Source organism: Enterococcus pingfangensis, assembly GCF_005405205.1.
GTDB lineage: Bacteria > Bacillota > Bacilli > Lactobacillales > Enterococcaceae > Enterococcus_A > Enterococcus_A pingfangensis.
In genome coordinates this window covers 114896-204567 of sequence record NZ_BJDP01000006.1, presented here as the reverse complement: position 1 = coordinate 204567, position 89672 = coordinate 114896, and the positions used below count along the sequence as shown (strand labels likewise).

General features: G+C 39.9%; 82 protein-coding genes, 2 pseudogenes and 1 riboswitch (1 of these 85 cut by a window edge). Of the genes and pseudogenes, 9 read left to right on the top strand and 75 right to left on the bottom strand.

The features are described from left to right. Positions 1-213: 213 nt before the first annotated feature. Entirely contained in the window at positions 214-768 is a 555-nt protein-coding gene (locus FFM63_RS05090; protein WP_137609237.1) for a DUF2179 domain-containing protein, read from the top strand. A 4-nt stretch (positions 769-772) separates the two neighbouring features. Here the strand turns inward: FFM63_RS05090 and FFM63_RS05085 are convergent, their stop codons facing one another. The 9 genes from FFM63_RS05085 to FFM63_RS05050 form a co-directional block, all read right to left on the bottom strand. After that, entirely contained in the window at positions 773-1636 is an 864-nt protein-coding gene (locus FFM63_RS05085; protein ID WP_137609236.1) for an alpha/beta hydrolase, read from the bottom strand. A gap of 3 nt (positions 1637-1639) precedes the next feature. Beyond that, entirely contained in the window at positions 1640-2440 is an 801-nt protein-coding gene (locus tag FFM63_RS05080) for a DUF1803 domain-containing protein (RefSeq protein WP_137609235.1), read from the bottom strand. Positions 2441-2487: 47 nt separating this feature from the next. Then, positions 2488-2643: a hypothetical protein gene (locus FFM63_RS09780; RefSeq protein WP_171000192.1), complete on the bottom strand. Its 156-nt coding sequence runs from the start codon at positions 2641-2643 to the stop codon at positions 2488-2490. 82 nt (positions 2644-2725) lie between these two features. Continuing rightward, the gene (locus FFM63_RS05075; protein WP_137609234.1) at positions 2726-3655 is read right to left on the bottom strand and encodes a manganese-dependent inorganic pyrophosphatase; all 930 of its coding nucleotides are present in this window, start codon (positions 3653-3655) and stop codon (positions 2726-2728) included. Positions 3656-3949: 294 nt separating this feature from the next. Further along, positions 3950-4735, bottom strand: coding sequence for a pyruvate formate-lyase-activating protein (gene pflA / locus FFM63_RS05070; RefSeq protein WP_137609233.1), 786 nt, complete (start codon positions 4733-4735; stop codon positions 3950-3952). A gap of 129 nt (positions 4736-4864) precedes the next feature. Further along, positions 4865-7156, bottom strand: coding sequence for a formate C-acetyltransferase (pflB, locus tag FFM63_RS05065; RefSeq protein WP_137609232.1), 2292 nt, complete (start codon positions 7154-7156; stop codon positions 4865-4867). Between the two features lie 285 nt (positions 7157-7441). Next, positions 7442-9889: a DNA topoisomerase IV subunit A gene (parC, locus tag FFM63_RS05060; protein ID WP_137609231.1), complete on the bottom strand. Its 2448-nt coding sequence runs from the start codon at positions 9887-9889 to the stop codon at positions 7442-7444. A 14-nt stretch (positions 9890-9903) separates the two neighbouring features. Next, on the bottom strand, positions 9904-11925 hold the full coding sequence (parE, locus tag FFM63_RS05055) for a DNA topoisomerase IV subunit B (protein ID WP_137609244.1): 2022 nt from the start codon (positions 11923-11925) through the stop codon (positions 9904-9906). A gap of 264 nt (positions 11926-12189) precedes the next feature. Beyond that, the gene (locus FFM63_RS05050; RefSeq protein WP_137609230.1) at positions 12190-12612 is read right to left on the bottom strand and encodes a CoA-binding protein; all 423 of its coding nucleotides are present in this window, start codon (positions 12610-12612) and stop codon (positions 12190-12192) included. 119 nt (positions 12613-12731) lie between these two features. Here FFM63_RS05050 and plsY point away from each other — a divergent pair, with 119 nt between their 5' ends. Together plsY and FFM63_RS05040 are read left to right on the top strand one after the other, a co-directional pair. Further along, on the top strand, positions 12732-13361 hold the full coding sequence (plsY, locus tag FFM63_RS05045; protein ID WP_137609229.1) for a glycerol-3-phosphate 1-O-acyltransferase PlsY: 630 nt from the start codon (positions 12732-12734) through the stop codon (positions 13359-13361). Further along, positions 13358-13975: pseudogene (locus tag FFM63_RS05040) on the top strand (NUDIX hydrolase N-terminal domain-containing protein). The gene plsY and the pseudogene FFM63_RS05040 overlap by 4 nt, the downstream one beginning before the upstream one ends. 110 nt (positions 13976-14085) lie before the next feature. Here FFM63_RS05040 and FFM63_RS05035 read toward each other — a convergent pair. The 23 genes and pseudogenes from FFM63_RS05035 to FFM63_RS04925 all read right to left on the bottom strand — a co-directional run bounded on the left by FFM63_RS05035 (position 14086) and on the right by FFM63_RS04925 (position 36005). Then, complete coding sequence (locus tag FFM63_RS05035) at positions 14086-14955, bottom strand: aldose 1-epimerase family protein (RefSeq protein WP_137609228.1); 870 nt, start codon at positions 14953-14955, stop codon at positions 14086-14088. 109 nt (positions 14956-15064) lie between these two features. After that, positions 15065-15853: a GTP-sensing pleiotropic transcriptional regulator CodY gene (gene codY, locus FFM63_RS05030; RefSeq protein ID WP_137609227.1), complete on the bottom strand. Its 789-nt coding sequence runs from the start codon at positions 15851-15853 to the stop codon at positions 15065-15067. Between the two features lie 18 nt (positions 15854-15871). Further along, positions 15872-17263, bottom strand: coding sequence for an ATP-dependent protease ATPase subunit HslU (gene hslU / locus FFM63_RS05025; RefSeq protein ID WP_137609226.1), 1392 nt, complete (start codon positions 17261-17263; stop codon positions 15872-15874). Between the two features lie 69 nt (positions 17264-17332). Further along, positions 17333-17878 (bottom strand): ATP-dependent protease subunit HslV, encoded by a 546-nt coding sequence (gene hslV, locus FFM63_RS05020; RefSeq protein WP_137609225.1) that lies wholly within the window; start codon positions 17876-17878, stop codon positions 17333-17335. 73 nt (positions 17879-17951) lie between these two features. Continuing rightward, entirely contained in the window at positions 17952-18851 is a 900-nt protein-coding gene (gene xerC, locus FFM63_RS05015) for a tyrosine recombinase XerC (protein WP_137609224.1), read from the bottom strand. Between the two features lie 202 nt (positions 18852-19053). Next, positions 19054-20352 carry an FADH(2)-oxidizing methylenetetrahydrofolate--tRNA-(uracil(54)-C(5))-methyltransferase TrmFO gene (gene trmFO / locus FFM63_RS05010; RefSeq protein ID WP_137609223.1) on the bottom strand — a complete coding sequence of 433 codons (1299 nt, stop codon included), beginning with the start codon at positions 20350-20352 and terminating at the stop codon, positions 19054-19056. Between the two features lie 21 nt (positions 20353-20373). Beyond that, a complete protein-coding gene (topA, locus tag FFM63_RS05005) occupies positions 20374-22452 on the bottom strand; it encodes a type I DNA topoisomerase (protein ID WP_137609222.1) in 2079 nt (692 codons plus the stop codon). 101 nt (positions 22453-22553) lie between these two features. Further along, positions 22554-23408, bottom strand: a pseudogene (gene dprA, locus FFM63_RS05000) (DNA-processing protein DprA). 58 nt (positions 23409-23466) lie between these two features. Continuing rightward, positions 23467-24231 carry a ribonuclease HII gene (gene rnhB / locus FFM63_RS04995; protein ID WP_137609221.1) on the bottom strand — a complete coding sequence of 255 codons (765 nt, stop codon included), beginning with the start codon at positions 24229-24231 and terminating at the stop codon, positions 23467-23469. Continuing rightward, entirely contained in the window at positions 24231-25079 is an 849-nt protein-coding gene (gene ylqF / locus FFM63_RS04990; RefSeq protein WP_137609220.1) for a ribosome biogenesis GTPase YlqF, read from the bottom strand. The genes rnhB and ylqF overlap by 1 nt, the downstream gene beginning before the upstream one ends. A gap of 252 nt (positions 25080-25331) precedes the next feature. Then, entirely contained in the window at positions 25332-25880 is a 549-nt protein-coding gene (gene lepB / locus FFM63_RS04985; RefSeq protein WP_137609219.1) for a signal peptidase I, read from the bottom strand. A gap of 38 nt (positions 25881-25918) precedes the next feature. Further along, complete coding sequence (locus tag FFM63_RS04980; RefSeq protein WP_137609218.1) at positions 25919-27337, bottom strand: S41 family peptidase; 1419 nt, start codon at positions 27335-27337, stop codon at positions 25919-25921. 82 nt (positions 27338-27419) lie between these two features. Further along, positions 27420-27641: a YozE family protein gene (locus tag FFM63_RS04975; protein WP_137609217.1), complete on the bottom strand. Its 222-nt coding sequence runs from the start codon at positions 27639-27641 to the stop codon at positions 27420-27422. A 44-nt stretch (positions 27642-27685) separates the two neighbouring features. Further along, positions 27686-28288, bottom strand: coding sequence for a YpmS family protein (locus FFM63_RS04970; protein ID WP_137609216.1), 603 nt, complete (start codon positions 28286-28288; stop codon positions 27686-27688). Positions 28289-28292: 4 nt separating this feature from the next. Next, positions 28293-29141, bottom strand: coding sequence for an SGNH/GDSL hydrolase family protein (locus FFM63_RS04965; RefSeq protein WP_137609215.1), 849 nt, complete (start codon positions 29139-29141; stop codon positions 28293-28295). A gap of 54 nt (positions 29142-29195) precedes the next feature. Then, a complete protein-coding gene (locus tag FFM63_RS04960; RefSeq protein ID WP_137609214.1) occupies positions 29196-30035 on the bottom strand; it encodes a DegV family protein in 840 nt (279 codons plus the stop codon). Positions 30036-30143: 108 nt separating this feature from the next. Continuing rightward, positions 30144-30638: a dihydrofolate reductase gene (locus FFM63_RS04955; RefSeq protein ID WP_137609213.1), complete on the bottom strand. Its 495-nt coding sequence runs from the start codon at positions 30636-30638 to the stop codon at positions 30144-30146. A gap of 85 nt (positions 30639-30723) precedes the next feature. Beyond that, positions 30724-32598: an ABC-F family ATP-binding cassette domain-containing protein gene (locus tag FFM63_RS04950; RefSeq protein WP_137609212.1), complete on the bottom strand. Its 1875-nt coding sequence runs from the start codon at positions 32596-32598 to the stop codon at positions 30724-30726. A gap of 83 nt (positions 32599-32681) precedes the next feature. Next, entirely contained in the window at positions 32682-33251 is a 570-nt protein-coding gene (locus FFM63_RS04945; protein ID WP_137609211.1) for a MarR family winged helix-turn-helix transcriptional regulator, read from the bottom strand. 305 nt (positions 33252-33556) lie between these two features. Further along, entirely contained in the window at positions 33557-34009 is a 453-nt protein-coding gene (locus FFM63_RS04940; protein ID WP_137609210.1) for a hypothetical protein, read from the bottom strand. 72 nt (positions 34010-34081) lie between these two features. Next, on the bottom strand, positions 34082-34444 hold the full coding sequence (locus tag FFM63_RS04935) for a thioesterase family protein (RefSeq protein WP_137609209.1): 363 nt from the start codon (positions 34442-34444) through the stop codon (positions 34082-34084). Further along, positions 34441-35658: a CCA tRNA nucleotidyltransferase gene (locus FFM63_RS04930; protein ID WP_137609208.1), complete on the bottom strand. Its 1218-nt coding sequence runs from the start codon at positions 35656-35658 to the stop codon at positions 34441-34443. The genes FFM63_RS04935 and FFM63_RS04930 overlap by 4 nt, the downstream gene beginning before the upstream one ends. Beyond that, complete coding sequence (locus FFM63_RS04925) at positions 35655-36005, bottom strand: nucleotide pyrophosphohydrolase (protein ID WP_137609207.1); 351 nt, start codon at positions 36003-36005, stop codon at positions 35655-35657. The genes FFM63_RS04930 and FFM63_RS04925 overlap by 4 nt, the downstream gene beginning before the upstream one ends. A gap of 257 nt (positions 36006-36262) precedes the next feature. On the opposite strand from FFM63_RS04925, the gene FFM63_RS04920 reads away from it, so the two are divergent. Next, on the top strand, positions 36263-37153 hold the full coding sequence (locus tag FFM63_RS04920) for a YitT family protein (RefSeq protein WP_137609206.1): 891 nt from the start codon (positions 36263-36265) through the stop codon (positions 37151-37153). Between the two features lie 47 nt (positions 37154-37200). On the opposite strand, the gene FFM63_RS04915 is transcribed toward FFM63_RS04920, so the two are convergent. The 13 genes from FFM63_RS04915 to FFM63_RS04855 form a co-directional block, all read right to left on the bottom strand. Next, positions 37201-37746: a YpiB family protein gene (locus FFM63_RS04915; RefSeq protein WP_137609205.1), complete on the bottom strand. Its 546-nt coding sequence runs from the start codon at positions 37744-37746 to the stop codon at positions 37201-37203. A 13-nt stretch (positions 37747-37759) separates the two neighbouring features. Then, a complete protein-coding gene (locus tag FFM63_RS04910; RefSeq protein ID WP_137609204.1) occupies positions 37760-39004 on the bottom strand; it encodes a tetratricopeptide repeat protein in 1245 nt (414 codons plus the stop codon). Continuing rightward, positions 39005-40057: a hypothetical protein gene (locus tag FFM63_RS04905; RefSeq protein WP_137609203.1), complete on the bottom strand. Its 1053-nt coding sequence runs from the start codon at positions 40055-40057 to the stop codon at positions 39005-39007. 146 nt (positions 40058-40203) lie between these two features. Beyond that, complete coding sequence (locus FFM63_RS04900; protein ID WP_137609202.1) at positions 40204-40881, bottom strand: hypothetical protein; 678 nt, start codon at positions 40879-40881, stop codon at positions 40204-40206. Positions 40882-41059: 178 nt separating this feature from the next. Then, a complete protein-coding gene (locus tag FFM63_RS04895) occupies positions 41060-42523 on the bottom strand; it encodes a PH domain-containing protein (protein ID WP_137609201.1) in 1464 nt (487 codons plus the stop codon). Beyond that, entirely contained in the window at positions 42516-43007 is a 492-nt protein-coding gene (locus FFM63_RS04890) for a PH domain-containing protein (protein WP_137609200.1), read from the bottom strand. The genes FFM63_RS04895 and FFM63_RS04890 overlap by 8 nt, the downstream gene beginning before the upstream one ends. Before the next feature lie 469 nt (positions 43008-43476). Then, positions 43477-43752 carry a non-specific DNA-binding protein Hbs gene (gene hbs / locus FFM63_RS04885; RefSeq protein ID WP_010744623.1) on the bottom strand — a complete coding sequence of 92 codons (276 nt, stop codon included), beginning with the start codon at positions 43750-43752 and terminating at the stop codon, positions 43477-43479. A 228-nt stretch (positions 43753-43980) separates the two neighbouring features. Next, complete coding sequence (gene der, locus FFM63_RS04880) at positions 43981-45291, bottom strand: ribosome biogenesis GTPase Der (protein ID WP_137609199.1); 1311 nt, start codon at positions 45289-45291, stop codon at positions 43981-43983. Positions 45292-45580: 289 nt separating this feature from the next. Continuing rightward, complete coding sequence (gene rpsA, locus FFM63_RS04875; protein ID WP_137609198.1) at positions 45581-46801, bottom strand: 30S ribosomal protein S1; 1221 nt, start codon at positions 46799-46801, stop codon at positions 45581-45583. A gap of 146 nt (positions 46802-46947) precedes the next feature. Further along, complete coding sequence (cmk, locus tag FFM63_RS04870) at positions 46948-47619, bottom strand: (d)CMP kinase (protein ID WP_137609197.1); 672 nt, start codon at positions 47617-47619, stop codon at positions 46948-46950. 60 nt (positions 47620-47679) lie between these two features. Then, a complete protein-coding gene (locus FFM63_RS04865) occupies positions 47680-48321 on the bottom strand; it encodes a LysM peptidoglycan-binding domain-containing protein (RefSeq protein ID WP_137609196.1) in 642 nt (213 codons plus the stop codon). Positions 48322-48389: 68 nt separating this feature from the next. Continuing rightward, on the bottom strand, positions 48390-49784 hold the full coding sequence (locus FFM63_RS04860; protein WP_137609195.1) for a RecQ family ATP-dependent DNA helicase: 1395 nt from the start codon (positions 49782-49784) through the stop codon (positions 48390-48392). Further along, a complete protein-coding gene (locus FFM63_RS04855) occupies positions 49775-50761 on the bottom strand; it encodes a YpbB family protein (protein WP_137609194.1) in 987 nt (328 codons plus the stop codon). Before FFM63_RS04855 ends, FFM63_RS04860 begins: the two co-directional genes overlap by 10 nt. Positions 50762-50789: 28 nt before the next feature. Here FFM63_RS04855 and FFM63_RS04850 point away from each other — a divergent pair, with 28 nt between their 5' ends. After that, positions 50790-51002, top strand: a complete 213-nt coding sequence (locus FFM63_RS04850) for a ferredoxin (RefSeq protein WP_137609193.1) — start codon at positions 50790-50792, stop codon at positions 51000-51002. Positions 51003-51056: 54 nt separating this feature from the next. Here FFM63_RS04850 and FFM63_RS04845 read toward each other — a convergent pair whose 3' ends face one another. The 12 genes from FFM63_RS04845 to FFM63_RS04790 all read right to left on the bottom strand — a co-directional run bounded on the left by FFM63_RS04845 (position 51057) and on the right by FFM63_RS04790 (position 62614). After that, a complete protein-coding gene (locus FFM63_RS04845) occupies positions 51057-51650 on the bottom strand; it encodes an ECF transporter S component (protein WP_137609192.1) in 594 nt (197 codons plus the stop codon). Between the two features lie 120 nt (positions 51651-51770). Further along, a riboswitch (FMN riboswitch) is annotated at positions 51771-51889 on the bottom strand. Between the two features lie 70 nt (positions 51890-51959). Next, on the bottom strand, positions 51960-52676 hold the full coding sequence (locus FFM63_RS04840; RefSeq protein ID WP_137609191.1) for a pseudouridine synthase: 717 nt from the start codon (positions 52674-52676) through the stop codon (positions 51960-51962). Beyond that, the gene (gene scpB / locus FFM63_RS04835) at positions 52677-53258 is read right to left on the bottom strand and encodes an SMC-Scp complex subunit ScpB (RefSeq protein ID WP_137609190.1); all 582 of its coding nucleotides are present in this window, start codon (positions 53256-53258) and stop codon (positions 52677-52679) included. Next, positions 53255-54001, bottom strand: a complete 747-nt coding sequence (locus tag FFM63_RS04830) for a segregation/condensation protein A (protein ID WP_137609189.1) — start codon at positions 53999-54001, stop codon at positions 53255-53257. Before FFM63_RS04830 ends, scpB begins: the two co-directional genes overlap by 4 nt. A gap of 7 nt (positions 54002-54008) precedes the next feature. Next, positions 54009-54368 (bottom strand): GNAT family N-acetyltransferase, encoded by a 360-nt coding sequence (locus tag FFM63_RS04825; protein WP_137609188.1) that lies wholly within the window; start codon positions 54366-54368, stop codon positions 54009-54011. 14 nt (positions 54369-54382) lie between these two features. Beyond that, positions 54383-55273, bottom strand: a complete 891-nt coding sequence (gene xerD / locus FFM63_RS04820) for a site-specific tyrosine recombinase XerD (protein WP_137609187.1) — start codon at positions 55271-55273, stop codon at positions 54383-54385. Between the two features lie 113 nt (positions 55274-55386). Beyond that, positions 55387-55839 carry a ferric iron uptake transcriptional regulator gene (gene fur / locus FFM63_RS04815; RefSeq protein WP_137609186.1) on the bottom strand — a complete coding sequence of 151 codons (453 nt, stop codon included), beginning with the start codon at positions 55837-55839 and terminating at the stop codon, positions 55387-55389. Positions 55840-55949: 110 nt separating this feature from the next. After that, positions 55950-56807 carry a CvfB family protein gene (locus FFM63_RS04810; RefSeq protein ID WP_137609185.1) on the bottom strand — a complete coding sequence of 286 codons (858 nt, stop codon included), beginning with the start codon at positions 56805-56807 and terminating at the stop codon, positions 55950-55952. 137 nt (positions 56808-56944) lie between these two features. Continuing rightward, entirely contained in the window at positions 56945-58648 is a 1704-nt protein-coding gene (locus FFM63_RS04805) for a cell division site-positioning protein MapZ family protein (protein ID WP_246033284.1), read from the bottom strand. Between the two features lie 233 nt (positions 58649-58881). Then, a complete protein-coding gene (gene rpoD / locus FFM63_RS04800) occupies positions 58882-59991 on the bottom strand; it encodes an RNA polymerase sigma factor RpoD (protein ID WP_137609183.1) in 1110 nt (369 codons plus the stop codon). Positions 59992-60013: 22 nt separating this feature from the next. Then, positions 60014-61834: a DNA primase gene (gene dnaG, locus FFM63_RS04795; RefSeq protein WP_137609182.1), complete on the bottom strand. Its 1821-nt coding sequence runs from the start codon at positions 61832-61834 to the stop codon at positions 60014-60016. 87 nt (positions 61835-61921) lie between these two features. Continuing rightward, positions 61922-62614 (bottom strand): lysozyme family protein, encoded by a 693-nt coding sequence (locus FFM63_RS04790; RefSeq protein ID WP_137609181.1) that lies wholly within the window; start codon positions 62612-62614, stop codon positions 61922-61924. 183 nt (positions 62615-62797) lie between these two features. On the opposite strand from FFM63_RS04790, the gene FFM63_RS04785 reads away from it, so the two are divergent. The 3 genes from FFM63_RS04785 to FFM63_RS04775 all read left to right on the top strand — a co-directional run bounded on the left by FFM63_RS04785 (position 62798) and on the right by FFM63_RS04775 (position 67203). Then, on the top strand, positions 62798-63520 hold the full coding sequence (locus FFM63_RS04785) for an alpha/beta fold hydrolase (protein ID WP_137609180.1): 723 nt from the start codon (positions 62798-62800) through the stop codon (positions 63518-63520). Between the two features lie 4 nt (positions 63521-63524). Then, the gene (gene mprF / locus FFM63_RS04780; protein WP_137609179.1) at positions 63525-66098 is read left to right on the top strand and encodes a bifunctional lysylphosphatidylglycerol flippase/synthetase MprF; all 2574 of its coding nucleotides are present in this window, start codon (positions 63525-63527) and stop codon (positions 66096-66098) included. A 352-nt stretch (positions 66099-66450) separates the two neighbouring features. Further along, positions 66451-67203: a dehydroquinate synthase/iron-containing alcohol dehydrogenase family protein gene (locus FFM63_RS04775; RefSeq protein ID WP_137609178.1), complete on the top strand. Its 753-nt coding sequence runs from the start codon at positions 66451-66453 to the stop codon at positions 67201-67203. Between the two features lie 161 nt (positions 67204-67364). Here the strand turns inward: FFM63_RS04775 and dnaJ are convergent, their stop codons facing one another. The 7 genes from dnaJ to FFM63_RS04740 form a co-directional block, all read right to left on the bottom strand. Further along, on the bottom strand, positions 67365-68525 hold the full coding sequence (dnaJ, locus tag FFM63_RS04770; RefSeq protein WP_137609177.1) for a molecular chaperone DnaJ: 1161 nt from the start codon (positions 68523-68525) through the stop codon (positions 67365-67367). Between the two features lie 149 nt (positions 68526-68674). Continuing rightward, complete coding sequence (dnaK, locus tag FFM63_RS04765) at positions 68675-70504, bottom strand: molecular chaperone DnaK (protein WP_137609176.1); 1830 nt, start codon at positions 70502-70504, stop codon at positions 68675-68677. A gap of 44 nt (positions 70505-70548) precedes the next feature. Then, on the bottom strand, positions 70549-71130 hold the full coding sequence (grpE, locus tag FFM63_RS04760; protein ID WP_281276894.1) for a nucleotide exchange factor GrpE: 582 nt from the start codon (positions 71128-71130) through the stop codon (positions 70549-70551). Positions 71131-71135: 5 nt separating this feature from the next. Beyond that, positions 71136-72176, bottom strand: coding sequence for a heat-inducible transcriptional repressor HrcA (hrcA, locus tag FFM63_RS04755; protein ID WP_137609174.1), 1041 nt, complete (start codon positions 72174-72176; stop codon positions 71136-71138). Positions 72177-72303: 127 nt separating this feature from the next. Further along, the gene (gene hemW, locus FFM63_RS04750; RefSeq protein ID WP_137609173.1) at positions 72304-73449 is read right to left on the bottom strand and encodes a radical SAM family heme chaperone HemW; all 1146 of its coding nucleotides are present in this window, start codon (positions 73447-73449) and stop codon (positions 72304-72306) included. 169 nt (positions 73450-73618) lie between these two features. Further along, positions 73619-74455, bottom strand: a complete 837-nt coding sequence (locus FFM63_RS04745; protein ID WP_137609172.1) for a sialate O-acetylesterase — start codon at positions 74453-74455, stop codon at positions 73619-73621. A gap of 229 nt (positions 74456-74684) precedes the next feature. Further along, a complete protein-coding gene (locus tag FFM63_RS04740; protein WP_137609171.1) occupies positions 74685-75152 on the bottom strand; it encodes a PTS sugar transporter subunit IIA in 468 nt (155 codons plus the stop codon). A gap of 136 nt (positions 75153-75288) precedes the next feature. On the opposite strand from FFM63_RS04740, the gene FFM63_RS04735 reads away from it, so the two are divergent. Further along, positions 75289-76023: a MurR/RpiR family transcriptional regulator gene (locus FFM63_RS04735; RefSeq protein WP_137609170.1), complete on the top strand. Its 735-nt coding sequence runs from the start codon at positions 75289-75291 to the stop codon at positions 76021-76023. Here FFM63_RS04735 and FFM63_RS04730 read toward each other — a convergent pair. The 11 genes from FFM63_RS04730 to FFM63_RS04680 form a co-directional block, all read right to left on the bottom strand. Beyond that, the gene (locus tag FFM63_RS04730) at positions 76011-77372 is read right to left on the bottom strand and encodes a gluconokinase (RefSeq protein ID WP_137609243.1); all 1362 of its coding nucleotides are present in this window, start codon (positions 77370-77372) and stop codon (positions 76011-76013) included. The two genes, FFM63_RS04735 and FFM63_RS04730, sit on opposite strands and share 13 nt — an antisense overlap. A gap of 8 nt (positions 77373-77380) precedes the next feature. After that, positions 77381-78277: a phosphogluconate dehydrogenase (NAD(+)-dependent, decarboxylating) gene (gnd, locus tag FFM63_RS04725; RefSeq protein WP_137609169.1), complete on the bottom strand. Its 897-nt coding sequence runs from the start codon at positions 78275-78277 to the stop codon at positions 77381-77383. An 80-nt stretch (positions 78278-78357) separates the two neighbouring features. Then, positions 78358-79689, bottom strand: coding sequence for a 6-phospho-alpha-glucosidase (locus FFM63_RS04720; RefSeq protein ID WP_137609168.1), 1332 nt, complete (start codon positions 79687-79689; stop codon positions 78358-78360). Between the two features lie 2 nt (positions 79690-79691). Then, the gene (locus FFM63_RS04715; protein ID WP_137609167.1) at positions 79692-81302 is read right to left on the bottom strand and encodes a PTS transporter subunit EIIC; all 1611 of its coding nucleotides are present in this window, start codon (positions 81300-81302) and stop codon (positions 79692-79694) included. A 332-nt stretch (positions 81303-81634) separates the two neighbouring features. After that, positions 81635-82972 carry a glycosyltransferase family protein gene (locus FFM63_RS04710; protein ID WP_246033283.1) on the bottom strand — a complete coding sequence of 446 codons (1338 nt, stop codon included), beginning with the start codon at positions 82970-82972 and terminating at the stop codon, positions 81635-81637. 173 nt (positions 82973-83145) lie between these two features. Continuing rightward, positions 83146-83409 (bottom strand): type B 50S ribosomal protein L31, encoded by a 264-nt coding sequence (locus tag FFM63_RS04705; RefSeq protein WP_010739538.1) that lies wholly within the window; start codon positions 83407-83409, stop codon positions 83146-83148. 99 nt (positions 83410-83508) lie between these two features. Then, a complete protein-coding gene (gene rho, locus FFM63_RS04700; RefSeq protein ID WP_137609166.1) occupies positions 83509-84804 on the bottom strand; it encodes a transcription termination factor Rho in 1296 nt (431 codons plus the stop codon). Then, the gene (murA, locus tag FFM63_RS04695) at positions 84804-86075 is read right to left on the bottom strand and encodes a UDP-N-acetylglucosamine 1-carboxyvinyltransferase (protein ID WP_137609165.1); all 1272 of its coding nucleotides are present in this window, start codon (positions 86073-86075) and stop codon (positions 84804-84806) included. The genes rho and murA overlap by 1 nt, the downstream gene beginning before the upstream one ends. A 269-nt stretch (positions 86076-86344) precedes the next feature. Continuing rightward, complete coding sequence (locus FFM63_RS04690; protein WP_137609164.1) at positions 86345-87214, bottom strand: class II fructose-bisphosphate aldolase; 870 nt, start codon at positions 87212-87214, stop codon at positions 86345-86347. 363 nt (positions 87215-87577) lie between these two features. Then, a complete protein-coding gene (gene pyrG, locus FFM63_RS04685) occupies positions 87578-89185 on the bottom strand; it encodes a CTP synthase (RefSeq protein ID WP_137609163.1) in 1608 nt (535 codons plus the stop codon). 188 nt (positions 89186-89373) lie between these two features. Next, positions 89374-89672, bottom strand: the 3' portion of a protein-coding gene (locus tag FFM63_RS04680) for a YueI family protein (RefSeq protein ID WP_137609162.1). Its footprint extends 148 nt past the window's final position; only the last 299 of its 447 coding nucleotides appear in the window; the start codon falls outside the window, past its right edge; the stop codon is at positions 89374-89376.

Sequence of the window (89672 nt, the reverse complement as noted above, 5' to 3'; positions counted from 1 at the left end):
ATTATCGAACACCTTTGGAAGTATTTTTGAGTTACGTAAGTATTGATGATTTGTCTAACTTAATTTGACAATTAAGATTTATAAATAGCGGATATTATTTATAGTCTCCACTTCCTTCTATTTGCCTTTTAGCAAAAAAATCGTTAGGCTGATAGATAGAAGATAAGTCAATTGGCCGACACAATAAAAAACACATGAATGGGAGGTCATACAATGATCGATATCAAAATGTTGGTGATGATCTTTTTTATTAATTTTGCATATGTCACATTGAATACCCTTCGTTTTATGCTGACGATGAAAGGTTACCGGATTTTAGCACCCTTGATGAGCATGGTCGAGATCACCATCTATATCCTTGGTCTTTCACTTGTGTTGGATCGCTTAGATAATCCGATCAACTTGCTGACTTATGCCTTAGGCTACGCCATCGGCATCAGTGTCGGGATCAAAATCGAGGACAAGTTAGCACTTGGCTATATCATGGTCACGGTCATCTTGCCGACAAATACTGATCAAGAAGCTAGCCTGCCACGTGTTTTACGCAAGAATGGTTATGGTGTCACGCAATCTTTCGGCGAAGGGCTAGAAGGTGAACGTATGGTGTTAGAAATTTTATCCCCGCGTAAAACAGAACGGGTTTTATACGCCTTAATCAAAGAAGTTGAAGAACGGGCTTTTATTATTTCTTATGAACCAAAATATATTTCCGGCGGTTTCTGGACTAAAAAGGTTCACAGACGCCAAAAAAACAGCACGAAGCCCTAGAGCTTCATGCTGTTTTTTTCCAGATAAACCGAATCAATTCTTTTTCTAATTCAACACTTTTAGTTATCCTTGAATGTCCCCCGTTTTTTTTCGTGACGGTCAATTCCCGATAGCTCTCAACGTGCTTTTGCAACAAAAAGCGCAAGGAAAATACACTATGAATCGAGACTGAACCATCGCTGTTTGAGCCATCTTTTAAATCCCCGGCAACATTCAATACTTGCAGATGTGACGGCAAGCGATCCATCGCTTGATCAAAATATTGATAAATCGGCGTCTCCCCTTCTGGTCCAGCTTCCGTCAATTCATAAGCAAAGATCTCTTCCGTATCTTCCGCGATTTCCAAATCATTAAATGGAGCCGCAATCGCGACAAAATGTTCAACCGCCGGCGTTTGTTTTCCAGCGTATTCTAGTAAATAGCGTAATGATGAAACACCGCCCATTGAATGACTGACTAAATTAACTTGTGTGATCTTTTGCTGAAAAAGGTAGCGCATCACCTGATTGATCCATTTACTCTGAGTGATCTCCTCGGTTACATCTTTTGCAAAAAGAACCATGATTGTTGGATTGTCTTTATTATTTTCAAGCTTGCCTTCGACATCCAATGTTCCGTCAGCTTGAACGATGATCGTCAACTCACGCTTAGCAACATTTTCTTTTTCTAATTTGCGTAAAAGCGGACCAAACGAAAAAGAACTTCCTTCGTAACCATGAATGAATACCGTTGGAACATTTGAATAATGGATCGTTTTTTGTTTCGTCAAAGCACCTGGACTAAAATAGCGGATCTTTGCATAATAGATCCCGCCAGAAACTAACAATAGACTCACCAGTAAAATAATCCCTTTAACGACTCGCTGCATGAATTATTCCTTCTTTTTTATCAAATAAGTAAAACTTGTTTGTTCACCTAATAATTTTTCAGCCAACTCACGAACAAAAAAGAAACGTGTCTGCTGATCCATTATCGGCAATTGATCCAGCGTGATGCTCTCCTCAAAAAGCGGCACAGTCAATTTCCAGGTCGGTTCTTTTGTGACTACTCGACTGTTTAGCAAGCTTGTTAAAAAAATCGACTCGCGCCGCGGAGCCCTCCCCGCGATTATTCGTTCAAGCAGCAATCCCAGCTGATTCGTGAAAAACTCAAGATTGACATCGCCGATAAGACCCGCTAAGTCAGGAAATAATTCCGGCTGTTCAATGTTTCCAAAATAATTTGGCAGTGTTTCAGGTAACACTCCTCCGCGATTGAGCGTCACTAAATGAAAAGCCGCATGTTCCAAGCGATTGCAAGTAGCCGTTGGGAAGTCAAGGGCGATTGTTTTGGCTGCTTCAATACACCAAAATTCTTCACTTAACCAAACGAGTAATTCTTCGGTTGAATACTGGCCGCTAATCGCTTGAATGAACTCTTCAACCAGTGCTGTTGTCGGATAGTTTTTTACCACAGCAAGTTGAAGTTGATAACGACGTTCTTGGCGCGTAACTATCTCATTATCGATCAAAAAATCTAGATTTTTGTCTAAATGTTTTTGTCCGGGAAATGCCTTTCGGATCTCACGCAAGATCACCGGTGTTTTGATTTGTTCAAAATAACTCAATAGTTCGGTTATTTCTGGCTGGTTTAATAATTGTTCTGTTTTTTGGTTATTTGTATAGAGACGCATAGTTGGTTCCTTTCTTAATCAAGGAATAATTCTTCTAACATAAAAATTCACGGCTCACCATGTTTTATTCCATGAGCTAAAACGTGATCAAAATCCTCAACCGATTGATCTTTTTCTGTTATTTGGAACATATTCAATTTTAAACTTCTTAAAAAGAGAGGAGTGACAAGACTTTTGTCACTCCCCCCTTTCTTTTCAAACAAACAGTCTTCCAGTAGTTCGTCGGAAATTTCTACTTATTTTTTGAAGCTGCCCACTTCGGTCACAGCCTCATGTTTGATCAAATTATTTGTCAAATGCTGCTGTTAATTGAGGAACAACTTGTTTCTTACGTGATACGACTCCTGGTAAGAAAGCACGATCATTTTTTAGTTGGACATCGAACGCTTCAGTCACCATTGCTCGTGGTTCACCAGCTACTAATAATTCTGAATCAGAATTTAGTATATTTGTAACTAATAGCAAGAACAAATCATACCCATTTTTGCTGTTTTCTGCTAACATCGCGTCACGCAAAGCATCTTGGCGAGCAAAGACTTCATCAAGGTCGACGGTGTTGACTTGAGCGATTCGAACGGTTTTATCAGCCATTGGAAATGATTTTGCGTCTAGATCCAATAATTCTGCTTCAGATTTGTCGCCTAAGTTTGTTCCAGCCTTCAATAAGTCTAGTCCATAACTATTCAAGTCAACGCTTGCGATTTGAGCTAATTCGTTGGCCGCAGCGATATCTTCTTGGGTGCAGGTTGGAGATTTGAATAATAACGTATCAGAAACGATCGCAGAAAGCATCATTCCAGCAATTTTCGCTGGTACAGTGATATTGTTTTCTTTGTAAAGTTTCAAGACGATCGTTGACGTACAACCGACTGGTTCGGCACGATAATATAATGGATTCGCTGTTTGGAAGTTCGCGATTCGATGATGATCGACAACTGCTAAAATATTCAATTCTTCAATATCCGCAACACTTTGTTGAAATTCATTATGATCGACTAGCATTACGTCACTTGTTTCAGCCGCAATTTTGTCTACCACTCGCGGAGCTGTCAAACCGAAATGATCCAAAGCAAATTGAGTTTCTTCATTTGGTGTTCCAAGTGCGACTGCTTCTGCGTCGACACCTAATTCTTTTTGCAGATTGGCAAAGGCGATCGCAGCCCCGATTGCGTCCGTATCAGGATTTTGATGCCCGAAAATTAAAACTTTTCCCATAGTTGATTCGCTCCTTTAAATAAGTTCTTCTTTATCATATCAAAAAAAAGCAAAAGAGCAATAACATGCCAACCTTTTTGTGGATAAATTAGCAACTATCACCCGATTGTTTGAATAAAAAATTAGATTTAACCACTCAATTGAAATCAAAATGGATAAAACGATTTCAATACCCGTGTCCAAGTTTGAACCACGACAAACGATTTGTCTTACTGAAGATTTTTAGCTAGAAATTTCTCGGCAGATATTAAATACAGAAAAAAGCTGTAACAAGTATTTGTCACAGCTTTTTGTTTATTTTTTACGTTCTAAGTAGCCTTTATAATCTTCAGTATGCAATAATTTTTTAGCATTCTCTACTCGATCATCAGTTGGGGGTTCGATTCCTTCTAATGGATAGTCCATATCCATCTCTACCCATTTATATTTCCCCATCGTATGATAAGGTAAAATTTCAACTTTATCGACATTATTCAAGCTCTTAATAAATTTATCTAATCGAATTAAAAATTCGTCGTAGTCACTTCTAAATGGTACCAATACATGGCGGATCCAGACAGGTTTATTGATGTCTGAAAGATATTTTGCCATTGCTAAGATGTTGTCATTTCCTTGTCCAGTCAGTTCTTTGTGTTTTTGGTTATCAATTTGTTTAATATCAAATAAAACTAAATCAGTATATTTCATTAATTCTTCAAATTTAGAGAAAAATGGTTCTTCAAACGTAAATGGATTGCCGCAGCTATCTAAAGTCGTATCGACTCCTAACGCTTTTGCTTGTTTAAATAGATCGATCAAAAAGTCGATTTGTAATAGTGGTTCACCGCCGCTGACCGTGATCCCACCTTTTTTGCCCCAATAACTTTTATAGTTCAACGCTTCATTCAAAACATCTTCGGCCGTTCTTTTTTTAGCCTTAGGATCGTTGATCTTCCAAGTATCCGGATTGTGACAAAATTGACAACGCATCCGACAGCCTTGCATAAAGACGATAAAACGTACACCAGGTCCGTCAACAGAGCCAAAGCTTTCAATTGAATGGACATTTCCAACAACAGGTTGTTCAGCCACAGTAGACATAAACAGTCCCCCTCTTTTATCTGTAAAAATTTTTGCAGAAATTTCTTAATTCTAAGATTCATATCTTAAAAAGTAAGGCGAATAGACCTCCGTCCATCCGCCCATACTCATCTTATTTATTGTAAGTTACTACATTTTTGCGTGGAATGTACGGCTGATTACATCTTTTTGTTGTTCACGAGTCAAATCGATGAATTTAACAGCATAGCCAGAAACACGGATCGTGAAGTTTGCATATTCTTCTTTTTCTGGGTGTTCCATTGCATCAATTAATTTTTCTTTGCCGAATACGTTCACGTTTAAATGATGTGCGCCTTGGTTGAAGTAACCATTTAAAACATTGGTCAAGTTTTCAATTCGTTCATCTTCATCATGGCCTAATGCATCTGGATTAATGCTTTGAGTATTTGAGATACCATCCAATGCATATTCGTAAGGTAATTTTGTCAATGAGTTAAGTGAAGCTAACAAACCATTTTGTTCAGCACCATAAGATGGGTTTGCCCCTGGTGATAATGGTTCGCCTGCTTTACGACCATCAGGCATTGTTCCAGTTGCTTTACCGTAAACAACGTTTGAAGTGATCGTTAAGATTGATGTTGTTGGTTCTGAATCGCGGTAAGTATGGTAGTGTTCAAGTTTTTCTAAGAATGTCTTCAACAACCATACAGCAATATCATCCGCACGTGCATCATCGTTACCATATTTAGGGAATTCGCCTTCAGTTCTGAAGTCAGTTACGATACCGTCTTCGTCACGGATTGGGAATACTTTAGCATATTTGATTGCAGCTAATGAATCAACTACGTGAGAGAAACCAGCAATCCCAGTTGCGAATGTACGTTTCAAGTTTGTATCCATCAACGCTAATTCGGCAGCTTCATAATAATATTTGTCATGCATATAATGAATCGCGTTCAATGTATTCACATACATACCAGCTAACCATTCAAGCATATCGTCGTATTTATCCATTACTGCATCGAAGTCTAATGCGTCATCTGAATCGATTGGACGGAAGTCAGGTCCGACTTGAACTTTAGATTTTTCATCAACCCCACCGTTGATCGCATATAACAAAGCTTTCGCCAAGTTGGCACGAGCACCGAAGAATTGCATTTCTTTACCTGTTTGTGTAGCAGATACACAGCAGCAGATTGCATAATCATCTAACCAGATTGGACGCATTACATCGTCATTTTCATATTGGATCGATGATGTATCGATAGAAATTTTTGCAGCATATGCTTTGAATCCTTCAGGTAAACGAGAAGAATATAAAACAGTCAAGTTTGGTTCTGGTGAAGGTCCCATATTTTCTAATGTGTGCAAGAAGCGGAAGTCATTTTTAGTTACTAATGTCCGTCCGTCCATTCCCATACCAGCGATTGATAATGTTGCCCAAACTGGGTCGCCTGAGAACAATTCATTATATGAAGGGATCCGTGCAAATTTAACCATCCGTAATTTCATTACTAAATGGTCAATCAATTCTTGTGCGCCATCTTCAGTCAATAGACCGTTTTGGATATCACGTTGGATATAAATATCTAAGAAAGTAGACACACGGCCAATTGACATTGCAGCACCGTTTTGTTCTTTGATTGCTGCTAGGTAACCGAAGTAAGTCCATTGTACTGCTTCTTTTGCATTTTCAGCTGGACGAGAAATATCGTAGCCATATGCAGCAGCCATTTCTTTGATGCGTTTCAACGCTCTGTATTGATCGGTAATTTCTTCGCGTAAACGAATATCTTCATCTGTAAATTGACCGTGTCCGCAATTTTCATGATCTTTGAATTTTTGTTCCATCAAATAATCAATTCCATATAAAGCTACACGACGATAGTCGCCCACGATTCTTCCGCGTCCATACGTATCAGGAAGACCGGTGATGATCTTATTCCGACGTGCGGCACGAATTTCTGGTGTGTATACATCAAATACAGCTTGGTTATGTGTTTTATGATAGTCATTAAAGATCTCATTAAATTTAGGATTTGGTGTATAACCATAACTTTCAAGTGATTCTTCAGCCATCCGAATACCACCGTAAGGCATGAATGCACGTTTCAATGGTTTGTCTGTTTGAATACCGACGATTGCTTCTTTTTCTTTCAAAGCTTCATCAATATAGCCAGCACCGTATGCATTAGCAGCAGAAACGATATCCGTTTCCATATCTAAAACGCCGCCATTTTCGCGTTCTTGTTTTTGCAATTGTTGCAACTTGCCCCATAATTCATTCGTTGCATCAGTTGGTTCCGCTAAGAAATCAGCTGTACCTTCAAAAGGTGTGTAGTTCGCTTGAATAAAGTCGCGTGTATTGACTTCATTTTTCCATTGCTCGCCCTTGAAGCCTTTCCATGCAGGTTTTTCTGTGTTTTTCATTTTTTCTAGTTCATTTGTTGCAGTTCCCATTTCAATAGGACCTCCTTAGAATAAAAACTTAATTACTACAGCTTTATGAACAAAGTATAACACATAATTCCCGTTATACAAGCCTTTCCTTGTGAAAGATTAATTAGAAAACCAATTTTTTTTGTAATCATTTACAAACCGTTGATATAACAAGGTTTTATACTATAATCAAGCTTAAGATAATTTTATGATAGCGGATGATTTTAGACGTTTTGTGACAAAGCAAACGGGCATCTGTTTTAATACAGATACCCGTTTGTAAGATAATTATATAGTACAGAAAATTTAATTTTCGATCAATGCTTGCAAGCGCTGAACAGCAGAAAGTTCACCTTCTTGCTTCTCATTGACCACAAATGTCCCATTTGAAATCCGATCACTGATCGCAACATCCGCGATCTCGATTTCTTTTTCGATCCCTTTACTTGTTGTCAATGCCAAGGTTCCTTCTGTTTCAGTCGTCAAATAAACTAAGCGATGCGGACTTTTCTTTAACTCCCGGAAAATCATCAGACCGCGTTTGGCTCGACCTAATTGCGGCAATTCTTGTGCAAGCATTCGTTTAGCCGCCCCGCGTTGGCTGAGCAGTAAAATTGGTGAATCCCCTTCAGAAGGTACTAGTGCACCGGCTACCACATAGTCGTCTTCTTTCAAATTGATTGCTTTGACACCCGCCGCTTTTGCACCCACTACAGGAACTTCATCTAACGGATAGCGTAATCCAAAGGCGCGATGAGAAGCAATAAATACATCTACCTTATGCACTTCATCGGTTAAAAAGACTGATACGATCTGATCGGTCGGATTTTTCATTTTCATTGCTGCTGTCGGCCGGCTGCGGTAGGTCCGCCATGGTGAAAATTCTGTCATACGCGTTTGTTTGATCATGCCTTCTTTACTCATAAAGATAAAGAATTTATTCGCGTCGATCTCCTTGTAAGGAAATGCCGCGATGATTTCTTCTGTCATCGACAGGCTGGTGATCGTTTGTGAGATATGTTCACCTACGTCTTTCCATTTCAACTCAGTAATCTCATGAACAGGCCGATAGATCATATTGCCATGATTCGTTAAAATCAGCAAATGATCCAATGTATTCAACTTATCGATGAAAATGATCGTATCGCCCTCTTTCATGCCATGCTCATCCAAACGTGAAGCGTTATACGAACGCAAACTGCTGCGTTTTAAGTAACCTTCTTTCGTTAATGTTACGACAACATCCTCTTGAGCGATCAATACTTCTGCTTCGATCTTGATCTCACTGATTTCATCTTCGATCGGTGTTAAACGATCGTTTCCGTAATTCTTTTTGATTTGGCGCCATTCTTGCTTCATGACTTTATGCAATTCTTTTTCGCTGTTTAAAATCAAGTTTAGTTCTTTGATCTCGGCAGCTAGCTCAGCAGCTTCTTTTTCCAATTGGGTAATGTCTGTATTGGTCAAACGATACAATTGTAAGGTTACGATTGCTTCTGCTTGTTCTTCGCTGAAATCAAAGCGTGCAACCAAATTATTTTTGGCATCTTTTTTATCTTTACTGTTTCGAATCGTCGCGATCACTTCATCAAGGATCGACAAAGCTTTCATTAACCCTTCAACAATATGTTGGCGCTTTTGCGCTTTGGCAAGTTCATATTGGCTGCGTTTAGTGATCACTATTTTCCGATGTTCGATATAGCTTTTTAAAATATGTTTCAGCCCGACTTGTTGCGGCGTCATATTATCAATTGCTACCATGTTGAAATTGTAATTGATTTGTAGATCCGTATTCTTGAATAAATAATTTAGAATTCCTTCTGCATTCGCATCTTTTTTCAATTCAACGACGACTTGCAGTCCTGTCCGGTCAGATTCATCACGTACTTCAGCGATACCGTCAACTTTTTTATTCAAACGGATCTCGTCCATCTTTTTCACTAAAACAGCTTTATTTACTTCGTAAGGGATCTCGTGGATAACGATCTGTTGCTTGCCGCCTTTTAGCGGTTCGATTGAGGTTTTTGAACGAAGAATAACTTTGCCTTTTCCTGTTTCATACGCTTTTTTTATTTCAGCTTTGCCTTGTAAGATCCCACCAGTTGGAAAATCAGGTCCTGGAATGTATTCCATGATTTTTTCTAAAGGCGCATCTGGATGGTCGACTAAATAAATAGCTCCATCAATCACCTCAGATAAATTGTGGGTAGGGATCTCCGTTGCGTACCCCGCTGAAATCCCTGTCGAGCCATTGACCAATAAATTAGGATACGCCGCCGGCAAAACAGTCGGTTCTTTTTCGGTATCATCGAAGTTCCAAACTAAGTCAACCGTTTCTTTTTCGATATCTTTCAGCATCTCTCCGCTCAATTGCGACAGACGTGCTTCGGTATACCGCATCGCAGCTGGCGGATCACCATCCATTGAACCGTTGTTTCCGTGCATTTCGATCAGAACTTGACGTAATTTCCAATCTTGACTCATCCGTACCATGGCTTCATAGATCGAACTATCCCCATGTGGATGATAATTCCCCATAATATTTCCGACTGATTTCGCTGATTTTCGGAAACCTTTGTCGTAAGTATTGCCGTCTTTATTCATTGCAAATAAGATTCGGCGTTGAACAGGTTTCAACCCATCCCGGATATCCGGCAATGCCCGTTCTTGAATAATATATTTTGAATAGCGGCCAAATCGGTCACCCATCACTTCTTCTAATGTTAATTCTTGAATTGAATGTTTTTTATCCATTCTTCGACCACCTCCTACTCATCAAACAGACTGCTTGGTTCGCCCTCGCCAGTCATTTCTGCTTTTTGTTCCGTTGTTGCGGCAGTTGGTCCGTCTTCTTTGCTGTCTAATAAACTGCCGTCTTCTTCTAAAGTAAATTGGACATGGCTTTCGATCCATTTCCGTCTCGGTTCTACTTTGTCCCCCATTAAAGTTGTCACACGGCGCTCTGCTTGAGCAGCGTCATCAATCCGTACTCGGACAAGCGTCCGGTATTCTGGATCCATGGTCGTCTCCCATAATTGTTCTGCATTCATTTCGCCGAGCCCTTTATAACGCTGCAGCATGTAGCCTTTACCAACTTTTTTGATCACACTTTGTAATTCATCATCAGTCCAGACATATTCAACAACTTGTTTACGGCCAGCCCCTTTTGAGACTTTATATAATGGTGGCAACGCGATATAAATTTTTCCAGCTTCGATCAATGGTTTCATGTAGCGATAGAAAAATGTCAATAACAAAACTTGGATGTGGGCACCATCTGTATCCGCATCGGTCATGATGATGACTTTATCGTAATTGCAGTCTTCAATAGCAAATTCTGGTCCAACACCCGCACCAATCGTATAGATCATTGTATTGATCTCTTCATTTTTCAAAATATCTTGCATCTTAGCTTTTTCGGTGTTGATGACTTTTCCACGCAATGGCAAAATCGCTTGGAATTTTCGATCGCGCCCTTGTTTAGCTGAACCGCCGGCGGAATCCCCTTCGACTAAGAAAAGTTCATTTTTAGCTGCGTTGCGAGATTGTGCGGGAGTCAACTTGCCTGAAAGCAGTGATTCACCTTTTTTACGTTTCTTGCCGTTTCGGCTTTCTTCACGAGCTTTTCGCGCCGCTTCTCGCGCTTCTCGCGCTTTGATCGCCTTACGAATCAGCATCTGACTATTTTCGCTGTTTTCTTGCAAATAAAAGCCCATCTGTTCGCCGATCACACTGTCAACTGCTCCTCGGGCTGCCGGTGTGCCTAATTTCTCTTTCGTTTGCCCTTCAAATTGCAGTAGATTTTCTGGAATTCGAACAGATAAGACGGCAGAAAGACCTTCACGAAAATCTGATCCTTCTAAATTCTTATCTTTTTCTTTCAACAGTCCCAATTTACGTGCATATTCATTGAAAGCTTTCGTCATCGACGTCTTCATCCCGGATTCATGGGTTCCGCCGTCTTTGGTTCGAACATTGTTGACAAAAGATAATAGATTTTCTGAATAACCATCATTGTACTGATAAGAAAATTCAACTTCAATTCCTTCACGTTCGCCAGAAAAGTAAACAACTGGTGTCAAAGTATCCTTGTCTTCATTCAAGTATTCAACAAACTCTTTGATCCCTTCTTCAAAATGGAAGACTTCCTCCAATTTTTCTTCCCCGCGCAGATCAGTCAAGGTAATCTTGACGCCTCGCAATAAGAATGCTGATTCGCGTAACCGTTCTGATAGTGTTTCATAAGAAAAATTTAAAACCGTAAAAATTTCAGTATCAGGTAAAAAATGTACGGTCGTCCCATTCGGTTTGCGGGTCTTGCCGATTTTTTTCAACGTTCCTTGCGGCTTGCCGCCGTTTTTAAATTTTTCTTGATATTCTACGCCATCTCGAACAATCGTTACTGTTAGCCATTTGGATAACGCATTGACTACACTGGCACCAACGCCGTGTAATCCGCCGGAAGTTTTATAGCCACCTTGACCAAATTTTCCGCCGGCATGTAAGATTGTAAAGATTACTTCCACCGTTGGAATTCCTGAAGCATGCATTCCGACTGGCATACCGCGTCCTTTATCGCTTACTTCTACACTATTGTCATGATGAAGAGTGACTTCGATCTCATTCCCATAGCCTGATAATGCTTCATCGACTGCATTATCAACAATCTCATAAACCAAATGATGCAATCCGCGACTGTCTGTCGAGCCGATATACATCCCCGGGCGTTTTCTAACTGCTTCTAATCCTTCCAACACCTGGATCGAAGCGTCATTGTATTCGTTGTTTATCTTAGCCAATCCTACAGCTCCTTACTTCTTGCGTAATCATTTTCCTTAAAAAAATGAATTATTGTCTGTACCTTATACCATCTAGCTGCTCCACTAATATTTCAGGTTATAGCATTGATCCATTTAATCATCAGCCAAGCTAGTTTGGTATCTTTATCTAACGTACATCATTTGTATGATACGCTAAAAAAGTCCAAAAAAAAAGCCTCTCCTATTTCTGAAAAGGCATTTTAACCATTTTTTTTAAGAAAATCAACTCACAGATTACGCTCTTTTATTCAATTCAATCTTCACACAACGGTCCATAACAATGTCGTTGCGTCCTTGATCTTGCAAGATCTTGGCAGCTTCTTCGCTGCGCAATCCAAGCTGAGCCCAAAAAACTTTAGCGTCAGTTTTTAAAAATTCTTCGGCGATTCCTGGTAAAAATTCACTTCGTCTAAAGATATCCACGATATCGATTGGCTCAGGTACAGCGGCTAAATTTTCTACGACCGGAATCTCATTGATCGTTTGGCCAGCTAACTTAGGATTTACACCGTATAATTTATACCCATGAGCCTTTAATATTTCAGCGATTTGATAACTGGTTTTAGCAGGATTTGAACTAAGTCCTACTACCGCGATCACTTTGGCTTCAGCTAAATATTGAAAAATTTTTTCTTGACTAGGATTTTGAAAACTCATTTGATTTCCCCCGCTCACTTTATTTATTTACGATAATCAGTATATCATGGGATTAGAATTTGTTCACTCTTTTGAAATCTGCTAAAATGACCTTACTAACCGAAGAAATGAGGATTCATATGAAAATCGCTATACTTTTAGTCGTAGCTTATCTTTTAGGCTCTATTCCTTCAGGCATTTGGATTGGAAAAACTTTTTTTAAAAAAGACATCCGCGAGTTCGGCAGCGGAAATTCCGGCACGACCAATACGTTTCGTATTTTAGGAAAAAAAGCGGGACTGATTGTTTTTGCAATGGATTTATTAAAAGGAACTTTAGCAACTTGTTTGCCTATGATCTTTCATCTGGAGATCAATCCGTTATGGTTTGGTTTAGTTGCGGTCATCGGTCATACATTGCCGATTTTTGCCGGCTTTAAAGGTGGTAAAGCGGTCGCTACTAGCGCGGGGATGCTGTTAGGATTTGCGCCATTATTTTTTTGCTATTCAATAGTTTTCTTTTTAATCGTTTTATACATTACTAGTATGGTCAGCGCGGCGAGTATTACTTCAGCCATTTTTGTCACGCTTTCTTCAATTTTTCTACCTTATGTCTGGCCGACGATTTTACCCACATACAATTGGCTGCTGACACTAGTCTGTTTCGTTTTGACTTGTTATATCATGTATCGTCACAAAGAAAATATCATACGGATCAAAAACGGAACAGAAAATCGTGTTTCCTTTGGCTTGAATAAAAAGGAGAAATAATGGAAGAACAATTATTGGATTGGGCAATCGAGCTGCAAGCACTGGCTCAAGCAGGACTTGCTTATACGAAAGATCCCTTCGATCAAGAACGTTTTGAACGAATTCGGACTATTGCAACAGAGATACTGGCTGTGCAATCCCCGCTGCCTAGCTTGAAATTGAGAGAATTATTTGCGACGGAGTCCGGTTATCCCACACCAAAATTGGATACACGCGCGGCGATATTTAGTGAAAATAAAATCTTGCTGGTGCAAGAAAAAAATGGGCTTTGGTCATTGCCAGGCGGCTGGGTTGATTTCGATCAATCGATTAAAGAAAATACTGTTAAAGAAACGCTGGAAGAAACCGGCTTGCAAGTCAAACCAGCAAAAGTTATCGCTATTCAAGATCGCAATAAACACAATCTGCCGCGCTACGCTTACAGTGTTTGCAAAGTCTTTGTAGAATGCGAACTGCTTGGTGGCGATTTTGTCGAAAATATCTAAACGATCCAGATTGATTGGTTTACTAATGATAACTTGCCGTCTTTAGCTGAGGCCAAAAACACACCGGAACAAATCAAGCTCTGCTTTGACGCCCATCATCGCGCTGATTGGGTCGTCCCCTTCGATTAACAGCTTGATTGAATTCAAAAACGGCTGAGACAATGCGTCCCAGCCGTTTTTTTATAACGATTTGTTTAACGAATCGGTCTCATTTTCAAGACTGAGCGCTCAGATACTATTTAGCTTACGGTAATCGAGAATTCTGTTTTAAAGTTTTCTTTTGTGGCTAAACGATTCATCCCCGCTTTATCTTCAAGTCGACCCGTGCTGTCTACTGTATCCGCAAATCCCCACCACGGTTCAATGCAAACAAATGGCGCTTCAGCAGGATACGGCGACCATAGACCGACGTAAGGAATATTATTGTAGGCTACAGTCACACTGTGAGAGGATTCTTCGCTGCCTAATGTATATGCATTTAATCTGCGTGTCTCATAGATCAAGGCATCTTCTTTAAACAGCTCGCGGCTCAACTGGATGTTGGTATTGGTTTGACCAATCGTTTTTTGATCCAGATTTGTAAATGGACCTTCTAAAGGAATTTTCACCCGCGATTTCTGTGGTGAAAAAGCAATAAAATAATCCTCAAATTTCAAATCATCCGTCAATGGAATATTGAAAGCCGGATGTCCGCCTAAAGCAAAAATCATTTCTTCTGACCCAGTATTTTCAACATTAAAGCGAATCCGAAGACCATCGCCCCAGATTTCATAGCTGACTGTCAAAGCAAAATCAAATGGATAGACGGCCTTTGTTTCTTCATCGCTTTCAAGTAACAAAGTCACTTTATCTTTTGTTTGTTCAACAACTGTAAAGTCTTTATCACGAGCAAATCCGTGTTGGCCCATCGGATAGCTTTTCCCCTGATACGTATATTGATTGTCTTTTAAACGTCCCACAAACGGAAATAGCAATGGCGCATGCCGGCCCCAATATCTTGGATCTGCCTGCCAGATATATTCAATCTCATTGGCACGCAGACTGGCAAGTTCTGCGCCCTTTTCATTGATCGTCGCTACTAAAAAATCATTACTGATTGTCACTGACATAAGTATTCACTCCTTATTCCTACTACTTCCGATTCTCATAGTGCATTCTAACTAAAATTGAACTTTCTAATCGTTTCTGTTCGTTGTTAGCTTCGTTTAGTTTTCCGCCTTATTTATGACGAACTAATTCCTCTTTAAACAATGGATTCAAAACTTTCAAATACGTTCCTTTCATTCCAAGTGAACGTGATTCAATGATCCCGGCTGATTCTAATTTTCGCAAAGCATTCACGATCACCGAACGTGTGATACCGATTTTATCTGCAATATTTGAGGCAGTCAATCGACCTTCGTCACCTTCCAGCGCTTCAAAAATCGCTTTGACGGCTTTTAATTCGCTATATGAAAGCGTAGAAATCGCCATTTGAACAGCCGTTTGACTACGGATTTTTTCTCCGACATGTAAAAACTGTTGGTATAAAATCTCCATTCCGATAACCGTTGCGCCATATTCGGCTAAGACAAGATCATCGTCATTGAATATTCCTTCTGTTCGCGCTAACACAATCGTTCCTAAACGTTCGCCTGAACCAAAGATTGGAATAACCGTTGTCAGTCCATTAGGATAAAGTTCTGCTCTTTCGGTGGGAAAGGCGGTCAATTCATTTTCTACTGGAATATTTGCCTCGGTCCGGATGACTTCTTTCATCCCTGAGACATAACTGTCCGGAAACTGACGATCCACTAAAAACGAACGGACCCGATCAGTATTGATATTGATTTTTTCATTTAGTCCCAACAATTTTCCTTCAGCCCCGATAATATACGTCAGCGTCCCCAAGATGTCCCCTAAAATCCGTGCCATATTATTGTAAGGCAATTCTGCTTCAGGCTCAAAAGCATTTTTTTGTTGCATCAATTTATTTATCTGACGTGTTTTTTCTAATAATGTTTCCACTTTTTCTCCTCCCATACTTTAAAGAATAAAGCGACTCAGATCTTTATTTTGAGCGATTGATGCTAATTTTTCATCCACATAGGCTTCAGTGATCTTAATTTCGCCCATTTGCATATCCGGTGCTTCAAATAATAAATCTTCCAATAATTTTTCCAAAATCGTGTGCAAGCGTCGTGCCCCGATATTATCTGTCTCCCGGTTTACATCAAAGGCAATCTGAGCGATTCGTTCAATCGCTTCTTGGGTAAAAATAATTTTGACATTTTCAGTCCCTACTAACGCAACATATTGTTTGATCAAAGAATTATTTGGTTCAGTCAAAATTTTCACGAAGTCTTCTGCTGATAGATCGTTCAATTCAACTCGAATCGGGAAACGACCTTGTAATTCCGGAATCAAATCACTTGGTTTTGACAAGCTGAAAGCACCGCTTGCAATAAATAAAATATGATCCGTTTGAATCGCTCCATATTTAGTATTTACTTGCGAACCTTCCACGATTGGCAAGATATCTCTTTGGACACCTTCACGCGATACTTCGCCCGAATTTTGTTGTGATTTTGACGTGATTTTGTCGATTTCATCGATGAAAATGATCCCAGAACTTTCTGCTAATTTAATTGCTGCAGTAGAAATATCGCCTTCGTTGACTAACTGCGCTTGCTCTTCTTTTACTAAAAGCTCTTGAGCCTTTTTAACAGTCACTGTTCGTTTGCTCTTTTTCTCAGGGGTCAAAGCGCCCAATGTATCAGACAAATCGATTCCCATCTGTTCTAATCCATTATTCATCGGCATTGATTTTTTCGGTTCAGTTATTTCGATTGTTACTTCTCGTTGATCCAATAACCCTTTTTCTAGTTGTTCAAGAACCGTTTGGCGATTGACTTTGATCGCTTCTGTGAGCTCTTCTTTTGGTTCAGTTTGTGCTTGGTTGAACATATTCATCATTTGTTCGTAAGGATTACCGCTTTGTTTTTGCTCTTTTTTGATCCCTGGAACTAAAACTTTCACTAAGTGTTTATTTGCTCGCTTCAAAGCTTGCGCATAAACTTTTGAATATTCCTCTTTTTCAACGATTGTGATTGCATGTTCAACTAGATCGCGGACCATGGATTCCACATCGCGTCCGACATAACCGACTTCTGTGAATTTTGTCGCCTCAACTTTGACAAATGGAGCGTTGACGATTCGTGCCAAGCGGCGAGCGATCTCAGTTTTTCCGACACCAGTCGGTCCGATCATCAAAATATTTTTAGGTGTGACTTCTTGCTGCATTGTTTCTTCTAACTGCATCCGACGATAACGATTGCGCAACGCGATCGCAACAGAACGTTTTGCATCATTTTGTCCAATGATATATTGATCCAGTTCACTGACGATTTCTTTTGGGGTTTTATTAACTTCTGTCATTTTGATTCTCCTTACTTGTATTATGCTAGTTTTTTAGAAAAAATAGGCTGATTTCAGCCGCGTTTCAAACTACATTTCTTCTACAATAATATTATGATTAGTGAAAACACAAATATCCGCAGCAATATTCAGCGCGCTTTCAGCGATGTCTTTTGCACTCATCTCAGAATTATGTTTTTTCATTGCCCGTGCTGCTGCCAAGGCGTAGTTTCCACCTGAACCGATCGCTAAGATGCCATCATCAGGAGCAATAACTTCACCGTTACCAGAAACTAACAACATTTCTTGATCGTTCATAACGATCAGTAAAGCTTCTAAATTTTTCATCGCCTGTTGTGTGCGCCATTCTTGGGCCAATTCAACAGCCGCACGTTGCAGATTGCCGTTGTATTCGTTCAGTTTGCCTTCAAACTTTTCTTCTAACGTAAACGCATCAGCTACACTTCCGGCAAAACCTACAACAACTTTGCCATTATAGATTCGACGTACTTTACGCGCCGTTCCTTTCATGATTACTTGTTCTCCCATGGTAACTTGACCGTCGCCGGCCATGGCTAGTTTCCCATCTTTTTCGATTGCACAGATAGTAGTTGAATGAAATTGTGATTCAGACATCTTATTCTCTCCTTATTCCTGGTCACTTGCGCGCTTTGAATTTAAAACGAGCAGTGACTGTTTATTTATTTTTTTAAGCCCTTGGATGAAACGAGCGATAACTTTTTTGTAAACTTTCTTTTGTAACGTGGGTATAAATTTGGGTTGTTGATAAATTGGCATGTCCTAATAATTCTTGGACCGTCCGTAAGTCAGCACCATTATTTAGCAGATGCGTAGCAAACGTGTGCCGCAACATATGCGGATGGATGTCGCTGTTCAAGCTGCTCTTTTTTATGATCTGATTGAGGACGTATTCGATCCCGGTCGACGTGATCTGTTCGCCGCGATGATTGATAAACAAATAATCATGCTCTTTACCAAAGTGATCCATGATCTGTTTTCGCCCATCTTGTATAAAGGCTTGGATCGCATCGGCTGCGTAAGAACCCAGCGGTACATAGCGATCTTTGTTCCCTTTTCCGTGGATCAGCATGACACAGTTATCAAAATCAATCACTGATAAATCAAGATTAGCGCACTCACTGACCCGAAGACCAGAACCATACAGAACTTCCAGCAATGCACGATTACGCTGATCTAGCGGCTTCGTTCCTTCGACGCTTGCAAATAGTACCTCGATTTCTTTTTCATAGAAAAAACGCGGCAGACGGGCTTGTCTTTTCTTGAGATGAACATAAGAAAAAGGGTTCTCTGTGATCTTTTCATGCTTCAAGAGATATTGATAAAAAGATCGTAAGCTAGCAATCTTTCGACTGATCGTATTGCGACTATATTTCTGATCATTCAAAAAGGCTAAATACACCCGAACATCTAAATGACTCACCGGCAATAATGAAGCTTCCCCAGAATTTTTTAAAAAATCACAAAAATCATTCAAGTCTCGTTGATAGGCTTCTTTCGTTTTTTCTGAGTAGCCGCGTTCGGTCATTAAATAACTCACAAACTCTTGCATCACTGCTTCATTTTCCAAACTTTTTCTCACCTCGCAAACATATCACAAATGTAGCATAAGAGCTTTTTAATTACAATTGAATTGTCAGAATCTATTGATTTTTCACGAATATACTAACAATTATTTATAAATATTTCACAATTACTACCGAAAATAGACTTGAATTCGCTTTATTTATGCAAATAAAAAATCTTCGCCGCTAAAGCAGCAAAGATCTTTTTTAAATAGTCATTTCAGCTAGAGCATTCAGTGCACGCTCAGCCAATGTTTCGTAGCGTAATTTTTTGTCGCGAATCCGTTCTGGCAAACTAGGAAATAACCCAAAGTTCGCATTCATCGGTTGAAAATGTTTGCCCTCAGCATGCGTGATGTAATAAGCCATCGAACCAATCGCAGTTTCACGAGGAAATTCGATCAACGCTTCATCTTTAGCAAGTCTAGCAGCATTCAATCCGGCAACTAGCCCGCTGCCCGCACTTTCCACGTATCCTTCAACACCAGTCATTTGACCAGCAAAGAATAAGTCCTCGCGTTTTTTGCTTTGATAGGTTGGTTGCAAAAGCTCGGGTGAATTCATGAAACTATTGCGGTGCATCACACCATAACGTAAAAATTCTGCATTTTCCAAACCTGGGATCATTTGAAAGACGCGTTTTTGTTCGCCCCACTTCAAATGAGTTTGAAAACCAACGATATTATACATTGAAGCTGCGGCATTGTCTTGGCGCAATTGAATCACGGCATAAGGACGCTTGCCAGTCTTCGGATCTTCTAAGCCGACAGGTTTCATCGGACCAAACAGCATCGTCTTGACTCCGCGTTTTGCCATAACTTCAATTGGCATGCAGCCTTCAAAAAATTTCTCTTTTTCAAATTCTTTTTGTGGTGCGACTTCGGCTTCGATTAATGCATTATAAAACCGCATGAATTCTTCTTCTGTCATCGGACAGTTCAAGTAAGCCGCCTCGCCTTTATCATAGCGGGATTTCAAATAGACTTTGTCGTGATCAATCGTCGATTCATCAATGATTGGTGCCGCTGCGTCATAGAAATAAAAACCAGCAGAACCATTATGCGCAGCGATTTCTTTTGCCAATGCTTCAGAAGTCAAAGGTCCTGTTGCAATGATCGTGATCCCATCAGGAATTTTTGTGACTTCCTCAGAGATGACCGTCACCATCGGATGATTTTTGACCTTTTCAGTAACGAGTGCAGAAAAATTTGTCCGATCGACAGCAAGTGCACCGCCCGCCGGCACCGCGGTCTCATCTGCGGATGCGATCACAACTGAATTCAAGCGGCGCATTTCTTCTTTCAAGACACCTACTGCATTCGTCAACCCGTTGCCCCGCAACGAATTGCTACAAACAAGTTCTGCAAAATTTGCAGTATGATGCGCCGGAGTTGACTTCACCGGGCGCATTTCATATAGATTTACAGGAACACCGGCTTCTGCTAACTGCCACGCAGCTTCACTTCCGGCAAGACCTGCCCCGATAACATTGACTGTTTTTACCATTGATTCCCTCACTTATGGAAATTATTTTTGTACTGCTTCTTCATAATCGCCATTGACACAAACAACCTGTTTGCCGCCTTTGACTTTTTTCTCAACTAAATAGCCGTCACATTTTGGACATTTCCGACCAACTGGTTTATCCCAAGAGGTAAAGTCACAATCTGGGTAACGTGAACAGCCATAGAATAAACGATTCTTTTTCGATTTCCGTTCAACTACTTGACCTTCATGACAAACGGGACATTCCACGCCAATTTCTTTAACAATTGGTTTCGTATTGCGGCAATCAGGAAAGTTGCTGCATGCATAGAATTTTCCATAACGGCCTAATTTAATGACCATCGGATGTCCACAAACATCGCAATCAAAACCAGCTGGTTCGTCTTTGATCTGGATCTTTTCGATTCCTTCTTCGGCTTTTTCTAATTCTACCGCAAATGGTTTATAGAAACGATCGACCACTTTGGTCCATTCTTCTTTGCCGTCTTCGACTTTATCCAAATCATTTTCCATTTCCGCGGTAAAGTTGACATCAACAATCTGCGGGAAGAAGTCTACGATCAACGTATTAACGATTTCACCAAGTTCTGTCGGCTCAAAACGTCTTTGCGTTAGTTTTACATAATAACGACGCTGGATCGTATCTAAAGTAGGCGCATAAGTTGACGGACGTCCTACACCATTTTCTTCCAACGTTTTGATCAAAGTCGCTTCGCTGAAACGAGCTGGCGGCTGTGTGAAATGTTGTTTTGGTTCAATATCGACAGATTGGACAAGATCGCCTTTTTCAAGCTCTGGCAAAATATTTTCTTTGTCTTCTTTACCATCATCGCGTCCTTCGATGTAGACTTGCATAAATCCCTTAAATTTGATCTTCGAACCATTGGCGATAAAGATTACACCATTTTGTTCGAGTGTTACTTTCATCGTATCAAGAATCGCCGCTGTCATCTGACTAGCAACAAAGCGTGACCAAATCAACGTATAAAGTTTCAATTGATCTTTGTCTAAGTATTGTTTCATTTCATCAGGAGTTCGTTGAACGCTCGTTGGGCGAATCGCTTCATGGGCATCTTGTGAACCTTGCGGATTCTTCACCTTGCGTGCATGATGCTGCGAGAATTCTTTTCCATACGTTTTTTCGATAAATTCAGCTGCTTCAGTCTTTGCTGTATCAGAGATACGAGTCGAATCGGTCCGCATATACGTAATCAGGCCGACAGTCCCTTGTTTTCCGAGGGCGATCCCTTCATATAGCTGTTGGGCGACCATCATGGTCTTGCGTGTTCGGAAGTTCAGCTTGCGAGCAGATTCTTGTTGCAGATTACTCGTCGTAAATGGCAATGCTGGATTTCGTTTCCGTTCTTTTTTCTCCACTTTAGTCACTTCATAATCTTTGCTGTCGATCCTTGAAGTAATTTCTTTTACGGCTTCTGCATTAGGTAATTTTTTCTTCTTACCGTCAACACCCCAGAAATTAGCTTTGAATTTTTTTGTTTTTTTATTAAAGTTTCCATCGATACTCCAGTATTCTTCTGGCACAAAATCACGAATCGCTTGCTCGCGGTCAATGATTATTTTTAAGGCAATCGACTGCACACGTCCAGCGCTTAAGCCTTTTTTGATTTTTTTCCATAAGATCGGTGAAATAGAATAACCCACCAAACGATCCAGCGCGCGTCGTGCTTGTTGGGCGTCTACTAGCGATACATCGATTGAACGGGGCTCTTTGAAAGCAGCTTTTACCGCATCTTTCGTGATCTCATTAAAGACTACGCGGTTCTTGTCTTTTAGATCCAATCCTAATAAATAAGCAAGGTGCCACGCAATTGCTTCCCCTTCTCTATCCGGGTCACTTGCGAGATAAACTTTTTGGGCTTTTTTCGCCGCTTGTTTTAAACTTTTGATGACATCGCCTTTACCGCGAATGGAAATATAATGGGGTTCATAATTATTTTCTACATCGATCCCCATTTTACTTTTGGGTAAATCGCGGACATGTCCGACACTTGCGACCACTTTATAATTTCTTCCTAAATATTTTTCAATGGTCTTTGCTTTAGCGGGAGATTCCACGATAACTAAGTATTTATAGGCCAAATATTTTTGCCTCCTCAATTTTTTCTACTATTATATATCGATAACTACTGACAAATCGTAGCCTATAATACGCTATTCAATTTTTGTTTGTCAAGTCAGGTCTAGTGAATTTTATTCCATAAATCGTAGGAATCTAAAATATCTTGTGGTTTTTCTACACAAATCGCCCCGTCTTGAATCAACTGATGACAGCCGCTGGAACGTTCATTTAAGATCGATCCCGGGACAGCAAAAACATCTTTGCCATATTCTAAAGCTTGTTGTGCGGTAATCAAAGAACCGCTGCGTTTCTTGGCTTCTATTACTAAGACGCCGCTACTTAAACCCGCAATGATTCGGTTGCGCATCGGAAAATGGAATTTTGCCGGAGAGGTCCCATTTGGATATTCGCTCAAGACTAAATGCTGTCGGCTCATTTCAATTTGTAAATTACCGCTTGCTTTAGGATAACAAATATCTAACCCAGTTCCAACCACACCGATCGTTTTTCCTTGATTACTGATAGCAAATTGATGCGCAAAACTATCGATACCCTTAGCTAATCCGCTGACAATCACAAATCCACGTTTGACAAGTTCCGGCATCAATTTTTGTATCACGTGCTACCCGTACGCAGTTGCTTCTCGCGCGCCGACGATCGCTAACTGTTCTTGATTCAGCAAAGTCAGATCACCTTTATAAAATAGCACTAACGGCGGTGTTGGAACCTGTCGCAAGCTTTCAGGATACTCCTTGTCTTCGATTGTTAGATAGTGGTGACTCTTTTTTATTTCGTGCAATCGTTCCGCAGTCCATTCATTCCAATCATTAGGCTTAGTTGTCTGTGCCAATAATCGAATTTCTAAACTGTCAAACTGCCATCTTTGATGTTTTTTTGCAAATTGGTAGATCCGATGTTTGCCAAATGTGCCGACACCTTTTACCAAACTTAGACGTAAAAGAAATTCATTTTTCAAAAAAATCCCTCTTTTCAGCTCTTTATCAAAAGATACAGCGAAAAGAAGGATTTTATTTTTATTTATTTTTGATTGGAGCGAAAGTCTTGCGATGAATTGGCAAAATACCTTGCGTTTCGATTGCTTTTAAATGCTCTTTCGTCCCATATCCGGCATTTTTTTTAAAACCATAAGCCGGATATTTTTCACCATACTCAGCCATCCATTCATCCCGATAAACTTTCGCAACGATACTTGCCGCGGCAATCGATACCGATCGAGCGTCGCCTTTGATGATTTTTTCTTGCGGCAGTCCATTATCTAAAACCATTGCATCAATCAATAAACAATCCGGCGCAATCGCCAACTGATCGATGGCTCGCTGCATGGCAACTTTTGTCGCTTGATAAATGTTCAATTGGTCGATCTCTTCAGCAGTGGCTTCGCCAATTCCAATCGCGCGTGCATTTTCGCGGATCTGCGCTACCAGCTCTTCTCGTTTATGCGCAGAAAGCTGTTTAGAATCGTTCAAACCTAAGATTTTATGCGTATCATTTAAGATCACAGCCGCCGCCACTACAGGACCAGCTAACGGTCCCCGACCCACTTCATCAATTCCGCAGATTGCTTGAAATCCTTGTGCAGTCTTCTCATTTTCAAACGCAGACATTACCTGATATTTTTCTGCCAATGCGATTTGTTTGGTTTGTTGTTTTTGCCATTGCGCCACAGCTAACTGGACGCCTTTTCGCGGATCTTGTTGAAATTCGAGTAGCCGCGGATCTTCTGCTGAAACGATATTTTTTAATTCGGCTTTGACCTCAGTGATGGATATTTTTCCCATTATTCGCTCAGCTCCTCAAAGCGGTCCAACGTATAACGCCCTAGTTTTCCTTGGCGCAACTCAAGAATCAGCATTTCGCTTGCACGATCATAATCATCTCGAAAGCCGCGTTTTTCAGAAATCAACATTAATAATTCAGGCAATTCTTTGAATAAATCGGCCTCTGTTAATTTATAGCGCTCTTTCAACTGCTCCGGATAAAACCGGCAAAATATTTCTAATTCATACAAAGCCAGATCGTCTAAATGCAATAAATCATCTTTGATTGCTCCGGTCAACGCCAATTTTTTACCGATCGTGGGATCTTCAAATTTGGGCCATAAGATCCCCGGCGTATCTAATAATTCTAATTGCGAGCCAAAACGCAGCCATTGCTGACCTTTAGTGACCCCTGGGCGATTACCAGTACTGGCAACTTTTTTGCCGGCCAAATGATTCAACAAAGTAGATTTACCCACATTGGGAATTCCTAAAACCATCGCTCGAATCGCCCGCGGCTTTAATCCGCGCTCACTATCACGCGCAATTTTTTCTGCTAATACTTTTCTGCTAGCAGGTACGATCTGTTTGACACTTTTGTCGCTTTTAGCCGTTAAGGCAAGAACATGATGTCCTTGGTCCCGAAAATAATTGACCCACAGATTGGTTTGATTGGGATCGGCTAAATCAGCCTTGTTCAATAAAATCAAGCGGGGTTTTTGCTGTACAATCTGATCTAACATCGGGTTGCGCGAGGACAGCGGCAATCTGGCATCAATCAATTCAAAGACGATGTCGACAAACTTTAATTTCTCAGAAACTTCCCGCCTTGCTTTTGCCATATGGCCGGGAAACCATTGAATAGACATAGGTAAATTCCTCCTTAAAAGGTAATAAATTTTTATGGTCAGTTATAACTCATTTTAAATAATTCATTTTTTTGACTAAATCTCGTCGGTTATTTCCATCCGTTATTGTATCACAATCAGCATTTTTTTGTGATTTTCTGCTAAGTGTTTTTTTAGCATCTGCATTTTAAACCCGGTTTCTTAAATAGATTTCACTGGATTTCATAGAAATCGTTTTTCCGCGAACTAAAAAAGATGGAAGTCTCCATCTTTTTAGGAAATTATTTTGATATGCGTCAACGGGTAATAGACGACTTGAGCCTTACCCAAGATATCTTTACTTTGAACCGTGCCAAACGAGCGGCTGTCCTTTGAAATCCGCCGGTTGTCACCTAAAACAAAGTACTCATTGGGCGGCAGCTGATTTTTGCCGATTAGTTCGGTCAGTTGAAAGTCCGTGGTATAAGGTGAAATTTGATGGTCACTGCTTCGATTGTTGGTTAGAAAAGACTCTGCTACTTTCTTATCGTTGATGTAAAGCTGATCTTTATCGTAGCGAATCTGATCGCCTGGAAGTCCGATTACTCTTTTGATATAGATCATTCCATCCGGCTGTTGGAAAACAATTACATCAAAGCGTTTGATCTTGCTGAATTTCTCCATCAAAACCATATCGCCTTGCTGTAAGTTCTGATCCATCGAATTACCAGTCACAGGGACGGGAATCAATAGAAACCCGCGAATCACGACACCGATAAAGAGGGAAATCAACAGATATTTGATACCTAGCCATAAATGACCTTTGGTTAGTATTTTTTTCAATGACTTCCCTCCTCGCACTCAAAAATAATAAACGCGCATTATTCAGTCAGCGTTTCAATGGCTTTGGCATAGGCGACGTCATTTGTTTTGACCAATTTGAATAATTCTTCTTGTAAAATATCGATCGTTTTATTATCCAGTGCACCAGTCGCGGTTAAATTGTTTTCTGTTTGGATTTTAACTACTGCATCTTTGGTCGCATCATTGAATAGATCGCCCTCTGTCGAATAGCCTAATGCTTTCAATATCGTATTGACATTTTTAACTGCGGTACCTGAATCTCCAATCCGCCAATTAGACTGTTTTGAAATAGGCGGAAGTTTCGCATATTCAGGATAATCTGCTTCTATCGTCGGTGCGACTCCTTTGCCTTCCACCGATGAACCGTCTGGTGTGAACCAGCGCATGATCGTCAGCTGAACATAATTGTCTTCGCCGATTGGACTAAGACTTTGAACGCTGCCTTTACCGAAAGTATTCACACCAATAATTGGATAATTTTTACTTTTGACCGCAGCTGCTAATAATTCAGCCCCGTAAGAACTCTCTTGGTCGACTAAAAAGACTGTCGGCTCTTTGACTTTGAAACCTTGATCGATCTTTTTGCTGGCCTTATCCGTCGAGATAACCTTTTTATTATTTGAGAATTGCGCGATTGTGTCGCCATTTTCTAGGAAATAGCTGGCCACACGTTCTGCTTCAGCCACCAATCCCCCCGAATTTTGGCGCAAGTCGATTACAAAAGAACTGGCACCTTTTTCTCGTAAGTTTTCGACAATCGTCCGAAATTCCAACGCTGTCGTGTCACGGAAATTATCGATTTGGATGGACCCGATTGATTTATTTTGCGAATCAAGCTCACCTTTGACTGTATCTTCTGGAACGACATCTCGTTCAAGTGAGACTTCAAATTTTTCACTGCCGCGTTGAATCAATAACTTGACTTGTGTCCCTTTTTTCCCGCGGATCATGCTAGCTACTTGATCTAACGACTTATCTTGAGTCTTCTGACCGTCGACCTCTAAAATAATATCTTCAGCCTTCAACTTCGCATTTTCAGCAGGAGAATTTTTGACAGGCACGCGATCGATCACCGGCAAACGATTTTCAAGCTGCAAGCTGGCGCCGATTCCTTCAAAACTGCCAGCCACTTCAGCATTTAATTCTTTCGTTTCTTTTGCTGTTAAAAATTCTGATTCTGGATCTTCTAATGATTCCGTCATCCCTTTTAAAGCCCCTTGAATCAACTGCTCCTTGTCAACTTTATCGACATAGTTTGTACTGATCAGATCATACAGATCTTGGACATCATCTAAATCATTTCGTGTGATTTTAACAACTGAATCACTGTCCAGTGTTTGTTTCTGTTCAATAAAGTGAGTGACTACCGCGGTAATCACCACCGTAAAGACAATTGCTATTAAAAAAATCGATACTGGTAATGTTTTTTTCTGCAAGGCACATTTTCCTTTCACCCTTTTTTTCATGATAGCACGCTAGAAAAAAAAGGAAAAGCTTTCCACGACTTTTCCTTTATAATTATTTATTGTTTTCTAGATAGTTCTCCCAAACTTGGTCAAAAAGATCCATCGAATTTAAATAATCGACACTTAATTCTAAGTAATCCGTAATTTCATGGTAATCTTCTGAATACTTTGGAAACATAATATCTTTTGCGACAGCTCCTGCGAATGCTTCGACAGGGTCATAAAAATTATGCCCTCGCTGGGTCAAGATATACTGATAAAAACTTCTTCGCATTGGCTTCACCTCACTGATTACTAGTGATTCAATCAATTATTTGACTACTTTTCTTTTGGCAAATACAAACTGAATTGGATGTCATCCCCAACTAGATCGATATGGTTGGCTTTGATAAACATGCCATTATTTAATTTGAATTTATTCAATTTTAGGACAATCGTTTGATCTTTGGCGTCAATTGCTACCCATTTGGGAAATTTAAAGCTGCGTTTGACAGTCGCCATCACTTGGCTCACCGGTAAATTCAGTGTGCCGATCGACAAGTCGCGGGCTTTTAATTGAACATTGCCATTATCCATAACATACGGATCAAAGTAAAGATAAAAATCGACTTTTGCACCTAAAATTTTGAATTCACCTTTCAACATGGCTTGATTTTCTAAATAGAATTCATATTTAACGTCCGAACCCTTTTGCAAGTCATTTAAAAAATATTCCATCACTGTATTTAATTTCTTCTTATTGGTATTCATCGTTAAAACAGGTGAGCCTTTAGGAACAGTCGTTTCACTGCTTGGCGGCAGATTTGTTTCTCGCGCCGTGAAGATCCGAACGGTTGAAAATAAAATACCGCCTAAGATGATCCCAATCAAAATAAGAAAAGCAATTTTCCAGCCGTTGATTTTTTTCTTTGTTTCTTTCATTGATTTAATTGCTCTCCTTTGTCAGCCATAAATCTTTTGTCTCTGTTATCTTTTCCTGAATCGCATTGGCCATCAATTGATAACCTAAATTATTCGGGTGAAAATTGTCTTTGTCATATAAGACATTGTTTTTGACTTCAGAGCTTGAACTTTCGGTTTGTTGACTGTCTTTAGTAGAAATCCCTTTATACAATAAGTCATTGACCGGAACGAAAAAGCAATTTGATGCTGCAGCAGTTAAACTCTGCGTTTCTTCATTCCAATTATCAACCACGGTCTGCATCGCTTTGATATCTGGAAAATTCAAGTAATATGGATTATAAATACCTACGACATAGATCGGCGCCTTTGCGTTTAGCTCGCGAATCTCGGTCAAAATATCACTGACGTGCTCCCCATATTTTTCAATTGAACGGTCAAACTGTTTGGCTTTTTTAGCAGTCAGATTCTTTTGAAACGCTTGAAAAAGATCGTTTCCGCCAACGGTCATCGTAATAAAATCTGCACTCCTCAAACTATTTTTCAAATCAGAATCCTTTTTGATGCGTTTTAAAATTTGATCGCTGCGCTCGCCGGAAACACCATAGTTATCTTTTTCAACCGAAGCCAGTTCATACTTTTGCTGCAAAGCGTCTGCAACTAACGGGACATAACCGCCTCGTTCAGTCTCATCACCGACTCCTTCGGTCAACGAATCGCCTACCGCCACGAAATGAACGGATTCCTTTTGATTTTGATTATCATCACGAACGACCCGAATCCGCGACTCCGCCTTAGGAATTGTCAAAAAAAGAATCAGCAGCGTAACGATCGCGGCTGCTAATGGGATCATTACTATTGAAAATCGTTTCATTCGTCGTCTGCTCCTTTATAAAAAAAGTGCCTCTATCGCTAGAGGCAAGTTCAACTAATCTGTGTAATACATGATCGCAAAAGCCCCAGGCCCCGTGTGTGTAGCAACGATCGGATTGGTATGCAAAACAGGAATGTGCATATCAGGAAACAGCTCCTGCAATGCTTGTTTGGCCTCGTCGATAAAATCCAACTTGCCGGCATAAGAAATCCCGATTTGTTTTACATTGACTTTGGTTAATTCATCTTTGAATGCAGCAAACCATTTGCTAAAAGTTTTTTTACCGCGTCCTTTGGTGATTGGTACTAACTCGCCGTCGACAAGCTCCATTACGACCCGCATATTCAACACACTAGAAATTACTCCGGCTACACGGCTGATTCGTCCGCCTTTGGCAATATTTTCTAGTGAAGAAATCCCGATAAATAATTTGCTGTGGTTTCTCACTTGGTCAATTCCTGCTAAAACTTCAGCTAAGGATGCTCCTGCTTGGGCTAACTTCGCCGCTTCAATTACTTGAAAAGCTTGCGATTGATCAATAAACCCGCAATCGATGACAGTCACATCACTGCTGCTTAAAAAAGTTGCTTGGCGTGCCGCTTCAGCGGTTCCGCTCAATGTGTGCGACATATGGAGCGAGACGATCGAGCTGCCATCTTTTCCTAATTCATCATAAAGTTCGGCGAAATAACCGATTGGCGGTTGACTCGTCTTCGGCAGATTTTTGGCTTGTGCCATCATCTCCATGAAGCGCTCTCCCGTCAATTCATCATCGTCAGGATAAACCACATCATCGATCATCACTGATAATGGAATAACAGTAATATTTAATTCATCTCGTACAGACTTTTCAATCGTACAAGAAGAGTCGGTTACAATTTTAACATTTGGCATTCTGATCCTTCTTTCCATACCTAGTATCAAATTAGTTTTAGTATATCAAACCTGATGGAATAAATCATTGTTGAACTATTTCTTTATCAATCTTGAAAAATTATAACACTAAGCGTCAATTCTTGTATAAGTTTCGAAATAATAGCGATAAGGATTTTTTTCATCTTTTGCTCCTTGTTTTCGCTCCATCAATTGCCATTCATCCCAAGACAGCTCAGGAAAATAAGCATCTCCTTCAAAACTTTCTTCAATATGGGTCCGGTAGATTTTTTTACAATAAGGCAGAAATTCACGATAGATCGCAGAACCTCCGGCAATAAATGTCTTTTCATCCTTTTTTTGGTCATAGGCAAGCACTTCTTTTAATGAGTGCATGACTAAAACGTTCGCTGCTTGATAATTTTTGTCCCGAGTCAATACGATTGTCTGGCGCTCAGGCAATGGTCGGCCGCCCATTCCTTCAAAAGTCTTTCTTCCCATGACTAATGTATGGTTAATCGTCATCTCTTTAAAAAAAAGCAGATCATTAGGCAAATGCCAAGGCAGCCGATTCTGTTTGCCGATCAAGCCATTTTTATCCTGCGCCCAAATTGCGATAAGCATGAGGCTCCTCCTAATCTTCCACTTACAGACTTACTGAGTCATTAATATTATACCGCTCAATTCTTAATAAACTGCTTATATCTGCTTAATTTTCTTCTATGATTTCACTCAAATATTCCCAACGAAGCATTTTTTCTTCCAATGCTTGTTCTGTCTGATCGATTTCTTTCTGCAGATCTTGCAGTTTTGTAAAATCATTTCCTTGATGGTTCATCGCTTCCGTCAGCTCAGCAATTTTACTTTCCAATAAGGCGATGTCATCTTCGATCGTTTCCCATTCTTTTTGTTCTTTATAGGAGAATTTCTTCTTACGTTCTTTCGGCTGTGTTTTGGCTTTAACAGCTTTTTCTTCTTTTACCGGAGTTTGCTGTTCCAAGTAATCGATAATCGAACCAAAGTAAGAAACAATTTGACCGTTGCCTTCAAAAATCAATAATTTTTCGGCTGTCTTGTCTAAAAAATAGCGGTCATGGGAAACCGTGATCACAGCACCAGAAAATTCTTGCAAGTAATCTTCCAATACTGTCAACGTCGCAATATCCAAATCGTTGGTTGGTTCATCCAATAATAAGACATTCGGCTGTTGAATCAGTAATTTCAATAAATAGAGCCGTCTTTTTTCACCGCCGGATAATTTGCCGATCAGTGTTCCATGCATAAATCTAGGGAACAAGAATCGCTCTAGTATTTCTGCGACACTGATTTGTGAACCGTCTTGTTGTTTGACTTCTTCTGCCGCTTCTTGCAAATAAGCGATCATCCGTTTATTAGGATCCAGTGTTTCATTTTGTTGCGTATAATACGCCAAACGGACCGTTTCACCGACTTCAATAACACCGCTGTCTAACGGCAGCCGACCAGCCAATATATTCAGCAAGGTCGACTTGCCCGCACCGTTTTTCCCGGTGATTCCCAAACGTTCTTTCGTTTGGATCAGTAGATCAAAATGAGTTAAAATCGTTTTGCCTACTACTGTGTATGAGGCATTTTTCAATTCTAAAACTTTTTTTCCGAGACGCGTCGTGGCGATATTCACTTCGAGTTGATCATCGGATTTGACTTGATGAAGATTTTCCTTCAAGTCTTCAAAACGATTGATCCTAGCTTGCTGTTTCGTTGTACGCGCCTTCGCACCCGCACGCATCCAAGCCAATTCTTGCTTGTACAATTGTTTTCTTTTGCCTTCTTGTTCAACCGCTACCCGATCTCTTTCGGCTTTTTCAACGAGATAGACTTCATAATTGCCTTGATATTCATAAAGTTTTCCAAAAGAAAGTTCAAAAATACGATTCGTCACTCGATCTAAGAAATAACGATCATGAGTCACCATCAAAAGTGACCCCGTATAACTCTTCAAATAATTTTCCAGCCATTGGATCGCATCATAGTCCAAATGGTTGGTCGGTTCATCCAGCAACAATAAATCTGGAGCATCAATCAATACTTGAGCCAAAGCCACTCGTTTAATCTGACCACCAGAAAGTTCGCCGATTTTTTTATCTAATGTAGTGATCCCTAACTTGTTTAAAATTGCTTTTGCTTCGCTGTCAGCGGTCCAAGCATCTTGCTTGTTCATCGCTTCTTCAGCTAACGTAAAACTGCGCTGCGTTTTTTCGTTGTTCTCATTTGCTAATTGCAGCAAGGCTTTTTCATAATTGCGCACTGTCTGCATCAGCGGATTGTTCCCTTGAAAAACAGCATCTAAAACTAGTGTCTCGGCAGCAAAATTTTGTTCTTGGGACAAATAACCAATTCGATAATCACTGGCTTTTTCAATCGCTGAAACGTCGCCGTCGCCGCTGTCTTTTCCCGCCAAGATCGTCAGCAAACTAGATTTTCCTGTACCGTTGACCCCAATCAAACCGATTCGATCTTTTTCATGGATCAGAAAGGAAATCCGGTCAAATAATGTTTTATCTCCAAATGTTTTATATAACTCTGTTACTTTCAATTCTTTCATCTCGAACCATCCTCAAATTTCTCTTTGTTATTGTAACAAAAAAAAGCCGTAAAGGAAATTTTTCCTTTACGACTGATTCAAAATTACCAATCAAAACCGCTGAATTCATTGAAATGGTGTGGGTGCCCCCCTCGATAGGACCCGTGAAAACCATGAGGTCCATGTCCGTGTGGTGGCCTTGGACCATCGAAGTCTTTACCGCCGCCGTAAGAGTCATCGCCTTTTACTAATTGATTTTTTAATGATTCACTTAATTTTTCAACTAAACGCGACCATTCAGCTTTTTCCTCTTCACTGAAATCTGCGAATAGTTCTTCGTTAACATCTGGTGTTTCAGACATTTTTTCAATTTCTGCTTTACCTAAATCAGTCAAACGAATAATCATTACTCGGCGATCTTCTGCTGATGATTCGCGTGTGATCAATTTTTTACTCTCAAGTTTTTGCAACAATTCACCAACTGATTGTGGACGCATGCCTAATACAAAAGTCAGATCTTTTTGACTGATTTCAGGATTTATTTTTAATAATGCTAGAACTCTGCCTTGTCCACGATGCAAACCAAACCCTTGTTTTTTTGCCATTTGACGGTGATAGTAACGACGTAAATCTTGTTGTAGATTCATAAATTGCTCATTTAATTGATTTTCCATCTATGATCGCTCCTTAGTTTTAATGAATTTATTTTCATAAGGCACCTTACTAAAAACAGTATACAGGTACCTGATTAAAAACTCAAGCTGAATCTACTATTTATTACGGTACCTTAACAAATTCTTTAAGCGTATCTGAAAAAAGGGGCATGCCGGAAGTGCAGCTTAGAGAAATACGCAGGAATTGCTGAAAACTCCTGCGTACTTCTTTATGAAATCTCGTTTTATTTTGGAGGAAGCTACTTCTCATTATTTATTCAAAAAAAGGGTATGACAAGAATCTTGTCATACCTCTTAGTTACTATTTAAAATTGTTCACTGTAGACTTCATCAACATTTTTAGTTGGATCAATCACAATGTACAAACTTTTTGTTTTTTCTGAAACTTTCGTTGATTGATAGACATTATCTAAACCTTCAGTGTCTTTGTCTTTATATGGGAAATAAACAGAATCTGGATGGCCTGAACGATAAATGATTTCCATCCGTTCAATGTCTTCAAATTTACGCGCGCGTTCAAACATCCCCATTTCCAAACCGCCTAAGTTGATATCCGCAGTCTGAACATGATCGCCTTCTTGATAAATTTCAATCTTGAAGCCGGCGCATGGATGAATCTCTACAAATTCACTTCCATGAATTCTTCCAAAGCTGGTCGTAATTTGCTTAATCCACAAATCACCAATATATCGGCGATCAATCGTCCATGTTTCGCCATTTCTAAAATAAAATTTTAGCGCTGTCATTTCTCTTGCCATTTTGCATTCTCCTCACTACTAATCTAAAAGTAATTTTAGCACACCTTAAGTAAACGGTCACATGTTGTGCATTTATTTCAATTTTTTTAAAAATACATCCGTTTCGACGATGACTCTTTGATGGGTCCCTTCACCGATCATCTGCTCCTTATCAAAGGCTTTGATGGAAAACGAGCGTTTATTTCTAGTTGTTTCAAGTAATTCAGCTTCAACTGCTACGGTTGCTCCTACCGCTGTTGGTGCCAAATGCTTCACATTCATTGCAACGCCCACACTCGTTTGCTCAGCGGATAGATCATCCGCCAAAAGATCTTTTGCACAATTTTCCATCATCGCTACTAATGCGGGAGTCGCTAAAACGTTTAGATCTCCCGAACCCATTTCGACAGCGGTTTGATCTGTTTGTACTTGATATTGTTTCGTTAACTTTTTCATGGCATCTCCTTTTTCAAAAAATCTTCCGCAAAAATCAGCAGCGCTTGTTTATTATTTTCCAACTTGCCTGCAACTACTGCTTGTTCTAACTTGTTCAACGTCGTACTGATCCAAGGTCCGCGCGGATAATCAAAGTTCTCCATCACTTCATTGCCTTTTACTGCAAGATCTTTCAATGAATAAATCGGTAAAAATTGGTAGAGCAGCCGAACTTTTTCTAAGTTTGGTTTTTGTTCAAAATAATGCAAAAGATATTCAACCGAAAGCGCCAATTCTCGTCCTAGTTGATACAACGTCCAATTGTCCCATTCATTTTTCAAACGAAATTGCAATGCAGGAACCATTTGAATCACTTCTTTCATCAATTGATTCGAACATTTCCATTCTTTCATAAAATGACGAATCGCTGTACTATCCAAATCAAGCAACGTCATCAACAATGTCCAAGCTTGGCGTTCTGTCGGAATCGCCGGTCCGCGAAGTTGGGCAAAGTTCAATAATCCTTCACGATAATTGCGCAGACCCGGGCAATAGATGTAACACTCAGACTCTACAAAAGATTGCAGTCCAGCCTCTCGGAACGAACCCATCATCAATTTGACAAATTCCACGTTGATCCGTTCAACAGAAATTTTTGCCAACAATGAATGATATTCTTGAATAGCTTCGAAGGTATCCGGCTCTAACGTAAATCCTAGATGGCTGACAAATCGCAATGCGCGCATCATTCTTAACGCATCCTCATGGAAACGTTCATACGGATTACCTACAGCCCGTAAGATTTTGTTACGCAAATCGGCTAGACCATCAAAAAGATCAATCACTGTTCCGTCGATCCCAACGGCTAGCGCATTGATAGTAAAATCGCGCCGTTTTAAATCTTCCTTCAACGAACGAACAAATTCCACATGATCTGGCCGGCGATAATCTTGATACGTTGATTCTGTCCGAAAAGTCGTGACTTCATAAGTAGTCTCTTTTGTAATAACCATTACTGTTCCGTGATCAATCCCGACATCGATCGTGCGCGGAAATAATTCTTTCACTTCTGCAGGAAAAGCACTTGTTGCGATGTCCACATCATGGATTGGTTTATTCAATAAAATGTCACGAACGCTGCCGCCGACATAATAAGCTTCATAACCAGTATCTTGCAATTTTCGCAAGATCGGCATCGCGCCTTGAAATTCTAAAGGAAAAGCTTCTAATCTCATTGAATACCACCTTCTGTCAACCCATCTTTACGTTCAAAGCGAAAATGATCACGGCGATTGAATTTGTCCATATTTCGAGTAAAGACTTCTGTTAAATCAATTCCGAGCGAATTCGCCATAATTATCGTGACAAATAAGACATCCCCTAACTCTTCTTCCACTGTTTTAGGATTTTCTGACGTTTTCTTTGTTTTTTCGCCATAATGATGATTGACTTCACGAGCCAGCTCACCGACTTCTTCCGTTAAGCGGGCCATCTGTCCTAAGGGGGAAAAATAACCTATTTTAAATTGTTGGATATAATCATCAACTTCTTGCTGCATGATTTTCATTGTCTTTTCATTCATTTAACCACCTCAAATCTATCTTATCAAAAAACAGATTTGTTTCCTATCCTGTTGTTGTAACTATCTGAATTTCATGCTATGTTGGTTGAGGACGAAAGTCAAGAAAGCCGATTATTAAATGCATTATACTTCATTTTTTTAAATTAAATTGATGTATAAAGTACTATTTTTTTATTTTTTGATGATCGCATTTGTTCTAACGGCTGACTATCCGCAGCATTTAGTTATACTATTAAATCATTTTTAGGAGGTGTCATATGGAAACGACTATGACTATACGAATGAAAGAAATTCTTTTTATTGTGGTTGGGACAGCGATTTATGCATTTGGTTTGGTTTATTTAAACATTGCGAATCATTTGGCAGAAGGCGGCGTGACCGGTATTACGTTGATTATCCGCGCCTTATTCGGGATTGATCCTGCTTACACGACTTTACTTATCAATATTCCCTTGATCTTGATCGGCGGAAAAATTCTAGGCAAGCGTTCTTTTTATTATACGATTTTAGGAACGGTCTGTTTGTCCGCTTTTTTATGGATTTGGCAACGAATTCCTTTACAGATCAATTTAGACCATGACTTATTTATCGTCTCGATCTTAGCTGGACTATTCGCTGGATTTGGCAGCGGCTTAGTTTACCGAAATGGCGGAACAACTGGCGGAGCGGATGTTATTGCAAGAATTCTTGAACAAAAATTTGGCTTTACGATGGGGAAGTCATTATTAGTTTTTGATATTATTGTCTTACTTTGTTCCCTAACATACTTAGATTTGAAACGAATGATGTATACGTTGATCGTTTCTTTTGTATTCAGCAGAGTCGTTGATGTCCTTTCTTCTGGCGGCTATGCGGCTAAAGGTGTCATGATTATCTCCAACGAAAGCAATGTGATTGCCGAGTTGTTGATGGCGCATTTAGAACGCGGCGTGACTTATCTCCATGGTGAAGGTGGTTTTTCATCCGAAGTGAAACGAATCGTCTACATCGTGGTTTCTCAACAAGAAGTCACTGAAGTAAAAAAACTTATCCACTCAGTTGATGAAAAAGCCTTTATTTTGATCAGCAATGTTCATGACGTCGAAGGCGAAGGATTTACTTATTTGAAACCACAACGCCGAAGATTCACCTTAAAACGAAGCAACTAAAAAAACATGACCTAGACAGCTTGCACAACTTGTCTGGGTCATGTTTTTTATTGGTGTACTGTCAATTTCAAGCGATTTAATTCATCTGACAAGCCGAGAAAAGCCTCTCTATCGCCCGCTTCTAATGCCAAATCAATTTGTTTTTTCAATAACTCGATTTGTGCTTCTTGCTCTTGCAGTTTTAAAAAATTTTCGACTTCTGAGACTATCTCTTCGCTGACAGTGTCATTCCACGATAAGCTTGGATTATCCTCAAGAACGGATAAGTATTGGGCGTTCTGCCAAGAATTAGGAAAAATACATTCTAAGTATAGCGGCTGTTGCCAATGTAGACGAATCTCATGAAAAATTTGATCACTGTTAGTAAATTGATGGCCTTCGATTGAAAATACCATCGGTTCTTCTTTTTGTGAGATATCGCGAAATACCAATCCGCGATTTGTTTCTAAAGCTTGCTCAACGATATGAACATTCCGCAGAATCGCTTCATGATTGATCAAATAGTTTAAAATCCAAATCACTTCGCGTCGTTGAAAACTCACATTATTAATCAGCCAGACAAGAAATTCACGTTTTTCAGCTACATCGATCATTTTCTTCACCTCTTTATTCTAGTAATGATTGTACCTCTAAATCTCCTGGTTCTAATTGTAAATAATTTGTCAGAACGGTGCGCGCCAATTCTATTTGACCATCTTCGCGTAAGAAAAGGCCATAAGCTTTTAAGAAATCTGGTTCATGAGCCAAGTCTTCATATGCTTGTTGGTAATGCGTTCGGGCAGCTTCAAAATCTTCTGATTCATTATACGCTTGGGCCAAATTCCATTCAGCATAAGGATTGTCTTTCTCATCCATCTGGCCAATCATTTCAATTGCTTTGTCAAACTGTTCTTCATTCAAATACAGGTTGCTTAACGTCAACAATGTTTCGTCGGATTTTTCACCGCTCTCAAGTGCTTGCAGTAATAATTCTTCGGCTTTTTTGCTGTCTCGCAGACGGTACGCGATCTCAGAAGCCAAGTGCAATAATTCTACTTGGTAAGGATTTTCTTTGATGCCTTCTTCAGCTGCGAGTAATGCTTCTTCTAACAGCTCTTCTTCTTTCAAACTATCGGCAAGGTAGTAATAACCACTTTGATATTGCGGATCAAGCGTGATCAACTCTTGTAAGTAATTGATCGCTTTTTGATAATCTTTTAATTGATAATAAGTGAAACCCAGTTGGAATAACCGATCAGATGTGCGCTCTTTTTCCAACGCCCGCTCTAAAAATGGAAGTGCTTCTTCAAGCCCGCCCATCATACTGTAGGCTGAACCGATCCGTTCATCAATGGAAATATTTGCCAGCTCTTCGATACCTTGTTTTTGAAGTTGACCATATTCATTGATTGCTTCGCCTAATTGACTAGTAGAAAAGTGTAATTCCGCCAACGCAAAGGTGATCAACGGTTCTTCCGGTGCAATCGTTTTTGCTTGCAATAATTTTGCTTCGCTGACTTCAGGAATCCCCAACACTTGATACAAATCAGCCGTCACTAACAAACTTTCTAAGTAATTTTCACTTGTTGGATTGATCCGCTCTAAATAATCGAACGCACTGTCGATATCATCATTTTCGATTGCGATCTCCGCTAAAGAAAGATAAAAAACATCTTCTGTTGGAAAATCTGCTGAAAGTTTTAGTAAAACTTGTTTTGCTTCATCGAGAAAACCTAATGCCTGCAATTCTTCGGCAAAACTTGCAAGTATTTCAGGCTCATCTTTTTTTAATGCCTCTTCAAACAGTTGATTGGCTTTTGCTAACTCTTCAGCTCTTAATGCTGCGAGCATTTTTTCACTATAACTTGACATCTATTCTCCCCTGATCTCTGTTACGATTTTTTGATACGCTTCAAATGTTTGAAGCAATTCTTTCTGAGTCGGCAGTTTCTTTGCGCCGACTTTTCCGATTTGAACCAATCCAGCCAACGGTTTTTCTTGTGCTAAAGCGATCACTTGCTGACCATAATCAGCGAGCGAGATCCCTGTCGGAACAACGATTGGAAATCCTAATCGCACCAACCATATCATAAAATTTTTAAAATTGAAATGAAGATCGCTTGCGGTGATATTCCAGCCCAATTCAAACAACAAACCAAACATCGTCTTCATACTATTTGAGAGTAACGAGCCGTTCTCCGTTTGAAAAAAAGCTTTCTCAAAAGTTTTACCGAAATCACGCAATTGTTCGCTATTTAACTGGTAATAATTGATCAGATTTTCGCTGAAAGCCGAAAAAGAATGCTGTAAAAGGGCCTCGCGAGTCGGAAAATTCACATATAAACTTTGTAAAAAGGAATAGTCGCTAACAATCCCGCAACGAATCAGGGTCAAGAGATCGACCATTTTCCCAGTTGTTTGTTGATCCGCCAACGTGTGGTCAAATAAGATACTTTCTGGAACTTCTTCAATTTCCATCACCGTCATCATATTTTTATTAGAAACGATCTGATCTGAAAAAGTCAAACTTTGTGCGAACGAACGCAATGATACCGGTAAAAAACACAACTCTGCTTGCAAATTCGTCACGTGGTGAACAAAGCCTAAGAGCTCGATCACACCTTCATTGCCGATCCCCAGAAAAAGAGTCTCTTTTTGCCGGCTGAATCGATCAAGAAAATGGATCAGTTCTTGAAAATTTTCCAGCGTATTGCAGTACCGGTTATTAGGTGTAATAAACCATTCATGAGAACTTGTTTTAGGTACAAATTGACGCAGCTTCTCCGCATATAAATCATAGTAGCGTTGATTGCCACAAAAAAGAATTTGTTTATTTTCCAAGTTCTTTTTTCGCATCATTGAAGCGACCGTTTCACCATAAATAATCAGCGTCGCATTCTCTTTGTGTTGATAGGCGACTTCCATCTCGCTCACCACCTTGTTTTCTTTATTTTATACTACAAAAAAACCTCCCGCAACAAATGTACAAGAGGCTGACTAAGATTTTCACTCTTTATTAAAAAAACGAGGTTTTAACTGATTCTGTCATTGAACTTTTTAGTAATTATTTTTTATGGTGTCGTTTGATTTTGTACAGGTGTCTCTGCTTGAGATGCCGGTGTCTGCTGTTCGATTGTCTGACTTGGCTGGGTCTCTTGTTGATTTTCCTGTACCGTCTCAGTTTGCTGCGGCGTTTGTTGCTGACTTGGCTGCAGCTGATTGTTTTGTTCTTGCTGATAATACTGCTGATTGGCTTGGTTTGCCGCTTCTTCTGCCTGCGACAATTCTTCAAAGGTCAATACCCCATCATTGTTCAGATCAGATTCTGACGTACCTTCCCTGATGACTCGCTCGCCATTCGCTAAGACTCGCAACACTGTGACCTGTTCGCCCCAAGGTGTTGTTAATACTTGTCCCACCTCAGCTGCTTCCGTTGATTCTGTTGCCGCCGTCGTTTCAGTCGAAGCCGTGGTCGATTCATTCAACGTGACTTGCCGCTTCGAAACAGTGCCTTCATCAGTTGATCCATAAAAATATAATCCGACCAATACTGCGAGCAGCACTACTGGAATTGTCACCACTAATACGATAAAATTACGCCGCTTTCTGCGTTTGTCTTCTTGATCCAGTAGTGTTTCAGCCTCTAAAAAAGCTTGCCGCCATTTCGGATCATTTTTTCGTTGCGCTAGAAATTCGTATGAATGCCAAGAATCATTCTTTTTAACATAAAATAATCTTTCCTTTGACATTGTTTCACCTTCTTTTCCTTTTTCCACTAGATCTTCTATCTTTATTTTATCCTAATGAAGATCTTTCGTAAATTGAAAAATAGAGGTTAAAGCAAATAAAATAACAATCTAAGGAATAATATTTGATTCAATTTCGATTTCCCGTCAAAAACTGATCGAACTGCCAATTTTTTCTTTTTTAGTAGCGATTGAACGTTTTCTCTTTCAAAAAGAACTGTTTTATTTCAGTGATGTCTGTCCAATCGATGAAACTCAACGAAATTTTTTCCGGTGTTGTTCCTGTTTTCAGCCAAAAACTGACGTGACCAATTTTTTTAGGATAAAGCCGCCAAGTTGTTCGTTCTGAAAAGGCTTGGATTTTTCTTTGTTCCACAAAAGTTTGGACTTTTGAAAAGCCAGCGAAGGTCTGTACGCACAAGCGAGTATCTGTTTGCAGTGCGTAACCTTGAAAATGCGCTTCCAGCCAAGCAAAAAGCAGTAAAATTACCGCTATCACTATTCCGCCAACCGCTAACCAGCGATTAAAGTAATAGCCGATACCGATGATTGGTACCGCCGCTAATAAGATCCAGCGCCAGAAATACCATAATCTCTTGCGCGAAACATACTGAATCTTGGGAGGATCAAATGCCCATTCTGGCAACAATGAGTCAAGACTTTCAAACAACTGCTGATCAAAAACAATCGGTAAAAAATAAAGTTTTTTACTGATATCTTTTTCTTCTTCTTGACCACCGGCTAATAACAATTCCACCGTGGATATCCCAAACAGCCGCCGTAAAATTTGCTGGCGGATTTTGATTCCTTGAATTTTTTGCAACGGAATTTTTTGAACACGCCGCTCTAATAAGCCGCTCTCGATCATAAGATTTTTCCCATATCTGCTGACTTTAAAATTGTAATACTGTAAAAAATTCTTGGCGATAGAAACGGCTGCCAGCACTAATAAAAGAAATAACCCCAAGCCTACCAGCACGACCCAATCTGCTTGCAGCAAACGCTCAGAGGTAGACACCGCTTGATTGAGCCAATCATCAGGAATAAAATCATATAAAAATGCGATCAATGTTACTGCCGCTGCCAAAATACTCAGATCAGTCAAACCAAACAAAAGAATTTGACCATTGGTTGTTTGATGGACATAAACAGGTTCCGCTGTAACAGCACTTTTTGCTGCCGCCGTTTCTGAAATCGGTTCTTTCATTACTTTTTCTTGCATCCGATATTCTTCAATCACTTGGATCAATTCTTCAGTGACTGCCGGCAAGGAAGCTTCGGCTTTGCCAGCCTCGCCTCCCGCTGTTTCGATCAGCAGTTGGACCACATGAAACGGTTGAAAAAAGAACCATTGTCTTTGCTTGATAGTTTGGATTCGATCATAAGGAATATCAATTTCATGTTTACGAAAAATTCCTTGATAAATAATGATTTTCTCCGAAGAAATCTGATAAGCTTGCGAAAAATAATTTGCTATCGCTGATCCGATGATCAATAAGACTAGTGCTGCCGCTGCTAATTTTCCATAAAGTGTGTAGATCCAGCCATTAATAATCAACAAGACTAGTAAAAAGAACCAAGTCCTGATCCCCTTCAATAGAAAAATCAGGATCGCCAATGGATGGAATCTTTTCTTCTCAGACATCTTCTTTCGCCGCCTTTACTAGCTCGATGATCTGCTGGCGCAAAGCCATGGCTTCTTGCATATCCAAGCCTGCAAGATGATGACTAGTTGCCGCGGTATGAATGACAATTTCCATCAAGTTTTCTTGTCTTAAAAAAGGGCCTTGTTCTGTCTCTACATGTTGAATTCGATTCAACGGAACATACGTGATCGATCGAAAAATAAATCCCTTTTGAAAAGCAATATCTTCTGTCGTGATCTCATAACGATGAAACATATAACGATAAGGAATGAGTGCCATCAACAGCACAAAGATCAATCCAAGGAGCACAAAATAAGCAATCATAAGCCCGCTAAAAATCCCTTTAAATTGATCGAACCAGACCAATGCCGCGGTTCCTGCAATACCCAGCAAGAGAAAAATCCCCATCGTCACATAGTTATTTTTACGCCAGACCGCTTTGATTCGTTGCGGCATTTGTTTTGGTAATAAAGGATACTCCATCTTTTTTCCCACATTTCTGCTTTCATTTTTGTAAAAATTTTCCTTTTGTTTATAGTACCGTGAAAAGGCTCCCGCCGTCTACTCTCAAGAAAAATGAAATGACACTGGAAGGCCTGCTCAACTTTTGACAGCTGTCAGCTATTTTTACATTGAACTAGAAATTAATTTTTGTATCCCTTTATATACCATTTTTTATTCTAAAAGCTACGCATCCACCAATACAAACAGGATGTGACAAGACTTTTGCCACATCCTCTTCGATAATTTCTATTTAAGATAGTGCGAGTTTCTACCATTTAACAATTGGTGTACATTCACATCAAATCATGAGAACCACAATTTCTTGAGGACTGAACATTTTGGACTGTACACTTCTGTACAGTTATTGCCTCTTTTCTGCCCCTTTTAAGTTTATGGAAAAAAGAAAACCCGCTGCAGCCTTAGAGCCACAACGGGTTAACCTTCGCAATTACTTCACTGCATCTTTTAACGCTTTACCTGGTTTGAACGCAGGTACTTTGCTTGCTGGGATTTCGATTTCTTCACCAGTTTGTGGGTTACGTCCTTTGCGGGCCGCACGTTCACGTACTTCAAAGTTACCGAAGCCGATTAATTGAACTTTCTCACCTTCAGCTAATGCGTCTTGGATAGTTGAAAATACAGCATCGACAGCAGCGGTAGCGTCTTTCTTAGTTAAGTCAGTAGCTGCTGCAACTTTTTCGATCAATTCTGCTTTGTTTGCCATGAATGAATTCACCTCCTGAGAAATGAGTATTGAAATCTGAACACTAACCGATAACTGAGTGGTCCAGTTACCAGTAAATAAATATTGATTTGGTCAATATTCTTTTATAACGATAGCATAAGAACCTTATGTTAGCAAGGTTTTTAGCGATTAATGACACAAAATTCACGCTTGTTTTAGCATTCAGCGAAATCTGTTGTCACTAAAATAAAAGTATGATAAAATATCCTATTTTCTTCTCCGAGGGATGATTTTTATCGGTGTTCCTTCAAATTCAAAGGCTTTTCGAATTTGGTTTTCTAAAAATCGTGCGTATGAGAAATGCATCAATTCTTCTTCGTTGACAAACACGACAAAAGTTGGTGGCTTCACGGCAACTTGTGTTGCATAGAAGATCTTCAAACGCTTGCCTTTGTCAGTCGGCGTTGGATTGATTGCCACTGCATCCATAATGATGTCATTTAAAACAGAAGACGGAATCCGCAGATTTTGATTCATGCTGACTTCTTCGATCATCGTTGGAATTTTATTTAAGCGTTGTTTGGTCATAGCTGAAACAAAAACGATGGGTGCATAATCTAAATAAGCAAATTCTTCCCGGATCTCTTGTTCAAATTTTTTCATAGTATGAGTATCTTTTTCAACTAGATCCCATTTATTGACTACGATGATTACTCCACGACCCGCTTCATGAGCGTAGCCAGCGATTCGTTTGTCTTGTTCACGGATGCCTTCTTCTCCGTTCAGTACCACTAGAACGACATCTGATCGATCGATTGCCCGCATTGCCCGCATAACAGAATATTTTTCTGTATTTTCATATACTTTTCCGCGTTTTCGCATGCCGGCTGTGTCGATCATTGTAAACTCTTGACCATTTTCACCAACAAATCGTGTATCGATCGCATCTCGAGTCGTTCCTTCGATATCTGAAACAATTACTCGATCTTCCCCTAAAATCGCATTGATCAATGAAGATTTACCGACATTTGGTCGACCAATCAAGCTAAATTTAATGGATGGATCTTCTTCATCTTCATTATCTTCAGGAAAATGTTTGACTGCTTCATCTAAGACATCGCCTAAACCAAGTCCGTGGCTGCCTGATACTGGATAGGGTTCGCCTAAACCTAGAGAATAAAATTCATAAATATCGTTTCGCATCTCAGGATTATCGACTTTGTTCACCAGTAAAATGACTGTTTTTTTACTTCGATATAAAATTTTAGCAACTGCTTCATCCGCATCCGTCACGCCTTCTTTGCCGCTTGCGACAAGCAAAATGACATCTGCTTCGTCGATTGCGATCTGCGCTTGTTGTTTGATTTGTTCCATAAACGGTTCATCGCTAATATCGATTCCGCCAGTATCAATGATTGAAAATTCATGATCCAGCCATTCACCTTTAGCATAGATTCGGTCGCGAGTGACGCCTGGCGTATCTTCAACGATTGAAATACGTTCTCCGGCGATCCGATTGAACAATGTTGATTTCCCCACATTCGGGCGGCCAACGATTGCAATTGTAGGATTTGACATAACTTACCTCGTTCCTATTAATTAATATTAATGTATTTATTTTTCTGAACAGAAAGAATAAATTTGATTTTCTTAGCGTATATCCTCTTAATTGGCCAGACTCTTTTACTGCGGGTGATTCCTTTTGTTCCTTCGCTGTAAATGATCCCGTCAAAATTAGGCTAGTCTGCTCTTTTTCAAATTCTCTTTAGTTTAACTAAGAAAGCTCCTTCTTGCAAGAGAAGGAGCCCTTTTCATTCATTAAATTAATAAAAAGAACACACCAGCAACCTGGTGTGCTCTTCAAAGTTTATTCTTGATCCGCTGAGTCGTCTTTCAATGCATCCCCTAAGATGTCTCCCATAGTAAATCCAGTATTTTCTTCTGGCAACTCATAAGATTCTTCTTCAACAGGTTCAGCTTTTGCTTCTTCTGGTTTTTCTTCTAAAGCTTTGATTGAAAGAGCCACACGATGGTCTTCAGGATGTACTTCTAAAACTTTCACTTGTACTTGATCGCCTTCATGTAAAACTTCATGTGGTGTGGCGATATGTTTGTGAGAGATTTGAGAAATATGCACCAAGCCTTCGACTCCTGGGAAAATTTCAACAAAGGCGCCAAAGCTGGTCAAACGTTTCACGGTTCCTTCAAGGACAGAACCTGGAGCGGCTTTTTCTTCGATATCCGTCCATGGTCCAGGCAGATTGGCTTTGATTGATAATGAAATCCGTTCTTTTTCTGGATCAACTGAAAGAACTTGAACTTCGACTTCTTCGCCAACGCTCAATACATCTGCTGGTTTTGCCACATGACTGTGTGAAATTTCTGAGACGTGAACCAAACCGTCAATTCCGCCAAGATCAACAAAAGCACCGAAATCGGTCAAACGAGCGACTTGCCCTTTGATTACTTGACCTTCATATAAGTCGGAAAGGATTTCTTTTTTCTTTTCTGATTTTTCGGCTTCAACGACCGCTTTGTGCGATAGAATCAAACGATTCTCAGAAGGTTCGATCTCAACGATTTTGAATGCCAGTGTCTTTCCAGTGTAAACTGAAAAATCATCAACAAAATGATCATCGATCATTGATGCTGGGACAAAACCACGTACACCTACATCAACAACTAACCCACCTTTAACACTGCTAGTTACTGGTGCTTCGATAATGTTTCCAGCTTGGAATTCTTTTTCAATGTCTTCCCAAACTTTTTTTGCATCTAAGCGGCGCTTAGAAAGAAGATAACTACCATTTTCTTTGTCTTTTCCAATAGAAGAAATCACAACTAAATCAAGAATGTCGCCAACCTTGACTTCTTCGTTGATGTCTTCAACAGGTAATGTTGAAAGTTCTTTTGCAGGGACTACACCTTCTACTCCTGCGCCTTCAATGCCCACGATAACTTGTTTGTCTTCTAAGGCGAGTACCTCACCTCTAACAATATCGCCAACTTGAACTTCATGCACACTTTCCATTGCTGCTTTCATCGAAACGTTCTCATTGTCCATCGAATTTTGTTCTAAATCTGTCATGCCGTTTGTCCTCCTCACCAACAATTCTACGTAAAATACACTACATGTTCTATTTTAGAATAATCCACATGAAAAATAAAGCGATTTCTTCTTTTTTTCTAAAAATTTGAAAGAAATTCGCTTTATTTATTGGATTTGGCTGAAAATTAGAAACCTTTTGAGTCTATGATCCCTTTAATCTTCGTCACTACTTGTTCAATCGACATTCCGGTCGTATCAACTAAGACAGCATCTGCCGCTTGAACGAGTGGTGAAACTTCCCGATGCGAGTCTAAATAATCACGTTTAGCGATGGCTTCTTTGATTGCTTCAAAGTCCATCTCGATCCCTTTTTCTTGATTTTCTTTATATCGACGTTGTGCACGTTCTTCGACACTAGCGACTAAAAAAATCTTGATCTCTGCTTTTGGCAATACAGTCGTCCCGATGTCACGTCCATCCATCACGATTCCGCCGGTTTGGGCAAGTTGACGCTGAGCTTTAACTAATTCCTCACGAACTTTTCCATGCGCAGAAACTTCTGAGACAGCCGCCGTCACATCTGGCTGACGGATTGCTTGAGTAATCTCTTCACCATTCACAAATACCGATTGTCCATGCGCCGCCGGTTTGAAGGTGATTGGATAGCTTTTAGTCAACTCTGCCAACGCTTGTTCATCTGAAAACGCGATATTATGCTTAATCGCTAAAAAAGTTACCGTACGATACATTGCCCCCGTATCGACATAAATAAAATTAAAGTCGCTTGCCAAAATTTTTGCTACTGTACTTTTTCCTGATGATGCAGGACCATCGATCGCAATTGAAATATTTTCCATTTTCTGCCTCTTTCCAATAAATAAACCGTAATCGAAATCGATTACGGTAAAGTATTCAACTTATTTCACACGTACTTGCTGACCTGGATCAAAATAAAAACTGTCTAAGGTCATGCCATTAAGTTCTAAAAATTCATCTACACTCAAACCATACCGTCCAGCAATTTGTTTTGGACCTTCACCGGATTGTACTGTTCCATATTGTGCATTTGCATCAGTTTCTGAACTCGGCGTGGTTTGTTGTGCCGCTTCTTGTGATGCCGCTGCCTGAGATGCTGCAGCTTGTGATTCAGCAGCCGCTTGTGCTGCTGCGGCTTCCTGTTGTGCTTGCTGCTCAGCTTGTTGAGCCTGTTGAGCTGCTTCAGATTCTGTTGAAGCGGTACTTTCTTCGGCACTACTTTCTTCAGAACTAGATTCTTTTGTTGATGAGACCTTTGATACTTGCGTTGTACTCTCTGGAGAGGCCGCCGGTTCATCATTTCCACGAGTGATCCAGAAAAAAGCACCAGCCGGAATCAAAATAAGAGCTAACAATAACGCGACTAGAATCGTCAAGAATTTCGTATTTCCGCCACCTTTGTTGCCGCCGCCACTACGACGAGACTGGCTGCGCGAATAATTTTCTTCTTCACTATCAGATTCGTAAATATGTTGATCCCACGGTTCATTATTCGTATCATTATAGCGATCTTTTCTACTCAATTTCTCTAACCTCCTAAATGCTATCGCCATGTATTATACCATAGCTCTTGAAAATGTGGCGCCGATTTTCAATCTTTCTCAGCATTTTTAAAAATTCTTTGAATAATTTTTTGCCATGACAATTGTTTCTCAATCGGCTCTTGTTCAAGTGTTTTTATGATCAAATTGGCCCCATCGTTATCACAGCAATGGGGATTTTTCGCAGACAGTGTTTCAGCAAAATAAGCGACCAAAAACTGGCGGCGGCAATCTGTTGTGGTGATGTAATCGAGCATTTTTTGCAACTGTATTTTTTTCGTTGCGCCTCGCTGACTCAACAATTCCATCAAACGGGAACTTTCGCCGGGAAAATATTGTTCCCATTTTTTTATCAAAGGATCATCAAAAACTAGATCATTGATCTTTTGTTTGATCTCAAATAATTTTTTTGACTGATTTGTTTGTTCCTGTAAAAAATGATGGATGTATTCATCCCCTGTTTCATACAGCAAAATCGCTTGGCTCGCTTGACCATCTCTGCCCGCTCGTCCGACTTCTTGCAAATAATTTTCTGGTGAATCCGGCAAATCGTAATGGATCACAAATCGGATATTTTCTTTATTGATCCCCATACCAAAAGCATTAGTGGCAATCAAGATTCTTAGGTCACCGGCTAAAAACTGCTGTTGCAACATTCGGCGTTCTTGACCACTGAGCCCTCCGTGATAATACGCAATCGCCTGCTGTCCTTTGAAGGCATGATATAATTCTTCAACTTTTTTTCTAGTAGCACAATAAATGATCCCTGATCCGCCCAAAGAGGCGACTAACTCCTGCAGTTTTTTGAACTTTTCTTCTTGATAAACAAAATAACTAATATTTGGTCGATCGACAGAAAAAACGAATTCTTTTGCGAATCGATTTCTGAATAACAATTTTTGAATGTCTGCTCGTACCGCTTGCGTTGCTGTCGCCGTTAAAGCTAAAATCACAGATGCCCCGACTGCTTCGATTCCATCAGTTATTTTCAAATATTCCGGCCGAAAATCGATCCCCCACTGTGAGATACAATGCGCTTCATCGATTACGATCAAAGCAAGTTTTGTTTTTTTTAGTGCTTCTTGAACAGCGTGATTCAAAAACATCTCAGGGCTCATGAAAATAAATTTATACTTATAGGCTTCACTTAAGATCCATTGTTTCTCCCAAGATGACAGCAAGCTGTTTAAGGCCACCGCTCGTTTTTCCCCCATCCGCTGCAATTGCGCGACTTGATCTTCCATTAAAGAGATCAACGGCGAGATGACGATGACTGTTCCATCTAATAAATATCCTGGGAGCTGATAACACAACGATTTCCCGGTCCCAGTCGGCAGCATGCCTAAAACGGGTTCTCCAGTTAAAATCGTTTCGATGATCTCGCGTTGCCCCGGACGAAACTGGTCGTAATTAAATTTTTCTTTCAATACTTTTGTCAAGTCCATGGTTGTTCCCTCAAGTAATAGATTTGTGACAGACGAAAATTTAAATACGACACTTCATAATCTTGATAGCGCGCATCGATGATCTGATTTTCAGTCAAATTTTCAAAAGAAAGGTGTTCAAAGCGTTCAAAGGGAAAGTCCGCAGCCAACAATGCCCATTCAATAAAATGATCATTGATTGTCCCTTGTTTCAATCGACGCAACGTTAAAATTTCACTGGCAGTTTTTCCGGCTAAAAAGAAGGCGCGTGTTTTCAACATGCTTTGATTGCTGTTTTGCTGATCCAACTCAGCCAACAATCTGCTCAGCTCAACTGTTTTTGCCTGTGCTAAAAAAAGATCGATTGCACGTTGTTGATACAACGTGTCCCAAGGTGCTTCTTGCCATTTTTCCGGCAATAATTGAAACGCCGTTTTCCCTTGAAAATCATGACCGGAAATCTGATTAGCAAGAAAATCAGCGATTTCTGGGGATATGCCTTGAAAAATCTCCGTCAATTCTTGCTGGACTCTTGCAACTAAACCAGGTTGTGATTGTGCCAGCCATTTTTTGATTTGTTGTAAATAATACGGCCGGTTTTCGATCGGTAAATAGTTTTTTTCATTAAAAGAAAGATGACTGACCACTTGAACTCCAAAAAGAAGCAGCTGCCATGAATTTTCCCGCATACGCCCATAACGCAAACTATCCAAACCACTCAAATCAAACGAATTTTCTGCTAATAATTTTTTCCCGCGTTGAGTCAGCTCGCCCAGACCATCTTCAGTTGTGATCAACTGATCGGCACGTAGTTGTTGAAGCACTCTTTGAAACGTTTCTTCTTTTAAAGTCGGCATTGTCCCTAAATAAGCCAAGTTTTTATAAAAAAAACCATGCAATAAAACCGAGCTCGTTCTTTTACCGACCAACAAATGATACAAGGTCGATATTCTTAACTTGTAGCCGGTCTGAAATAACGTTAAAATAAATAAAGTCATAGTAAAATCTCCTGTGGAAGGTGAGAAAATGAAATGCGAAATCATTCCTGAGCGCTGTATCGCCTGTGGCTTATGCCAGATAATCGCGCCAGAAATTTTTGATTATACCGATGATGGAATCGTACTTTTTGTAGGTGAGCCAGAGGCGACCCACGAATTTATTCCGAAAGATCAGCAAGCGGCAGTCGTCGAATCTGCCAAACGTTGTCCCTCTCATGCTATCTTATATCAAGATTCATAATACCATAGTTTGACAAAAAAAATCTCAGACGTTTTGTCTGAGATTTTTTGCTGATTAAACTGAATGATGTTGAGAGGTCATCGTCTTTTTTGATAACCAAGGGAGCAATTTGGCATGCAGTACTAGGAAAGCGGCACTGACGATCGTCCCTTTTAGTAGATTGAATGGTACGATCCCAACTAGAATATAGCGGCCTAATCCCATACCCAACATTTGTCCGGCTGTCAGACCAAATGCCTTTAAGTAAAGCGGCGTGATTACAAAATAATTTGCGATACTCATAAAGATTGTCATCGCTAAAATTCCTAAGCCAAGCCCCAACACTCGTCTTGACGCATTTTTTTGTCTAAACAATAGAAAGATCGGCAAAGTGTATAACGTCGATGCAAAGAAGCTGGCAAAATCGCCAATCATATTATCAACCGAAAAACCGGTCATAGTTAAATGCAATAATGAACGAATAAACGCAGTCGCGACACCTGTCAATGGTCCAAAGATAAACATATTGATCAATACTGGAATATCGCTAAAGTCCAATTTTAGAAAAGGAAACATTGGAACGATTGGGAAAGCGATAAATTGTAAAATCAATCCCATTGCTGCTGCCACTGCTACTGCTGTCATTTTTTGTAATCGTAAGTTCTTCATCTGAAATCCTCCGTTTCGGAAACATCTTCATCGAACTATCCAAGCGAGATTTTACACAAAAAAACTCTATGCTTCAGAAAAAAGCATAGAGTTACTTGAATACAATCTTACTCAAATAAGCCCTATCTTCTTTATCCAGACTGTACTGTCGGTATCGGAATTGCACCGAATCGGCTGCTTGCGCAGTTCGCGGACTATCACCGCCGGTCGGGATTTTCACCCTGCCCCTGAAGACGAACCTTAAATTATTTTTTTATTGTAAGCACACTATAACAAGTTTACTTCCAAAAAACAAGTAAATAACTCTGATTATTTGGATTGGTTTAACAAAGAGTGGATTTCTTTCGTATTCAAACGGCGATATTCTCCAGGACGCAGCCCTTGCAATGTCAGATCACCGTAACGTTCTCGTTTTAATTTTTGAACTGGCAAGCCGACAGCCGCCAACATATTTTTGACTTGATGATTGCGGCCTTCATGGATCGTCAATTCAACGATACTAGTTTCTGCCTTTCTATCGGTAGAAAGAATTTCAAACCGAGCTGGTGCAGTCTTCTTGCCTTCGATCCGAATACCTTTAGTTAATGGCAATAACGTTCTTTTTTCTGCATACCCTTTTACTTTCGCCACATAAACTTTATCGATCTGATGTTTCGGATGGGCCAATTTTTGAGAAAAATCCCCATCATTAGTCAGTAGCAAAATACCTGATGTATCATAGTCCAACCGACCGACTGGATAAATCCGTTCTGGGACTCGGGCAAAATAATCCGTTACAACTTTTCGTTTTTTATCATCAGCAACTGCGGAGATGACTCCGCGCGGTTTATAAAACAAATAATAGACCGGCTCTTCTTGATAGATTGGTACGCCATCAACTTCCACAAGATCTTTCTTGCCGACTTTTGTTCCTAACTCTTTGACAACTTCGCCATTTACTTGCACTCGTCCGCCAGTAATATACTCTTCCGCTTTGCGGCGTGACGCGATTCCAGCATGAGCGATAACTTTTTGTAATCTCTCCATTTATTGTTCATCCTCTTCTTTAAAGCGATCATAATACAGATCCAAAGGTTCCTCGTCATCTGCTAGATCTTCTTCCATTTTTTGAACGTCTGGTAATTCTTTGATGTCTTTCAACCCAAAATAATCCATGAAATAAGCACTTGTTCCATATAATATCGCCCGACCCGGACCATCTACTCGCCCTTTTTCTTCTATCAATTGCCGCGCAACTAGCGTCTGAACCGCACCGCTTGACTGTACGCCGCGCAACTCGTCAATTTCAGAACGAGTCACCGGTTGTTTGTATGCAATGATCGAAAGCGTCTCAAGCGCCGCTTGACTTAACCGGTTGGCCATCGGTGAATGGGCAAATTCCTTTAGCAAGGGCGCAAATTCTTTTTTAGTGCTCAAAATAAAATGATTGCCAACCTCTAAAATAGTTAATGCCGAAGTGGCATTGTCTTCATATATTTTTTTTAAATCGATTATCTCTTGATAAATTTCTGGTATCGGACGTTCTAAAGTAAAAGCGAGTTCTTCTAGTCCAATTCCTTCTTCACCTACTACAAAAAGCATCGCTTCAATTTGACTGAGTGGATTCATGCAATGGCTCCTTTAAAAATTAAAATTGGCGCATACGTTTTTTCCTGAGTTGCCAGTGCGCGGCCATTTTTCATCAGTTCCAACAACGCCATAAAGGTCGTGATCAGTTCATCTTTCGTGTGCTGCTCAAACAGCGACTCCAAGGTTAAACCTTCACCTTCAGACAATTTAGCTAAGCGGCTATCGATCTCTGTTACTTTTTGGTCAACCGTAATGGCTTCGTTGGCGACCGTCGTTTCGATTGGCTGATCCTCTCTCTTGCGTTTCAAAACGTCATGCAGTGCCAAAAATAAATCAATGGTGTTTAATTGATCTTTCGGTAACGGCAAAATCTCAGTTTCATATGCAGAAAGATCCATTGGCGCTTTCGTATAAAATAAACTTCTTTCCTGTTCTTTTTCTGACAAGACCGAAGCAGCATATTTATATTTCCGATATTCTAACAACTGCTGAACCAATGCATCCCGCGGATCTTCTCCTTCATCCTCTGCATAATCAAATTCCAGCTCTTGTTTTGGCAAAAGCAATTGGCTTTTGATTGACATCAGTGTTGCCGCCATCACTAAATATTCACCAGCAACTTCCAACTCTAATGTCTTCATCGCATGGATGAAATCCAAGTATTGCCCGGTTACTTCAGCAATAGGAATATCGTAAATATCGATTTCTAATTGCTGGATCAAATGCAGCAAAAGATCCAGTGGACCTTCAAAAACGTCTAATTTTAAACTGATTGCTTCCATCTTATCCTCACTTATGTTCCTGCCATTTTGCTAAAAAAGCAGACGTAGCCGGTGTACCGATAATTTTTTGTTCTGGATACAGCGCTTGGAGTTCTTTCATCATAGTCATGCTGATGCCTTCTCCGCGATAAGATGGATTTAAGCTGATATCATGCACCATGATTTCATTATCTTCCAACTGACTGATACCAATCACCCCTTGGACGTTATCAGAGCCTTCATCGTAATAACAATACAGTTGATAACGATCATCTGCTTCATATGTATCGATTTCCTTTAATAAATGCTGTTGATCTTTCAGATTCTCATGAAAACTCAACAGACCCATCGCAATCTTTCGTTGATTTTTTCGGTATTGTGTAAGCATTCTTTCTCCTCCTATTAAGCGCGCGGGAAAAATTCTTTATAAACTTCGGTCATTCGTCGTTTCGTAATATGAGTGTAAATTTGAGTCGTCGATATATCTGCATGGCCTAAAAGTTCCTGTACCGTTCGCAAATCCGCACCATTTTCCAGCAAGTGTGTCGCAAAACTATGGCGTAATGTATGAGGGGTCACATCTTTAGTGATTTCTGCTTTAATAACATGTTGTTTCAAATTTTTCCAGATCCCCTGACGGCTCATTCCGCGTCCATGGTTATTAACAAACAAAAAAGGTTCATTTGGCGTCTTTTTAGTTAACAACGGACGAACTTCTGCTAAATAACGTTCCAGCCAATGGATCGCATAATCACCCAGCGGAACGATTCGTTCTTTGTCGCCTTTACCAATAGTTTGTAATAGGCCCATCTCTAAATGGATGTCTCCAAGTTTCAGTCCAATCAATTCACTGACACGCAACCCGGTAGCATACATCACTTCCAAAATCGCACGATCTCGAATTCCCAGATCAGTGGTAGTATCTGGAGCTGCGATCAGCCGTTCCACTTCTGCTAACGAAAGCGTTTGAGGTAATCGCTGAGCTTTTTTCGGACTGTCGATATGCTGCATCGGGTCATGATCTGTATAACGTTCTTGGCGTAAAAATTGATGAAAACGGCGTAAACTGGAAATCATTCGCGTGATTGTCGTGGATGCCTTGCCTGCCTCAGTTAAATTCCCTAAAAAAGCCACAACTGTATAGCGATCGACAGCTTGCCAGCTAGTCACGCCTTGCTCAATTAAAAATGACAAGTATTGTTGCAAGTCGCGTTGATAACTGATACGAGTATTTTCTGAAAGCCCGCGTTCGATCGATAGATAATGCAAATATTCCGTTATTTGTTCATCCATATTTTCACCACTTTCACTTTATCATAACAAAAAGCCCCTTGATATGATAGCACGTATCTTTCCAAGGGACTATATAAATTAATTATAACTTAATCCAATTTTTTCTAGAAGCTTTATGCTTTCTTTTCTTGACAGTTTTGACAAATTCCGTGAAAAGTTAATCGATGATCCTTCACTGCGAAATGATACCGCGATTCTACCACTCGCTCCACATCGCCTAAAAGATCTTCTTCAATCTCTTCAATGTTGCCGCATTCCAGACAAAGCAGATGATGATGGAAATGTTCTGCCCCTTCTTTTCGCAAATCATAACGGGCCAATCCGTCATCAAAACTGATTTTATTGACAATATGCAGTTCAGTCAAAATCTCCAATGTCCGATAAACGGTTGCCAAACCAATCTCAGGACTTTTTTTCTTAACTAAAAAGTAAATTTCTTCTGCCGATAAATGATCTTTTTCATTTTCCAATAAAACAAGGACAGTTGCTTCACGCTGAGGCGTCAACTTGAAACCAGAATCATGAAGTTGTTTTTTAGTTTTCTGTAAGGCTAGGATTGCGTTCAAGAGAACTCTCCTCCATCTTTATAATAATTATAAATAAGCAGCTAGATCGATGTCACTTTTCTTAGAATTATTATAGTTCATCGCCTTTATTTATGCAAGGACATTCTCAATTAGCTTTTTAATCGAATTTGATTTTCACTTTGTTCAATCAATTTTTCTTTTAGTAAATGACCAATCGCGCGTTTAAATTGGCCTTTACTGATTCCAAAAGCTTCTTTGATTTCTTCTGGCGCAGATTTATCCCAATACGGCAATACATGGTCGGCATTTCTTTGTAGCATCGTCAAAATCATCGCTGCGTCATCATTGATCATTTCATAACTGCGCGGTTTTAATGACAGATTTAAAACGCCGTCTGGTCGTACGCCGATGACCCGCGATTCAACCACTTCACCCAAGCGCGGTTCTTGATAACGTTCAGATGGATGGACAAATCCGATATAAAAATCTTCCGTAATCAGATATGAACCCACTACTTTCAAGCGATAGATCGTTCCTTTTTTATTTTCATTTTGCATCTCCGCATTTCCCGCACGGCTTAACGAATGGAAAATCGCTTCATCAGCTAAGACACCCCACATCCGGTCTTTTTCGTCTATTCGCAGACTGATCATTAAGCGATCGCCTTTTTTCGGCCACAATTCTTTCATGCTTGGCATTTCGTCTAAAGAGACGACCATATCTTTATCAGGCAGACCAATATTTACAAAAACGCCTAAATCACGTCGCACATCCGTTACTTCACCAAAGGCAAAATGACCGATTCGCACTTGCGGGATCTCCGTTGTAAAAATAGCTTCTTTTTTTTGATTTACATAACCGAATCCTTCAATCGATTCACCGATTTCATGGGGTTCCTGCTCATTTTTTACAAGACGGAAAGTCACCCCGTTTTTTTGCACCAAGTACATTGTTTCATTTTCATCAATGATCAATCCCGTAAACACTTGACCTAATAACTCATTCATAATTTTTCTCCTAATCTCTGTTTCTATTTTTATAAAAAGACTTTGCTTAATTACTGACATTAAATAAAGGCGTTTATTTTGCTTGCTAAAACTGGCAAAGCTGGGAAGACGATTCTTCCCAGCCGCTGTGTCTTGATTTAATTTGGACCGTTGCCTTTGAACCAACCCGTTTTGCAGTTAATCGTTACTAAATACATCGGTAAGTCAGAATCTGAGTAGCCTTTCGTCAATGATGCACGATTTGAAGTAGCGTACAAATTATAATAGCCTTCGCCATTTTCAACTTTCACCGGTTCCAAACTATAGCCGCCTTCTACGATATATCCGCGTGAGATACACGTCTGAATCACTTTTTCTTGGACTCCGGGTGCCCAGGCATAGGCATCACTGCTCGTATCGCCTGCTTGGCTAACAGAATTTTCAGTCTGTGCTGCTTGAGCGGCTTTTTCTTGTGCTGCTTTTTCTGCTGCTGCCTTTTCATCAGCGGCTTTCTTTTCTTTGTCTTTTAACAGTTGATCAACTTTAACCAACTCATCTTTTTGAGTTTTGATCAGCGCTTGGTTTGCGACTGCTTTAACTGCATTGTTGGCTGTCGTATATTGCGCTCGAGTAACTGCCTCATTGACCTTGCCGTCTTTCAACAAACCAGCCACTGCTTTTTTAGCCGCTTCTATTTTAGTATATTGATCTTTTGCGTTGTCGATCGCCTGATTCAACAACTGATCAAATTTATTACCGCCTGTCTCAATCGTCAGTTCGATTGGTTCTGCTGCCTTTAATAAAGGTTTCTCTGCAATTTTATCCCCATTAATCACAGTATCAGTGAATAATTGGTCGACCGAATGTTCAGCCGCTTGCTTGTCTACCAGTTCATCATACGCTTTTTTTAACTCATCATAACGTTCATTCTCTGTATAATGAGCTAATTCTTCGTCAATTTTACTCGTATTAAGCGCTACTTTATCCGCAACAAGAAATGTCTGCTGATCATCGGTGTAGTAACTAGCGATACTTTCTTCAATTGAATCGAGTACTTTATTTTCTTTTTTGACCGTTTCAATCCGCTGAGCTTCCACTTCTTTTGCATGAAAATAATAGCCGCCGCCTGCACCTAAAACGGCAATAGCAGCTAATGTGACATACAGTTTTTTACGACTTTTTTTCGGTGAGCTTTTTGGAGTCTGAGGTTCTTCTGGGATCTTTCCGCTGGAAACTTCAGAGGTTTCTTCAGCTACCGGCTCGATCGCTTCATCTGTTTCCGTTTCTGCTGGAGTAATTCTTTCAGCTGCTTCAAGCGAAACTGCGGGTTCAGCCTCATCCAAATGGTCTTTTTCGCTCGCTGCTTCATCGCTTACAGAAATTGTTTCTGGTACTGTTTCTTCCAGCTCCGAATTTTGATCATCAGAAACTTGTTCTTCATTTATAGCTTCTTCAACCGCCTCAGCTTCAGCAACTTCTTCCTTCACGGTTTCATCAAGTTCTGAAACTTCCGGAATTTCTGAAATTTCTGAGGTTTCCGGATAGTCTTGCCCTTCTTTATGCTCACGAATATATTTTGCTAAGATCGGATTCAATTCAGGGGTTTCTTCTGTTTTCTTTGAATTTTCTTCTTTCATTTTATCCTCGTTATCTTTAAACATTTGTTGGACAGATCCAATTGGCAGATCAGCCAATTTTGACCATTCTATCGTATCATTTTTATCAGCAACATCATCATTATTTACTTGGTCGTCTACCTGCAATGAAAAGCCGCACCTTGGACAAGTTGCACGTCCATCGACTGGTTCATATTCACAGTTAGGGCATTTTTGCAATGAAATCGGCTCCTTTTTTTCAATCATATGCTTTAATCTATCATATGTCCTAAGATGTTCCAAGCAAATTTCAAGTGAATTAATCAAAAATAATAAATTCAATTCCACTCTTAAATTAGATAGATTTAGCAGTGCACAAAAATTTTAGCATCAGCTTGTCAGAAATCAAAAGACTTTACTAAAATGTTACGGGTAGGCTTTCATTTCCCGAAGAGACACCATAAAAAAACTCTCCGAGAAAAATTCTCGAAGAGTTGATTTTATTCTAGAAAGTCTTTTAATTGTTTTGAACGTGATGGATGGCGTAATTTTCTTAAAGCCTTCGCTTCAATTTGACGGATCCGCTCACGAGTAACCCCAAATACACGTCCAACTTCTTCCAATGTTCTCGTTCTACCGTCATCTAAACCAAAACGCAAACGCAAAACATTTTCTTCACGGTCAGTCAATGTATCTAATACATCTTCCAACTGTTCTTTTAACATTTCCGAAGCCGCATGTTCAGCCGGACTCGTTGCTTCTTGGTCTTCAATGAAATCGCCTAAATGAGAATCATCTTCTTCGCCGATTGGCGTTTCTAATGAAACAGGTTCTTGCGCAATCTTCAAAATCTCACGAACTTTTTCTGTCGGCAAGTCCATTTCGGCACCAATTTCTTCTGGTGTTGGTTCGCGTCCTAAGTCTTGTAGTAATTGACGTTGTACACGAATTAATTTATTGATCGTTTCTACCATATGAACTGGGATTCGGATCGTCCGAGCTTGGTCGGCAATGGCACGGGTGATTGCTTGACGGATCCACCAAGTCGCATAAGTTGAGAATTTGAACCCTTTGCGATAATCAAATTTTTCAACAGCTTTCATCAATCCCATATTTCCTTCTTGGATCAAATCAAGAAATTGCATACCGCGGCCTACATAACGTTTGGCAATACTTACGACTAAACGCAGGTTCGCTTCTGCTAAACGTTGTTTTGCTTCTTGATCGCCTTGTTCAATCAACAAAGCCAGTTCAACTTCTTCTTGCGCCGTCAACAATGACACGCGTCCGATTTCTTTTAAATACATACGAACTGGGTCATTGATTTTGACACCAGTTGGGGCCGATAAATCTTCTTTTTGTGCGGCTTTCGCAGTCGCTTCATTTTGTTTCAAACTAGCTTTCGACGGATCACCATTTTCATCAACGACACTGATCCCAGCATCCTCAACTTTTTGGATCAATTTATCCATCGCTTCTGCACCTAATTCATAAGGTGTCGCCAAACGGTTGGTCAGTTCATCATAAACCGCCTGTCCTAATGGTTTCTTTTCCTTAATGAAGACCGCTACAGCTTTTTCGTACTCTTTTTTGTTTTTTACATCTGCCATAAAATAAATGCCCCTTTCACTTCTAGGCTTGTTTCAAGCGTTTCGTCAATTCGATAATCTGAACGGTCAATTCTAATTCCCGCTGCTGGTTTCCATTTTTTCTGGCCTCAAGCTGCTCTTTTTGTCGTTGTTTTATTTCTTCAGCAATGCCAGATTGGGAAATCACCCGCATCAGATCATAGATTTCTCGTTCATTACTATCTTCTGACATGGATATCATAGAGATGTCGATGGCAAGTTGCTTCATCTCATTCTCTTTTAAATAGTTCAGGAAGTCTGCTAAAACAAAATTTCCATGAACCATCATATAACTATCTAAGTAAAGAAGCAATTCTTGATATTGATCGTGAATAAATTGAAAGTCTGTTTGAACTAATTGTTCACGGATTGAGGCTTCATTCATACTGCGATACAGTAACATTTGTTCAGCTTTTTCTTCCTTAGTTAATGCTTTTTTGACAGACTGAAGCGGTGCCGGAGAAACCGGTCTTTGCTGCTGACGTCGTTCGCTGCGAAGTGTTTGACGAATCATTTGCAGCTGCTGTTTCAAGCTCTCTCTCGTCAACTGAAATTCATTTGCCAACTGACCTAGATATAAATCTTGTTCAACCGGCGACTGGACTTTTGCCAAGTCCTGCATCACGACTTCCAAATAATTCAAGCGGTCAGCCTCGTTCTCCAAGTTCAATCCTTTTTTGCGATAGTACATTTTAAATGCAAATGGCGTTTGCCGACCGTGTTGCAATAGATTTTGCAGCTCAGCCACACCATATTTACGCAAATATTCATCTGGATCAAGTTTTTCCGGTACGGTGACTGTCGCCAAACTTAATCGGCTATGGGCTGATAAAACACTCAGCGCACGATCTGTCGCTGCCTGACCTGGATCATCGCCATCGTAAGCAATCACGATTTGCCCAGTGACTCGTTCGATTGCTGCAATTTGCTGCTCAGTCAAACTCGTTCCCATTGAGGCTAAGCCGATTTTGATATCAGCTTGCCAAGCGGCTAATACATCCATGAACCCTTCAAATAAAATTGCTTCGCCTTGTTTACGAATCTCATTTCGTGCTTTGTCGAAATTGAACAAAACTTGTCGTTTATTGAACAGTTCCGTTTCAGGCGAATTCAAATATTTCGGCTGATCCTCTCCAGGAAAATTACTCGTCTTCAACAAGCGTCCTGAAAAGCCAATCGGTTTCCCGCGAAAATCGTTCAAAGGAAACATGACCCGCTGATAAAAACGATCACTGAAACTGCCATCTTCGCGGCGAATAAACAAGCCGCTGCGCTCCATCAAATCAGCCGTTACTTTGTCTTGCTGAGCCACTTGGACTAAAAAGTCCCGCTGGTTAGGCGCAAACCCAAGTTTGAATTCACTGATCAATTCATCACTCAACCCGCGTTCATGCAAGTAAGCTAGTGCAGCCTCGCCCACTTTCGTATTCATCAATAAATGATGATACAAGTCGCGTGTCCGCTCATGCAAAGCGATCAATTGCTGCTGACCTGTTGATGTTTGATTGACAGGCTCACTGGAAATCTCAATCGCTAAAGGAATTTGTTCCATATCGGCAACTTTTTTTACTGCTTCGGGAAAAGTGATTCCCTCTAGTTCTTGTAAAAAAGTATAAACATTGCCACCTTTGCCGCAACCAAAACAATGAAAAATCTGCTTATCTTCAGCAACCGAAAACGACGGTGTCTTCTCTTCGTGAAACGGACAAAGTCCCAAATAATTTTTACCGGATTTTTTCAACTGAACATATTGTCCAATCACTTCAACGATATTGGTTTTTTCACGAACCTCATCAATCACTTGTTGGGGAATCCTTTGTACCAAAAACATCACCCCAATTTCCAAAAATATGATAACAGCTGTAAAAAACCGCCCCAATTCATTTGAACAGCGCGATTTTTTTAGACAAACTTATACAGTTATCATTTTAGCATATTTCTTTATTATTACAAGCTTTCCGCTCATTATTTTAACTATTCGAAACCTTTGATACAGCATGATGAAGCGTCGATTCATTTGCACGATTTCCGCATAAAACATGTTGCCGCCATTTTGATATAAATACCCGCCGTTATACAAAACAGATTGGAGCTGCATATAGCGATACGTGGTTTGCTGATCATTGCCATACCCTGGCGAAAGGACATCCCGCGAATATTTTTCTGCAAGTTCGATACTATTTTTTCCGCCGTTATCCTGCACATATTGGATGTATTTCGTCCCAAAGTTATACGCTTGGATTGCCGTGTTGAGATCACAGCCAGCTGCTTTAGCTTGTTGATAGCTTTCTGCAAAGTGTTTAACGCCGCTTTCGATACTTTCTTGCTGGCTATCGATTTTCCCGCGGCTGCCATAGGCACTTTCCGAACTTTGCATCAAGTCAGTCCCTTTGCCTTTTGATTCCGTGTACATGATCCCTAAAATCGTATCTGTGAAATCACCGACACCTGCTTGGTCTGCCAACTGCTGTACATCACTACGATAGCTGCTGACTGTTTTTGTATTTTTATAGGTTCGAACTGCAAAAAAGCCGCCGACTATAAAAGTCGCAAGGATTGCAAGTACGCCGATTATTTTTAAAAATTTTCCAATTATTTTTAACATGACTCTGCCCAACCATCTTCTTTTTTTCTTTATCCATACTACAAGAATCAGCCGAACTTTTAAAAGCATTAATTGACAGCTTTATATTTAATTAATCATTCCAACTTTTCCACCTTATCGAATAATTAAATTAATGTGCAAGACTCAAAAAAATCGTTATACTTATGTCTGGTAGGTGATGTTGTGAAAAACGAAAAAAAAATCGCTCCGATGAGTGATGGTTCAGAAATTTATTATGAAAAATATGGACAAGGTCCTGCACTTTTCTTGCTCCACGGCAACGGCGGTAGCGGAAGATATTTTTCAAAGCAGTTGAACAGCTTTAGTAAAAACTTCAATGTTTATGTCGTGGACAGCCGCGGTCACGGCCGATCGACAAATACGCAAAAAGAAACAAGTTTTCAATTGATGGCTGAAGATCTCGCTACAATTATGGAACAAGAAAAACTTAGTCATGCTGATTTTTTAGGCTTTAGTGACGGTGCAAATCTGGCGATGGTCTTTGCACGGCTTTATCCTGAGAAAGTCGATCATCTGGTTTTAAATGCCGGCAATACCGTGCCAAACGGCGTTCGAACGATCCCGCATCTGTTAAGTTACGTGCAATACGCCATCGTCTGGGTCGGTGCATTTGTTGATCCAGGCATGCGGAACTTTTTGCCGATCTTGCGTTTGCTTTTTCGTGATATCGGATTATCAGCTGACGATTTAAGCAAGATTGAAGCGCCAACTTTGGTCATTGTGGGAAAACACGATTCGATCAAAACACAGCATTCAATGTACATCGCTCGTACGATCCCAAATGCCAGTTTTGCGATTGTTTCAGGTCAAGGGCATATGTTCGCCCGCAGAAATCCCAAACGCTTCAATCAGGAGGTCTTGCAATTTCTAATTGACGAGGAGTGAGTTGGTGAAAAAACTAATTGCATGGTTCAAAGACCACTTAAACAAATTAAAAATAATTTTCTTGATCTCGGTCATTATTATCGTCCTGTTCGAATTATCGAATATCGCAAAAACACTTTCGTTCGAACAGCTCGCAACTATTTTTAGTGAAATCAGGATTGGAAACATTCTGCTGATGGCGTTGATTGGGTTGGTCTCAGTCGTTCCCATGATCGGTTATGATTTCATATTGAACGCTATTTTAGAGCAAAAGCCTAAAAAGTCATACATTTTTGAAACTAGCTGGTTGATCAATACTTTGAATAACATCGCAGGTTTTGGCGGATTCATCAGCGCGGGATTGCGTTCAGAATTTTACGGCAAACATACTTCCGGTAAAAAAGTCGTACAAGCCTTAGCGAAGATTTTGGTTTTCACTATGTCCGGCTTGTCGATCTATGCCCTGCTTTCTTTTTTTCTTGTGATCGTTGATGATCATAACCACTATTTGCAGCAGTATTGGCCGTGGCTGATCGGTGGCGGCTTGTATTTCCCTCTCGTCTTTTGCTTGAGCCTCTTTGGTAAAAATGAATACCTAGATCTAAAAAGTGTCCACCGCTTTAAACTGATTGGAACTTCCTTTCTTGAATGGACCGGCGTGCTGATTAGCTTCATTTCAACAGGAATGTTGATGGGACTCTCAGTCAACATCTCTGAGATCATCCCGTTATTTATTGCAGCTACAGTAATCGGGATTGCTTCGATGATCCCTGGTGAACTCGGCAGTTTTGATTTGATGATGCTTATCGGATTATCTGCCTTAGGGATTCCCAAAGAGACCGTCGTCGCCTGGCTCTTATTGTTCCGGCTGTTTTATTATTTTGTTCCTTTTATGATCGGCTTGATTTTATTTTTTAAAAACCTTGGTACAACAATCAACTTGCGCTATAACGGTATCCCAATCAAGCTTTTAAAAGAATCGGCCCATAAACTAGAAACACTGCTACTTTATTTTACAGGGATCATGCTTGTTTTATCGGCAACGATCCCTGAAGCATTCAGCCAATCCGCTTTTTTACAAAAGCTGAATCCGATCCATTCGCGTGTGATCGTTGTTTTTCCGGCGATTCTACTCGGGTTTTTATTGATTGTGACCGGTCGCGGAATCGCCGCCCGCGTCAAACGCGCCTATGTCCCAACAGTCATTATTGTCGCGTTGACCTTTTTGTATGCGATCCTTGCAGGTTTTCGAATCTCGACCGGTATTTTCCTTGTTCTATTATTATTATTTGTTATTTTTTCTAAAAACGAATTGTTTAGAGAGCAGTTGGTTTATTCTGCCGAATGGCTCACGATCGACGGAATCATCATGGGCAGTCTCGCCATTTTATATATTCTTATCGGCGTTTACAACAGTCCGAAAATCCATCATCGCCACCAGTTGCCGGAATTTTTCTTATTTCCTAGCGAACAGATTTGGATCGTCGGATTTGTTGCGATCTTGATTGTGGCTTTGATTATTTTATTGTTGGTCCATTTCTTGAAAAATAAACGAATCCAAATCGGTGAATCAGTAGACGAGGTTCGTGTTCAACATATTTTAGAAAAATTTGGCGGCAATGCTGATAGTCAATTGGTCTTTTTAAACGATAAACAAGTTTTTTATTACAACAATGGGGAAGAAGATACCGTTTTTTTTCAATTGGCGACATTTAACAATAAGATTTTAGTGATGGGCGACCCTTCCGGCAAAAAAACTGATTTTGAAGTGGCGACAGAAGCATTTATCAATGAAGTTGACCGCTACAATTATTTACCGGTCTTTTACGAAAATAGCGAAGAAATGGTGATGATCCTGCACGAATTCGGCTATGATTTCATCAAATTCGGCGAACGCGCCTATGTGCATTTACCCGATTTCACTTTGACCGGTAAAAAAATGAAAGGACAGCGCGCCAGTTTTAACAAAGTCCTGAAAGCGGGCTATCAATTCGAGGTCATCAAACCGCCCTTTTCTCCCGAAACAATTACCGCGTTAAAAATAATATCGGATGAATGGTTAGCTGGCCATAAAGAAAAAGGCTTTTCTCTTGGCTTCTTTTCAGAAGACTACTTGCAGCGCGCACCGATTGCGGTGATAAAAAATGAGACTGAGATCGTTGCTTTTGCAAACTTTATGCCTACGTATACTGGTACCATCGGGACTATCGATCTGATGCGGCACAGTCCGACCAAAGCCCCCAGCGGTACGATGGATTTTCTTTTTATCAATTTATTTCACTATATGCGTGATGAGATGAAACTTGCGTATTTCGACTTAGGAATGGCTCCCTTAGCCAACGTCGGAACTTCTCGGAAAAGTTTTACGCAAGAACGCATTGCTTATCTCGTTTATAATTTCGGCTCACATTTTTATTCCTTTGGCGGATTGAAAGAATACAAAGATAAATACGCTGCTGAATGGGTTCCCGAATATGTCTTGTATTCACGGGATAGTTGGATCGGTTATGTCATGATTGCTCTCTTGATCACTGATAACACCCCTGTCCAAGGTCGGAAAAAACATCATGGTTTCCGTCGTTTGATTTTCAAAGAATAGCAGCTTCTTAAATGAAGCTGCTTTTTTTAGCTTGACAAGTTCTAAAAATACGACTAGAATGAACCACAATATAAATCAAATCGTTTGGAGCGATCATTATGACTCAATTAATCTCTAAACAACTGAATAATTATTACTTTAGCTATTTTAGATAAGTTTGTATTCATACTTCATGGATGCAAACCTTTCAGTTTGTATCTATGATGGCTAAAGCATTTTGTGCTGATTTTTCGCCGCATAGATGAAAATCTATTGTGGCTTTTTTTAATTTCTAAGCTCATTGTAGATTTTCACATCTATGATGAGCTTTTTTTAGTGGTTACGCAGTGATTAAAAAATTGGAGGAATTTTTATGAAAACTATATCAAAGAATAAGATAAAACTAGCTGATCTTGCAGCGATTGGCAGTTACGCAACTTCTTTATGGACAACAAGAAAAGTAGTTTTGATCAGTGATAAAAAAGCATTTGATCGTCACGGGACAGAAATTCTTCAATACTTAACGATTTTAGGTTTTGATGTTCAAACTTTGATTTTAAATGAAACTTGCTACACGACAGCTACAGCAAGCCTCATTTATCAATTTTTGACGAATCAAAAAATGACTACCGAAGATGGAATCATCAGCTTAGGCGACGAGGCTCTCTGCCAATTAGGCGGATATGTCTCTGCGACTTATCTCGGCGGTCTTTCGTTGATTCAAATTCCAACAACCTTAATTGCCCAACTTGCCGTCTGTACACAACTACCTGCTTGTTTGATAAATCCTGAAACAACGCAGCTGCAAGCTGTCACACCGCACCCAGCTGGTATTCTGATCGATCCAAAACTAACTAAAAATTTAACGAAAGCAGAGCTGGCTGCAGCACAAACTTTACTGCTTGATTTAGGAATCGCGCAAGACCATATTTGCCGTCGTGAATTACGAAAAAAAGCCCAGATTAACGATCACAAATTGAACTACAAAAAATTATTTAACGCCCTTATGACGGATTCGTTGACTAGTGCAGATAAAGTAACTAATAGACTCTCACGCTCTCAATTACAAGCCATTTCCAATCGATTGCTCGTTTCAAAAATCTCACTTAATCATAAAAAAGGCTAGAAGCTTCTAGCCTTTGAAAGTAAGGTCAATCAAGAACTTTCCTAGTCGCGTTTATTTTAGTTAAATCGCTGATCTCATTCGTTTAGGAGCGTTGGATTTATTTATCGCTTTTTTAGTACTAAAAAAGGTTCAATCAAATGTAATTGATCGAACCTTAAACCTTATTTCTTTGCACCAAAAGCATCTTTCATCTTACCAAAGAAACCTTCTTCTTTTTGTTCACTGACTGTTTGTCCGCCAGCTTCTGCGAAGGCGCGTAACGCCTCACGTTGTTTGTCATTCAGATTCTTCGGTGTAATAATTTTCACGGTCACTTGTTGATCACCGGTCGTGTTGCCGCGAAGACGCGGCGCACCTTTGCCCCGAAGTCTAAACTTAGCCCCGGTTTGTGTCCCAGCAGGCACTTTCAAGCGGACATCACCATGAACAGTCGGTACATTGATCTCATCACCTAAAGCCGCCTGCACAAAACTTAGCGGTAAAGTGTAATAGATTTCTGCGCCGTCACGATCAAAAATGTCACTTTCTTTTACTTTAAAGACAACATACAGATCTCCATATGGTCCACCGTTGATTCCGGCTTCCCCTTGGTCAGCTAAACGCATTTGTTGGCCATCTTCCACACCAGCAGGTACGTTTACTTTGACTGTATGCGGACGTTTTTCATGTCCGGTACCATGACAAGTTGGACAAGGATCTTTGATTTCTTTCCCTGTACCATGACACACATCACACGTTTGACGACTCATAACACGGCCAAGCGGTGTTTGATGTTCCACGTTGATCGAACCAGAACCATGACACTTATGACAAACTTCCGGTTGCGTTCCAGGTTTCGCACCATTACCGTTACACGTTTGACACGTTTCTTCACGATTGTATTTAATATCTTTTTCCACACCAAAAATAGCTTCTTCAAATTCTAAATTGATAGAATATTGAAGGTCAGAACCTTGTCTTGGAGCTTTAGGATCCGCTTGGCGCGAACCGCCGCCTCCGAAGAAAGATTCAAAGATATCTTCAAATCCAAAACCGCCTGCTCCGCCAAATCCACCAGCGCCTCCGAAGCCGCCCGCTCCGCCAGCACCAAAATTCGGATCAGTTCCAGCATGTCCGTATTGATCATAAGCTGCGCGTTTTTGCGGATCGCTCAAGATCTCATAAGCCTCAGAAATTTCTTTAAATTTATCTTCAGCATCGGCTTCTTTATTAATATCCGGATGGTATTGTTTGGAAAGCTTGCGGTATGCTTTTTTTATTTCATCATCCGAAGCCCCTTTTTGTACCCCAAGGACTTCGTAATAATCCCGTTTTGTAGCCATTGGCTTCCCTCCATAATTTCATAGAATCGTTAGTATTGTATCACACTCAAAATCGATACGATACTCTTCTTAACATTTTTCTAAAGGAGCGTCTCATCTTGAAAGAAAAAAGACCAAAGCGATGACTTTGGCCTTTATCAACGAATTAATTATTTGTCATCATCGTTAACTTCTTCAAAATCAGCATCTACTACGTCATCCGCACCGCCTTGCGCCGCATTCGGATCAGCCTCTGCTTGTTGTTGCGCTGCTTGTTCATAAAGTTTAACGGTTAAGTTTTGGACGATTTCATTCAACGCATCGCGTTTTTCTTTCATTTGTTCGATGTCGTTCGCTTCAACTGCCGCTTTTAATTCATCGCGTGCATCTTCCGCTTTTTTCACTTCGTCTGCGTCAACTTTGCCTTCTAATTCTTTCAATGTTTTATCCACTGAGAATAATAAAGCATCCACGTCATTACGTAGGTCAACTTCTTCTTTACGAGCTTTATCCGCATCCGCATTCGCTTCAGCATCTTTCACCATACGATCGATTTCGTCGTCTGATAAACCTGATGAAGATTTGATTGTGATTTTTTGTTCTTTTTGAGTTCCTAAGTCTTTAGCTGAAACGTTGACGATCCCGTTTTTGTCGATATCAAATGATACTTCGATTTGCGGAATTCCTCGTGGTGCAGCTGGAATATCTGTCAATTGGAAACGACCTAATGTTTTGTTGTCTGCAGCCATTGGACGTTCACCTTGCAAGACATGGATGTCTACAGCTGGTTGGTTATCTGCAGCCGTTGAGAATACTTGTGATTTACTTGTAGGGATCGTTGTATTACGGTCGATCAATTTTGTAAATACACCGCCCATTGTTTCGATACCTAATGACAATGGTGTTACATCAAGTAAGACAACATCTTTCACATCACCTGTGATAACACCACCTTGAATAGCAGCACCCATCGCTACTACTTCATCGGGGTTAACAGATTTGTTTGGTTCTTTTCCTGTTTCTTTACGAACTGCTTCAACAACTGCAGGAATCCGTGTAGAACCACCGACTAAAATAACTTCATCGACGTCTGATTGAGATAGACCAGCATCTTTTAACGCTTGACGAACTGGTGTTTTTGTCCGTTCAACTAAGTCAGCAGTGATTTCGTCAAATTTAGCACGTGATAATGTTGTTTCCAAATGCAATGGACCAGCATCGCCAGCAGTGATAAATGGCAAGCTGATTTGAGTTGAGCTGACACCTGATAAATCTTTTTTCGCTTTTTCAGCAGCATCTTTCAAACGTTGTGTCGCCATTTTATCTTTTGATAAATCAATTCCATTGGCTTGTTTGAAATCAGCAACTAAGTAATCGATAATCTTGTTGTCAAAGTCATCCCCACCTAGATTATTATCCCCTGCAGTAGATAATACATCGAAGACGCCATCGCCTAATTCAAGGATCGAAACGTCGAAAGTACCGCCACCAAGGTCAAATACTAAGATTTTTTCATCGCGGTCTGTTTTGTCTAAACCATAAGCTAGCGCAGCAGCAGTTGGTTCATTGACAATCCGTTCAACTTCTAGACCAGCAATTTTACCAGCATCTTTCGTTGCTTGACGTTGTGAGTCATTGAAGTAAGCCGGAACTGTAATAACTGCTTTTTCAACTTTTTCGCCTAAGTAGTCTTCAGCAAAGCCTTTGATGTATTGCAACACCATTGCTGAGATTTCTTGCGGTGTATAAGTTTTTCCGTCTGCTTCAACTTTGTATCCTGCTTCGCCCATATGGCGTTTGATTGATGAAATCGTGTTAGGATTTGTTACAGCTTGACGTTTAGCAACTTCACCAACTTGGATCTCGCCATTTTTAAATGAAACAACAGAAGGTGTTGTACGATTTCCTTCTGGATTAGTGATGATTTTAGCTTCTCCGCCTTCTAAGACAGCGACTGCTGAGTTTGTTGTACCTAAGTCAATACCAATAATTTTACTCATAGTTGAAAATCTCCTTTTATTATATGTTTTATTTTGTCGTTTACTTATTGAGCTACGATTACCATTGCTGGACGTAATACACGATCATGCAATTGATACCCTTTTTGCAACACATTGACGATTGTTTCAGGTTTTACATCGTCTTCAGCTGGAACTGTTTGAACCGCTTGATGCAAATTAGGATCAAACGCTTCGCCTTCTGCTTGGATTTCTGTAATCCCTTCTTCTTTCAACGCAACAGTTAAACTTTCAAGTACCATTTCTACGCCTTTTTTCAAGCTGGTACCTTGATCATCTGTCACTTCGGTTGCAAGGGCTCTTTCTAAGTTGTCGATCGCCGGCAATAATTTTTTGCCAAGATCTTGCGAACGGTAACGAACTAATTGTTCCCGTTCATTTTTGTTGCGGTTAGACATATTTGCGATCTCAGCACGAGCTCGCAAAAATTTGTCTTCCATTTCATTAAATTTGCTAGTCAGCTCTTCAACTTCAGAAACTTCCGGAATATCGATTTCTTCTGTTTCATTATCCGTTGCTTGAGTTTCTGCCGTTTCGGCTTCTACCAATTCTGCTTCTTCTTGTTTTTTTTCTTCTGCCACTACGCTACTCCCTTTCTTTTTAGGAATCGTTTCTAGTGATATAAATCCAATGAACGATAATAATCGTCCAATGCATTTGTCAACTCGTATTGAAATACTTCCAACAGACCAAAGATTTTTGAATAGGGCATCGACGTCGGACCTAATAATGCGATTGTCCCTCGACCGTGTCCGCGAATTTCATAGTTTGCTTGAATCATACTTAACCGATCAAATAAATCATTTCCCAGCTCAGTTCCGATTCGAACATGGATATCGTTGTCAGATGGCAACAATAATTGTGTCAACTCATCAGAATTTTGCATCAATGAATACATTGACTTGACTTGGTTAAGATCTTGATCCGGATTGAAATTCAAAATATTCATCCGTCCGCTTACAAATACTTTATCCTCAAAGGCATCATTCAAAATTACATCAAATAAATGACCGATTCCTTCAGTCGTTTGAAAATAGCGATGCAAGATCATTGGAATCTCAGTTCTTAATTTCTGGTAAACACTCACCAGCGGCTGCCCTACTAAACGATCATTGATGATTCGAACCATTTTTTCCAAGTCTTGGCTCTCGACATTTTCAGGTATATGGAAAACTTGACTCTCCACATTTCCTTTATCTGTCACGATGATTGCCAAGATTTGCCGATCATTCAACGGAACGATCCGAAAACCGGTCAATGTCCGATCTTTCATCTCAGGACCAAGTGAAAACGCCGTATAGCTAGTAACTTGCGAAAGCATTTTAGCAGACTGCTGAATGATATCATCGATTTCATGAATATCTTTTTTCAACGAGCTGCGGATCTGACCTATCTCTTGACTGCTCACCTTTGTCGGCGTTAGTAAATGATCCACATAATAACGATAGCCTAGAGCTGAAGGGATTCTCCCAGACGAAGAATGAGTTTTCTCTAACAAACCTAATTCTTCTAGGGCCTTCATATCATTGCGGATAGTTGCGGAACTTGCTTTTACGCCTTCTTCCATTAAACTTTTCGACCCCACCGGTTGTCCCGTATGAGTAAAGTCTTGGATGATCAAGCTGAGAATCAGTTTTTGTCTTTCTGTTAACATTCTTCTCATCCTTTAGTTAGCACTCTTTCTTTTTAAGTGCTAACTCGATTATTAATATACCACATTCTCTATAGAAGTCAAGCAAGAAAAACCAAAAATTAGCACTCTCTTAAAGAGAGTGCTAATTTCATTTGCTGATCAAAAATTTTTCAAAAACATCGTTTCCGCGAAACAGACCGGTCTTTGTTAAGCGGATACTGGAATCGGTCTCTATTACCAGCTTTTGCTGCTTTAATTCCTCAATGACCGTTGCGTAGATACTCATTATACTTTGACCAAAACGCGCTTCAAAAACCGCTTTATCGACACCTAAAATTTTTCTTAAGCCTAGGAACATTTCCTCTTCGATCTGTTCTTTTTCCGATAAATATTCTTCTTCAAGCATCGGCAATTGGTCTTCATTCAACGATCTCAAATAATGCTGGATCGGTCCGCGATTTTTGTAACGACGTTTTCCAAGATAGCCGCTCGCTCCGGCACCGAAGCCAAAATAATTTTGGTTGTTCCAATAAACAAGATTGTGTTGGCTTTCAAACTCCGGTTTGGCAAAGTTGCTGATCTCATATTGCATTCTGCCCGCTTTCTCCATCGCCTCGATCGTTTCCGCATACATCTGCGCTTCGACTTCTTGTTCTGGCAACTGCATTTTCCCGCGACGAACCCAATTCATAAACATCGTTTGATTTTCCAAAATCAATGAGTACAGCGCATAATGCGGCAGATCCAATGCTAACGCTCGTTTGACTGTATCACGAAAGCTTTCTAAACTTTGACCGGGTAATGCATAGATCAAGTCAATCGTCACATTTTGGAAATCCTTTTCTTCTAATAATTGGATCGTATCGTACACATCTTGAGCCGTATGTTTGCGGCCGATCTTTTTTAGTAAGCGGTCATCAAACGTTTGAACCCCCATTGATAAGCGATTGACACCATAATTTTTCATAACATCCAATTTATCCGCAGACAGATCACCCGGGTTAGCCTCCACCGTAAATTCACCGCTATTATTATAAGGAAGAATTTCGCGTAAACCGCTCAACAATCGATCTAGCTGTTTCGCGTCAAGTGAGGTGGGGGTTCCGCCGCCGACATAGACCGTCTCCATCTTTTCTATCGGGGTTTTGATCAAAGACAAGCGCGCTTCTTTCAGCAACGCTTCAATATATTCATCTACTGGTTGACCTTCAATAAAAACTTTATTGAAATCACAGTAGTAACAGATATGCTCACAAAAAGGAATGTGAATATAAGCCGAAGTTGATTGTGTCATTTTATTCCTCTTTCTTCTATTAGTAACAATAAGTATTTTATCATACTTATGACCGTTAAAAACATTCAGCGAATTGAAAAAATCTGTAACCGACCGTATTTTTGTGGTCGGTTACAGATTTTAAAAACAGTACTCATTCTGGCAAAAAAGTGAAGTAGCTCTTATTCGATCATTCAGTAATCTCGGCAAATTTCTCCATAAATTTTTGATAATTGATTTCTCCTAGCGCAAAATCTCGACTCAACAAATAGATTTTTTCATTTTTACTTGCTGCTCGTCCGTAAATTTTACTAAGCCGTTCATCTTCATCGCCTAAAGCATGAAGAATATTTCTTTTTTGTACAAAAGCTTCATAATAACGGATTCCAAATTGCCTTTGAGACTCTGCATTGATATGGATACCATCCGGATTCGCACGTAGCTTCTCAGCACTGACAAGATAGCAATTATCTTCAGCTGCTTTTACCATTTCACGGTTGATCTCAGCAAATTCTGTTGCGCTCAAACCAAACCCGGTTTTCCCTAAGAAATCAGGAAGCTCCCCCATAATAATTGGTAGTTCCGGCAAACCAAGTTCCTTGCGAAAATGAGCAAATACCGTTTTTAATTTTTTCGCATAATTTTTATAACGCCCATTTAAGCTGTCATTTTCTCCTTGATGCCACAAAATACCGATCAATTCACTAGACTCCATGGCAAATTTTGCTTCAGCCAGAGCATGGCGAGTCAATAATTGATCTGCCTCCCATTCATCGATCGAACTGCCGCCTTCAGCACAAGGAATCAATCCTATTTTTTCATCTGGATTGTCTTGTGACCAAGCCGCTGCAAAAGATGCCGCTGGGCCAACTCCCGCAACTTCACGATCAAAATGAATCGGTTCGGCCATCATTTGCCACCAACCATTACGCAACATTTCGATATTTTCATTATAGATAGCAGGAACATCACTCAAATATCCCCGTCCCGCCATGTTCGATTGACCAATTAATAAAATTGATTTCATCTTTCTGCACCTCAAATCCTTTGTTTGCCAAACTATAGCCTAGATAGACGATGATAGCAATTATTTTCCTGTAGAAACAGCTCATATGGACATATATTTTCGAAAAAAAGCCGCTGAAAGAATGGTAACCCTTCCAGCGGATTATTTGGGCAAAACTTATTATATGTCGATCTACTAAGTAACAAATTTTTTTAGAGATCGCAGAGAATTTCTTACAATTAAGAAAGATTTATTTCAAAGTCGCCGCTACTTCACCAAGTTGTTTTTCACCAAGATTTATTTGTATTTTCTTATCTTGCATTTCCGGGAAAACGACGATCACAATATCGTCTTTCTCATTTTGTGCTAAAAAGTCTAAATCGACTTGGATCAAGAGGTCCCCCACATCGACTTTTTGTCCTTCTTGAACGAATGAACTAAAGCCATTGCCGTCTAACTCAACGGTGTCCAACCCAAGATGGATCAAGATATCAAGTCCATCTGCTGCTTCCAGCGTCAAAGCATGAAATGAGGGGAAAATCGATTTGATTGTTCCTTTAACGGGAGCATGGATTTTCCCGTCTGCAGGCTTAACCGCAAATCCCTCTCCCATCATCTTGCCGCTAAAGACTGGATCTTTCACTTCTTGCAGGTCGACCACCAATCCATTTACAGGTGTAGTGATTTCGCTCGTTTTATTTTTAAATAGTCCAAACATTTATTACACTCCTTTCGTTTATACGTTTACGACAAATCAACAATCATACAATAAAATAGGACTTAGTTCTTTTTCGAATCATTAGTGTATAATAAATACTAATGTATCTTTATTATCTTGCTTAGGAGGTCCAGCGATGGATTTAGAATTAGTTACTAAAGGAAAGCACTTATCAGATAACGATCGAGCCATTTTGACTTATTTATCTGATTATGTAAACGAGCTAGATGGTGTTTCTTTGAGGAAAATCGCTGCGACACTCTATACTTCACCAGCAACAATCGTTCGTTTGGCACAAAAATTAGATTTCTCTGGTTACTTAGAACTGTTCTACTTTCTAAAAAATCAATACCAGCCAAATAACCAATTCGTTGAGGCAACTGTTGATATTTCTATTCCAACGGAGAAAATCATTCCTTCGATCCAAACAATGAAAGAGATTTATCAAAAAAACCAAGAAAAATTCATCACGATTTATGCGACTGGTTTTTCTAGTATCATTGCGGAATATCTTTATAAAAAATTACTAGTAAATGGCATCAAAGGACTTTTTGTCAACGCCGCGGATTCCTCAGGGATCATCAACAACAATGCCGATAATATCAGCATGATGATCGTTATTTCTAAAGCCGGCGAAACTCAAAAAGTTATTGAGAAAATGCAGTTTTCACAAGAGAAGAATATTCCTACGATTTTATTTACCGGTAATAGTCAATCTCGAGCAACTAAGTTTGCAACGATCATTTTTGAAGTTGCCGACGATCGCCCTTTAGACAGCCAAAATATTAAGTATAACGGCTTCTTCGGTAAATTATTATTACTGATGGAATATATCGTTCAAGAATTTACCCAAAAGAATCAGACAAAATAGTCCGGTGCAATTTTATTATAAACATCTCGCTGGATTGGATCTGGTAAAAAGGCTTGATTTTCTTCAATCCTTTGTTTCGGTTGCGCTAATAAATAGTACAAACCAAAAATTGGTTCATTTTGCGGTGCGTAGTAACAAGGTGTCCCAAAAATATCTGCCGCCAATTCTCCTAATGCCGCAGTTTGGAAAAAGCCGCCGCTTACGGATAGTTCTTCCCCCTCAGCCACTAGTTCAACCAGTTGACGAATATTCAACAACATTCCTTCGATCACGCTGCGAATCATATCAGCTTTAGTGTGTTGGAGCGTTAGATCATAAAAGCCGCCTTTGATCTCATTACTCCAATAAGGCGCGCGCTCCCCATTCAAGTAGGGCCAAAAACGTAAATTGTTTGCACCCGACGATGTGTCTGCCAACAAATCCGGCAGTGTTTTATAAAATAGCGCTGGATCAGCTGACAATTGTTCTGCTGCCCAGGCCAAAACTATCCCGCCATTATTTGAAGGCGCTCCGCTTACTAACAAATCTTCTTTTAAGTAATAACAGAAATTTTGCTTTTTCTGATCCAATTGAATTTTTTTAGTGATCTGCCGAACGGCTGCACTTGTTCCAATCGTTAGACTAGCCGTTCTGCCAGTAGAATAGTAGCTGGCATATGCCGCCAGTGTCCCATCGCTTGCCCCGATCACTACTTGGATCTCTTGAGAAAAATCAAACAATGTCCGTATTTCTGGTAACATTTCAAATGCTTGCGTTGTATCTGCCACAGGTGCCAACTGAGCAGCGTTTATGCCTAAATAATCGAGGATTTCTTTGCTCCATTGCTTTTCTCGTAAATCGAACAACCCGGTAGCAGAAGCTGTGGCATAATCGATGAATGGCTTTCCTGTAAAGTGCTGCATGACCAATTCTTTGATTCCATACCAATGGATCTCAGCTGGATACTGTTTCGTTTCTTGAAAGTATAATAGTTTCGCAAATGGTGACATCGCATGGATCGGCGTCCCCGAAATTTCATAAAACCGGGTTGCTAAATTCGTCTGTTTAAAGCGGTCGATTGCACTTGCCGCTTGGACATCTGACCATAAAAAGATTTGTTTTTTCCCATCATCAGGCATCAAACTATGCATCGCTGTACTAAAACTGATAGTAGCAATTTGTTGGCGCATCCCAGTCGGAATCGCCAAGATCCCTGCCGTTAAAGCAGCTAGCAGTTCATCGCCTGCCTGAAATTTAATTCGATCATCCCCATAAGTTTTAAGCGGCAAATCACTTGTATAAAGCAGCTCATTTTCCTGAATGACACCTAACTTAATCGCTGTTGTTCCAATATCTATTCCCAAAAACATTGACAAAATCACTCACCCTTTACAAAATCATGCCCGCCAAATTGGTTCCGCAATAATGCGACAAGCTTCTCACTTATCTTATCATAATCTTCTGAAGCAAAGCGCGTCATAAGTGCCTGAGTAATCACCGGCAGATTTACATTTAAACGTAACGCTTCTTCCACCGTCCATTTTCCTTCACCCGAAGATGGAATAACTCCAGCAATTTCTTGCATGTCCACTTTTTCTCGATAAATATTTTCTGTCAGCTCCATCAGCCAAGAACGAATCACGGATCCGTGATTAAATACTTGCGCAACTTCACTCATCTCATAATCATAGGGACTATGGTGCAGCAAATTGAACCCTTCGCCGATCGATTGCATCATGCCATATTCGATTCCATTATGGACCATTTTGAGGTAATGACCGCTTCCAGCTGGACCGCTATAAATTAATCCTTTTTCCACACATAGATCAGCAAAAACTGGTTCTAGCTGGTCAAAGATTTCCTTATCGCCACCGATCATCATACACGCACCCTTTTGAGCCCCTGTAACACCACCGGATGTCCCCACATCTAAAAAGTGAATTCCCTTTGCTTGGCACCGTTCGTAATTCCTTTTGCTATCTTGGTAATGTGCGTTGCCCGCATCAATTACAATATCGCCTGCATCTAAAAATTCTAAAATATTCTTGACCATAGTATTGGTCAAATCTCCTGCCGGCAACATCAACCAAATAATCTGCTGCTTGTCATGCTTCTTTAGCTGTTCAATATTGGAATAATAAGTTCCTCCCAATTTAGTTAGTGTTTCAGCGACACTTGGATCAATGTCAAAACCAGCAACTTGATATTGATGGCTTAATAAATTTTCAGCAATCCCCATCCCCATTTTGCCTAAACCGATTACGGAAATCTCCATTACTATTCCTCCTATAATTTTCAGAAAAAGGGTCTAACAACAACGAATCCTTTTGGACATTGTTGTTACACCCTTCATGATTAATGTAGTTCTGGCCAGTAGTCACCATTTTCAATGATTAGATCATCTAACAATTCTTTAGCAACTTGTGCACTCGGAACTGTTTTGGATAGTGTTAGAGCTTGCCACATTTTTTGATAGCTTTTTTCCGCATAGGCTTCGACTACTAATTTCTCAACAGTAACTTGTTGGAACATCAGAGCTTGCTGGAAGGCCGGGATCTGACCTTGCGCCAATGCTTCTGGTCCATCAGTTCCGATGATACAAGGAACTTCTACCATCGCGTCATCAGGAAAGTTCGCAATTGCCCCATTATTTTCAACGATCATCACCATTCGTTCATGAGTATTAAAGGAAATCGCACGAGCTAGATCTACAATAAAAGTCGCATGGGAATCAATATCGAAAGCAATCCCTTCAGCTGAACCATTCGCAATGATTTGACGCGCATGGTCAAAAACATTTTTCTCACGGCCCTGCATGACTTCATTTGCTCGTGTAAATTCTGGATGATCTTTCATGTGTTCAAAAACATAATCAGGATACAAATAATATTTCAAATACGTATTTGGCAGATACTCAGGCGCTACAGCTAAAATATCTTTGGCTTTTTTGTGTGTTTCTTGCCAACTTGGATCTGTATGTTGCGTATCCACTTCGACTTGTGTCAAATACCCATGTTCAGAAACGTACGCACGGATCTGATCGATATATTCATGTCCTGCTTTGTCTTTGACGCTTGTCCACCAGCCGAAATGATTCAAACCAAAATAACGAACTTCTAGTTCTTCTGGTGTTTTGCCAACGATCTGCGACATCCGACGTAATGTGCCGACTGGCATATCACAAATATTCAATACTTTTGAATTTGGACGTAAGACACGGCAAGCTTCAGCTACGATCGCCGCTGGATTAGAATAATTCAACATCCAACAATCTGGTGAATATTTTTCCATGTAATCGATAATTTCTAGCATTCCTGTGATACTGCGCATCCCATAAGCGATTCCGCCAGGTCCGCAAGTTTCTTGCCCAAATACGCCATGACGCAAAGGAACTTTTTCATCTTTTTCCCGCATTGCATATTTTCCAACTCGAATATGTGCCATACAGAAATCAACATCTGTAAAAGCAACCTCTGGATCTGTCGTGTATAAGAAATCGATCTCAGGTGCTTGTTCTTTCAAAAGGATTTCTAACGCTTCCCCAAGGACGCCTTGTCTCTCCCCATCATTATCATATAATTTCAATGTCCGTAACGGAAAACGGTCTAAATTATCTAACATCATCATAACGATTCCTGGAGTAAAAGTACTTCCTCCGCCGGCAATTACTACTGAAAATTTTTTCATCACTATTCGTCTCCTCTGTCTCTACCTAAATATTTTTCAAGTTTTTCTCGTACTTGCGGCACGGTCAAGCCATAGACCACATGTACATTTTCCCCATTGCTGATGACCCCTTTTGCTTGGGTCTGATCTTTTAACAATCCTTCATCTACTAAACTTGGATCAGCCAGCTTCAAACGCAGTCGAGTATAACAATTATCAATTGTTTTGATATTTTCAGCGCCGCCTAAGCCATCAACAATTTTTTGTGAAAATTCGTCTGCCACTGTTGCGGTTGCGAGTACGCCGTCAGTGGAACCTTGTCCTTTTTTCTCGTTGTATTCTTTTTTCGAATAAAGTTTTGTTTCTTGCTCGTTGTCTTCACGTCCGACTGTCTTGAAATTGAATTTAACGATCAAGAAGCGGAAAATAAAGTAATAGATGAAGAAGAACGCGATTCCTACTAAAAGATAGATTGTCCAGCGAGTCTTTTCTGTTCCCAATGGAATGTTATAAAGTAAGAAGTCGATAAAACCATTCGGACCGATTGCTCGTGAACCAAAGATATTTAAAACTACCATGCTCAAGCCACTTAAAGCTGAATGGATAACAAACAGTGCCGGTGCAACAAACATAAATGAAAACTCGATAGGCTCTGTCACTCCAGCGACAAATGATGTTACTACTGCCGGAATCAAGATTGCTTTTACTTTGGTTTTATTTTCTGGTTTAGCTGTTTGATACATAGCTAAGCAGGCTCCGATCAAACCAAACATTTTTGAAATTCCTCGAGCATCCCAGATCACACTTTGTGAAAGAACTTTGACCGCCGGATCAGCGATCTCAGCAAAGTAAATATTACGTGCGCCTTCAAATACTTGACCACCAACTTCTGCTACACCGCCAAGTGAAGTATATAAAAATGGCGTATAGATCAAATGATGCAATCCTGTTGGGATTAATAGTCGTTCCAATGAACCATATAAGAAAATACCAAAATTCCCTGTTTTTTGAATGATACCGCCTAACCCATCAATTCCTTGCTGAACCACCGGCCAAACAAATGAAAGAACAATGGCTGCTAATACTAATACTGGAATCAGTACAATAAAGACGAAGCGTGCACCACCATATACTTGAAAAGCATTACTAAAAGTCGTATCAATAAAGCGATTATGAATTAGTGCAACAACAACACCTAAAATAATACCTAAAAAAACGCCCATATCTAACACTTGGACTCCTAAGACCAGTGCTTGCCCTGAACCTTGCAATTGATCTGGTGCTACCAGCATATCGCGCAATTCCATAAATTTGTTCATAGCATATAAGAAAACTAAATAACCTAACAGTGCAGTAAATGCGGCTTTAGCTTTTTTCTTATTCGCCAACCCTAAAGCAATCCCCACACAGAAAATAACTCCTAAATTTGTTAAAACTGGTAATAACGCCGCAGATAAGATACTCCCAAAGCCCATTGTGATTGGATTATCTAAAAAGCCAAAGGTCTCAATTAATCGCGGATTTGTAAAAACGTTTCCAATTGCAATTAAAATACCGGCAATCGGCAGGATCAAAACCGGAACAAACATCGCTTTTGAAAATTTCTGCATGCCATCCATGATTTTCTCTTTCATCATTTTAACTCCTTCTTTTTATGATGTGTTCAGTATACGAGACGCCGTTCTAAAAATAAATAGGTACCGCTTACAACTCAACGTATTTCACGAACTGAAACACGTTTCATAACTACACAAAAAAACGAGCTTCCATAATAGGAAACTCGCTAAAGTCTGTTTGAACAGAATTTTGATTATTCCGCAGCATTTGTGTCTTTGATATTCTCCTCATAATACTTAGTTTCTTACTAGGACTTTTAATTGATATGGAACCACAGATTATCAATACGCCAACAGGAAATGATAAGTCCAGCTTAGACCTTTCAACTCCTCTAGTAGATTACCTTATACTATCGCGTCCCCCATGTAGGAGTTGTTTGGATTATATATCCTCTATAATAGCAAACGATTAAATACGTTATCATAATTAGCAATGTTGAGGTTATAGAAACAAATTTTACTGCTTTTTGTGATGATACTAGATTATACTTGTAGCTTACAAGCTGAGTAAACGGTAAAAAACAAATAATAAATGGGTGAAGATACCTCCCACTTAGTTCATCGAGCGCTTGCATCGGTTTATTCAACATCAAATAAAATCCTGCATATATACCAAACCAATTAATGAAAAAGACAATAATCGTTCCTAATATGAAGAATAAATTCCATGAATGCTTCTTTTCAGTCATCATTACAAAAAATAAGGACAAAATCCAAAAGATATTAAACATATCCGGCAAGATCGTAGGTGCTACGTTAAATAGTGTTCTTCCTCTGCGCCCCATAGTCGCTACATTGAAATAAGAATTGAAAAATTGTCTCGCAAAATTTTCTAAACCAAATATTCTATTTGAATAATAAATCCCAATACAAAGTATAATTAATAGTATTATCCAAAAAATAATACGTAGCTGTCTACTTTGCTTTCGATATAACTTTATGATTCTATTAGTAAACATGGGTAAAAATAGTAGCGAGGGCAAGATAAAGATATAATTGTTCTTCGCAAAAAATATTAGGAGAATAGTAAGCAAAGTGTAGCTAATCTGTTTTTTCGAAGCTTTCTTAAAATCACTTAATTTAGCTAGCGTCAGCAGATTTACTGCAAAAGCTGAAACGACAACATAGGAAAAAACGTCATAGCTTGGACTAGCCAATTTTTGGATAAATGGAACTGAAAATAGCATAAATAAGGACCATTTACCTACGCTGCTAAATCTAATAATAAAAAATAAACATATTGCAAAAAAAACTAGATTTGCCAATCTTGAAAAAATAAGTATAACACCATAACTTGGATAAATGAATCTGCCAATTAAACTTCCAATAGCAGCCGGCATATGCCCGACATCTATTCCAAGAGTTGAGTTATCATCCTTTTGAAGATTAAAACTCACCTTATCTTTTTCAACATCAGGTAATTTAGTTCTAAAGAAAGAATCCACGTCAAAATTTCGCTCTCCTAAATTTTCAGAAATTGTTACTAATTCAATAGCACGCACAGCATCCGTTTCCATTGAAATAGGATTATTTCTAGAAAAAATGGTATAGCTTCTACTCAGATGATAACCTTCATCACCATTTGTTAAAGGAAAAGTGACGAAAGTTGAAATGACTCCAAAAGCAATAATAATAAACAAGAAAAAGAATTCTGGAAAGCTACGTTCACGCACTAAAGAATGTTTCATCATTGATCTCCTTTAATCAACATCAATAAAAATAGGATGTTTTTTATATTTATACTAATTTATGATAACTGTTAAAAAGACTCAGTTCAATCTGATTTCTAAAATTATTGAATATAAAAAAACGAGCTTCCATAATAGGAAACTCGCTAAAGTCTGTTTGAACAGAATTTTGATTATTCCGCAGCGTTTGTGTCTTTGATACCGTATTTTTTGTTGAAACGGTCGACACGTCCATCTGCTTGCGTGAATTTTTGACGTCCAGTGTAGAATGGATGAGAGTCTGAAGTAACTTCGACACGGATTACTGGGTAAGTATTTCCGTCTTCCCATTCAACTGTTTCTTGTGAAGATTTTGTAGAACCTGACAAGAATTTGAAACCTGTAGTTGAGTCCATAAATACTACGGGATGATATTCTGGATGAATTCCTTGTTTCATAGTTTTTTTCGCTCCTTTGCCCTGAATCATTTGCTGGTTCAGAGTTATTTTTGCAATTTGCAACATGAATATACTATCATGAATGATTCGACAATGCAATTATCTTTTTTGATTTCTGCGCGGAGTTTTCCCACCGAAAGAAACATCCTTAAATGCTTTAAAAACATCTTCATTCGTCTTTGATTTCTTTAAGAAATTTATAAATTGCGAGGTATATTCCAACGAATCGCCGGTCATATTGTTGCGGATTTTCCAGATCTCTTCCAGTCGCGGCGGCGACATTAGTAAATCTTCTTTACGAGTCCCGGATTTTTTGATATCGATTGCTGGGAAGACGCGGCGTTCGGATAATTCACGGGATAATTGTAATTCCAGATTACCTGTTCCTTTAAATTCTTCATAGATCACATCATCCATCCGACTGCCAGTGTCGACAAGTGCTGTTGCTAAAATCGTCAAGCTACCGCCCTCTTCAATATTTCGAGCAGCCCCAAAGAATTTTTTGGGTTTGTAAAGAGCCGCTGGATCGATCCCGCCGCTTAATGTTCGGCCGCTGGGCGGAACGACTAAGTTATAGGCACGAGCCAAACGCGTGATACTATCCATCAAAATGACTACATCTCGTTTATCCTCGACTAAACGCATCGCCCGTTCCAATACTAATTCAGAGACTCGAGTATGGTTTTGCGGTTGCTGATCAAAAGTTGAATAAACTACATCGCCTTTGACGCTGCGTTCTAAGTCTGTCACTTCTTCTGGTCGTTCATCGATTAACAAAACGATCAATTCGACATCTGGATGATTATCAGTGATACCGTTCGCGATTTCTTTAAGGATCGTTGTTTTTCCGGCTTTAGGCGGCGCAACGATCAAGCCACGCTGACCAAATCCTACCGGTGAGAAAATATCGATCATTCGAGTAGACAAACGACCGGGAGTTGTTTCTAAAATCAATTGTTTATCTGGATAAAGTGCGGTTAGCGCTGGAAAATGCGGGCGTTCTTTAGCTTCTTCCGGATCTTTGCCATTGACACTTTCCACGTGCATCAAGCCATAATAGCGTTCTGACTCTTTGGGCGGACGCGCTTTTCCGGCTACTTTATCACCATTTCGCAAGCTGAAACGACGGATCTGTGAAGAAGAGATATAAATATCTTCCGCACTTGAGCCATAATTGATTGGACGCAAAAAACCATAGCCGTCTTGTCCGACGATATCCAAGATTCCTTCCATATAAAAGAAGCCTTGTTTTTCTGCTTGTGCTCGAATCACCGCTAACGACAATTCTTTTTTATTCATCTGGCTATAATAAGGAATTTTAAAATCTTTCGCATACGTATAGATTTCTTTCAGCGTCTTATTTTCAAGTTCCGCCATTGTTAAATAATCGCTCATTATTCCGCCTCTTCCTCGTCGATCATTTCAATAGTTGCACCTAGAGCCGTTAATTTTTCAATAATATGATCATAGCCGCGTAAAATATATTCCACGTTAAAAATCGTTGTTTTGCCTTTGGCCATCAAGCCGGCAATCACTAAACAAGCCCCTGCGCGCAGATCAGAAGCAACGACCTCTGCACCATGTAATTCATTTGGTCCATTCAATACGATCAAGTTGCCTTCTACTCGAGCGTCAGCGCCCATCCGGACCAATTCAGGAATATGATTCACGCGTTTTGAATAAATCGTATCGATGATTTCAGAAGTACCTTGCGCTTTTAGTAATAATGGCGTCAGCGGTTGTTGTAAATCTGTAGCAAATCCTGGGTAAGGCGATGTCGTTACATCGACTGTTTTCAGATTTTTAGAAGGCAACACTTCAATGCTGTCTTCTGAGATATTCATCTCGACGCCGATTTCTTCTAATTTTGCGATAAAACTTTCAATATGTTCATAAATGACATTGTTGACCGTCACACCTTCGCCGATTGCCGCAGCCAATGCTAAATAAGTACCCGCTTCGATTCGGTCAGGAATAATTGAATGGACACAACCATGCAATTCTTCTACGCCTTCGATTCGAATTTCATCAGTACCTGCTCCACGGATCCTTGCCCCCATATTGTTCAATAAGGTAGCAACATCAATGATTTCTGGTTCTTTTGCCGCGTTTTCAATCGTTGTTCTGCCTTTTGCTTTGACCGCAGCCAGCATCACGTTAATGGTCGCACCAATAGAAACCACATCCATAAAGATCCGATCCCCGGTTAACCCGTCGTTATCTGTTCGCAAATAAATCACACCGTGTTCATTTGAAACCTCGGCACCTAAACTTTCAAAGCCTTTAATGTGCAAGTCGATTGGACGCGGACCTAAGAAACATCCACCAGGCAGACCGACGACTGCTTCGCCAAATTTGCCTAACAAAGCGCCCATAAAATAATAAGACGCACGTAATGAGTTGATCTTGCCATTTGGCATTGGAATCGACACAATCTTAGTCGGATCGATCACCATCGTATTATCTTTAAAAGAGACTTCTGCCCCCATAATTTCTAAAATTTCGATCAATGAATGGACATCTTGAATATCCGGAACACCTTCTAATGTTACTGGCGAGTCCGCCATAATTGCTGCTGGGATCAATGCGACTGCACTATTTTTCGCGCCGCTGATTGTAATATTGCCTGATAATGGCTTTCCGCCATGGATTTCGATTTTTTTCATTTATTTTCACCTAATTAATTATTTTGAAATTTATAGACCATTATCCATTTTATCATATTATCGCATGCATAAAAAGGAAGCATTCTCAAAACTCAGTAGAAAATAAAGAGATTTTTCATGTTAAATCATTTTTGGTTCCCGTTCTCTCCTAAAATATATTATTTTTTTAGTAAAAAGAACTAGAAATAACTTTTATGGCTGACTGATCAGAATTTTATCGAGAACAAAAAAAGCCTCGAAGCAAATGCTCCGAGACTAGAAAAAACTAATTAAGCTTTGTTAGCTGAACCGAACCAGTCGATATGTTCTTCAGCATCTTTAACGATTGCAGCAACACCTGGTGCTAACAATTTACGAGGGTCAAAGCCTTTTCCTTCTTTATCTTTGCCAGCTTCGATATATTCACGAGTTGCTTTAGCAAATGATAATTGGAATTCAGTATTTACGTTAACTTTAGAAATACCCATTGAGATAGCTCTTTGGATTTGTTCTTTAGGAATACCTGATCCGCCGTGTAATACTAAAGGAACATCAGAACCTACAGCGTCAGCGATTGCTTGTAAGTGGTCAAATGCTAGACCTTTCCAGTTTTCAGGGTATACGCCGTGAATGTTACCAATGCCGCATGCTAAGTAGTCGATACCTGTAGCAACCATTTGTACACATTCATTAACATCAGCTAATTCGCCAGCACCGATGATGCCGTCTTCTTCGCCGCCGATTGAACCAACTTCACACTCAACAGAAATGCCTTTAGCATGAGCTTTTTCAACAACGTCTTTAGCCAATTTCAAGTTTTCTTCAAATGGAAGATGAGAACCATCAAACATGATTGAAGTATAGCCAACTTCGATACATTCTAAAGCAGCTTCATAGTCACCATGGTCTAAGTGGATTGCAACTGGTACAGTGATACCCATTGAATCAACTAAGTTAGTGATGATATCTTTAGCAACTTTGTATCCGCCCATGTATTTTGCAGCGCCCATTGAAGTTTGAATAAGAACTGGTGCTTTTTTAGCTTCTGCGGCTTTTAGAATTGCTTGAGTCCATTCTAAGTTGTTCGTGTTAAATCCACCAACTGCATATCCGCCTTTACGTGCAGCTTTTAAGAATTCTGCTCCTGATACTACTGGCATAAAAAATTCCTCCTAAGGTTTTTTACTATTTGGTTAAGCCGTGCTTAACTAACGTGTTAATTCTATCAAAGTTTTACCATCTTTGCTACTCCAAACCTTCCGATAAAACCTTTACATTTCAACTTTTTTTACTTTTTTCGCCAAACTTGCCTGTAAGTTGGACTGGAATTTCCCTAACGCAAAAAATCAATGACGCAATTCTTCAACTAAATAATTTGATCATTCGTCGCCGCTTTTATGATTTAGTCAGCATCTTAATGAACTAGAAAAATTGGATAAATAATCAATTCATATCAGAAAAGTGATTTGGCAAAAGCGACAAAAAAACTGAAAGGCAGCTCTGCCCTTCAGTCAGCTTTACTATTATGCTTCTTGGTTTTCCAATGACGCACCAACAAATGCTTTGATCAACGGTTGTGGACGGTTTGGACGAGAAATCAATTCTGGGTGGAATTGGCAACCCACAAAGAATTTATTTTCAGGAATTTCAACGATTTCCACTAAACGGTTGTCTGGAGAAACACCTGAGAACACCAATCCTTTATCTTCAAATAATTGACGATATTGGTTGTTGAATTCATAACGGTGACGGTGACGTTCTTGGATAACTTCTTCATTTCCATAAGCAGCTGCAGTTTTAGTTCCTTTTTTCAACTTACATGGGTAAAGTCCAAGACGCAATGTTCCGCCTAAGTTTTCAATGTTTTCTTGATCTGCCATCAAATCAATGATGTTGTTCGCTGTATCCGGAACTGTTTCAGCTGAGTCCGCTTCGCCAAGTCCAGCCACGTTGCGGCCAAATTCTACACAGGCCATTTGCATTCCTAAACAGATCCCTAAGAACGGCACATCGTTTTCACGTGCGTAACGGATCGCTTCAATCTTGCCTTCGATCCCACGATCGCCAAAACCGCCGGGTACTAAGATACCGTCAGCGTCGGCTAATTTTTCTGCAACATTTTTGCTAGTCACATCTTGTGATTGGATCCAGTTGATCTCGATATCTGAATCAAATGCAAAACCAGAATGTTTCAATGCTTCAACTACAGAGATATAGGCATCTGGCAATTCCACATATTTACCGACTAAAGCGATTTTCACTTTTTTCTTAAGATTCAAGACTTTTTCTTCAAGCGCACGCCATTCAGTCATATCCGCTGCCGGTACATCTAATTTCAAGTGATCACAAACGATTTGATCCATTCCTTGCGCTTGCAATGCTAACGGAATAGAATAAAGTGTTTCTACATCGCGAGATTCAATGACTGCTTCAGGTTCCACATCACAAAATTGCGCCAATTTATTCTTCGTGCTTTGAGAAACTGGTTGTTCTGTTCGAACGACCAAGATGTTTGGTTGGATCCCTAATCCGCGTAATTCTTTTACACTATGTTGTGTAGGCTTCGTTTTCATTTCACCCGCAGCTTTCAAATAAGGAATCAATGTCGTATGGATATACATCACGTTATCGGCTCCAACTTCAGCTTTCATTTGACGCAATGCTTCTAAAAATGGCAATGATTCGATATCGCCGACGGTTCCGCCGACTTCTGTAATGATGACATCTGAATCTGTCATCTTAGCAGCCCGCATGATTTTTGATTTGATTTCATTGGTGATGTGCGGGATCACTTGGACTGTCGCACCTAAGTATTCACCTTTACGTTCTTTGCGAATAACTTCTGAATAGATTTTTCCTGTCGTTACGTTGGAGTATTGATTCAAGTTGATGTCGATAAAACGTTCATAGTGACCCAAGTCTAAGTCCGTTTCTGCACCATCATCTGTTACAAAAACTTCTCCATGCTGGTAAGGACTCATCGTACCTGGATCGACATTGATGTAAGGATCAAATTTTTGGATGGTAACTTTTAATCCCCGATTCTTAAGCAAACGACCTAATGATGCTGCCACGATCCCTTTGCCGATTGATGAAACTACGCCGCCAGTTACAAAAATATATTTTGTCATAAATGAAAAAACTCCTTCATACTAATTTGCAGGAAACGTCTAGAAAAAACAAATAAAGCTCCCTATCCAATTTGAATAGGGAGCTGTGAATTCACTAAACACTTGACCCTTACTAAAAGGGTGCCCAAGCTGTATAATACCGACACTTGGAGAAAATGTCAACTGTAATTATTCATTGCGGCATTTTTTTAATTGAAGAAACGGCTGAAAAAGCTTTTCTTTTCTTTAGGCTCTTCATCATCTTCCGGATTCGTTGGATATTTTGCTTCAATATCGATGATTTCTTCATTCACTGCGTAATCAGTTACTAATAATATCCCGATGCTATCTTCTGATTCGGCGGTCGCATCATTGACGATGGTAAAATCAGCGGCATTTTTTGAAGCCAGACCAATAAAAACACGTTGCAGTTCTTCAGAAACCGCGCCATTGATCAGTAATTTTCCATCGGGGTGTTGCTTGATCTCTTCAATCAAATTCTGTTGAT

Bases quoted from the DNA above. Each gene is read 5' to 3' on its own strand.
- FFM63_RS05090 (WP_137609237.1), top strand. From the start codon at position 214: ATGATCGATATCAAAATGTTGGTGATGATCTTTTTTATTAATTTTGCA.
- FFM63_RS05085 (WP_137609236.1), bottom strand. From the start codon at position 1,636: ATGCAGCGAGTCGTTAAAGGGATTATTTTACTGGTGAGTCTATTGTTA.
- FFM63_RS05080 (WP_137609235.1), bottom strand. From the start codon at position 2,440: ATGCGTCTCTATACAAATAACCAAAAAACAGAACAATTATTAAACCAG.
- FFM63_RS05075 (WP_137609234.1), bottom strand. From the start codon at position 3,655: ATGGGAAAAGTTTTAATTTTCGGGCATCAAAATCCTGATACGGACGCA.
- pflA (WP_137609233.1), bottom strand. From the start codon at position 4,735: ATGTCTACTGTGGCTGAACAACCTGTTGTTGGAAATGTCCATTCAATT.
- pflB (WP_137609232.1), bottom strand. From the start codon at position 7,156: ATGGGAACTGCAACAAATGAACTAGAAAAAATGAAAAACACAGAAAAA.
- parC (WP_137609231.1), bottom strand. From the start codon at position 9,889: ATGGATAAAAAACATTCAATTCAAGAATTAACATTAGAAGAAGTGATG.
- FFM63_RS05050 (WP_137609230.1), bottom strand. From the start codon at position 12,612: ATGAGTTTTCAAAATCCTAGTCAAGAAAAAATTTTTCAATATTTAGCT.
- plsY (WP_137609229.1), top strand. From the start codon at position 12,732: ATGAAAATCGCTATACTTTTAGTCGTAGCTTATCTTTTAGGCTCTATT.
- FFM63_RS05035 (WP_137609228.1), bottom strand. From the start codon at position 14,955: ATGTCAGTGACAATCAGTAATGATTTTTTAGTAGCGACGATCAATGAA.
- hslU (WP_137609226.1), bottom strand. From the start codon at position 17,263: ATGACAGAAGTTAATAAAACCCCAAAAGAAATCGTCAGTGAACTGGAT.
- hslV (WP_137609225.1), bottom strand. From the start codon at position 17,878: ATGTCTGAATCACAATTTCATTCAACTACTATCTGTGCAATCGAAAAA.
- trmFO (WP_137609223.1), bottom strand. From the start codon at position 20,352: ATGGTAAAAACAGTCAATGTTATCGGGGCAGGTCTTGCCGGAAGTGAA.
- rnhB (WP_137609221.1), bottom strand. From the start codon at position 24,231: ATGGGAAAAATATCCATCACTGAGGTCAAAGCCGAATTAAAAAATATC.
- ylqF (WP_137609220.1), bottom strand. From the start codon at position 25,079: ATGTCTATTCAATGGTTTCCCGGCCATATGGCAAAAGCAAGGCGGGAA.
- FFM63_RS04975 (WP_137609217.1), bottom strand. From the start codon at position 27,641: ATGCGAAGAAGTTTTTATCAGTATATCTTGACCCAGCGAGGGCATAAT.
- FFM63_RS04970 (WP_137609216.1), bottom strand. From the start codon at position 28,288: ATGAAAGAAACAAAGAAAAAAATCAACGGCTGGAAAATTGCTTTTCTT.
- FFM63_RS04965 (WP_137609215.1), bottom strand. From the start codon at position 29,141: ATGAAACGATTTTCAATAGTAATGATCCCATTAGCAGCCGCGATCGTT.
- FFM63_RS04960 (WP_137609214.1), bottom strand. From the start codon at position 30,035: ATGCCAAATGTTAAAATTGTAACCGACTCTTCTTGTACGATTGAAAAG.
- FFM63_RS04955 (WP_137609213.1), bottom strand. From the start codon at position 30,638: ATGCTTATCGCAATTTGGGCGCAGGATAAAAATGGCTTGATCGGCAAA.
- FFM63_RS04950 (WP_137609212.1), bottom strand. From the start codon at position 32,598: ATGAAAGAATTGAAAGTAACAGAGTTATATAAAACATTTGGAGATAAA.
- FFM63_RS04945 (WP_137609211.1), bottom strand. From the start codon at position 33,251: ATGGAAAATCAATTAAATGAGCAATTTATGAATCTACAACAAGATTTA.
- FFM63_RS04940 (WP_137609210.1), bottom strand. From the start codon at position 34,009: ATGGCAAGAGAAATGACAGCGCTAAAATTTTATTTTAGAAATGGCGAA.
- FFM63_RS04935 (WP_137609209.1), bottom strand. From the start codon at position 34,444: ATGAAAAAGTTAACGAAACAATATCAAGTACAAACAGATCAAACCGCT.
- FFM63_RS04930 (WP_137609208.1), bottom strand. From the start codon at position 35,658: ATGAGATTAGAAGCTTTTCCTTTAGAATTTCAAGGCGCGATGCCGATC.
- FFM63_RS04925 (WP_137609207.1), bottom strand. From the start codon at position 36,005: ATGAATGAAAAGACAATGAAAATCATGCAGCAAGAAGTTGATGATTAT.
- FFM63_RS04920 (WP_137609206.1), top strand. From the start codon at position 36,263: ATGGAAACGACTATGACTATACGAATGAAAGAAATTCTTTTTATTGTG.
- FFM63_RS04915 (WP_137609205.1), bottom strand. From the start codon at position 37,746: ATGATCGATGTAGCTGAAAAACGTGAATTTCTTGTCTGGCTGATTAAT.
- FFM63_RS04910 (WP_137609204.1), bottom strand. From the start codon at position 39,004: ATGTCAAGTTATAGTGAAAAAATGCTCGCAGCATTAAGAGCTGAAGAG.
- FFM63_RS04905 (WP_137609203.1), bottom strand. From the start codon at position 40,057: ATGGAAGTCGCCTATCAACACAAAGAGAATGCGACGCTGATTATTTAT.
- FFM63_RS04900 (WP_137609202.1), bottom strand. From the start codon at position 40,881: ATGTCAAAGGAAAGATTATTTTATGTTAAAAAGAATGATTCTTGGCAT.
- FFM63_RS04895 (WP_137609201.1), bottom strand. From the start codon at position 42,523: ATGTCTGAGAAGAAAAGATTCCATCCATTGGCGATCCTGATTTTTCTA.
- FFM63_RS04890 (WP_137609200.1), bottom strand. From the start codon at position 43,007: ATGGAGTATCCTTTATTACCAAAACAAATGCCGCAACGAATCAAAGCG.
- hbs (WP_010744623.1), bottom strand. From the start codon at position 43,752: ATGGCAAACAAAGCAGAATTGATCGAAAAAGTTGCAGCAGCTACTGAC.
- der (WP_137609199.1), bottom strand. From the start codon at position 45,291: ATGTCAAATCCTACAATTGCAATCGTTGGCCGCCCGAATGTGGGGAAA.
- rpsA (WP_137609198.1), bottom strand. From the start codon at position 46,801: ATGACAGATTTAGAACAAAATTCGATGGACAATGAGAACGTTTCGATG.
- cmk (WP_137609197.1), bottom strand. From the start codon at position 47,619: ATGGAAAATATTTCAATTGCGATCGATGGTCCTGCATCATCAGGAAAA.
- FFM63_RS04860 (WP_137609195.1), bottom strand. From the start codon at position 49,784: ATGGACTTGACAAAAGTATTGAAAGAAAAATTTAATTACGACCAGTTT.
- FFM63_RS04855 (WP_137609194.1), bottom strand. From the start codon at position 50,761: ATGACTTTATTTATTTTAACGTTATTTCAGACCGGCTACAAGTTAAGA.
- FFM63_RS04850 (WP_137609193.1), top strand. From the start codon at position 50,790: ATGAAATGCGAAATCATTCCTGAGCGCTGTATCGCCTGTGGCTTATGC.
- FFM63_RS04845 (WP_137609192.1), bottom strand. From the start codon at position 51,650: ATGAAGAACTTACGATTACAAAAAATGACAGCAGTAGCAGTGGCAGCA.
- FFM63_RS04840 (WP_137609191.1), bottom strand. From the start codon at position 52,676: ATGGAGAGATTACAAAAAGTTATCGCTCATGCTGGAATCGCGTCACGC.
- scpB (WP_137609190.1), bottom strand. From the start codon at position 53,258: ATGAATCCACTCAGTCAAATTGAAGCGATGCTTTTTGTAGTAGGTGAA.
- FFM63_RS04830 (WP_137609189.1), bottom strand. From the start codon at position 54,001: ATGGAAGCAATCAGTTTAAAATTAGACGTTTTTGAAGGTCCACTGGAT.
- FFM63_RS04825 (WP_137609188.1), bottom strand. From the start codon at position 54,368: ATGCTTACACAATACCGAAAAAATCAACGAAAGATTGCGATGGGTCTG.
- xerD (WP_137609187.1), bottom strand. From the start codon at position 55,273: ATGGATGAACAAATAACGGAATATTTGCATTATCTATCGATCGAACGC.
- FFM63_RS04810 (WP_137609185.1), bottom strand. From the start codon at position 56,807: ATGAATGAGTTATTAGGTCAAGTGTTTACGGGATTGATCATTGATGAA.
- FFM63_RS04805 (WP_246033284.1), bottom strand. From the start codon at position 58,648: ATGATTGAAAAAAAGGAGCCGATTTCATTGCAAAAATGCCCTAACTGT.
- rpoD (WP_137609183.1), bottom strand. From the start codon at position 59,991: ATGGCAGATGTAAAAAACAAAAAAGAGTACGAAAAAGCTGTAGCGGTC.
- FFM63_RS04790 (WP_137609181.1), bottom strand. From the start codon at position 62,614: ATGTTAAAAATAATTGGAAAATTTTTAAAAATAATCGGCGTACTTGCA.
- FFM63_RS04775 (WP_137609178.1), top strand. From the start codon at position 66,451: ATGAAAACTATATCAAAGAATAAGATAAAACTAGCTGATCTTGCAGCG.
- dnaJ (WP_137609177.1), bottom strand. From the start codon at position 68,525: ATGGCTACAAAACGGGATTATTACGAAGTCCTTGGGGTACAAAAAGGG.
- dnaK (WP_137609176.1), bottom strand. From the start codon at position 70,504: ATGAGTAAAATTATTGGTATTGACTTAGGTACAACAAACTCAGCAGTC.
- hrcA (WP_137609174.1), bottom strand. From the start codon at position 72,176: ATGTTAACAGAAAGACAAAAACTGATTCTCAGCTTGATCATCCAAGAC.
- hemW (WP_137609173.1), bottom strand. From the start codon at position 73,449: ATGACACAATCAACTTCGGCTTATATTCACATTCCTTTTTGTGAGCAT.
- FFM63_RS04745 (WP_137609172.1), bottom strand. From the start codon at position 74,455: ATGAAATCAATTTTATTAATTGGTCAATCGAACATGGCGGGACGGGGA.
- FFM63_RS04740 (WP_137609171.1), bottom strand. From the start codon at position 75,152: ATGTTTGGACTATTTAAAAATAAAACGAGCGAAATCACTACACCTGTA.
- FFM63_RS04735 (WP_137609170.1), top strand. From the start codon at position 75,289: ATGGATTTAGAATTAGTTACTAAAGGAAAGCACTTATCAGATAACGAT.
- FFM63_RS04730 (WP_137609243.1), bottom strand. From the start codon at position 77,372: ATGTTTTTGGGAATAGATATTGGAACAACAGCGATTAAGTTAGGTGTC.
- gnd (WP_137609169.1), bottom strand. From the start codon at position 78,277: ATGGAGATTTCCGTAATCGGTTTAGGCAAAATGGGGATGGGGATTGCT.
- FFM63_RS04720 (WP_137609168.1), bottom strand. From the start codon at position 79,689: ATGAAAAAATTTTCAGTAGTAATTGCCGGCGGAGGAAGTACTTTTACT.
- FFM63_RS04715 (WP_137609167.1), bottom strand. From the start codon at position 81,302: ATGAAAGAGAAAATCATGGATGGCATGCAGAAATTTTCAAAAGCGATG.
- FFM63_RS04710 (WP_246033283.1), bottom strand. From the start codon at position 82,972: ATGAAACATTCTTTAGTGCGTGAACGTAGCTTTCCAGAATTCTTTTTC.
- FFM63_RS04705 (WP_010739538.1), bottom strand. From the start codon at position 83,409: ATGAAACAAGGAATTCATCCAGAATATCATCCCGTAGTATTTATGGAC.
- rho (WP_137609166.1), bottom strand. From the start codon at position 84,804: ATGAGCGATTATTTAACAATGGCGGAACTTGAAAATAAGACGCTGAAA.
- murA (WP_137609165.1), bottom strand. From the start codon at position 86,075: ATGAAAAAAATCGAAATCCATGGCGGAAAGCCATTATCAGGCAATATT.
- FFM63_RS04690 (WP_137609164.1), bottom strand. From the start codon at position 87,214: ATGCCAGTAGTATCAGGAGCAGAATTCTTAAAAGCTGCACGTAAAGGC.
- pyrG (WP_137609163.1), bottom strand. From the start codon at position 89,185: ATGACAAAATATATTTTTGTAACTGGCGGCGTAGTTTCATCAATCGGC.